This window comes from Massilia sp. DD77, from assembly GCF_036961685.1.
GTDB lineage: Bacteria > Pseudomonadota > Gammaproteobacteria > Burkholderiales > Burkholderiaceae_D > Telluria.
In genome coordinates, this window is sequence record NZ_JBAMDH010000021.1 from 1 (window position 1) to 103240 (window position 103240).

The 103240-nt window shown below is 67.3% G+C and carries 100 protein-coding genes and 1 pseudogene; 43 read left to right on the top strand and 58 right to left on the bottom strand.

The window, feature by feature from the left end:
* Positions 1-78 precede the first annotated feature (78 nt).
* From serS to V7778_RS14105, 5 genes are all read right to left on the bottom strand, one after another.
* Entirely contained in the window at positions 79-1374 is a 1296-nt protein-coding gene (serS, locus tag V7778_RS14085; protein ID WP_335556224.1) for a serine--tRNA ligase, read from the bottom strand.
* Positions 1375-1504: 130 nt separating this feature from the next.
* The gene (locus V7778_RS14090; RefSeq protein ID WP_335556226.1) at positions 1505-1705 is read right to left on the bottom strand and encodes a hypothetical protein; all 201 of its coding nucleotides are present in this window, start codon (positions 1703-1705) and stop codon (positions 1505-1507) included.
* A 203-nt stretch (positions 1706-1908) separates the two neighbouring features.
* Positions 1909-3225, bottom strand: a complete 1317-nt coding sequence (locus V7778_RS14095) for a replication-associated recombination protein A (protein WP_335556227.1) — start codon at positions 3223-3225, stop codon at positions 1909-1911.
* A gap of 263 nt (positions 3226-3488) precedes the next feature.
* On the bottom strand, positions 3489-4124 hold the full coding sequence (lolA, locus tag V7778_RS14100) for an outer membrane lipoprotein chaperone LolA (protein WP_335556229.1): 636 nt from the start codon (positions 4122-4124) through the stop codon (positions 3489-3491).
* Positions 4125-4202: 78 nt separating this feature from the next.
* Entirely contained in the window at positions 4203-6698 is a 2496-nt protein-coding gene (locus tag V7778_RS14105; RefSeq protein ID WP_335556231.1) for a DNA translocase FtsK, read from the bottom strand.
* 184 nt (positions 6699-6882) lie between these two features.
* Here V7778_RS14105 and trxB point away from each other — a divergent pair, with 184 nt between their 5' ends.
* The 3 genes from trxB (at position 6883) to V7778_RS14120 (ending at position 10873) form a co-directional block, all read left to right on the top strand.
* The gene (trxB, locus tag V7778_RS14110; RefSeq protein WP_335556233.1) at positions 6883-7839 is read left to right on the top strand and encodes a thioredoxin-disulfide reductase; all 957 of its coding nucleotides are present in this window, start codon (positions 6883-6885) and stop codon (positions 7837-7839) included.
* Positions 7840-7857: 18 nt separating this feature from the next.
* Positions 7858-8526 carry a Smr/MutS family protein gene (locus V7778_RS14115; protein ID WP_335556235.1) on the top strand — a complete coding sequence of 223 codons (669 nt, stop codon included), beginning with the start codon at positions 7858-7860 and terminating at the stop codon, positions 8524-8526.
* A 160-nt stretch (positions 8527-8686) separates the two neighbouring features.
* Entirely contained in the window at positions 8687-10873 is a 2187-nt protein-coding gene (locus V7778_RS14120) for an ATP-binding protein (RefSeq protein ID WP_335556236.1), read from the top strand.
* A gap of 3 nt (positions 10874-10876) precedes the next feature.
* Here V7778_RS14120 and V7778_RS14125 read toward each other — a convergent pair whose 3' ends face one another.
* A complete protein-coding gene (locus V7778_RS14125; protein WP_335556238.1) occupies positions 10877-11902 on the bottom strand; it encodes a DUF1176 domain-containing protein in 1026 nt (341 codons plus the stop codon).
* Between the two features lie 80 nt (positions 11903-11982).
* Between V7778_RS14125 and V7778_RS14130 the strand changes: the two genes are divergently transcribed.
* The gene (locus tag V7778_RS14130) at positions 11983-12588 is read left to right on the top strand and encodes a trimeric intracellular cation channel family protein (protein WP_211520064.1); all 606 of its coding nucleotides are present in this window, start codon (positions 11983-11985) and stop codon (positions 12586-12588) included.
* 101 nt (positions 12589-12689) lie between these two features.
* Here the strand turns inward: V7778_RS14130 and V7778_RS14135 are convergent, their stop codons facing one another.
* The gene (locus V7778_RS14135; protein ID WP_335556241.1) at positions 12690-13028 is read right to left on the bottom strand and encodes a P-II family nitrogen regulator; all 339 of its coding nucleotides are present in this window, start codon (positions 13026-13028) and stop codon (positions 12690-12692) included.
* Positions 13029-13052: 24 nt separating this feature from the next.
* Complete coding sequence (locus tag V7778_RS14140) at positions 13053-15113, bottom strand: NAD(+) synthase (protein ID WP_335556243.1); 2061 nt, start codon at positions 15111-15113, stop codon at positions 13053-13055.
* A gap of 99 nt (positions 15114-15212) precedes the next feature.
* Here V7778_RS14140 and V7778_RS14145 point away from each other — a divergent pair, with 99 nt between their 5' ends.
* Positions 15213-16379 carry a GNAT family N-acetyltransferase gene (locus V7778_RS14145; RefSeq protein WP_335556245.1) on the top strand — a complete coding sequence of 389 codons (1167 nt, stop codon included), beginning with the start codon at positions 15213-15215 and terminating at the stop codon, positions 16377-16379.
* Positions 16380-16434: 55 nt separating this feature from the next.
* On the opposite strand, the gene V7778_RS14150 is transcribed toward V7778_RS14145, so the two are convergent.
* The 11 genes from V7778_RS14150 to V7778_RS14200 form a co-directional block, all read right to left on the bottom strand.
* On the bottom strand, positions 16435-16575 hold the full coding sequence (locus V7778_RS14150) for a hypothetical protein (RefSeq protein ID WP_335556247.1): 141 nt from the start codon (positions 16573-16575) through the stop codon (positions 16435-16437).
* A gap of 125 nt (positions 16576-16700) precedes the next feature.
* A complete protein-coding gene (locus V7778_RS14155; protein WP_335556249.1) occupies positions 16701-17618 on the bottom strand; it encodes an ACP S-malonyltransferase in 918 nt (305 codons plus the stop codon).
* Between the two features lies 1 nt (position 17619).
* Entirely contained in the window at positions 17620-18492 is an 873-nt protein-coding gene (gene mdcB / locus V7778_RS14160; RefSeq protein ID WP_335556251.1) for a triphosphoribosyl-dephospho-CoA synthase MdcB, read from the bottom strand.
* Complete coding sequence (mdcG, locus tag V7778_RS14165) at positions 18480-19160, bottom strand: malonate decarboxylase holo-[acyl-carrier-protein] synthase (protein WP_335556253.1); 681 nt, start codon at positions 19158-19160, stop codon at positions 18480-18482. The genes mdcB and mdcG overlap by 13 nt, the downstream gene beginning before the upstream one ends.
* Positions 19144-19860, bottom strand: coding sequence for a biotin-independent malonate decarboxylase subunit gamma (gene mdcE, locus V7778_RS14170; RefSeq protein WP_335556255.1), 717 nt, complete (start codon positions 19858-19860; stop codon positions 19144-19146). Before mdcE ends, mdcG begins: the two co-directional genes overlap by 17 nt.
* The gene (locus V7778_RS14175) at positions 19860-20768 is read right to left on the bottom strand and encodes a biotin-independent malonate decarboxylase subunit beta (RefSeq protein ID WP_335556257.1); all 909 of its coding nucleotides are present in this window, start codon (positions 20766-20768) and stop codon (positions 19860-19862) included. The genes mdcE and V7778_RS14175 overlap by 1 nt, the downstream gene beginning before the upstream one ends.
* Positions 20765-21079 carry a malonate decarboxylase acyl carrier protein gene (mdcC, locus tag V7778_RS14180; protein WP_335556258.1) on the bottom strand — a complete coding sequence of 105 codons (315 nt, stop codon included), beginning with the start codon at positions 21077-21079 and terminating at the stop codon, positions 20765-20767. The genes V7778_RS14175 and mdcC overlap by 4 nt, the downstream gene beginning before the upstream one ends.
* A 9-nt stretch (positions 21080-21088) precedes the next feature.
* Positions 21089-22768 (bottom strand): malonate decarboxylase subunit alpha, encoded by a 1680-nt coding sequence (gene mdcA / locus V7778_RS14185; protein ID WP_335556259.1) that lies wholly within the window; start codon positions 22766-22768, stop codon positions 21089-21091.
* A gap of 29 nt (positions 22769-22797) precedes the next feature.
* Positions 22798-24219: an SLC13 family permease gene (locus V7778_RS14190; protein WP_335556260.1), complete on the bottom strand. Its 1422-nt coding sequence runs from the start codon at positions 24217-24219 to the stop codon at positions 22798-22800.
* Positions 24220-24435: 216 nt separating this feature from the next.
* Entirely contained in the window at positions 24436-25344 is a 909-nt protein-coding gene (locus V7778_RS14195) for a LysR family transcriptional regulator (protein ID WP_335556262.1), read from the bottom strand.
* Positions 25345-25409: 65 nt separating this feature from the next.
* Positions 25410-26348: a LysR family transcriptional regulator gene (locus V7778_RS14200; RefSeq protein WP_335556264.1), complete on the bottom strand. Its 939-nt coding sequence runs from the start codon at positions 26346-26348 to the stop codon at positions 25410-25412.
* Positions 26349-26638: 290 nt separating this feature from the next.
* Between V7778_RS14200 and V7778_RS14205 the strand changes: the two genes are divergently transcribed.
* The 9 genes from V7778_RS14205 to V7778_RS14245 all read left to right on the top strand — a co-directional run bounded on the left by V7778_RS14205 (position 26639) and on the right by V7778_RS14245 (position 36144).
* Complete coding sequence (locus tag V7778_RS14205) at positions 26639-28927, top strand: TonB-dependent receptor (RefSeq protein WP_335556265.1); 2289 nt, start codon at positions 26639-26641, stop codon at positions 28925-28927.
* Between the two features lie 200 nt (positions 28928-29127).
* On the top strand, positions 29128-30018 hold the full coding sequence (locus V7778_RS14210) for an alpha/beta fold hydrolase (RefSeq protein WP_335556267.1): 891 nt from the start codon (positions 29128-29130) through the stop codon (positions 30016-30018).
* A gap of 19 nt (positions 30019-30037) precedes the next feature.
* On the top strand, positions 30038-31237 hold the full coding sequence (locus V7778_RS14215; RefSeq protein ID WP_335556268.1) for a substrate-binding domain-containing protein: 1200 nt from the start codon (positions 30038-30040) through the stop codon (positions 31235-31237).
* Position 31238: 1 nt separating this feature from the next.
* Positions 31239-32018 carry an ABC transporter ATP-binding protein gene (locus tag V7778_RS14220; protein WP_335556269.1) on the top strand — a complete coding sequence of 260 codons (780 nt, stop codon included), beginning with the start codon at positions 31239-31241 and terminating at the stop codon, positions 32016-32018.
* Entirely contained in the window at positions 32011-32754 is a 744-nt protein-coding gene (locus V7778_RS14225; RefSeq protein ID WP_335556271.1) for an ABC transporter ATP-binding protein, read from the top strand. The genes V7778_RS14220 and V7778_RS14225 overlap by 8 nt, the downstream gene beginning before the upstream one ends.
* A gap of 8 nt (positions 32755-32762) precedes the next feature.
* Positions 32763-33785 carry a branched-chain amino acid ABC transporter permease gene (locus tag V7778_RS14230; RefSeq protein ID WP_335556273.1) on the top strand — a complete coding sequence of 341 codons (1023 nt, stop codon included), beginning with the start codon at positions 32763-32765 and terminating at the stop codon, positions 33783-33785.
* Between the two features lie 2 nt (positions 33786-33787).
* Positions 33788-34867: a branched-chain amino acid ABC transporter permease gene (locus tag V7778_RS14235; protein ID WP_335556274.1), complete on the top strand. Its 1080-nt coding sequence runs from the start codon at positions 33788-33790 to the stop codon at positions 34865-34867.
* A gap of 293 nt (positions 34868-35160) precedes the next feature.
* Positions 35161-35820: a choice-of-anchor J family PEP-CTERM protein gene (locus V7778_RS14240; RefSeq protein WP_335556276.1), complete on the top strand. Its 660-nt coding sequence runs from the start codon at positions 35161-35163 to the stop codon at positions 35818-35820.
* Positions 35821-35868: 48 nt separating this feature from the next.
* Entirely contained in the window at positions 35869-36144 is a 276-nt protein-coding gene (locus V7778_RS14245) for a post-PEP-CTERM-1 domain-containing protein (RefSeq protein WP_335556278.1), read from the top strand.
* Positions 36145-36236: 92 nt separating this feature from the next.
* Here the strand turns inward: V7778_RS14245 and ppa are convergent, their stop codons facing one another.
* The 5 genes from ppa to hemC all read right to left on the bottom strand — a co-directional run bounded on the left by ppa (position 36237) and on the right by hemC (position 41177).
* A complete protein-coding gene (gene ppa / locus V7778_RS14250; protein WP_335556279.1) occupies positions 36237-36776 on the bottom strand; it encodes an inorganic diphosphatase in 540 nt (179 codons plus the stop codon).
* 267 nt (positions 36777-37043) lie between these two features.
* On the bottom strand, positions 37044-38240 hold the full coding sequence (locus V7778_RS14255) for a heme biosynthesis protein HemY (RefSeq protein ID WP_335556281.1): 1197 nt from the start codon (positions 38238-38240) through the stop codon (positions 37044-37046).
* A 3-nt stretch (positions 38241-38243) separates the two neighbouring features.
* Positions 38244-39395, bottom strand: coding sequence for a uroporphyrinogen-III C-methyltransferase (locus tag V7778_RS14260; protein WP_335556283.1), 1152 nt, complete (start codon positions 39393-39395; stop codon positions 38244-38246).
* On the bottom strand, positions 39392-40162 hold the full coding sequence (locus V7778_RS14265) for a uroporphyrinogen-III synthase (protein WP_335556285.1): 771 nt from the start codon (positions 40160-40162) through the stop codon (positions 39392-39394). The genes V7778_RS14260 and V7778_RS14265 overlap by 4 nt, the downstream gene beginning before the upstream one ends.
* Complete coding sequence (hemC, locus tag V7778_RS14270; protein ID WP_442920726.1) at positions 40155-41177, bottom strand: hydroxymethylbilane synthase; 1023 nt, start codon at positions 41175-41177, stop codon at positions 40155-40157. The genes V7778_RS14265 and hemC overlap by 8 nt, the downstream gene beginning before the upstream one ends.
* Positions 41178-41303: 126 nt before the next feature.
* On the opposite strand from hemC, the gene ppc reads away from it, so the two are divergent.
* Positions 41304-44114 carry a phosphoenolpyruvate carboxylase gene (gene ppc, locus V7778_RS14275; protein ID WP_335556288.1) on the top strand — a complete coding sequence of 937 codons (2811 nt, stop codon included), beginning with the start codon at positions 41304-41306 and terminating at the stop codon, positions 44112-44114.
* Positions 44115-44245: 131 nt separating this feature from the next.
* Here ppc and V7778_RS14280 read toward each other — a convergent pair whose 3' ends face one another.
* The 5 genes from V7778_RS14280 to rpoD form a co-directional block, all read right to left on the bottom strand.
* Positions 44246-46423: a family 10 glycosylhydrolase gene (locus V7778_RS14280; RefSeq protein ID WP_335556290.1), complete on the bottom strand. Its 2178-nt coding sequence runs from the start codon at positions 46421-46423 to the stop codon at positions 44246-44248.
* 191 nt (positions 46424-46614) lie between these two features.
* On the bottom strand, positions 46615-46881 hold the full coding sequence (locus V7778_RS14285; protein ID WP_335556292.1) for a hypothetical protein: 267 nt from the start codon (positions 46879-46881) through the stop codon (positions 46615-46617).
* A 49-nt stretch (positions 46882-46930) separates the two neighbouring features.
* Complete coding sequence (locus tag V7778_RS14290) at positions 46931-48865, bottom strand: methyl-accepting chemotaxis protein (protein WP_335556294.1); 1935 nt, start codon at positions 48863-48865, stop codon at positions 46931-46933.
* A 259-nt stretch (positions 48866-49124) separates the two neighbouring features.
* Positions 49125-49319 carry a hypothetical protein gene (locus V7778_RS14295; RefSeq protein WP_335556295.1) on the bottom strand — a complete coding sequence of 65 codons (195 nt, stop codon included), beginning with the start codon at positions 49317-49319 and terminating at the stop codon, positions 49125-49127.
* Positions 49320-49525: 206 nt separating this feature from the next.
* Complete coding sequence (rpoD, locus tag V7778_RS14300) at positions 49526-52186, bottom strand: RNA polymerase sigma factor RpoD (RefSeq protein ID WP_335556297.1); 2661 nt, start codon at positions 52184-52186, stop codon at positions 49526-49528.
* A gap of 573 nt (positions 52187-52759) precedes the next feature.
* Between rpoD and V7778_RS14305 the strand changes: the two genes are divergently transcribed.
* The 3 genes from V7778_RS14305 (at position 52760) to V7778_RS14315 (ending at position 55021) form a co-directional block, all read left to right on the top strand.
* On the top strand, positions 52760-53230 hold the full coding sequence (locus V7778_RS14305) for a ProQ/FinO family protein (RefSeq protein ID WP_335556299.1): 471 nt from the start codon (positions 52760-52762) through the stop codon (positions 53228-53230).
* Positions 53230-53823 carry a 3'-5' exonuclease gene (locus V7778_RS14310; RefSeq protein ID WP_335556301.1) on the top strand — a complete coding sequence of 198 codons (594 nt, stop codon included), beginning with the start codon at positions 53230-53232 and terminating at the stop codon, positions 53821-53823. Before V7778_RS14305 ends, V7778_RS14310 begins: the two co-directional genes overlap by 1 nt.
* Before the next feature lie 79 nt (positions 53824-53902).
* Positions 53903-55021 (top strand): serine hydrolase domain-containing protein, encoded by a 1119-nt coding sequence (locus tag V7778_RS14315; RefSeq protein ID WP_335556302.1) that lies wholly within the window; start codon positions 53903-53905, stop codon positions 55019-55021.
* Between the two features lie 5 nt (positions 55022-55026).
* Here V7778_RS14315 and V7778_RS14320 read toward each other — a convergent pair whose 3' ends face one another.
* Both V7778_RS14320 and V7778_RS14325 read right to left on the bottom strand, forming a co-directional pair.
* On the bottom strand, positions 55027-56772 hold the full coding sequence (locus tag V7778_RS14320; RefSeq protein ID WP_335556305.1) for a response regulator: 1746 nt from the start codon (positions 56770-56772) through the stop codon (positions 55027-55029).
* A complete protein-coding gene (locus V7778_RS14325; protein ID WP_335556308.1) occupies positions 56759-58270 on the bottom strand; it encodes an ATPase domain-containing protein in 1512 nt (503 codons plus the stop codon). The genes V7778_RS14320 and V7778_RS14325 overlap by 14 nt, the downstream gene beginning before the upstream one ends.
* Positions 58271-58506: 236 nt before the next feature.
* Between V7778_RS14325 and V7778_RS14330 the strand changes: the two genes are divergently transcribed.
* Together V7778_RS14330 and V7778_RS14335 are read left to right on the top strand one after the other, a co-directional pair.
* Positions 58507-59244, top strand: coding sequence for a c-type cytochrome (locus V7778_RS14330; RefSeq protein ID WP_335556311.1), 738 nt, complete (start codon positions 58507-58509; stop codon positions 59242-59244).
* Complete coding sequence (locus V7778_RS14335) at positions 59241-60509, top strand: cytochrome c (protein ID WP_335556313.1); 1269 nt, start codon at positions 59241-59243, stop codon at positions 60507-60509. Before V7778_RS14330 ends, V7778_RS14335 begins: the two co-directional genes overlap by 4 nt.
* A 77-nt stretch (positions 60510-60586) precedes the next feature.
* Here V7778_RS14335 and V7778_RS14340 read toward each other — a convergent pair whose 3' ends face one another.
* On the bottom strand, positions 60587-61708 hold the full coding sequence (locus V7778_RS14340; protein ID WP_335556315.1) for a type IV pilus twitching motility protein PilT: 1122 nt from the start codon (positions 61706-61708) through the stop codon (positions 60587-60589).
* Between the two features lie 100 nt (positions 61709-61808).
* Positions 61809-62291 carry a DMT family transporter gene (locus V7778_RS14345; RefSeq protein WP_335556317.1) on the bottom strand — a complete coding sequence of 161 codons (483 nt, stop codon included), beginning with the start codon at positions 62289-62291 and terminating at the stop codon, positions 61809-61811.
* A gap of 203 nt (positions 62292-62494) precedes the next feature.
* Between V7778_RS14345 and V7778_RS14350 the strand changes: the two genes are divergently transcribed.
* Positions 62495-63268 (top strand): head GIN domain-containing protein, encoded by a 774-nt coding sequence (locus V7778_RS14350; protein WP_335556318.1) that lies wholly within the window; start codon positions 62495-62497, stop codon positions 63266-63268.
* A 169-nt stretch (positions 63269-63437) separates the two neighbouring features.
* On the opposite strand, the gene V7778_RS14355 is transcribed toward V7778_RS14350, so the two are convergent.
* A complete protein-coding gene (locus V7778_RS14355) occupies positions 63438-63887 on the bottom strand; it encodes a copper chaperone PCu(A)C (RefSeq protein ID WP_335556320.1) in 450 nt (149 codons plus the stop codon).
* A gap of 57 nt (positions 63888-63944) precedes the next feature.
* Positions 63945-64487: a YaeQ family protein gene (locus tag V7778_RS14360; protein ID WP_211520568.1), complete on the bottom strand. Its 543-nt coding sequence runs from the start codon at positions 64485-64487 to the stop codon at positions 63945-63947.
* A gap of 131 nt (positions 64488-64618) precedes the next feature.
* Here V7778_RS14360 and V7778_RS14365 point away from each other — a divergent pair, with 131 nt between their 5' ends.
* From V7778_RS14365 to V7778_RS14395, 7 genes are all read left to right on the top strand, one after another.
* Positions 64619-65650, top strand: coding sequence for an NADP-dependent oxidoreductase (locus tag V7778_RS14365; protein ID WP_335556323.1), 1032 nt, complete (start codon positions 64619-64621; stop codon positions 65648-65650).
* 331 nt (positions 65651-65981) lie between these two features.
* Positions 65982-66320 carry a KGG domain-containing protein gene (locus V7778_RS14370; RefSeq protein WP_335556324.1) on the top strand — a complete coding sequence of 113 codons (339 nt, stop codon included), beginning with the start codon at positions 65982-65984 and terminating at the stop codon, positions 66318-66320.
* A gap of 153 nt (positions 66321-66473) precedes the next feature.
* A complete protein-coding gene (locus tag V7778_RS14375) occupies positions 66474-66995 on the top strand; it encodes a M48 family metallopeptidase (protein WP_335556326.1) in 522 nt (173 codons plus the stop codon).
* A 218-nt stretch (positions 66996-67213) separates the two neighbouring features.
* Positions 67214-68467, top strand: coding sequence for a porin (locus tag V7778_RS14380; RefSeq protein WP_335556328.1), 1254 nt, complete (start codon positions 67214-67216; stop codon positions 68465-68467).
* 8 nt (positions 68468-68475) lie between these two features.
* Positions 68476-68907 carry a phosphate ABC transporter substrate-binding protein gene (locus V7778_RS14385; protein ID WP_335556329.1) on the top strand — a complete coding sequence of 144 codons (432 nt, stop codon included), beginning with the start codon at positions 68476-68478 and terminating at the stop codon, positions 68905-68907.
* 1 nt (position 68908) lies between these two features.
* Positions 68909-71605 (top strand): bifunctional diguanylate cyclase/phosphodiesterase, encoded by a 2697-nt coding sequence (locus tag V7778_RS14390; RefSeq protein ID WP_335556332.1) that lies wholly within the window; start codon positions 68909-68911, stop codon positions 71603-71605.
* A gap of 2 nt (positions 71606-71607) precedes the next feature.
* Positions 71608-72702 (top strand): diguanylate cyclase, encoded by a 1095-nt coding sequence (locus V7778_RS14395; RefSeq protein ID WP_335556334.1) that lies wholly within the window; start codon positions 71608-71610, stop codon positions 72700-72702.
* Between the two features lie 158 nt (positions 72703-72860).
* Here the strand turns inward: V7778_RS14395 and V7778_RS14400 are convergent, their stop codons facing one another.
* From V7778_RS14400 to V7778_RS14430, 7 genes are all read right to left on the bottom strand, one after another.
* A complete protein-coding gene (locus V7778_RS14400) occupies positions 72861-73448 on the bottom strand; it encodes a TIGR00730 family Rossman fold protein (protein WP_335556335.1) in 588 nt (195 codons plus the stop codon).
* 11 nt (positions 73449-73459) lie between these two features.
* Complete coding sequence (locus V7778_RS14405) at positions 73460-74155, bottom strand: TetR/AcrR family transcriptional regulator (protein ID WP_335556336.1); 696 nt, start codon at positions 74153-74155, stop codon at positions 73460-73462.
* Between the two features lie 79 nt (positions 74156-74234).
* Positions 74235-74684: a phasin family protein gene (locus tag V7778_RS14410; protein WP_335556337.1), complete on the bottom strand. Its 450-nt coding sequence runs from the start codon at positions 74682-74684 to the stop codon at positions 74235-74237.
* Positions 74685-74758: 74 nt separating this feature from the next.
* A complete protein-coding gene (locus V7778_RS14415; protein ID WP_335556339.1) occupies positions 74759-75535 on the bottom strand; it encodes a response regulator in 777 nt (258 codons plus the stop codon).
* Positions 75536-75615: 80 nt separating this feature from the next.
* Positions 75616-76518, bottom strand: a complete 903-nt coding sequence (locus tag V7778_RS14420; protein WP_335556341.1) for an esterase/lipase family protein — start codon at positions 76516-76518, stop codon at positions 75616-75618.
* 18 nt (positions 76519-76536) lie between these two features.
* Positions 76537-78162, bottom strand: coding sequence for a GMC family oxidoreductase (locus V7778_RS14425; RefSeq protein WP_335556343.1), 1626 nt, complete (start codon positions 78160-78162; stop codon positions 76537-76539).
* Positions 78159-78680, bottom strand: a complete 522-nt coding sequence (locus V7778_RS14430) for a twin-arginine translocation signal domain-containing protein (protein WP_335556345.1) — start codon at positions 78678-78680, stop codon at positions 78159-78161. Before V7778_RS14430 ends, V7778_RS14425 begins: the two co-directional genes overlap by 4 nt.
* 148 nt (positions 78681-78828) lie before the next feature.
* On the opposite strand from V7778_RS14430, the gene V7778_RS14435 reads away from it, so the two are divergent.
* On the top strand, positions 78829-79455 hold the full coding sequence (locus V7778_RS14435; protein WP_335556347.1) for a DUF6058 family natural product biosynthesis protein: 627 nt from the start codon (positions 78829-78831) through the stop codon (positions 79453-79455).
* 25 nt (positions 79456-79480) lie between these two features.
* Here V7778_RS14435 and V7778_RS14440 read toward each other — a convergent pair whose 3' ends face one another.
* The gene (locus V7778_RS14440) at positions 79481-80242 is read right to left on the bottom strand and encodes an RNA methyltransferase (RefSeq protein ID WP_335556349.1); all 762 of its coding nucleotides are present in this window, start codon (positions 80240-80242) and stop codon (positions 79481-79483) included.
* Positions 80243-80431: 189 nt separating this feature from the next.
* Between V7778_RS14440 and V7778_RS14445 the strand changes: the two genes are divergently transcribed.
* The 6 genes from V7778_RS14445 (at position 80432) to V7778_RS14470 (ending at position 85994) form a co-directional block, all read left to right on the top strand.
* Positions 80432-81211, top strand: a complete 780-nt coding sequence (locus V7778_RS14445) for an inositol monophosphatase family protein (protein WP_211520583.1) — start codon at positions 80432-80434, stop codon at positions 81209-81211.
* 286 nt (positions 81212-81497) lie between these two features.
* Entirely contained in the window at positions 81498-82847 is a 1350-nt protein-coding gene (locus V7778_RS14450) for a DEAD/DEAH box helicase (RefSeq protein ID WP_335556351.1), read from the top strand.
* 327 nt (positions 82848-83174) lie between these two features.
* Positions 83175-83960 carry a hydroxypyruvate isomerase gene (gene hyi / locus V7778_RS14455; protein ID WP_335556353.1) on the top strand — a complete coding sequence of 262 codons (786 nt, stop codon included), beginning with the start codon at positions 83175-83177 and terminating at the stop codon, positions 83958-83960.
* Positions 83961-84151: 191 nt separating this feature from the next.
* Complete coding sequence (locus V7778_RS14460; protein ID WP_335556355.1) at positions 84152-84517, top strand: VOC family protein; 366 nt, start codon at positions 84152-84154, stop codon at positions 84515-84517.
* Between the two features lie 87 nt (positions 84518-84604).
* Entirely contained in the window at positions 84605-85456 is an 852-nt protein-coding gene (locus tag V7778_RS14465; protein ID WP_335556358.1) for a hypothetical protein, read from the top strand.
* Positions 85457-85466: 10 nt separating this feature from the next.
* The gene (locus V7778_RS14470) at positions 85467-85994 is read left to right on the top strand and encodes a hypothetical protein (protein ID WP_335556359.1); all 528 of its coding nucleotides are present in this window, start codon (positions 85467-85469) and stop codon (positions 85992-85994) included.
* Positions 85995-86109: 115 nt separating this feature from the next.
* Here V7778_RS14470 and phbB read toward each other — a convergent pair whose 3' ends face one another.
* The 5 genes from phbB to V7778_RS14495 all read right to left on the bottom strand — a co-directional run bounded on the left by phbB (position 86110) and on the right by V7778_RS14495 (position 90123).
* On the bottom strand, positions 86110-86853 hold the full coding sequence (phbB, locus tag V7778_RS14475; protein WP_335556363.1) for an acetoacetyl-CoA reductase: 744 nt from the start codon (positions 86851-86853) through the stop codon (positions 86110-86112).
* Positions 86854-86972: 119 nt separating this feature from the next.
* Entirely contained in the window at positions 86973-87536 is a 564-nt protein-coding gene (locus V7778_RS14480; protein WP_335556364.1) for a hypothetical protein, read from the bottom strand.
* A gap of 93 nt (positions 87537-87629) precedes the next feature.
* Entirely contained in the window at positions 87630-88517 is an 888-nt protein-coding gene (locus V7778_RS14485; protein WP_335556366.1) for a zinc-dependent peptidase, read from the bottom strand.
* An 11-nt stretch (positions 88518-88528) separates the two neighbouring features.
* Positions 88529-89278: a glutathione peroxidase gene (locus V7778_RS14490; protein ID WP_335556367.1), complete on the bottom strand. Its 750-nt coding sequence runs from the start codon at positions 89276-89278 to the stop codon at positions 88529-88531.
* A 230-nt stretch (positions 89279-89508) separates the two neighbouring features.
* Positions 89509-90123: a winged helix-turn-helix domain-containing protein gene (locus V7778_RS14495; RefSeq protein ID WP_211520545.1), complete on the bottom strand. Its 615-nt coding sequence runs from the start codon at positions 90121-90123 to the stop codon at positions 89509-89511.
* Positions 90124-90526: 403 nt separating this feature from the next.
* Between V7778_RS14495 and V7778_RS14500 the strand changes: the two genes are divergently transcribed.
* On the top strand, positions 90527-91573 hold the full coding sequence (locus V7778_RS14500) for an OmpA family protein (RefSeq protein WP_335556371.1): 1047 nt from the start codon (positions 90527-90529) through the stop codon (positions 91571-91573).
* An 82-nt stretch (positions 91574-91655) separates the two neighbouring features.
* The gene (locus tag V7778_RS14505; protein WP_335556372.1) at positions 91656-92585 is read left to right on the top strand and encodes a YihY/virulence factor BrkB family protein; all 930 of its coding nucleotides are present in this window, start codon (positions 91656-91658) and stop codon (positions 92583-92585) included.
* Between the two features lie 46 nt (positions 92586-92631).
* On the opposite strand, the gene V7778_RS14510 is transcribed toward V7778_RS14505, so the two are convergent.
* The 3 genes from V7778_RS14510 to V7778_RS14520 all read right to left on the bottom strand — a co-directional run bounded on the left by V7778_RS14510 (position 92632) and on the right by V7778_RS14520 (position 94886).
* Positions 92632-93879 (bottom strand): AI-2E family transporter, encoded by a 1248-nt coding sequence (locus V7778_RS14510; RefSeq protein WP_335556374.1) that lies wholly within the window; start codon positions 93877-93879, stop codon positions 92632-92634.
* A gap of 45 nt (positions 93880-93924) precedes the next feature.
* The gene (locus V7778_RS14515) at positions 93925-94248 is read right to left on the bottom strand and encodes a BON domain-containing protein (RefSeq protein ID WP_335556376.1); all 324 of its coding nucleotides are present in this window, start codon (positions 94246-94248) and stop codon (positions 93925-93927) included.
* Positions 94249-94334: 86 nt separating this feature from the next.
* The gene (locus tag V7778_RS14520) at positions 94335-94886 is read right to left on the bottom strand and encodes a hypothetical protein (protein WP_335556377.1); all 552 of its coding nucleotides are present in this window, start codon (positions 94884-94886) and stop codon (positions 94335-94337) included.
* Positions 94887-95079: 193 nt separating this feature from the next.
* Between V7778_RS14520 and V7778_RS14525 the strand changes: the two genes are divergently transcribed.
* The 3 genes from V7778_RS14525 to V7778_RS14535 are packed head-to-tail and all read left to right on the top strand — an operon-like array spanning position 95080 to position 96157.
* A complete protein-coding gene (locus V7778_RS14525) occupies positions 95080-95562 on the top strand; it encodes a glycine zipper 2TM domain-containing protein (protein ID WP_335556379.1) in 483 nt (160 codons plus the stop codon).
* A gap of 23 nt (positions 95563-95585) precedes the next feature.
* Positions 95586-95738: a DUF3309 family protein gene (locus V7778_RS14530; protein ID WP_335556381.1), complete on the top strand. Its 153-nt coding sequence runs from the start codon at positions 95586-95588 to the stop codon at positions 95736-95738.
* 47 nt (positions 95739-95785) lie between these two features.
* The gene (locus V7778_RS14535; protein WP_335556383.1) at positions 95786-96157 is read left to right on the top strand and encodes a hypothetical protein; all 372 of its coding nucleotides are present in this window, start codon (positions 95786-95788) and stop codon (positions 96155-96157) included.
* 523 nt (positions 96158-96680) lie between these two features.
* On the opposite strand, the gene V7778_RS14540 is transcribed toward V7778_RS14535, so the two are convergent.
* The 6 genes from V7778_RS14540 to V7778_RS14565 all read right to left on the bottom strand — a co-directional run bounded on the left by V7778_RS14540 (position 96681) and on the right by V7778_RS14565 (position 99967).
* Complete coding sequence (locus V7778_RS14540) at positions 96681-97070, bottom strand: hypothetical protein (RefSeq protein ID WP_335556385.1); 390 nt, start codon at positions 97068-97070, stop codon at positions 96681-96683.
* 24 nt (positions 97071-97094) lie between these two features.
* Positions 97095-97460, bottom strand: coding sequence for a phage holin family protein (locus tag V7778_RS14545; protein WP_335556387.1), 366 nt, complete (start codon positions 97458-97460; stop codon positions 97095-97097).
* Between the two features lie 39 nt (positions 97461-97499).
* A complete protein-coding gene (locus V7778_RS14550) occupies positions 97500-97772 on the bottom strand; it encodes a DUF883 family protein (RefSeq protein ID WP_442920727.1) in 273 nt (90 codons plus the stop codon).
* Positions 97773-97901: 129 nt separating this feature from the next.
* Positions 97902-98435, bottom strand: coding sequence for a ferritin-like domain-containing protein (locus V7778_RS14555; protein ID WP_335556391.1), 534 nt, complete (start codon positions 98433-98435; stop codon positions 97902-97904).
* 62 nt (positions 98436-98497) lie between these two features.
* On the bottom strand, positions 98498-99421 hold the full coding sequence (locus V7778_RS14560; RefSeq protein ID WP_335556392.1) for an OmpA family protein: 924 nt from the start codon (positions 99419-99421) through the stop codon (positions 98498-98500).
* A gap of 111 nt (positions 99422-99532) precedes the next feature.
* Positions 99533-99967: a DUF4398 domain-containing protein gene (locus tag V7778_RS14565; protein ID WP_335556394.1), complete on the bottom strand. Its 435-nt coding sequence runs from the start codon at positions 99965-99967 to the stop codon at positions 99533-99535.
* Positions 99968-100146: 179 nt separating this feature from the next.
* Here V7778_RS14565 and V7778_RS14570 point away from each other — a divergent pair, with 179 nt between their 5' ends.
* The 3 genes from V7778_RS14570 (at position 100147) to V7778_RS14580 (ending at position 102921) form a co-directional block, all read left to right on the top strand.
* Positions 100147-102225, top strand: a complete 2079-nt coding sequence (locus V7778_RS14570) for an AsmA family protein (RefSeq protein WP_335556396.1) — start codon at positions 100147-100149, stop codon at positions 102223-102225.
* Positions 102226-102358: 133 nt separating this feature from the next.
* On the top strand, positions 102359-102676 hold the full coding sequence (locus tag V7778_RS14575) for a BON domain-containing protein (protein ID WP_335556398.1): 318 nt from the start codon (positions 102359-102361) through the stop codon (positions 102674-102676).
* A gap of 23 nt (positions 102677-102699) precedes the next feature.
* The gene (locus V7778_RS14580) at positions 102700-102921 is read left to right on the top strand and encodes a glycine zipper 2TM domain-containing protein (protein ID WP_335556400.1); all 222 of its coding nucleotides are present in this window, start codon (positions 102700-102702) and stop codon (positions 102919-102921) included.
* Positions 102922-102989: 68 nt separating this feature from the next.
* On the opposite strand, the pseudogene V7778_RS14585 reads toward V7778_RS14580, so the two are convergent.
* A pseudogene (locus V7778_RS14585) lies at positions 102990-103240 on the bottom strand (IS1595 family transposase); the annotation flags it as partial.

Here is a 103240-nt window from a genome sequence, read left to right on the forward strand (position 1 = left end):
ACCGCCATTATAGCGGCTATCCCGGAAAATGGAAGGGAAAATTTCACGGCGGTGTCATTTTCCCCTGCTTGCGTTCCCTCAAGCAGCGGGAGTAAGACGCTCCAGGCCGCCCATGTAGGGACGCAGCACGTCCGGGATGATCACGCTGCCGTCCGCCTGCTGGTAGTTCTCGAGCACGGCCACCAGGGTGCGGCCCACGGCCAGGCCGGAGCCGTTCAGGGTGTGCAGCAGTTCCGGCTTGCCGGCCGCGTTGCGGAAGCGCGCCTGCATGCGGCGGGCCTGGAAGGCCTCGCAGTTCGACAGCGAGGAGATCTCGCGGTAGGTGTTCTGCGCCGGCAGCCACACTTCCAGGTCGTAGGTCTTGGCGGCCGAGAAGCCCATGTCGCCCGTGCACAGCAGCATGACGCGGTAAGGCAGGCCCAGCGAGGTCAGGATGAACTCGGCCTGGCCGACCATCTCTTCCAGCGCCGCGTAGGACTGCTCCGGATGCACCACCTGGACCATCTCGACCTTGTCGAACTGGTGCTGGCGGATCATGCCGCGGGTGTCGCGGCCGTAGCTGCCCGCCTCCGAGCGGAAGCACGGGGTATGCGCCGTCATCTTGAGCGGCAGCTGGTCGAGGGGCACGATCTCGTCGCGCACCACGTTGGTCAGCGACACTTCCGAGGTCGGGATCAGGTAGAAGTTCTCGCCCTCGCCTTCCGCGCCGCCCTTCTTCACCGAGAACAGGTCGGCTTCGAACTTCGGCAGCTGGCCGGTGCCGCGCAGCGAGTCGGCATTGACCATATAGGGGGTGTAGCACTCGGTGTAGCCGTGCTGGCCGGTGTGGGTGTCCAGCATGTACTGGGCCAGTGCGCGGTGCAGGCGGGCCATGCCGCCCTTCATCATCGAGAAGCGCGAACCGGTCAGCTTGGTCGCGGTGTCGAAGTCCAGGCCCAGGCGCTCGCCGATGTCGACGTGGTCCTTGACCTCGAAGTCGAATGCGCGCGGGGCGCCCACTTTGCGCACTTCGACGTTGCCGGCTTCATCCGTGCCCTGCGGCGCGCTCTCGTGCGGCAGGTTGGGCACCGCTTCCATGAAGCGCGCCATCTTTGCCTGCACCTCGCCGAGGGCGACTTCGTTGGCCTTGAGCTCGTCGCCCAGTCCGGCCACTTCGGCCATCACGGCCGTGGTGTCTTCGCCTTTGCCCTTGAGCTGCCCGATCTGCTTCGACAGCGAGTTGCGCTTGCCCTGCAGTTCCTCGGTGCGCGTCTGGATCGCCTTGCGTTCCGCTTCGATGGCATTGAAGGTGGCCACGTCCAGCTGGAACTTGCGCGTCGCCAGGCGTGCGGCGGCGGTGTCGATGTCTTTGCGAAGAAGTTGGATATCAATCATGTCGGGGTTGGACTTGCGTATGTCGAAAACACAATTGTACCAAGCCGACAGCCAGAATCATCCAGATTCCTTGCGAGTTTCGGCAACGGAGCAGTTCGTCCTTGCCGGGCTACCCGCCAGCCCAACGGGTTTAACCGTTCAGGCTGGCTTTCTCGGCAGCGGTCAAGCGCGGTGCGCTGACGACGATGGTCTGCACGTTCATGCTTTCCAGGCTGGGCGTGGTCGATTGCAGGATCTCGACCGGACGCTCGTTGGCGGTGGCGAAGCTGGCGGCCAGGCCCAGGGCGGCGGAGGCGAGGAACAGGGCTTCGAAGTTTTTACGGATGTTCATGGTGTTCTCCTTCAGGTCAAAAGTGATTCGGTATGGTTGAACTTTACCGATCGACCCGTGGAGACACCATCGACTTGCGATGAAGCGTAAAAAAGATGGTGCAGAATGCGGATTGCGCGGACGGAGCGTGTTCCGATTGCGCGATGCCGGCATGTTGGGCGCGGTAGCGTGCAGAAGAGCTCGGCGGAGCGCTCCAGCAGGGGCTAGGCGCCCTCTTCGCCCGAGCGCGCCGCGTCGTCCAGGCTGCGCAGCCAGGCCAGTTTTTCGCCGATCTTCGCTTCCAGCCCGCGCGCTACGGGCGCGTACCAGCCGGGTTCCGGCATCCCGTCCGGCAGGTAGGTTTCGCCCGCCGCATACGCATGCGGCTCGTCGTGCGCGTAGCGGTATGCGTGGCCGTAGCCGAGTTCCTTCATCAGCTTGGTCGGCGCATTGCGCAGGTGGACCGGCACCTCGCGCGACTTGTCCTTGCGCACAAAAGCCATGGCCGCGTTGAAGGCGTTGTAGCCGGCATTGCTCTTGGCCGCCATCGCCAGGTAGATCACCGCCTGGCCCAGCGCCAGTTCGCCCTCCGGCGAGCCGAGCCGCTCGAAGGTGGCGGCGGCGTCGTTGGCCAGCTGGATGGCGCGCGGGTCGGCGATACCGATGTCTTCCCAGGCCATGCGCACGATGCGGCGCGACAGGTACTTGGGATCGGCGCCGCCATCCAGCATGCGGCACAGCCAGTACAGGGCGGCATCCGGATGCGAGCCGCGCACCGACTTGTGCAGGGCCGATATCTGGTCGAAGAAGTTGTCGCCGCCCTTGTCGAAACGGCGCGCATTCAGCGTCAGCGCGTTCTCCACGAACTCGCGCGTGATGCGGGTGACGCCGGCAGTGCCGGCCGCCGTCTTGGTCTGCTCGAGCAGGTTGAGGAAGCGGCGCGCGTCGCCGTCGGCATAGCCCACCAGGGTATCGATAGCGACCTCGTCGAAAGCCAGGTGCTGCAGCACCCGCTCCTGCGCGCGCTGGAGCAGCTGGCGCATCTCGCTGTCGCTCAGGGCCTTCAGCACGTACACCTGGGAGCGCGACAGCAGCGCGGAATTGACCTCGAAGGACGGGTTCTCGGTGGTGGCGCCGATCAGGGTCACCAGGCCCGATTCGACGAAGGGCAGCAAGGCGTCCTGCTGCGACTTGTTGAAGCGGTGGATCTCGTCGATGAACAGGATGGTGTGCTTGCCCTGCTGAAGGTAGTGCTCGGCCTGCTCGACGGCGGCGCGGATGTCCTTCACGCCCGAGAGCACGGCGGAGAGCGCGATGAACTCGCAGTCGAATGCATACGCGGTCAGGCGCGCCAGCGTGGTCTTGCCCACGCCGGGCGGGCCCCACAGGATCATCGAATGCGGCTTGCCCGACTTGAACACCAGGTTGAGCGGCTTGCCTTCGCCCAGCAGGTGGCTTTGGCCGATGACGTCGCCGATGGTGCGCGGGCGCAGGGCTTCGGCCAGGGGTGGCGAGGGTTCGGTCTTGAAAAGGTCATCCATGGCGGTCTCCGGCGCGGACCGACGATACGGGCGTCTGGGTCATTGTTGTCGAATGGTGTGGGACGCGCGTAGTGTAGCGCATGGGGGTGCTTGGCTGCAGGGGCAGGAACCGGGGGGCGTGCATGCCCCCGCTGCCATCAATGTCGTTCCGGCGAAGGTGAGCTGCCAAAAGAAAGTTGGACAGCAAATGTTCACTTTCGCCGGAAGTCGTAGGCGCCAGTGGCGCGTACGACGGTCTAGAGGCTGGCGGTCGCTCGACAGTCTTACTGCTTCACGACGTCCGCGCCCTGCGGGATCTCGAACTTGAACTGCTGCGCCCCCAGCTGCGGGTTGCGCTGGAAGCTGGTGAACTTGAGCACCGAGGTCTGGCCGAAGGCGTCCTTCAGCTCCATCGCCACCGGCACCCCGCCCTTCAGGCCGATGCTGATCTGCTCGAAACTGGTGTCCTTGGACTTGGGCACCGCGTTCAGCCATTCCGCGCCGTCGCGCTCGCCCGCTTCGGACAGGGTGAAGTTCTGCTCCAGGTTGTTACTGCCGAACAGGATCGCGGCCGGCGAGGAACCGAGCGCATTGCCCAGCTTCTTGACCGTCACCTGGTTCAGGTCCTTGTCGTAGATGTAGAGCTGGTCGCCGTCGGCCTGCAGCACCTGTTCGTAGGGCTTCTGGTAGGTCCAGATGAACTTGCCGGGGCGGGCGAACACGAAGCTGCCGCTCGAGACCGGGGCGGCCTTGCCGTTCCTGGCCTTGCCTTGCTGCTGCTGGGTGAACTCGCCCTTGGCGGCCTTGGTGCCGGAGGCGAAGGCCTTCAACTGGTCCAGGGCGCCGGCCTGGGCGGCGCCGGAGATGGCCAGGGTGGCTGCTGCGACGCAGAGTGCGATACGTTGACGCGTGAATTTCATCGGCATTCCTCTTGTTGGGTCCGCCGACGTGCGTTGAACGCGTCGGCGGCGGAGCCGCCAACCCCACGGTTAGCGGAACTATTCGGCGCTGGTGGCGGGCACCAGGATGTCGCGGTTGCCGTTCGACTGCATCGGCGAGACCACGCCGCTCTGCTCCATCTGCTCGAGCAGGCGGGCGGCGCGGTTGTAGCCGATGCGCAGGTGGCGCTGCACCAGCGAGATCGAGGCGCGGCGGTTCTTGAGCACGACCTGCACCGCCTGGTCGTACATGGCGTCCGACTCGCCGCCGCCCTCGCCCGCCGGCGCCCCGTCGGCCGCACCGCCTTCTTCCAGCGTGCCGCCTTCGAGAATGCCCTCAATGTAGTTCGGTTCGCCCAGCGATTGAAGATGTTTTACAACTCGATGCACTTCGTCGTCCGAGACGAAGGCGCCGTGGACGCGGATCGGCAGGCCGGTGCCCGGCGGCATGTACAGCATGTCGCCCATGCCCAGCAGGGTCTCGGCGCCCATCTGGTCGAGAATGGTGCGCGAGTCGATCTTGCTCGAGACCTGGAAGGCGATGCGGGTCGGGATGTTGGCCTTGATCAGGCCGGTGATCACGTCGACCGACGGCCGCTGCGTAGCAAGAATGAGGTGGATGCCGGCCGCGCGCGCCTTCTGGGCGATACGGGCGATCAGTTCTTCCACCTTCTTGCCGACGACCATCATCAGGTCGGCCAATTCGTCGATGATGATGACGATGGTCGGCAGCTTCTCGAGCGGCTCGGGATTGTCCGGCATGATCGAGAACGGATTCGGAATGTGCTCCTCGCGCTTGGCGGCTTCCATGATCTTGCCGTTGTAGCCGGCCAGGTTACGCACGCCCAGCTTGGACATGAGCTTGTAGCGCCGCTCCATCTCGTTCACGGCCCAGTTCAGGGCGTGGCCGGCCTGGCGCATGTCGGTCACGACCGGCGCCAGCAGGTGCGGAATGCCTTCGTAGACCGACATTTCCAGCATCTTCGGGTCGATCAGGATCAGGCGCACATCGGCCGGGTCGGACTTGTACAGCAGCGACAGGATGGTGGCGTTGATACCCACCGACTTGCCCGAACCGGTGGTGCCGGCCACCAGCAGGTGGGGCATCTTGGCCAGGTCGGCACAGACCGGCTTGCCCGCGATGTCCTTGCCCAGCGCGACGGTCAGCGCCGAGGCGCTGTCGCCATACACCTTGGAGCCGACGATCTCGCTCAGGCGCACGATCTGGCGCTTGGGGTTTGGCAGCTCGAGCGCCATGTAGTTCTTGCCGGGGATGGTCTCGACCACGCGGATCGAGGTCAGCGACAGCGAGCGCGCCAGGTCGCGCGCCAGGTTGACGATCTGGCTGCCCTTGACGCCGGTGGCCGGCTCGATCTCGTAGCGGGTGACGACCGGGCCCGGATAGGCGGCCACGACCTTGGCTTCGACGCCGAAGTCGGACAGCTTCTTCTCGATCAGGCGGCTGGTGAATTCCAGGGTTTCGACGGCCACGGTTTCCTGGGCCGGCGGCGCTTCGTCCAGCAGCGCCAGCGGCGGCAGCGGCGAGTCGCCGTCCAGCTCGTGGAACAGCGGCGTCTGCATTTCCTTGTGGGCGCGCTCGGACTTCGGCACGTTGACCATCTGCGGCTCGATCTTGATGCTCGGCGCGGCCGCCTGGGCGCTCGGCAGCGGCGCTGCGGCTGGCGCAGGGCCGGCGACGGGCGCATGAGCCGGCATGGATGCGGGCATCGGTGCGGGCGGCGGCAGCGAATCGAAGCTCGGCTCGGCCTTGACCACGGCGATCGGCGCGTTCGAATGCTTTTCGGTGAACTTGGCGCGTTCGTGCACGACCACTTCGTCGCGCTTGACGGCCGCGGCTTCGCCCTGCTTGCGGTCTTCGTGGTCTTCGTAGCGCAGGCGGAACCAGTCCACGGCGCGCTCGACGGTTTCGCCGATGCGCTCGGCCACGGCCAGCCAGGACACCTGGAAGAACAGCGAGAAGCCCAGGCCGAACAGCAGCAGCAGGAGCAAGGTGGCGCCGGTGAAGCCGAAGGTGACGTGGGCCGAGTGGCCGATCAGCTGGCCCAGCACGCCGCCCGGGGCGCGCGGCAGTTCCACGTGCCAGGACCACATGCGCAGGTATTCCAGGCCCAGGCTGCCGGCGAACATCAGCCCGAAGCCGGTCCAGCGCACATACATCTCGCCATGGTGCTCCGGCTCGCTTGCCGCCGCGCCGAGCTTGTCGGTCAGGCGGCGCCAGCCGCGCCAGACCTGGCGCAGGAAGATCACGCCCCACCACCAGGCCGAGAAACCGAAGATGAACAGCAGCAAATCGGACAGCCAGGCGCCGGCGCGGCCGCCCAGGTTGGCGATCTTCGGGACCACATTGGCGTGCGACCAGCCCGGGTCGGCCTTGTTGTAACTTAACAAAATGAGCACGAAGTACAGGAAGGCGACGGCGCCGGCGATCCAGCGCGCCTCGTGCAGCAGGCGCGAAAGGCGGCCCGGCAGCGGCTGGCGGGCGGCTCCCTGGGTACGGGTATAACCTGAGGTGGCGGCGGGTGAATTCTTGCTCATGCTGGGGGTGCTGCTAGAGAGTTCGTAAGGACGATCCCCCCATTTTAAAGGATATATGGCCGCGTTGGACCACGATTCATGCTTGTGTGCATCATCGTCTATAATCCCGGCTGCCTTGGCCGGGCCTTGATTCTGCCCCGGCCGCCCCCAATTTCCGTCTGTCCATATATTAGGAAGTGCCGCCATGACTACTACCAAACACGCCAAAGTCCTGATTCTCGGTTCCGGTCCCGCCGGCTACAGCGCTGCCGTCTACGCAGCCCGCGCGAACCTGAAACCGATGCTGGTGACCGGCGTCGAGCAAGGCGGCCAACTGATGACGACCACCGACGTGGAAAACTGGCCGGGCGATCCGATGGGCGTGCAGGGCCCGGAACTGATGCAGCGCCTGCTGCAGCACGCCGAGCGCTTCAACACGGAGATCGTGTTCGACCACATCCATACGACCTTCCTGAATGAAAAGCCGATCCGCCTGGTGGGCGACGCGCACGAGTACACCTGCGACGCCTTGATCATCGCCACCGGCGCCTCGGCCCAGTACCTGGGCCTGGAATCGGAACAGGCCTTCATGGGCAAGGGCGTGTCGGCCTGCGCCACCTGCGACGGTTTCTTCTACCGCAACCAGGAAGTGGCGGTCATCGGCGGCGGCAACACCGCGGTCGAGGAAGCGCTGTATCTGTCGAACATTGCCAACAAGGTCACCCTGATCCATCGCCGCGACAAGTTCCGCGCTGAACCGATCCTGGTCGACCGCCTGCTGAAGAAGGTCGAAGAAGGCAAAATCGTGTTGGAATATAACCACACCCTGGACGAAGTCCTGGGCAACGAAGGCGGCGTGACCGGCCTGCGCATCAAGTCGACGGCCGACGGCGCCACCAAGGACCTGAGCGTCCACGGCCTGTTCGTGGCGATCGGCCACAAGCCGAACACCGGCATCTTCGACGGCCAGCTCGAGATGAAGGACGGCTACATCAAGACCCTGTCGGGTACCGAGGGCATGGCGACCGCCACCAGCGTGCCGGGCGTGTTCGCCGCGGGCGACGTGCAGGACCACATCTATCGCCAGGCGATCACCAGCGCCGGCACCGGCTGCATGGCCGCGCTCGACGCCCAGCGCTACCTGGAAGCGCTGGAAAGCTGATATTGACGGAGTAGCACGATGGCGGGCATGAAGGACTTTTCCGAACTGAAGGGCTTGCGCGACAAGCTCAAGGAAGACGAACGCCTGCGCGCCATCGAGAAGGCCGAGCGCGAGAAGCAGGAGCGGATCGCGCGCGAACGCGCCGTGGAATTCCGCAGCGCGGTGCAGGACGTCAAGAAGATGCCCGAATCGAACCGCTACGTGCACCGCCCGGTGTACGTGGCGCCGAACAAGGTGGGTGCACCCGCCAAGCCCCTCACCCCAGAGGAAGAGACCGCCGCCGTGCTGCGCGAATCGCTGTCCGACCAGTTCGACGTCGACGGCCTGCTGGACGAGGACCCCACCCTCAGCTACGCCCAGGACGGGGTCGGCCCCGATGTGGTGCGCAAACTGCGCAAGCGCCACTGGCCGGTGCAGGACGAACTCGACCTGCATGGCCTGAACCGCGACCAGGCGCGCGACGCCCTCACCGGTTTCCTGCACCGCGCCAACAAGCGCGGCGTGCGCTGCGTACGCGTCATCCATGGCATCGGCTATGGCTCGCCCAAGGGCGAACCGGTGCTGCGCGGCATCGTGCACAGCTGGCTGGTCCAGAAGAGCGAAGTGGTCGCCTTCTGCGTGGCCGGCCGCGCCGACGGCGGCCATGGCGCGCTGATCGTCCTGCTGCGCCCCGCCCTCGATGCCTGAACGCCGCCTTGTCGCTCAGACAATGGCCCTGCGTTTCGTGTAACATTATCTCCTTACGATGTTGCAATCTGCGCCTGGAAATCTGGCCAGGCGGTAGAATGCGCACGAACCTGTGCATATGCCCCCGCATCTGCCCGCACACTCCGGAAAGGACGGTCGATTGAAGGCAACCCAAGCAGTCCCGATGGAGCACGGGCGGCAGGTCGACCTGCTGTCCTGCGCGGACGAGCCGATCCACCTTCCCGGCTCGATCCAGCCGCATGGGGCCCTGCTGTTCTTCCGCGCGGACGGCACCCTGGAAGGCTGGAGCGCGAACGCCCCTTCCCTGCTCGCCATCGATCCGCGGCTTGGCCTGTCCTTCGACGAGCTGCCCCTGCCCGAGGTGGCGCATGAACTGATCGCGGCCTGCATGGCGCCGCGCGACGAGGACGACAACGCGCCCACGGTCTCGTCGCTGACGATCGACGACGCCGACTACGACTGCGTGGTGCATTATTCGAACGGCCGCATCGTGGTGGAATTCGAGGCGCGCGAGACGGCGGCCGAGGAAGTGGTGCTGTTCGCCGTCAAGGCGCATGGCTCGATCGACCGCCTGCGCCGCCAGAAGAGCATCGAGGGCCTGCTGGACGCGGCGGTGCGCCAGGTGCGCGAGTTCACCGGCTTCGACCGCGTGATGGCCTACCGTTTCCGTCCCGACGACAGCGGCGACGTGGTCGCCGAGGCGCGCCGCGAGGACCTGACACCCTATCTGCACCAGCGCTACCCGGCCTCCGACATCCCGGCCCAGGCGCGCCGCCTGTACATGCTCAACACCTTGCGCATGATCGCGGACGTCGACTACAACGCCGTCCCCCTGCTGGGCGAGCCGGGCGCGGAGCCGCTCGACATGAGCTTCGCGGTGCTGCGCAGCGTGTCGCCGGTGCACGTGGAATACCTGAAGAACATGGGCGTGGCGGCCTCGATGAGCGTCTCGATCGTGATCAACGGCCGCCTGTGGGGCCTGATCGCCTGCCACCACATGACGCGCAAGGTCGTGCCCTACGCGATCCGCATGGCGGCCGACGTGCTGGCGCAGGTGATCGCCTCGACCATCCACAGCATCGAGGCGCGCCTTGACGCCGCCTTGGTCGAGCAGGCCGCCACCATGCGCAGCCGCCTGGTCGAGGCTCTGCTGCTCGACGAAGACCCGCTCGACAGCCTTGCGCATCACGCCCGGGAGCTGATCGCATCTTCCCAGGCGCAGGCGATGATCGCGGCCCTGGACGGACGCACGGTGAGCCATGGCGACCTGTCGCCCGGCCTGGCCGAGGCCGTCATCGCCTCGCTGCCGGCGGAGCCGCACGACATCGTGGCGCGCGCATCGCTGGCCGACTGGCCGGCGGAGCTGCGCGAACGGCTGGGCAAGTGGGTCGGCATGCTCGCCCTGCCCTACGATCCCGCGGCCCAGGGCTGGTGCGTGCTGCTGCGCGTGGAAGAAATCGAACAGGTGGCCTGGGGCGGCCGTCCGGAAAAGACCGGGCAGGTCGGTCCGCTGGGCGCCCGCCTGACCCCGCGCGGCTCCTTCGACGCCTGGTACGAGACGGTGCGCGGCAAGGCCCATCCCTGGGAGGCGGCCGTGCTATCGAACGCCCGCCTGACCCTGGCCGAGCTGATGCGCGCGACCGCCTCGCGCCGCGCCCAGCACGAGGCCACCCGCGCCCAGCTGCTGGCCATGCTCGGCCATGACCTGCGCGACCCGCTCCATTCGATCAACATGGCGGGCATGGTATTGGAGCGCGGGAACAACCAGCAAGGACTCGGCAAGCGCATCCAGTCCTCGACCAGCCGCATGCAGCGCATGATCGGCCAGGTGCTCGACATGAGCCGGCTCGACCGCGGCATGGCCCTGGGCATAGCGCCCGAGCGCATCGACCTGTCCGACCTGCTGAAGGACCTGATCGACGAGGCGCGCCTGGCCTATCCGGCCATCGTGTTCGAGCTCGCGTGCGATGAAAGCGCGCTGGTGGACGCCGACAAGGGCCGCCTCGGCCAGGTGCTGTCCAACCTGCTGAGCAATGCGCGCCACCATGGCGAGCCGGGACAGCCGATCCGCGCCTGCCTGTTCCGCCAGGACGGCGTGGCGGTGCTGGAGGTATCGAACCATGCGGCGCCGATCCCGGAAGACATCGTCGCGAACCTGTTCAATCCCTACAAGCATGCCTCGCTGAACAATCCCCGCAACCGCACGGGCCTGGGCCTGGGCTTGCACATCGCCCAGCAGATCGTGCACGAGCACCAGGGCGAGATCGCCTACCGTTACGAGGATGGGCGGGTGGTGTTCACCCTGCGCCTGCCGCTGGCCGCCTGAGGCTTACTCCCGTACTTCGCTGACCAGGGTCGGCAGCTCCCAGGCGCCGCCCGCGGCAACCAGGCGGCACATGCCGGTGGTGGCGGAAGCGGTATGCGCGAAACGGCGGCCGTCCCATACCCACTCGTCCGATCCCCAGCAATCGCCCAGGCCACGGCCCTTGTGCGCGGCGCTGATCCTTCCCTTGTCGTAGTCGCTGCCGCTGGCGGTCACCAGCACCGGATCGTACGGCGGCTTCGGGTTGGTCACCCAGTAGCCCTCGCCCACGTTGTAGGCGCCCATCCAGCAGCGCGCCGACACCAGCTGCTTGCCGCCCGAAAGCGGTGTCACCATCACGTCCAGGCCCTCGGACGCCACGATCGCGAGGTCGCCGCAGTCGTCTCCCTCGAACCGGCGCAGGCTGGCCAGCAGCTGGCGCCGCTCTTCCTTGCCGGCGGCGCGCGGCGCCGCCTTCGGCACCGGGACCGCCTGTACTACCGGCGGCGCCAGCGGCGGCAGGACGCCTTCCTCCGGCTTGCCGCCCTTGCGCAGGGCGGCGCCCGCCGTGCCCAGGCGTCCCTGGAACTCGTCCATCTTGAGCAGGACCGCGGCCGCGCCCTTGCCGGACAAGGTCCAGGTCTTGCCGGCGCCGCTCCAGGACAGCACACTCCTGCCCGCCAGCGCCGTCACCAGCGCCTCGGCCTGCGGGCGCGAGAGCTGGCCGATCCAGTCCTTGTCGAGGGCGACCATACCCAGCGCGCGGCTGCCGATCCGCAGCGCGAGCTTGTCCGGCATGGCCTGCCGCGCCTCCTCATCGTAGCTGCCCAGCTGGACCTTGGCCACGATCGGCTCGCGAGGACCCGCCTTGCGGACCAGGAGCACGCTCACGGCAGGCTCCTCGCCGTCCTGCTGGTAGCCCGCGGCACGGCAGGTGCGGGTGTTGTCGCAGGCGATCTCCCAGTCCTCGTGGGTGAAGGAGAGGCTCGCCGGCGCGGCGGCCAGGGCGGATGTGGTGACGAAGCAGGCGGACAGCAGGATGGCGTTCTTCATGGGCGTGGCGGACAGAATCCTCTTACGTGAATGGCAAAGGGCATGATAGTCTAACAAGGTCACCCGCTAACCATACCTGCATGACCCTCATCAAGTTCATCGAAATCATGGCGATCCTGGTCGGCGCCTTCTCGGGCTTCATCGAAGCGCGGCGCAAGCGCATGGACCTGGTGGGGGTGTTCACGGTGGCCTTCATCACCGCCTTCGGCGGCGGCACCCTGCGCGACATCCTGCTCGACAAACGTCCCCTGTTCTGGGTGACGCACCAGGAATACGCGATCCTGATCTTCGTGCTGGCCCTGGTGGCCTCGCCGCTGATTCGCACCCTGCGCCAGATCGTGTCGGAGCGCCTGATCGTCATCGCCGACGCGGTGGGACTGGGATTGTTCTCGATCGCGGGCGTGTCGGCGGCGCTGGATGCGGGCATGCCGATCTTTATCGCCTCGATGATGGGGGTGATCACGGGGATCTTCGGCGGGGTGCTGCGCGATATCGTGTGCAACGAGGTGCCGATGGTGTTCCGGGACGGGAAGCCGTATGCGATCTGCGCGTTCCTGGGGAACTGGCTGTTCCTCCTGATGCGCAAGTACGATGCGCCGCATGATTTCGCGCTGTGGTCGAGCGCATTGTTCATCAGCGGGCTGCGCTTGCTGAGCTGGCGCTTCGATATGCGGATGGGGCGCTAAGGCCGGCGTGCGTTGAACGCGTCGGCGGCGGAGCCGCCAACCCTGCATTGCGCGCCGCTGCTACGTCACCCCCGCGAAGGCGGGGGCCCAAGCTGGCGTGATCAGACCGCGTCCGCGCCCGTCTCCCCGGTACGAATCCGGATCACCTGCTCCACGTTCTGCACGAAGATCTTGCCGTCGCCGATCTTGCCGGTGCGCGCGGCCTTGATGATGGCGTCGACCACCTGTTCCGCCATCGCATCGTCCACCACGACTTCGATCTTCACCTTCGGCAGGAAGTCCACCACATATTCCGCGCCGCGATACAGCTCGGTATGGCCTTTCTGGCGGCCGAAGCCCTTCACTTCCGTCACCGTCAGGCCGGTCACGTTGACGTCGGCCAGCGCCTCGCGCACTTCGTCGAGCTTGAACGGCTTGATCACGCAGGTAATCTGTTTCATGGTCATCCTCTTATAAAAATCTCGTTAGTCGGGAATGTTCGCCAGGTCGTCCAGCCACACGGTCGCCTCGGAGTCGGACGGGGCGCGCCAGTCGCCGCGCGGCGACAGCGAGCCGCCATTGCCGACCTTCGGTCCGTTCGGCACGCAGGAGCGCTTGAACTGGCTGGTCTTGAAGAAGCGGTACAGGAAGATCGACAGGTTGCGCTTGATGGCGGCGAGCTCGTACTCGTTGCGCGCGCCGTCCGCATCCGGCCACTTGCCCTGCTCGCGCTTGTGCCAGGCGCAGTAGGAGAGGAAAGCGACCTTGCTCGGCTTGAAGCCGAAGCGCAGGATGTAATAGAGATTGAAGTCCTGCAGCTCGTAGGGCCCGATCACGTCCTGGGTGCTCTGGGCCGGCTTGGCGTCGCTGGCGCCCGTTTGCGCGCCGCTGGGCACCAGCTCGGGGCTGATCTCGGTGTTCAGGATATTCAGCAGCACGTCCTTGCCGCCATCGACCACGGCGCCGGTCTCGGCCACCCAGCGCACCAGGTAGGAGATCAGGGTCTTGGGCACGCTGGCGTTGACGTTGTAGTGCGACATGTGGTCGCCTACGCCATAGGTGCACCAGCCCAGCGCCAGCTCGGACAGGTCGCCGGTGCCGATCACGAGCGCATTGTGGAAGTTCGCCAGGCGGAACAGGTGGTTGGTGCGCTCGCCGGCCTGCACGTTCTCGAAGGTGATGTCGTATTCCGCCTTGCCTTCGACATACGGGTGGCCGAGGTCCTTGAGCATCTGGATGCAGCTCGGGCGGATGTCGATCTCCTGGGCGCTGCAGCCCACCGCCTGCATCAGGTCGCGCGCCTGCTTCAGGGTGCGCTCGCTGGTGGCGAAGCCGGGCATGGTATAGGCCAGGATGTTCGTGCGCGGCAGTCCGAGGCGGTCCATGGTCCTGGCGCAGACCAGCAGCGCATGGGTCGAGTCCAGGCCGCCCGAGACGCCGATCACCACCTTCTTGATGCCGCTGGACGACAAACGCTGGATCAGGGCCTGCACCTGGATGTTGTAGACCTCGGTGCAGCGCTCGTCGCGGCGCGCCTGGTCGGCCGGCACATAGGGGAAGCGCTCGACGTTGCGGTTCAAAGGCAGGACGCCCTGCAGCGGCAGCTCGAGGGTGAAGCGGATCACGCGGAAAGCGGACACTTCGCCGGCATGGCGGCGCACCGACTGCGCGAAGGTGGTGGCGTGCATGCGCTCGTTCGACAGGCGTTCCAGGTCGACGTCGGCGAAGATGATGTGCGAGTCGTCGCTGAAGCGTTCCGACTCGGCCAGCAGGTCGCCCTTTTCGTAGATCAGCGACTGGCCGTCCCAGGCCATGTCGGTGGTCGACTCGCCGCGCCCGGCCGAGGTGTACAGGTAGGCAGCCAGGCAGCGCGCCGACTGCTGGGACACCAGCTGGTGGCGGTAGCCGCTTTTTCCCACCACGACGTTCGAGGCCGACAGGTTGACCAGCACCGTGGCCCCCGCCATGGCGGCGAAGGAAGACGGCGGCACCGGCACCCAGACGTCCTCGCAGATCTCGACGTGGAAGCGCAGCAGCGGCAGGTTCTCGACCTCGAACAGCTGATTGGGACCGAAGGGCACGATCTCGCCGAACAGCTCGATCTGGTCGACCGCCGCGCAATCCGCGGGCGTGAACTGCCGGGATTCGTAAAACTCGCCATAATTAGGCAGGAAGCTCTTGGGCACCACGCCCAGCACGCGGCCGTTCGCGACCACGGCGGCGCAATTGAAGAGCATGTGGTTGACCCGCAGCGGCAAGCCGACGACCAGGGCCAGCGGCATGCCGCGGGACGCCTCGACGATCTCGGCCAGGCCGTCCAGGCAGGCGTCGAGCAAGGCCCGCTGGTGGAACAGGTCGTCGCAGCTGTAGGCCGACAGGCCCAGCTCCGGGAAGGCGACCAGGGCCGCGCCCTGTTCCGCCGCCTGGCGCGCCAGGGCGATGGTCTGCTCGACGTTGTAGGCGGGATCGGCGATGCGGCAGCGCGGAATGGCCACCGCGACGCGGGCAAAGTGGTGCGAATAGAGGTTGAAGAATGGCGTGTTCATGGGTGAGTCTTTCGCATTGCAACGAGCGCGCTTGACCGGGAGTCTCCGGGCGCCGGCCGCTCACTTCTTCTTTACATCGATGTCATTTTGGGAAGCACTTTGAATTATCGCACGCATATCGTTTCTTCTCTGTCCGAGGTCAAGCAGGCGTCCTGGGACGCCCTGGTGCAAGCGCAGGACGGGGCCAGTCCCTTCCTGTCCTATGCCTTCCTGCATGCCTTGCACGAGTCGGGCAGCGCCTCGCCCGAGACCGGCTGGCAGCCCCAGTACATCGTGCTCTACGAGGGCAAGGACGGGGGCAAGGACGGGGGAGAAGTGCTGGCGGCCGCCCTTCCCCTCTACGTCAAGGGCCATTCCTACGGCGAGTACGTGTTCGACTGGGCCTGGGCCGAGGCCTACGGGCGCCATGGACTGGACTACTATCCCAAGCTCCTGAGCGCGATTCCCTTCACGCCGGTGAGCGGCCCGCGCCTGCTGGCGCGCGATGCAAGCGCCCGCGCGGCCCTGGTCGAGGTGCTCAAGGCCACCCAGGGAGCGAGCGAAGTGTCCTCTACCCATGTGCTGTTTCCGCCCGAGGACCAGGCGCGCCAGCTGGAGGCGGCCGGATTCATGCTGCGCAGCGGCGTGCAGTTTCACTGGCTGAACGGGGGTTATGCCAGCTTCGAGGACTTCCTGTCCACGCTCGAGCACAAGAAGCGCAAGAACATCCGCGCCGAGCGGCGCAAGGTGCGCGAGGCGGGGATCAGCCTGCGCCGGGTGCGCGGACGCGATGCCGTGGACGCGGACTGGGTGCTGTTCAACCGCTGCTACCGCAACACCTACCGGGCGCATTTCTCGACGCCCTACCTGAACCTGGACTTCTTCCGCCGCATCGGCGCCACGATGCCGGACAATATCCTGCTCGTGATCGCGGAGCGCGCGGGGCAGCCGGTGGCGGCCTCGCTGGTGATCCATGACGAGACGACACTGTACGGGCGCTACTGGGGCGAGCTGGAGCACGTCCCCTGCCTGCACTTCGAGGCGTCCTATTACCAGCCGCTGGAATTCTGCATCGAGCGGAAGATCGCCGTGTTCGAGGGCGGCGCCCAGGGCGAGCACAAGATGGCGCGCGGTTTTTTACCGGTCAAGACCTGGTCGGCCCATTGGCTGGCCCACCCGTCCTTCGCCGATGCGGTGCAGCGCTTCCTGGAGCGCGAGGCGGGAGGCATCGACGACTACCTGGATGAGCTGAGCGAGCGCACTCCCTTCCGGGGACGAATGGAATAAAAAAACGGGCCCGTACGATGACGGGCCCGTTATTTCGACTGCGACTAAGGCGCTATTACTTCCAGCCCCCGGCATTCGAGCTATAGACTTCTTTCCACGGCTGGGAAACCTGCTCCTGCTTCAGCATGATCTGCTTGGCGCGCGCGCGGGCGGCGGCCATCAGCGTGGCTTTGATTGCGAAAATGAACTTGTTCACGTGCGACTCCTTGATTGCGCTGCCGCCGGGCGGCACCGCCTATGACGACGATGCTACCGTTATATAGGCGTTCTCCCGGAATTTCCAATTCCGAGTGGCAATATCAGATATCACTCCCGTGAATGTTAGTCGACTTGGCGATTCAGCCAGGAGCGGACGCCGTCCAGGGAACGGAATTCCGATACCGAGCGACAGGCGATGTGCGGGTGGCGCGTCTGCAACATGCGCGACAGGGCCGCACCCGGGCCCAGCTCCAGCGCCACCGTGACGCCGAACTCGGCGCAGGCGTCCATGCAGTCCTTCCAACGGATCGGTTGCGCCAGCTGGCGCGCCAGGTGCGTAATAGCGATGTCCGCCCTGTCGATCTGCTCGGCCGTGATCCCGGACAGCACCGGGATGTCCGGCATCCGCCAGTCCTGGCCGCGCAGCAGCGCCTCGAAAGGCGCCACGGCCGCGCCCATGAAGGGCGTATGCGAGGCGATTTCGACCGGCAGCATGGTGGCATGCGCGCCCGAGGCGATGGCGCGGGTCGCGAGCGCCTCGCGCCGGTCGGCCGGGCCGCCGGCCACGAAACTGTCCTCCCCGGTGACGATGGCTAGATGGAAACCGAAAGGCTGGAGGATGTCCTCGGCATGGCTCACGGTCAGGCCCGACAGCGCCACCATGGCCTGGGGCGGGCCCTCGGCGCGGCAGGCGTCCATCAGGCGTGCGCGCTCGCCCGCCAGCCGGACGGCGGCGCCCGGGTCCAGCGCGCCCGACACGCCATGCGCGGCCAGTTCGCCGATGCTGTAGCCGGCGACCAGCGCCGGCCTCGGGGTCAGCTCTCCCAGCGCGGTCCAGGTGGCGAGCGTCGCCGCCACGATGGCCGGCTGGGCGACGCGGTTGCTGAACAGCGCGGGGCCGAACAGCCCGTCCGCGAGGCCCGCGTCGGCCAGCCAGCCGTCCAGCAGCGCGCCGGCCTGCGGATCGCTGCGCGCCATGTCGAACATGGCGGGCGACTGGGCGCCCTGCCCCGGGCATAGCAAGATGAGCCGCGCGGCCATGTTAGAGCTCGCCCCCGCAGGCCGCGTGCACCAGGCAGACGGCGGCCAGCAGGTCGGCCGCGCCGCCCGGCGACAGGCGCCGTGCGACGAAGTGGCGGTGGCTGTCCAGCGCCGTCGCCATCCAGTCGCGCGCCCCCGTGCCGCCGCGTGCCACGAAGGCGCGCGCATGGCGCCGGACGGTGGCCGCGCCTTCGAGGCCGCCGCGGTGATACACATTGGTGTCGCTGACCTGCGCCATCAGCGCGAACAGCGCGTCGACCCGCGCCAGACGCATGCCGCGGCCGCCCGCCAGGGTGCGGCGCAAGGCGGGAAGACCGGTCTCGAACACGGAAGGCAGGCCGCGCGCCGCTTCCTCGCGCGCGCCGCTGGCGGCATAGCGCAGCACCGCCCTGGTGCCGTGCGAGGCCACGCTGCCGTCGGCCGTATGGGCGCTCAAGGCCTGGCCCCAGCGCTCCAGCAGCGCCGACCGGATCGCCGCCGGCGCCAGGGGCGTGCCCTGGGCATGGCAGCGGCCGATGGCGGCGCACAGCAGGCCCACGCAGAAGATGGCGCCGCGGTGGGTGTTGACGCCGCGGGTCGCGCGCAGCATGCGCTGCTCGGCCCCGATCCCCAGGCGCTTGAGCTCCTGGAAAGGCGCGCCCTCCATGCCGGCTTCGCAGATGTCGCGGAAGTAGCGGCGCAGCGCGAACAGGCTGCGCAGGAAGGTTTCCGCATTCATGTCCTGGTGGCTGCCGTTGTCGACCAGCGAGACCAGGCCCGGCTTCGGGTACAGGGCGAGTTCGGCGTACAGGCTGCGCACGGCGAGGCGCGCGACGCGGCCGGCGAACCCGGGTGCGGTTCGCGTGTCGGCACGGGCGACGATCAGTTCAAGCATGCCGCTTCCTCCAGGCTTGCCAGCAGCCCGCCGAGCGGGGCGAGCGAAATGCGGTCCATGGCCTTGGCCAGCACCCTCGCACCAGTCGCGCCATGCATGACTGCGTGCAGCTCCTTCCATGCTACCGCGCGGCCGTCGGGAAAGACAATCTCGCCATCCAGGGGCAGCACGCCGGCATGCCTGGCGAGCAAGGCGAGTCCGTCGCGCAGGTGTGCCTCGTTCAAGGGGCGGAGCAGGAGGTCGATGTCCGAGCTCTCCTTCAGGTAGGCTTGGCCGGTGATCGCCTGCAGCGCGACCGAGCCATAGGCGCCGAGCACGAAGCCGTGGGCGGTCGCTTCCTGCTCCAGCGCCGCCAGTCCCGCGCGCCAGCGCTCGGGCACGGTGTCCATCGCCGCCAGCAGGGGCAGCGGGGCCGCGTGGCGCTCCACGTCGGCGATGGCCACCCGGGCGGCCACCCTCACCTTGATCCCGTCGGCCGGCCGCGGCGGCAGCGCGAAGCCCACCGCCAGCCGGTCGGGCCCCTGTGTTACTTCATCGCGCCGCACCACCGCCGGCCAGCCGGCGCGCGACCAGGCGTCGAGCGCCCCCACCTGTTCGTGCGGGAGCGCGGCCAGGACCTGCTCCCAGCCGCGCGCGCTCAGCCAGACCAGGTCATGCCGGGAGAACATCGCCGCCCCGGCGCACCGCTTCCGCCACCGGCTGGGCCAGCAAACGCCCTCCCCGCTCGCGGCCCAGTTCCATACGGCGGTCCCGGTCGCCGCTTTCCTTGAGGGCGGCGGCCAGCGCGCCGGCCAGGTCGCCTTCCCACAGGGCGTGCAGGCCGCCCATGCGCAGGTAGTTGTGGGCGCCGGGCGCGAACACCGGGTTGTCCTTGGCCAGTTCGGTCAGGCGTTCCTCGGGCACCTTGGTAATGCGCGCCATCGCGGGCAGGCCCATGACGCGGATCAGGGCTTCCGGCAGCGCGTAGCAGGCGTTGGCGATCAGGCCGCTGGTGATGAAGCCGCCCGACAAGGCCTGGTCGTACACCAGCCCCACCACGTGGTGGCCCTTGCGCCGCGCCAGGTCGACGCACTTGCCCAAATGGGCCATGTAGCTGTTGATGCCCAACATCTCGTCGCGGTGGCGCAGGCGCTGGCCTTGCGTGTCGATCAGGATCACGATGGCCCGGCCAGGATGCGACTGCACCGTGCGCAGCACCGCCTTGGCCTGGGCCAGCGCGATCTCGATGCCGATCGGCGCGTGTTCGGTGGTGCCGATCACGTCCACGGTTTGCCCGTCCACCTGGGCGCAGCCGGACAGGAAGTTGTCGCGCTCGACGATATCGTGCCCGGCCGGGAACAGCCGGGCCGCCAGGGTATGCCAATCCATTATCGTTCTCCCATGTTCGGCGTGGCGCGGTGGCGCGCCGCCAGCTCGAGGAAAGCGTCGGCCTCCAGCACCGGCACGGCGGCCGGGTCGGGGATGCCGAGCTGCTTCCAGACGTCCATCGGCTCGCGCAGCCCTTCCGTATCCTGGATGCGGCGCGCCAGCATGTCCTGCTCGGCCAGCAGCTCCTCGAGCGTCAGCTCGGCGCCGCCCCCGCGCACCCGGGCGATGGCTTCGAGCGCGGCCTTGCGGAAGGATTCCGTGTCGTCCGGCACCAGGGCCTGGCAATCGCCCATCAGGTAGCGGTGCTTGCCGCCGGTGGTGCGCCACACCAGGGCGCGGTCGCGGGCGTCGAATTCCTCGACCCCGTTGGCGGTCTCGATCACCTCGGGGCCGGACATGGCCAGCCGCGCTTCTTCCGACATGACGACGGCGTTCGCGCAGCGCGCGGCGATGCCCATGCCGCCGAAGCAGCCGTTCGATCCGCCCACCAGGCTGACGACCGGGATGCCGGCGGCGCGCACGTCGAGGATGGCGCGCATGACCTCCGACACCGCGATCAGGCCGGCGTTCGCCTCGTGCAGGCGCACGCCTCCCGATTCGAGCAGCAGCACGACCGCATGCGCCCCCTCGTCGATCGCGCGGCGCAGCATGCCCACCAGCTTGGCCCCGTGGACTTCGCCCACCGCGCCGCCCATGAAGCCGCCCTCCTGGGCCGCGCCGAACACCGTCTGGCCGCCCAATTTTCCCCGGCCGACCACCACGCCGTCGTCGAAGGACACCGGGGCGTTCAGCTGGGACAGGTGGGGACTGGTGACGCGCGCCGCGGGCGGCAGGAACTCCTCGAAGCTGCCCGTGTCGAAGATCGCCGGGATGCGCTGGCGCGCGCTCAGTTCCAGGTAGCTGCTCATGGCTGGCCTCCGGTTGCCGACTCGACCGCCTGGTCCAGGCGCAGGCTGACCACCGCCGGGGTGGCGCCCATGTCGTTGACGCAGATGCGCGCGTCGGCCAGGCCCCAGCGCGCATGGAAGTCGGCCATGACCGCCTGCCAGGTGGCGCCGAAGCCGACGGCCGCGGTGCGCACTTCGATCTCGCAGGCGCCATTGAGATGTGCCGGTTCGATCAGCACTTCCAGGTTGCCGGAGCTGACCACGCCCACCAGTTGCGGGATCGTGCCCAGCGGGCGCGTGCCTTGCTCGAAGCGGTAGTTCAGTGTTTCCATGTCGTTTCCTCACCAGTTCCTGAAGCGCTTCGGTGGATCGTACAGCCCGCCGGAGGCGCGCACCAGGCCTTTCATGTTCTTGGCGGCCAGCAGGTCGCGCGTGGCCATGCGCTTGTCGATGCCCAGGTCTTCCGCGCGCCGGATCACGCCCCGGTCGCGCAGGTTCTCGACCATGCGCTTGTCGCGCCCCATGCCCACCGGCGTGTAGCCCGCCACGCCGCGGATCGCCTGCTCGCGCTCTTCGTCGCTGCGGCACAGCAGCAGGTTGGCGATGCCTTCCTCGGTCAGGATGTGGGTGACGTCGTCGCCGTAGATCATCACCGGCGGGATCGCCATGCCGGTCTGCTCGGCCAGCTGCCAGGCGTCCAGCGTTTCCACGAAGGCCGGGGCCATGTGCTCGCGGAAGGTCTCGACCATCTGCACCACCAGCTTCTGGCCGCGCGGGATCGTGTTGCGCCCCGCATGCCGCCCATCCCGCGCCTGCTGGCCCGCCTTCAGCCAGGCCGCGCTCGGATGGCGCCGGCCGCGCGCGTCGGCGCCCATGTTGGGCGCGCCGCCGAAGCCGGAAATGCGGCCCAGGGTGGCGGTCGAGGAATTGCCCTGCAAGTCGATCTGCAGGGTCGAGCCGATGAACATGTCGCAGGCGTAGTGCCCGGCCGCCTGCGAGAAGGCGCGGTTGCTGCGCATCGAGCCGTCCGGCCCCACGAAGAAGACGTCGGGCCGGGCGCGGATGTAGTTCTCCATGCCCAGTTCCGAGCCGAAGGAATGCACCGACTCCACGAAACCCGCCTCGATGGCGGGAATCAGGGCCGGGTGCGGGTTCAGGGCCCAGTGGCGGGCGATCTTGCCCTTCAGCCCCAGCTCGGCCGCATAGGTCGGCAGCAGCAGCTCGATGGCGGCGGTGTCGAAGCCGATGCCGTGGTTCAGGCGGTCGACCTCGTACTCCGCATAGATGCCCTTGATGGCCATCATCGCCATCAAGACCTGGATCTCGGAGATCTGGGCCGGGTCGCGCGTGAACAGCGGCTCGATGTAGTAAGGCGTGGGCGACTGCACCACGAACTCGACCCAGTCGGCCGGGATGTCGACGCGCGGCAGCTTGTCGACCACCTGGTTGACCTGGACGATCACGATGCCGCTCTTGAAGGCCGTGGCCTCGACGATGGCCGGGGTGTCCTCGGTGTTCGGACCGGTGTACAGGTTGCCCTCGCGGTCCGCCATCTCGGCGGCCACCAGGGCCACGCGCGGGGTCAGGTCGACGAAGTAGCGGCCGAACAGTTCGAGGTAGGTGTGGATCGCCCCGATGTTCAGCTTGCCCGCCTGGGCCAGCTTGGCCAGGCGGCCGGCCTGAGGCCCCGAGAAGGAGAAGTCCAGGCGCGCGCCGATGCCCTTCTCGAACACGTCCAGGTGCTCGGGCAGCGACAGCACCGAGAGCAGCATGTGCAGGTTGTTGATGCGGGCCGGGTCTACGTTTGTCAACGCCTTGCCGAGGAAATCGGCCTGCTTCTGGTTGTTCCCTTCCAGGCAGACCCGGTCGCCGCATTCGAGCACGGCGTGCAGCAGGTCGACAATGCGCTTCGCTCCCACGATCTTGCCCTGCAGGTCAGTCCCCAGCGCCGTCCTGGCCCGCTGGATGCGGGCGTTGCGGTTGGTTTGCTGCGTATCCCAGCGGCGTTGTGCGTCATCCATGGCGTTTCCCGAAAATTAGGCCTGCATCATTACAGCACGACGAACATCAGCCACACCACGACTGGTGCGATCACCGTCACCGCCCCGCCGTAGATCATGAGCTGGCGCAGGAAGACGTCGCGGTCGACGCCCTGTGCGCTGGCCAGCACCAGGGCCCCGTTGGTGGAGAAGGGACTGACGTCGACGATGGTGGAAGCCACCGCCATCGCCGCGATGAAGCCGATCGGATCGACGCCGGTGCCGCTCTGCAGGAAGGGCACGGCCAACGGGATCAGGGAGCCCAGCACGGCGGTCGACGAGGCGAAGGCGGACACGATGGCGCCCACGAAGAGCAGCAGCAGCGCCACCACCAGCGGCGAGGTCAGGCTGGCCACGCTGGTGCCGACGAAATCGATGGTGCCCATCTTCTGCATCACGCCGACATAGGTGCTGACGCCGACGATCAGCATGATCTCGGGCCAGGATACCTGGCCGATGGCGCGCTTCTGCACCTGCGGCGCCATCAGCGACAGCACCAGGCCGATGCAGACGGCGACGAAGCCGATGTCGAGCTTGTACATCAGGGTCAGCACGCCCAGGGCCAGCAGGCCGGTTACGGTGGCCACTTGCTGGAAGGTCGGGCCGGCGTTGTCCTCGGCCTTGGCCAGGGCGGCCGCTCCGGAGCCTCCCGCGGCGCCGACCGCGGAGAGCGAGTCGGCCGAACGCTGGCGGGTCAGCTTGTCTTCGCTGGACGCCTCGCCTTCGGCATCGCCGTAGATCTGCGGGCCCTGCGCGGCCACCGCCACCTGGGCGCCGAAGGGCATCGCCGGCATCGCGGGGCCGCCGCGGCCGGCCGGGCGTCCCTGGCGCATCAGGCGCAGGCCGCCCATCATGCAGAACAGCAGCACGCACACGCCGAAGTTGAAGCCCAGGCTGACCAGCGCGGTCGTCATCTCCGAAATCGGCAGGCCGGCCTTCTGGACGATCTTGTTGGTGATGCCGCCGTAGATGCTGATCGGCGAGAAGCCGCCGCCCTGCGCGCCGTGGATCACCATCAGCCCCATCATCAGCGGGCTGATGTTGTGCTTGACGGCGAAGCCGAGGGCGATCGGCGCGATGATGGCCACCGCCGCCGGGCTGACCGCACCCATGGCGGTCAGCATCGCCGTGATGGCGAACATCACCCAGGGAATCGCCGCGATCCTGCCGCCGACGGCGCGTACCGCGAGGCGCACCAGCCAGTCGATGGTGCCGTTGTTCTGGGCCTGCGCGAACAGGAAGGTGATCCCGACCAGGGTCAGGAAGAGCTCGGCCGGGAAGCCGGCCATGATGCCCTTGGCCGTCATGCCGGCGGCCAGGGTGCCGACCAGGAAGGCGCCGACGAAGGCGAGGACGCCCATGTTGATGGGCAGGACGGTGGCGACGATGAACATCAGGGCCAGCACGTAGATGGAAATCATGTGAGAGGACACGGGGGTGCTCCTTCGCAAGTGGCGCCGGGCTCGGCCGGGCCGGGGTGAAACGTCTCCGATATATGCCTCTCGCGGTGGAGGACATGCTCTTTTTTGTGGTTTTTATAAGGTAGCCGCGAAACCGGAGGAGATCAATTACGCGGGGCGTGGGATGTTTACTGTCAGCGAAATGGTTGGTTCACCGTAGGGTTGGCCGGGGCGCGCAGCCGGCCAACCCTACTTATGCTTGAGCATCCGGCACACCGCCGCCAGCGCCAGCAGATTCGGATCCCGCTCGCGCACCCGCAGGAAGCTCAGCCCGATGGTCTGGCGCATCAGGTACTCCTGCTTGAGCGGGATCAGCTCGACCTTATCCCCGAACACATGCCGCACCCGCCCCGGCAGCAGGGTGTAGCCGATCCCTGCCCCCACCAGGTTCATCAGCGAGAAGATGTCGCTGACGCGGGTGACGACCGTGGGCGTGAAGCCGGCGATGCGGAAGGCTTCCTGGAAGCCGTGGTAGGTGATGAAACCCTCGCTCAGGCCCACGAATTTCTCGGCCGCGCAGTCGCGCAGGTCGATCTCCCTGGCGCCGGCGTAGGGCGAGCCGCTGGGGGCGGCGAAGTAGATCTCGTCCTCGAACAGCGGGATCGACTCCACGTCCGGGTCCGCCTCGGGCAGCGCGATCAGGGCGGCGTCGATGGCATTCTGCTTGAGCTTGTGCAGCAGGTCGGCGTTCGAGCCCAGCACCAGCTCGGTCTGCAGCTCGGGCTTACGCAGCTTGATGCCGATGATCACTTCGGGGATGGTCCCCGTGGTGAGCGAGTACAGCGAGCCCAGCTTGAGGCGGTCGGCCGAGTAGCCGGCCGCCGAACGGGTGGCGGCGATGCCGTCGGCCATCAGCTTGATCACCTCGCGGCTCACCTCGGCCAGCACCTGGGCGGCCTCGTTCGGGATCAGGTTGCGTCCCTGCAGGCTGAACAGCTGGCAGCTCATGCTCTCTTCCAGCGAATGCAGGGCGCGGTGAACGCTGACGGCGCTGATGTCGAGCAGGCGCGCGGCCGCGTTCAGATTGCCGCCCTCCATGTAGGCGAGCAGGATTTCGAGCTTGCGGAAGGTGATCTCGTCGCTGATCTGGCTGCGCATGGTAGGGTCAGGTAAGAATATTCGAAAATGATAAGCCGGTAGGGTTGGCGGTCTTCCCGCCAACCCTACCGGTCCGCTACCGCCTGCGGAACGTTGTCGATATCCCCGTTATGCCACCACAGCGACGGATTGTTATCCGCCAGCTCGCGCAGCAGGTCCCACACCACCTTCACCCGGCGCAGGCGGTACAGGTCGGTCGGCGCGGCCAGCCAGAACGAGCGCTCGGCGAAGAAGCCGGGCAGCACCGGCACCAGGCGCCCGTCGTCCGGCACCGCATAGGGCGGCGCCATCATCAGGCCCATGCCCAGCGAGGCCGCCTCGATCTGGGCCGTCATGCCCGAGCAGCACATGCGCCGGCGCGGCGTGAAGCCGAATTCGTTCAGGTAGGACAGTTCGCGGCTGGCCAGGCGGTCCTGGACGTAGTCGACGAAGTCGTGGCGCGCCAGGTCGGACTGCTGGCGGATGGGCGGATGGCGCGCCAGGTAGGCCGGCGCGGCGTATAGGTAGAAGCGGAACGAGGCCAGCCGCGTGACCACGTAGCGTCCCGTGGTCGGCGGATCGAGCATGACGCCGAGGTCGGCCTCGCGGTTGGCCAGGTTGGCGAAGCGCGGCAGCGCCAGCAGGTCGATCGAGAGGTCGGGATGCTGCTCCAGCAGGCCGGCCAGCAGCGGCGCCACCACCCGCACCCCGAACACTTCCGGCACGCCCAGGCGCACCACCCCGGCCGCCGCCACCTCCGCCCCGCCGATCTGCTCGGCCGCGGCCAGGGCCGCGCCTTCCATCGCCTGGGCGTGCGGCAGCAGCGCCAGCCCCACCTCGGTCAGCTCGTAGCCTTCGCGGCTGCGGTCGAACAGGGTGGCGCCGAGCTGGGTCTCGAGCCGGTCGATACGCCGCGCCACGGTGGTGTGCTCGACCTCGAGCCGGCGCGAGGCCCCGGACAAGGTGCCGGCCCGCGCCAGCTCCAGGAAGAAACGCAGGTCGGTCCACTCAGGCAGCGTATTCATGGGTCGTTGTCCGATATCAAGATGACATATTGTGCACTAGTGCACATTCCCCCTGCAATCGTTTAGCTCATCCAGCTTGCGCCGGCGCGTGCGCGGGCTGCAGGAGTTGCTACCTAGCGCATCCTCCCTGTCAAGACGCTGTGAATCTGTGCACAACGGCATCAAAGCGGGTTGTGCATTAATGCACAAAGGGGTGATCGATTGTTGCCTATTCAACCAAACTCAACCGAGGCACACTGCGAACCATGCGAAATCTTGAACGCATGCCGACTAAAAACAAGGAGACAAGAATGCGTCTGACCAAGAAGAAACTGAGCCTGCTGACCCAGTCCGCCATCGCCCTGCTCGCCGTGTCCGGGGGCACGATCGGTGCCGCGCACGCCCAGGACGCCGCCGGCGTCCCGGCTGCCGCCTCGACCGAAGAGGCGGCTCCCGCCAAGGTGGTCGTGACCGCCCGCCGCCGCGAGGAGACCCTGCAGGACGTGCCGGTCTCGGTCACCGCCTTCTCGGCAGACCAGCTCTCCAAGCAAGCCGTGCCGGACGTCACCGCCCTGGCCCTGGCCCTGCCGAACACCACCCTGAAGGCCTCGCGCGCCACCAACTCGACCCTGACCGCCTTCATCCGCGGCGTCGGCCAGGCCGACCCGCTGGCCGGCTTCGAGTCGGGCGTCGGCATCTATGTCGACGACATCTACCTGGCGCGCCCGCAGGCGGCCGTGGCCGACATCTACGACGTCGAGCGCATCGAGGTGCTGCGCGGCCCGCAGGGCACCCTGTACGGCCGCAACACGATCGGCGGCGCGGTCAAGTACGTGACCCGCAAGCTGGGCCCGAACACCGACGTGCGCCTGCGCGGCACGGTCGGCAACCACGGCCAGAAGGAAGCCGTGGTCACCGCCAGCACCCCGCTGACCGACAGCGCGCGCATCGGCGGCACCTTCGCCCGCTTCAAGCGCGACGGCTTCGGCACCAACCTGTTCACCGGCAAGGGCAACTACGACAAGGACGTGACCGCGGCCCGCCTGTCGGCCGAGTTCACCCCGAACCAGGACCTGTTCATCCGCATCGCCGGCGACATCACCCAGGACGACTCGAATCCGAAGAACGGCCACCGCCTGATCGTCGGCCGCACCAGCGGCGCCCCGATCCTGTCGAACGAATTCGACACCCGCGGCAACCTGACCAAGGCCCTGGGCCACGACCAGGACGTCAAGGCCTACGGCGTCTCGGCCACCGTCGAGTACACCATCAACCCCGCCTGGAGCCTGAAATCGATCACCGCCGCGCGCAAGGACCGCTCCTACGCGCCGATCGACTTCGACGCCCTGCCGGTGGTCGACATGGAAGTGCCGGCCCTGTACAAGAACAAGCAGTTCAGCCAGGAATTCAACCTCACCTACTCGGGCGAGCGCCTGCAGGGCGTGGCCGGCGTCTACTTCATGGACGCCAACGCCTTCAACCACTTCGACACCATCCTGGCCGGCGCGGTCGCGACCTCGACCTACACGATGGGCGACATCGATACCAAGGCCTGGGCGGTCTACGCCGACGGCAGCTACCAGCTGACCGACGCCCTGAGCCTGTCGCTGGGCGGGCGCTATACGGTCGACAAGCGCGAGGCCGAGATCCTGCGCCAGATCTACTTCGGCCTGGGCGGCACGCCGGCCCTGGGCAATACGGGCGCGGTCCTGTTCCGCACCGACACCGACCTGCGGGGCGGCGTGCTCGAGCGCGAGGACAAGAAGTTCACCCCGCGCGTGGCCCTGAACTGGAAGATGAACCAGGACCACAATGTCTACGCCTCGTACTCGGAAGGCTTCAAGGGCGGCGGCTTCGACCCGCGCCTGAACGTGGTCGGCACCCGCATCCCGCTCTCCACCGCGCGCGCCGGCTATGCGCCGGAAACCATCGAGACCTATGAACTGGGCCTGAAGTCGGCCTTCAACGGCGGCCGCATCACCACCAACGCCGCCGTGTTCTACAGCGACTACCAGGACGTGCAGATCCCGGGTTCGGTGGCGATCGACACCAACGGCGACGGCCGCGACGACAGCTTCGCCGGCGTGACCACCAATGCCGGCAAGGCCAAGATCAAGGGCGTGGAGCTGGAAGCGATCGCCAACCTGACCCGCGACTTCATGATCGCCGGCATGTACAGCTACATCGACGCCGAGTACAAGGACTACATCGTGGCCGGCGTCAACGTGGCGGGCCAGCGCACCTTCCAGAACACGCCGAAGAACTCGGCCAACCTGCGCGCCAACTACGACATCGCGATGCCGGTCATGGGTCGCGACGGCAAGCTCTCGCTGATCGGCAGCTGGTCGTACAAGGGCGCCACCGCGCAGTTCGAGACCCGTTCGCTGCTGGACCAGGACTCCTACCGCATCTGGGACGCGAGCATCGTCTGGACCCGTACCGACGGCAAGATCCGCGCGGGCCTGCACGGCAAGAACCTGGGCGACACCCGCTACAAGACCGCCGGCTACCTGTTCCCGACCCTGGGCAACGAAGGCACGCTGACGGCCTTCTACGGCAACCCGCGCACCGTCTCGGCGACCGTCGAGTACCGTTTCTAAGGCAGCGCGGCCTTCCAGTCGCTCCCTGCGTTGGCATCAGCACGTCGCCCCGGCGAAGGCCGGGGCCCAAGTTCAGCGTTTCGACGGCGCATGGAAAACTTGGATCCCGGCCTGCGCCGGGATGACGTTCACACGCCAACTATCCAGGGTGACTTGCGAGTGCACTCATTTCAAAGATCGAACCAACAGGATAAGCCAGCGTGTCCACCTTCACTCCAATCAGCTACACCAGCGGCGACGGGCTGGCGCTGTACGCGCGCGATTATCCGGCCACGGCGAGCGCCGGCGCCGCGCCGGGACCGGCCAGGCTGCCGGTCATCTGCATCCACGGCCTGACCCGCAACTCGTCCGACTTCGACGAGCTGGCTCCCCTGATCGCGGCCCAGGGCCGGCGCGTGATCGCGGTCGACGTGCGCGGCCGCGGCCACTCGGCGCGCGATCCGAACCCGGCCAACTACTCGCCCATGGTGTATGCCGGCGACGTCATCAAGCTGATGAACGACCTGGGCATCGCGCGCGCCGTCTTCATCGGCACCTCGATGGGCGGCCTGATCACGATGACCCTGGCCGCGCGCCGCCTCGACCTGATCGCGGCCGCCGTCATCAACGACATCGGCCCGGTGATGTCGGCGCGCGGCCTGGACCGTATCGCCGGCTATGCCGGCAAGTCCGGCGCGGTGGCCTCGTGGGGCGAAGCCGCGGGCCACGTACGCGACATCAACCTGTGCGCCTTCCCCGCCAACAGCGAGGACGAATGGGACAAGTGGGCGCGACGCGCCTTCGAACAGCGCGATGACGGCTTGTTGAGCCCGCGCTATGATCCGAACATCGCGCACGCCCTGCAAACGGGTAAACTCCCCCCGACCTCGCTGGCTGCGCGCATGGCCTTCCGCCGGCTGGCGCGGCGCCGCCCCACCCTGCTGGTGCGCGGCGCGCTGTCCGACCTGGTCGAACCCGAACAGGCGGCCTGGATGCGCAAGGCCGCACCGGAACTGCAGTATGTGGAAGTACCGAATGTCGGCCACGCGCCGATGCTGACCGAGCCAGAGGCGCTGGACGCCATCCGCGCCTTCCTGGCCACGGTGCCCTGAGACAGAACAAGGAGACAACATGAACCACCTGATCAAACCCCTCGCCCTCGCCGTCCTGGCCGCCTGCGCCGCGGGCGCCGCACCCAGCGTGCTGGCCCAGGGCAAGGACCTGAAGGTCGCCCTCATCGCCGGCAAGACCGGTGCGCTGGAAGCCTATGCCAAGGAGACCGAGACCGGCTTCATGATGGGCCTGGAGTACCTCACGGGCGGCAAGATGGAAATCAACGGCCGCAAGATCAAGGTGATCGTCAAGGACGACCAGAGCAAGCCCGACCTGGGCCGCACCCTGCTGGCCGAGGCCTACGGCGACGACAAGGTCGACATCGCGGTCGGCACCACCTCCTCGGGTTCGGCGCTGGCGATGCTCCCGGTGGCGAAGGAATACCGCAAGGTGCTGATCGTGGAGCCGGCCGTGGCCGACGCCATCACCGGCGACAAGTGGAATAAATACATCTTCCGCACCGCGCGCAACTCGATGCAGGATGCGCTGGCCGCCGCCTCGACCCTGAAGCAGGGCAGCATCGGCTTCCTGGCCCAGGACTACGCCTTCGGGCGCGACGCCATCAAGGCCGGCAAGGAAGCCCTCGCCGCCACCGGCAGCAAAGCCAAGGTGGTGCACGAGGAATACGCGCCGATGACCACCACCGACTTCACCGCCTCGACCCAGCGCCTGTTCGACGCGCTCAAGGACAAGCCGCAGCCGCGCGTGCTGGGCATCGTCTGGGCCGGTCCCAACCCGATGAACAAGATCGCCGACATGCAGCCGCAGCGCTACGGCATCTCCCTGGCCCCGGGCGGCAACATCCTGCCGGTGATGAAGACCTGGAAGAGCTACGCCGGCACCGAAGGCACGATCTACTACTACCACGGCTTCCCCAAGAACAAGATGAACGACTGGCTGGTGCTTGAACACACCAGGCGCTTCAAGGCCCCGCCCGACATGTTCACCGCCGGCGGCATGGCGGCGGCCAGCGCGGTGGTCGCGGCCCTGTCCAAGGTCCCGAGCGGCAACGGCGACCAGATGGCGGCCGCCATGGAGGGCATGAGCTTCGAGACGCCGAAGGGCACCATGAGCTTCCGCAAGGAAGACCACCAGGCCATCCAGCCGATGTACCACTTCCGCATCAAGAAGGACCAGAAGAGCGAATGGGACCTGCTGGAACTGGTGCGCGAGATCCCTGCGTCCGAGATGCCGCTGCCGGTCCGGAACAAGCGCTGACATGACTTCTTCCGCCGCCCAGGCCTCCCTCTCGACCCGCGACCTGAGCATCCGCTTCGGCGGTCACGTCGCGGTGAACGCGGTGACGGCCGACTTCTACCCCGGCACCCTGACCGTGATCGTCGGCCCCAATGGGGCCGGCAAGACCACCTACTTCAACCTGGTGTCGGGCCAGCTGCCCGCCAGCTCTGGCAAGGTCACGGTCAAGGGCAGGGACGTCACCCGCCTGGGGCCGGCGCACCGCACCCGTATGGGCATCGGCCGCGCCTTCCAGCTCACCAACCTGTTTCCGAACCTGACGGTGATCGAGAACGTGCGCCTGGCGGTGCAGAGCCGGGCCGGCATGGGCCTGAACTTCTTCTCGATCTGGTCCAGCCACAAGGAGCTGATCGCGCGCGCCGAGCATTACCTGGAGCGCGTGTCCCTGATCGGCCGGCGCGACATGCCCGTGGGCGCTCTGTCGCATGGCGACCAGCGCAAGCTGGAAGTCGCGATCCTGCTGGCGCTGGAACCCGAGATCATGATGTTCGACGAACCCACCGCCGGCATGAGCGTGGACGAGGTGCCGGTGGTGCTCGATCTGATCCAGCAGGTAAAGGACGAAGGTAACAAGACCGTGCTGCTGGTCGAGCACAAGATGGACGTCGTGCGGCAGCTGGCCGACCGCATCGTCGTGCTGGTCAACGGCACCCTGGTCGCCGACGGCAAGCCGCTTGACGTCATGCAATCGAAGATCGTACAGGAAGCCTATCTTGGAACACCCGAATCCCAACATGCTTAAACCGGCATCCGCGGGCGAAGCGCTGCTCACCCTGTCCGGGGTGCATACCCACATCGGCCAGTACCACATCCTGCAGGGCGTGGACCTGGTGGTGCCGCGCGGCGGCCTGTCCATCCTGCTGGGACGCAACGGCGCCGGCAAGACCACCACCCTGCGCACCATCATGGGCCTGTGGAAGGCCAGCAGCGGCAGCATCCGCTTCGACGGCCAGGACATCACGAAGATGGCCACGCCCGACATCGCGCGCGCCGGCATCGCCTATGTCCCGGAAAGCATGGCCGTGTTCTCCGACCTGACGGTGCGCGAGAACCTCTACCTGGCCGCGCGCGGCGGCCCGCTCGACCAGGGGCGGGTCGACTGGATCTGCGGCTTCTTCCCGGCCCTGAAGAAATTCTGGAACTACCCGGCGGGGAACCTCTCGGGCGGCCAGAAGCAGATGGTCGCCATCGCCCGCGCCATCGTCGAACCGCGCAAGCTGCTGCTGGTCGACGAACCGACCAAGGGCCTGGCCCCGGCCATCGTCCAGAGCCTGATGGCGGCCTTCCGCGAGCTGAAGGAGACCGACACCACCATCCTGCTGGTCGAGCAGAACTTCAACTTCGTGCGCACGCTTGGCGACACGGTCGGCGTGATGGACGACGGCCGCGTGGTGCATGCCGGCGCGATGGCCGACCTGGCCGGCGACGAGCTGCTCCAGCAGCGCCTGCTCGGGCTCTCGCTCGACTCCCACCAATAGGAAAGACCATGAGCGCCACCCTTCCCCTTGCCAATGCGGACGCCGCGCTGCCCGCGGCCAAGCTCGACATCGCGCCCTTGCTGCTGGTGCCGCTGCTGATGCTGGCCATGCTGCCCCTGGTCGGCAGCTTCCCCACCTGGGTCACCCTCACCGTCGCCGGGCTGGCGATGGGCATGATGTACTTCATCATGGCCAGCGGCCTGACCCTGGTCTTCGGCCTGATGAGCGTCCTGAACTTCGGCCACGGCGCCTTCGTCTCGGTGGGCGCCTTCACCGCCACCCTGGTGCTGCTGCCGATGCGCGGCTGGCTCGAGATGGATTCGCTGCTGGTCAACCTCGGCGTGCTGCTGCTCGCCGTCACGGTCGCCATGATCGCCACCGCCCTGCTGGGCTGGGCCTTCGAGCGCATCATCATCAAGCCGGTCTACGGCCAGCACCTGAAGCAGATCTTAATCACCATGGGCGGCATGATCGTCGCCGAGCAGCTGATCCACGTGATCTGGGGCGCCGAAACCATCGCCCTGCCGCTGCCGACCGCCCTGCGCGGCGCCATCCTGATGGGCGACGCCGCCATCGAGAAATACCGCCTGGTGGCGGTGGTGGTGGGCCTGGTGGTGTTCGTGGCCATGTTCCTGACCTTGAACCGCACCAAGCTCGGCCTCCTGATCCGGGCCGGCGTGGAGAACGGCGAAATGGTCGAAGCCCTGGGCTACCGCATCGGCCGCCTGTTCGTGGCCGTGTTCGCGGCCGGTTCTGCGCTGGCCGGCCTGGGCGGCGTGCTGTGGGGCCTGTACAAGGAAACCCTGGTGGCCGCGATGGGCGGCGAGCTGATGGTCCTGATCTTCATCGTCATCATCATCGGCGGCCTGGGCTCGGTGGGCGGCTGCTTCATCGGCGCCCTGCTCATGGCCCTGGTGGCGAACTACGCCAGCTTCCTGGCCCCGAAGGTCGCGCTGGTGTCGAACATCATCCTGATGATCGCCATCCTGCTGTGGCGCCCGGCGGGCCTCTATTCGAAAATGCGGGGTTGACCATGCTGCACCAGCTTCTATCCGGCGACAAGCCGCGCAGTCGCGCCCTGTCCGCCATCCTGCTCCTGATTTTCCTGGGACTGGCGCTCGCGCCCTTCCTGACCACGGGCGCAGTCCTGCTCAACACGGCCGCCACCATCTGCGTCTATATCGTGCTGGTGGCCTCCTACGACCTGCTGCTCGGCTATACCGGCATCGTATCCTTCGCCCACACCATGTTCTACGGGATCGGCGCCTATGGCATCGGCATCGCCTTGTCGCGCGTCGACGAGCCCACCTGGGGCGCGGCCCTCGGCGGCCTGGCCCTGGCCGTGCTGCTGGCGCTCGCCCTGGCCCTGGTCGTCGGCCTGTTCGCCCTGCGCGTGCGCGCCATCTTCTACGCCATGATCACCCTGGCCGTCGCATCGTCGTTCGCGGTGCTGGCCTCGCAGCTGTCGGAGTTCACGGGCGGCGAGGACGGCCTGACCTTCAGCGTGCCGGAAGTGCTCTCCCCCGGCTTCCAGCTGATGGAGAACGAAGTCTTCGGGCGCTCGATCGACGGCAAGCTGCTCACTTACTACCTGGTGTTCTTCGGCTGCCTGCTGCTCTTCCTGTTCCTGCTGCGCCTGGTGAACTCGCCCTTCGGCCGGGTGTTGCAGGCGGTGCGCGAGAACGAGTTCCGCGCCGAGGCGCTGGGCTACCGCACCATGGTCTACCGCATCTGGGCCAACTGCTTCGCCGCGCTGGTGGCGGTGCTGGCCGGCGCGCTGATGGCGCTGTGGGTGCGTTACGTGGGGCCGAAGAATTCGCTGGGCTTCGAGGTGATGACCGACATCCTGCTGATCGTCGTGATCGGCGGCATGGGCACCATGTACGGCGCGGTGGTGGGCGCCACATTGTTCATCCTCGCCCAGAACTACCTGAAGAATCTGATGGCGAGCGGCACGTCGGCCCTGGAAGGCGTACCGGTGCTGGCCGCGGCCCTGCACCCGGACCGCTGGATGCTGTGGCTGGGCGTGCTGTTCATCCTGTCGATCTACTTCTTTCCGATCGGGATCGTGGGCAAGCTGCGGATGCGCAGCTGGCTGGCGAAACGGCGCTAGATCTTCGCTTCTTCTGTCCTTATCACGCCTCCCTCGGGAGGCGTTTTTTTTTGCGTAGGGTCGGCGGCTTCGGCGCCGACGCGGGGATCGTTGGCACATGCATGCCGGCATGGGCCGCGTGAACGCGTCGGCGGTACAGCCGCCGACCCTACTGCTTTGCGCACACGCTTTATCTGCTTATATACACATCAATATCAGTTGTCTTTTTGATCATACCATCGAGACAACAATGGCCTCGTCGTCAGCCAGCGCGAGCGGTCCACCATCCTACTGGCCCTGCACACACACACTCCATGAACCGACTGTCCTTCCACTTCACGGCAGCCGCCCTCGCCATGGCGGCCTGCCTTCCCCATGCCAGCCACGCCGCCCCGATCCAGGTGCTGAGCGAAGGCTTCGACAATCTTACCGCCCTGAGCGACTGGAGGCTGGTGAACCACAGCATGCCGCCCGGCGCCGGCTGGTTCCAGGGTAATCCCGGCGTGTTTACTGTCGAATCGGGCGCGGACGATGCCTATGCGGCCGCCAATTTCCTCGGCGCCGCCAACGGCGTCGGCCTGGTCGACAACTGGCTCGTCTCGCCGCTCCTGAACCTGAGCGGCTGGACCCGCCTGTCCTTCTTTACCAAGCGCGCCGGCACGCCCGGCTTCGACGACCGGATCGAAGTGCGCTTCGCCGCCGGCAGCGGAACCGGCCCGGAGGCCTTCGACACCCTGCTCGCCACCATCGGGGGCGATGGTTTTCCGGCGCAATGGCAGCAATGGAACCGCGGTCTCAGGGTCGAAGGACCAGGGAGATTCGCTTTCCGCTACCGGGGCGACGCCGCCGACCTCGACTACGTCGGACTGGACACGGTCAGCGTGGTCACCGCCATCCCGGAACCGGCCAGCTGGCTCTTGATCGCGGGCGGAGCCGGCCTGCTCGCCTTCGGCCGGCGCCGCCCGGTCCGGTAAGCATGCATTTTTGAGTGAAATGCCCCGCACGTGAACAGGAGACCCGCCATGCGACCCAGCCGACTGCTTTTCCTCCTTCCCCTTGCCGCCTGCTGCGCGGCGGCATGGGCCGCCCCTCAAGCCGAGCACCAGGCCGCCGGCCAGGAAGGCATGATCGTGGTGCGCGATCCCCAGACGGGACAGATGCGTCCGCCCACCGCCGCCGAGCTGCAAGCCCTGCAGCGCGCCGCGCCGGCCCCGAGACTGGCGCCGTTCCAGCCGAAGATGGTGCTGGGGGCCGACGGCCGCCGCAGCTATCCGCTCCTGCGCGATATCGGATGGTGAGGCGCAGGGTCGGCGGCTTTAGCCGCCAACCCTACAAATGAAAAAAGCCGGCCGCCCCGAAGGGCGCCGGCCTTTGTACCGCCGCAGCGGTATTACGCCTGGCTCTTCTGCTTGAACGCAGCGACGCCGTTGGTGATCTCGGCCTTCGCGGCTTCCGCATCGGCCCAGCCTTCGATCTTGACCCACTTGCCCGGCTCCAGGTCCTTGTAGTGCTCGAAGAAGTGCTGGATCTGCTTCAGGCGCAGTTCTTCCAGGTCGTCCAGCGACTGGATTTTCTTGTACATCGGCAGGACCTTCTCGACCGGCACCGCGATCACCTTGGCATCGCCGCCGCCGTCATCGGTCATCTTCAGCACGCCCAGCGCGCGGCAGCGCACCACCACGCCCGGCGGCAGCGGGAACGGGGTAATGACCAGCACGTCGCACGGGTCGCCGTCGTCGGCGATGGTCTGCGGCACATAGCCGTAGTTGCACGGGTAGTGCATCGCGGTACCCATGAAGCGGTCGACGAAGATCGCGCCGCTGTCCTTGTCGACCTCGTACTTGACCGGGTCGGCATTCATCGGGATCTCGATGATGACGTTGAAGTCGTTCGGCACATCTTTGCCGGCTGGAACATTGTTCAAGCTCATGGAATCGTCCTTGGTTGCTGAAGAATTAATAATGGTCCGCCATTATAACGAAACGGGTATGGCTTGTGCGGTGCAACGGAGGCAAAGGTGCGGGGCGACGTAGGGTCGGCGGGTCGCCCGCCGACGCGTTCAACCGGCGCATTCAACCGACGCATGAATCAGCGATGAGCGGGATGCCACGTTCCAGCGAACGCGTCGGCGGCGAAGCCGCCAACCCGACGAACGACGAACGCGGCCCTCGGGCCGCGTCATTGACAGCCGCGCCACTTACAAAATACTCGCCAGCGCACACTGCCGGTAATGATTCGCCGCTTCCTGCTCCTGCCCCAGCGCCTCGTGCATCTGCGCCAGCTTCAGGTGCGCCTCGCGCACCATCGGCGCCTCGGTGGCGTCGGACAGGGCCTGCTCCAGGTGGCGCTGGGCCTTGCCCCACAGTTTCTGCTTCAGGCACAGCGAGCCCAGGGTCAGCGCCAGCTCGGCGTCAAGCGGCCGATGCTTGAGCCAGCCTTCGCAGCTCTCGATCTGGGCCAGCAGCGAAGGCGAACCGGCCGGGCCGGCGGCTTCTCGGTAGGCGCGCACCACGCGTTCGTCCCAGTTGGCCTTGAGCGCGTCCTCGGCGATGGCGCGCGCCTCGTCGTGCAGGCCGCGCGCATTGAAGGCGGTCGCCGCGCGCGCCGCGATATACGGCACGGTGCGGTCCACCGCCGGTACCGTCGACCACACGCGGCGGATCGATTCGGCGTCGTGCCCCGGCTCGCCCAGCAGCGCGTCGTAGGCCAGCTCGCGCAGGCGGGTCGAGAGCGCCGGGTGCAGGGCCTTGCGCTTGTCCAGGATGCGCACCAGGCGCAGTACCTCGGGCCAGTTGCGCGCCTGCTGGTTGGCCTTCATTGCCCACTGCAGCGCGTGGATGTGGCGCTGGCCGCTGGCGTTCAGTTCGGCCACGGCTTCCAGCGCCGCTTCCGGCTGGTGGTCGTCGACCAGCAGTTCGGTGATCGTCATCAGGCGCGCGGTCTTGAGCGCGCCATCGTGCGCGATGCCGGCCAGCCAGGCGTCGCGGCGCACGGGCTCGCGCATGCGGTGCGCGGCGCGGGCGCCGATCAGGCCCGCCAGGCCGGCGTTCTCGGGCAGCTCGGCGGCGCGCATGGCGGCCTTCTCGGCGTGGCCGAAGCGGCCTTCGAACAAGGCCTTGAGCGCGTCGCGCAAGCCCTTGTTGCCTTCACGCTCGCGCTTGCGCTGGCGATAGGCGGCCACCCGCTCCGGCATCCTGAGGGTGGCGTTCAGTGCGCGCACCAGGCCGTACAGCATCAGGAACAGGACGACCAGCAGCACCACGAACAGGTTCAGGGACATGTCGATCCGGTGCGGCGGATAGAACAGCACCACATTGCCCGGATTGAAGCGCGCGGTCACGGCAATGCCGATGGCGGCGGCCATCAGCGCGACTAACCAGAGGAGTAAACGCATGGCTTATTGCTTCGCTTTGTAGTTGCGCACGGCGTTCAGGCTGTCCGCCAGGGTCGGCATCTCGATCTGCAGGTTGTTGGCCTGCACCTGGCGCAGCGCCGCCTGCACCGACTGGGTGGCGCGGGCGCGCGTGTCGAAATACGTCAGCAGGGTTTCCTGGGCCGTCACGAGGTCGTCGCGGAAGGTCGCCTCGTTACGCGACAGCAGGGCCAGGCGCGCATTCAGCAGGCGCAGCTTGAGGTTCTCGCGCACGAAATAGGATTCGCCGGGCGAGAGCATCAGCGCTTCCGGCTTCTCGACGCTGCGCACGCGGATCAGCTGGCGCACATCGTCCCACATCTCCTGGCTCCAGTTGCTCCAGGTCTGGCCGACCCGCTCGGCCAGGGTCAGCGCCGCGGGCGGCGCCTCTTTTTCCTTGGCTTTCTTCTCCTGCTTGCGCACGCTGCGCGCGGGCGCGGCCGGCAGCAGCGGCTTTTCGTCGGACAGGATCGGCAGGTAGTCGACCTGGGCGATCACGTTGTCCAGGCGCAGCGCGACGCCGGCCATGTCCACCGCCGGCGTGGCTTTCAGTTTTTCGATGTCCGAGGCGATGGCGCGGCGGATGGTGAGGAATTGCGGCTTGTCCGAACGCGACAGCGAGCGGTCGGCGTTTTGCAGCGCGATCAGGGCGCCCTGCACGTTGCCGGCCAGTTGCAGCTGCTGGCTGGCGGTCGAGAGCACCTGCTCGATCTCCGACAGCGCCCATTCGTCGCGGTTCTTCGACAGGTCCTGGTACAGCTGTTCCAGGGCCAGTTGCTGGCTCTGGGCCTCGCTCTGGCGGCTTTCCAGCACGCCGACCTTGATCTGCAGTTCCTTCGACTGGTCCGACACCTCGCGCGCCAGCGCGGCGGTTTCGGCGTTCACGGCATTGCCCTTCTGCAGGCTGAGCGCCATGTCCTTGCGCAGCGAGTTGATGCGGCTGTGCGAGGAGATGGTCTGCACGGCCAGCAGCACCGCCAGCACCGTCACGGCCAGCGGCAGCGGCTGCTGCAAGGTCTCGAACAGGCTGCGCCCGGGGGCGCGCGGCGGCGCGGCCAGGGGCTCGGCCTTCTGGAGACTGGTCGACGGCGCCCCTGGCGGCTGGGCTTGTTCTGGGTTATTGGGCAATTCGTTCATTCTTGTGATTGTAACGCGGCAAGTAGGCGAGCGTCGCCGGAACCGGTAAGCGTGATGCGGTCAAAGCCCAGCGCGCGCGCCGTCTCGGCGATGCGCGCATGCGGCACGATCAGGTGCTGGCCCCGCAGGCGGCCGGGGCCAAAGGCTGGGTCGAGCTGCTCCACCAGTCCCGCCAGCCCGCGCAGGGCTTCGGAACTCGTGATTATCCAGTCGTTCGGCCGCGCCAGCAAGGCATCCAGGCGGGCGGCCAGTGCGGGCGTCAAGGACGGGACACTGCGCCGGTAGGCGGCCACCGTTTCCACCAGTACGCCGGCGGCGCGCAATTCGTCGGCCAGCAGCTCGCGGCCGCTGTCGCCGCGCACGATCAGCACCCGCCGTCCGGCCAGGGCAGCCAGGTCGAGCACCTTCAGCAAATGCTCGGAATCGCTGGGATCCTGCTCGGCAGGACAATGGATTCTCGCGGTCGTGCCGGTCACGCCGTGGCGCGCCAGCGCCAGCCGGCTGCCCTCGCCCACCACGGCCAGCGGCACCCCGGCCGGCCAGGCGGGGATGTGGTCGAAGGCCGCATCGACCGCGTTCGGCGACACGAAGGCCACCAGCGCAAAGTCCGCCAGCCCGGCCAGCACGGCGCGCAGCTGCTGCGGATCGCCGGCCGGGCCGATCTCCAGCAGCGGCAGCACGACCGGCGTGCGGCCCAGTGCCGCCACGGCCTCGGCCAGCGGTTCGGCCTGGGCGCGCGGCCGGGTGATGACGACCGGATCAGGCATCCGGGCTGGCGTCCGGGTTGGCGTCCAGCTTGCAAGCCTCGAGGATCGCATGCGCGTCCCGCCCGGCCAGCAGTGCCGATACCTGCTCGCCCAGCAGTTCCGGCTGGGCGGCGGCGCCCTTCACTTCGCCGCTGGCGACGCGCTTGCCGTCCGGCGTGGCCACCATGGCGCGCAGGCGCATCTGGCCGCCCTCCACCTGGGCGAAGGCCGCCAGCGGAATCTGGCAGCTGCCACCGAAGATCCGCGACACCTTGCGCTCGGCCATCACGGCCTGGGCGGTTTCCTCGTGGTTGAGCGGCGCCAGCACGGCGCGCAGGTCGATGCCGTCGCTGCGCGGGCCGCTCAGGACTTCGATCGCCATCGCGCCCTGCCCGGCTGCCGGCAGGCTGTATTCGGGCTCCAGCAGTGCGCGGATACGCTCTGGCAGGCCCAGGCGCTTGAGGCCGGCCGCGGCCAGGATGATGGCCGCGTAGTCGCCACGGTCGAGCTTGCCCAGGCGGGTGTCGAGGTTGCCGCGCAGCGGCTGGATGACCAGCTGCGGGTAGCGCGCCGCGATCAGGGCCTGGCGGCGCAGGCTGCTGGTGCCGACCACGGCGCCGGCCGGCAAGGCGTCCAGGCTGGCGTAGTCGTTCGAGACGAAGGCGTCGCGCGGGTCCTCGCGCTCCAGCACGGCGGCCAGCTCGAAGCCTTCCGGCAACTCCATCGGCACGTCCTTGAGCGAGTGCACGGCCAGGTCGGCGCGGCCCTCGGCCATCGCCACCTCGAGTTCCTTGACGAACAGGCCCTTGCCGCCCACCTTGGACAGGCTGCGGTCGAGGATCTGGTCGCCCCGTGTTGTCATTCCCAGAATTTCGACGCTGCAGTGCGGATATAATGCAGCGAGTCGGGCGCGTACGTGCTCCGCCTGCCACATGGCAAGGCGGCTTTCGCGGGATGCGATAATAAGCTTGCCGGGTGCTGCGTTCGCGGGCGCCTGCTGCGCCGATTCATTAGCTTTCAACTCGGATTCTTTCACTGTCGTTGAGCCCCATCCGGACGATGCCAGTAACCGGCTCTTGCATAAGATCACAAATTTTATCATGGGCCCTCTTGCAGACCATGGCCAAAACGCCATCGCACAATCTATTAACTTGTGGTCGATATGGACAACCTAGCTGCACATGACACTCCCTCCGGCGCGGACAAGGATGCGCCACTGAAAGAAGACATTCGCCTGCTCGGCCGCATCCTGGGCGACGTGCTGCGCGACCAGGAAGGCGACGCGGTGTTCGAAATCGTCGAAACCATCCGCCAGACCGCGGTGCGTTTCCGCCGCGACGCCGATCCGAAGGCGGGCGAGGAACTGACCGCCCTGCTGCACAAGCTGACCCGCGACCAGACCAACTCGGTGGTGCGCGCCTTCTCGTATTTCTCGCACCTGGCCAACATCGCCGAGGACCAGCACCACAACCGCCGCCGCCGCGCCCACCTGCTGCACGGCTCCGGCCCGCAGGCCGGCAGCGTCGGCTATGCGCTGGGCAAGCTGGTGGACGCCGGCGTGAGCCAGGACACCGTCGAAGGATTCTTCAAGGAAGCCCTGATTTCGCCGGTGCTGACCGCCCACCCGACCGAGGTGCAGCGCAAGAGCATCCTGGACGCCGAGCACGACATCGCGCGCCTGCTGGCCGAGCGCGACCTGCCGCTCACGCCCAAGGAGCGCCAGCGCAATACCCAGCTGCTGCACGCGAAAATCGCGACCCTGTGGCAGACCCGCATGCTGCGCTACTCCAAGCTGACGGTGGCCGACGAGATCGACAATGCGCTGTCCTACTACCGCATTACTTTTCTCCGCGAAGTGCCGGCCCTGGTCGAGGACATCGCCTGCGAGATCGCTACGCACTATGGGAACGACAGCGCCGGCCTGCACAACGCCACCTACCTGCAGATGGGCAGCTGGATCGGCGGCGACCGCGACGGCAACCCGAACGTCAACGCCGACACCATGCGCCATGCGCTGACGCGCCAGTCGACCACCATCCTCGACTTCTACCTCGACGAAGTGCACGCGCTGGGCGCCGAGCTGTCCGCCTCGACCCTGCTGGTGGACGTGTCGCCGGCATTGGCGTCCCTGGCCGACGCCTCGCCCGACAATTCGCCCCACCGCAGCGACGAACCCTACCGCCGCGCCCTGATCGGCATCTATGCGCGCCTGGCCGCCACCGCGCGCGAGCTGGGCCTGGGCCACATCCTGCGCAAGGAAGTCGGCCACGCCGCGCCCTACCTCGACCCCGAGCTGTTCGCCGCCGACCTGGAAGTGCTGGCCGATTCGCTGCGCGCCAACCACGGCGCGGTGCTGATCGAGCCGCGCCTGGCCGGCCTGAAGCGCGCCGCGCGCATCTTCGGCTTCCACCTGGCCTCGCTCGACATGCGCCAGAGCTCGGACGTGCACGAGCGCGTCCTGGCCGAGCTGTTCGCGCGCGCCGGCGTGGAGAAGGACTACGCCGCGCTGGGCGAGGAACAGAAGGTCGCGCTGCTGCAGACGGAGCTGGCCCAGCCGCGCCTGCTGTACACGCCCTACGAGACCTACAGCGACGAAACCAATGGCGAACTGGCGATCCTGCGCACCGCGCGCGAGATCCGCGTGCGCTACGGCAGCCGCGCGATCCGCAACTACATCATCTCGCACACCGAGACCGTCTCGGACCTGCTGGAAGTGCTGCTGCTGCAGAAGGAAACCGGCTTGATGCGCGTGTCCGCCGGCGCCTCAAGTGGAACAAGTGAGGTGATGGTGATCCCGCTGTTCGAGACCATCCCCGACCTGCAGCGCGCCGCCGGCATCATGTCGGAATGGATGGCGCTGCCGCTGGTGGCCAGCGTCATCGAAAAGCAGGGCCGCCTGCAGGAAGTCATGCTGGGCTATTCGGACTCGAACAAGGACGGCGGCTTCCTGACCTCGAACTGGGAACTCTACCAGGCCGAACTGAAACTGGTCGAGGTCTTCGAAGCCCAGAACGTCAAGCTGCGCCTGTTCCACGGCCGTGGCGGCACCGTCGGCCGCGGCGGCGGCCCGAGCTACGACGCGATCCGCGCCCAGCCGCCGGGCACCGTCAACGGCCAGATCCGCCTGACCGAACAGGGCGAGATCATCGCCTCCAAGTTCTCGAACGCCGAGATCGGCCGCCGCAACCTGGAGCTGCTGGTCGCGGCGACCCTGGAAGCGAGCCTGAGCCCGCACGCCAGCAATGGCGCGGGGGCCGAACGCCTGGCGCGCTTCGAAGGCGTGATGGCGGAACTGTCCGAGCGCGCCTACAAGGCCTACCGCAACCTGGTCTACGAGACCCCGGGCTTTACCGACTACTTCTTCTCGGCCACCCCGATCGCCGAGATTGCGGAACTGAACCTCGGTTCGCGCCCGGCCTCGCGCAAGTCGACCCGCCGCATCGAAGACCTGCGCGCGATCCCCTGGGGCTTCTCGTGGGGCCAGTGCCGCCTGCTGCTGCCGGGCTGGTACGGTTTCGGCTCGGCCGTGAGCGGCTGGCTGGCCGAAGGCGAGCGCGAGAACAAGCTGGAGCAGTTGCGCGCCATGTTCCACGACTGGCCCTTCTTCGCCACGCTGCTGTCGAACATGGACATGGTGCTGGCCAAGACCGACCTGGCGATCGCTTCGCGCTATGCCGAACTGGTGGCCGACGTGTCGCTGCGCGAGCGCATCTTCAAGCGCATCGCGGCGGAGCATGGCGAAACCCTGCGTTGCCTGGAAGCGATCACCGGCACCGGCGAACGCCTGGCCGGCAATCCGCTGCTGGCGCGCTCGATCCAGAACCGCTTCGCCTATCTCGATCCGCTGAATCACTTGCAGGTGGAGCTGATTCATCGCCGGCGCGCGCTGGCGGACAATGTGGACCCGCGGGTGAATCGCGGGATTCATTTGTCGATCAATGGGGTGGCGGCGGGGTTGCGGAATACGGGCTGACGGGAGCTGTGTAGCTGTTCACGCAAACTTGGGTCCCCGCCTTCGCGGGGATGACGGCTCAGCGGCTAACGACTACGTTCAGTAGCACGTCTTTCCCGCGAAGGCGGGAACCCAAGTTCGCACCGCAGCCACTACTGCGTACACGCCCCCAAGCTCGCCCCCTTCTTCAGATGCGCCTCCACCGCATTCGGCGCGATGCAGACCTGGCTCGACGGATTCGTGCTGCTCCCCGTCTTGTGGCACACCGCCACCTTCCCGTCCCCGCAACGCGCGTCGATCACGGCCACCGTCACACCGGCCTGCGCATAACAGCCCTGCGGGCTGGCCGCCTGCACCACGAAGCTGAAGCTGCCCGCCGCCGTCGGCGTGAACGTGGTCACCGCGCCGCTGGCGGTCGACAGCCCCTCCGCCGGGCTCCAGGCATACGTCGCGCCGGCGCCCGCCTTGTCGCTCGCACGCAGGACCACGCTCTGCGGCCCATAACCCAGCGTGATCGCGGCGGCGTCCGCTGTCGCTTGCGGCTGCGGCATGACGCCCACCACCTCGACTGTTGCCTCCGCGCTGGCGCTCAAGCCGGCCTTGTCGACGGCGCTTAGTTGCACGCGCTGGGTCCCGATGTCCGAGCACGCAAAGCTCGAACGCGACAGGCTCAGGGACTCCACGCCCCAGTTGTCGCTGCTGCCGCCGTCGACATCAGCCGGCGCAAGGCTCGCCCTACCGTTCGCCAGCGTCACCAGCGCGGCGCGGGTGCGCGCCACGGGCGGCTCGACGTCGTTGCTGACCGTGTTGGCGCGCGCGCTTTCCACGCTCAGGCGGTTCAGCGCCGTGACCGTGTAGTAGTAATACTTGCCCGCTTCGACGCTCGTGTCGGCGAAGGCCGGGGTGGCGATGTCGGTCGCAGCCAGCAGGGTGCCGGGCGCGTCGAGGTCCATGTCGCGCTGCTCCGAACGGTAGATGGCGTAGCGGCGCGTCTTCTCGAACTCGTCGGCGCTGTCGCCCGGCGCGTTCCAGGCCAGCTGCACCGCGTTGTCCTGGCCGATGCTGGCCGCCAGCGCGATTGGGGCGGCCGGGGCGCCCAGTCCCTTCCAGGCCATGATCGGCAGCAGGGCCGGACGCCGGTACAGGCCGTTCATCAGGCTGGTGCGGTAGCCCAGCGCATTCGCCTGCAGGAAGGCGTGGCGGAAGTGGATCTGGCCGGAGACATTGGCCAGCGAGCGGTTCAGCGCGATCTGCCCGTTGATCTGGTCCGGGCTGGTCCAGCCGGCCGTGTTCATCTTGTAGTCGGCCAGGCCGATGTACATGTGGCGTCCATAGGCGTTGCTGTTCCACCAGGGGGCCAGCAGCGAATAGTCCGAGCCGGCCTGGCCCATGTACCAGTAGACCTGGGGCGCCAGGTAGTCGACCCAGCCCTGCTCGATCCACTTGCGGGTATCGGCGAACAGGTGGGTGTAGTGCTGCAGGGCGCCGGCCGCGGTGGGCGAGCCGACCGCCGGATCGCTGCTGCTGCGGTAGATGCCCGAGGGCGAGACGCCGAACTTCACCCAGGGCTTGGCGGCCTGGATGCTGGCGTTCACGCGCTCGATCAAGAGGTTGACATTGTCGCGCCGCCAGTCGGCCCGGCCCGCCGCGGTGTTCGGGAAGCCGCGCGGATCGGCATTGTAGGCCGCGTCGTCGGGAATCACGCCGTTCGGATAGAAGTAGTCGTCGAAGTGGAGACCGTCGATGTCGTAGCGGTTGACGATGTCCATGATGACCTTCACCACATGCTCGCGCACTTCCGGCAAGCCAGGGTTCAGGATTTTCACGGTGCCGACCTGCAGCAGCCATTCCGGATGCGTGCGCGAGACGTGGGTGGCGGCGTATTGCGCGTTGTTGCCCTCGTTGGCGACGGTCGCCACGGCGCGATAGGGGTTGATCCAGGCGTGGAATTCCATGCCGCGCTTGCGCGTCTCGGCGATCGCGAACTCCAACGGATCCCAGCTCGGGGCCGGGGCGCTGCCCTGCTGGTTGGTCAGGTAGTAGGACCAGGGTTCCAGGTCGCTCGGGTACATGGCGTCGGCCTGGCTGCGCACCTGCAGGAAGGCGGCGTTCATGCCGGTCGCCTTGTTGTGGTCGAGGATGGCGGCCAGCGCCGCCCGCTGCTGCTCGGGCGTTTGCAGGCGGTTCGGCCAGTCCAGGCTCAGGTGGGTGCTGATCCACACGCCGCGCAGCTCGCGCTTGGGCGAGACGTCCTGGGGACTGGCATAAGCGGCATGGGACAAGGAGGCGGCGAGCATGGCGGCTGCCGCGGCAAGCAAAAGTTTTTTCATGTTGTGGATTTTTTGCAAGGTTGAAGTCGACGCACCCGTGAGCCCGATGCGCCTGTGACGGTGCGCGCCGCGTCTCCTCGCGCCACGCCCGCCATCTGCGTCAGAGCCTACGCAACTGTCATTTTTGCAACCAATGAAATTCCAACAACGTTACATAACCGGGATGCATGCGTTCCCGGGGCCGGCCTGGCTCAGCGCCTGAAGGACAGTCCGATCGTGAAGGCGGTGTCCGGAGTGCGGCTGTTCAAGCCGCGCGACAGCATGGCGTCCAGCTGGCAGTTTGCGGAGAGTAGATAGTCAGCGCCCAGGTCGACGCTGGCTTGTGTGCCGCCGTGGCGGCCGCGCGCGATCCGGGGCAGCGTCACTTCGGCGAAGCCGCGCAGGCGCTCGTTGAGGGACTTGCCGACGACGGCACCCAGGATGATGCCGTAGCCGTAGGTCGGCATGGCAGGCTTCATGGGACGTCCCTGGAACAGGTAGGCGGCCCAACGAAGCCCTCGTGCCAAGTCAGGCGGCCAGCGCCGCGCGCACGGCGGCGCCCTTGCCCGCCGCGCCTGCCTGCGCCGCGCCTTCGAGCTTGAAGGTCGCGACCACCTGGGCCAGCCTGGCGGTCTGCTCCTCGAGCGCGCCCGCCGCGGCGGCGGCTTCCTCGACCAGGGCCGCGTTCTGCTGGGTGACGTCGTCCATCGCCGCGATCGACTGGTTGACCTGGCCGATACCCTGGCTCTGCTCGGTGCTGGCCGCATCGATCTCGGTCATCAGGTCGGCCACGCGCTGCACGGCCTGCACGATGCCGCTCATGCTCGCACCGGCGTTATCGACCAGGCGCGCGCCCGCCTCCACCTTGCTGACCGAGTCGTTGATCAATTCCTTGATTTCCTTGGCGGCGGCCGCCGAGCGCTGGGCCAGGTTGCGCACCTCGCTGGCGACGACCGCGAAGCCGCGCCCCTGTTCGCCCGCGCGCGCCGCCTCGACGGCGGCGTTCAGCGCCAGGATGTTGGTCTGGAAGGCGATACCGTCGATGACGCCGATGATGTCGACGATCTTGTACGAGCTCTCGGTGATCGAGCCCATGGTGGTCACCACTTCCGCCACCACCTGGCCGCCCTGCTCCGCCTGGGTGCTGGCCGACATCACCAGCTGGTTGGCCTGGCGCGCGTTGTCGGCGTTCTGGCGTACGGTCGAGGTCAGCTCCTCCATCGCGGCCGCGGTCTCTTCCAGGCTCGAGGCCTGGGTCTCGGTGCGGCTCGACAGGTTCATGTTGCCTGCGGCGATCTCGGCCGAGGCGACCGCCAGCGCATCGGTGCTGGCGCGCACCTCTCCCATGGTGCGGCTCAAGGACGACACGAAGCGGTTGAAGGCGTCGGCCAGCATCCCGATTTCATCCTGCGACTCCACGCGCATGCGGCGCGTCAGGTCGCCCTTGCCGTCGGCGATCTCGCCGAGCATGAGGGCGGCGCGCCGGACCGGGGCGGTGATGGCGCGGCTGACCAGGAAGATCACCAGCAGGCCGATGCCGCCGCCGATCACGCCGGCCATCAGCGAGGCCGTGGTGGCCGCGCGCGCCAGGCCGCCCAGCACTTCGTCCTCGGGCACCTCGGCGATGATGTACAGGCCCAGTTCGGGAATGTAGGACGAGGCGACGATCTGTTCGCCCGTGTCGGAGCCGTGCGAACCGTGGGCGAACTTCTGCTTGCCCATCAGGCTGGCCGCCAGCTCGGGCGTATAGCCCGGCAGGTCCTTCATGTAGTGCTCGCCGTCGGCCAGCTTGGTATTGCGGTGCAGGAGGATGCTGCCGTTGTCGCGCACCAGGTAGACGTAACCCGACTGGCCCACCTTGTACGCACGCACCGCGTCGGCCAGGGCCTTGACGGACAAGCCGAGGCCCGCCACCGCCACCTTGCCGTCGCCGGCTTCGGCACGGGTGTTGACGAACAGCTTGAGTTCACCGGTTTTCTTGTCGTTGTCGAGGTCCAGGTCGAAGCGCTGGCCGCTGGCGAGGAAGCTTTCCAGCCAGCCGTCGCGCGGATTACCCTTCTCCAGCATGTAGCTCAGGCCGGTCTCGTCCATGTACTTGAGCGTGCCGGCCGAGGCCCAGAACACGCTGGCCGCCCCGTTGTCGGCCTTGGCCTTGGCCGCATAGGTGCGCCAGGCTTCCAGGCCACTGTCGGGCAAGCCCTCGCGTTCCCAGGCGTGCAGGTAGGTGTTGTTGGCGATCGCCAGCGAGGCGGTCAGGGGCTGGCCGATCTGGCGCATCACGTCATTGCGGATTTCGCCGACCACGGCGGGCAGGTCGTCGGCGACGATGCGCCCGCGCTGGCTGCGGCTCGTCAGCGTGACGCTGAAGATGGCCGAAATGAGGATGAACAGGAGCAGGCACGCGGCCATGCTGAGCAGGAGCTTGGCCCTGATCGAGGAACGGCGAAGGAATTGGGTGAGCATGGTATCCGGGAGCTGAAAAGACTGGAGAAGCACATATTGTTGCCACACATCATCTTCTCGCGGGCCTTCGGAGCGCGTCAATTCCTTCGCTCGTTTGCCTTTTCAAAAAGTAAAATAAGCGTTGCGAAGCCGTGACAGTCGATGCCGGACCGACAAGAGCGTCTCGGCCAACACCCTGGCGCCCCCTACTTATGGGCGCTGCGCACGATGTCGCCGCTGTCGACCTGGCCGGCACCGACCTTCAGCCAGCGCTTCCCGGTCAGGCGTTCGAAGTCGGCGAAGGGCGACGGCAGTGCATCCGCATCGAAGCCGGGCGCGCTCTTGAGGTCGTGATGCAGCCCTGCTCGATCAGCGGCGTGGCGGGTGCGACCGTGACCTCGACCGGGTTCGATGCGTTCGCCAGCGCGGCGGCGACGGCGAGCGGGAGGCTCAGCAGGGTGGTTTTGAGGTGCACGACGTGGTCTCCTTGTCGTCTGATGGTGCATTGACAGCGGAGACGACTATACGTGTGCCCGGCGGGCGGGCCGGACGGATTTCGGATGAAACGCGGTTTTCGGGGAATGGATGGGACTGGGTGGGCGCAGCGCCTGTCGCTGCGGCAGCAGGCGAAAAAAAAACCGCCCGGTGAACCGGGCGGCTGTCTCACGGGAGCGGACCCGATCAGTTATTGTGCAGGAAGGTCTTCAGCTTGTCCGAACGCGAAGGCTGGCGCAGCTTGCTCATGGCCTTGGCTTCGATCTGGCGGATACGCTCGCGCGTCACGTCGAACTGCTTGCCCACTTCTTCCAGGGTGTGGTCGTTCGACATTTCGACGCCATAGCGCATGCGCAGTACCTTGGCTTCGCGCGGGGTCAGCGAGTCCAGCACTTCCTTGATCACGTTGCGCATCGAGGCGTGCAGCGCGGCGTCCAGCGGGGCCAGGGTCGCGTTGTCCTCGATGAAGTCGCCCAGCTGCGAATCGCCGTCCTCGCCCATCGGGGTTTCCATCGAAATCGGTTCCTTGGCGATCTTCATGATCTCGCGGACCTTATTCTCCGGCATTTCCATCTTGGCGGCCAGGGTCGGCAGGTCCGGCTCGCTGCCGGTTTCCTGCATGATCTGGCGCGAGATGCGGTTCATCTTGTTGATGGTCTCGATCATGTGCACCGGCACGCGGATGGTGCGTGCCATGTCCGCGATCGAACGCGTGATGGCCTGGCGGATCCACCAGGTCGCATAGGTCGAGAACTTGTAGCCGCGGCGGTATTCGAACTTGTCGACCGCCTTCAGCAGGCCGATATTGCCTTCCTGGATCAGGTCGAGGAACTGCAGGCCGCGGTTGATGTACTTCTTCGCGATCGAGATCACCAGGCGCAGGTTGGCCACGGTCATTTCGCGCTTGGCCTGGCGCGCGCGCTTCTCGCCGGCCGCCATCTGCTTGTTGATGCGGCGCAGGTCGGCCAGCGGCAGCGCCACGCGCGCCTGCAGGTCGATCATGCGCTGCTGCAGTTCCTTGATCGCCGGCAGGTTACGGCCCAGCACGGCGCTGTACGGATAGGCGCAGTCGACTTCGCGGTCGCCCCATGCCAGGTCGGTCTCGTTGCCCGGGAAGACCTTGATGAAGTGGGCGCGCGGCATGCCGCAACGGTTCACGCAGATGTCCAGGACGGCGCGCTCGATCGCGCGCACTTCGTCCATCTGGTGGCGCAGTGTGTCGCACAGCTTCTCGACCACCTTGGCGGTGAAGCGAATGCCCAGCAGCTCGTTCGAGATCACTTCCTGCGCATCGTTGTAGTCTTCCGAGCCGTAGCCCTGGGTCTTGAACGCGTGGCCCATCAGGTCGAACTGCTTCTCGATCAGGGCGAACTTGTCCAGCGCGCCCTTCTTCAGGGCCGCCAGCTGCTCGGCCGAATAGCCGGCCGCGCCACCGCCGCTACCCTCTTCTTCCTCTTCGACTTCCTCTTCTTCCTCTTCCTCGTCGTCCGAGGACGAGGCCACGCTCGGGGCCGGGGCCGCGGAGTCGTTCAGGTCGACGAAGCCGTCCACCACGTCGTCGATCTTCAGTTCGTCGGCGGCGATCTTGTGCGACAGCGCGATGATTTCCGAGATCGTGGTCGGGCAGGCCGAGATTGCCTGCACCATGTCCTTCAGGCCTTCTTCGATGCGCTTGGCGATCTCGATCTCGCCTTCGCGGGTCAGCAGCGACACCGCGCCCATTTCACGCATGTACATGCGCACCGGGTCGGTGGTGCGGCCGAAGTCCGAGTCGGCGGTCGACAGCGCGGTGGCGGCGGCGGCTTCGACTTCGTCTTCGCTGGTCGGGGTCACGGCCTGGTCGGACAGCAGCATCATTTCCGCTTCCGGCGCGCGCTCGTAGACGGCGATGCCCATGTCGTTGAAGGTCGCGATGATGCCTTCGATCGCTTCCGGATCGATGATGTTTTCCGGCAGGTGGTCGTTGATCTCCGCATGGGTCAGGTAGCCGCGCTCCTTGCCCATGTTGATCAGGTTCTTCAGCTGCTGGCGGCGCTTTTCCAGTTCCTCGCCCGAGAAGCCGGCTTCGGTCAGGGTCGCGATGCCCTTGGCCTTGCGCTCGCGCAGCTTCGACGCCGCCTTCAGTTCGGCGCGCTCGACCGCGTTCAGCGCCGCGACTTCGTCGTTTTCCGGCACGAACTCGCTCGGCTTGCGGCCGCGGCGGCCCGGCACCTTCACTTGCGGCAGCAGGTAGCCGGTGGTGTCGATCGAGGCCAGCACGGCGGCGTCGGTGGTCTGGCTGACGGCGCCGACGGCGGCCGCTGCGGCCGCGACGGAAGCCGCCGGCGTCTCGACACGGCGCGGGGCGCGGGTGCGCACGACCTTCGGTGCCGGCGCTTCCTCGACCGTCTCGGCGGCAGCCACGGCTGGGATTGGCGCCTCGGCTTCGGCCGGCACGGCGTCGGCAGCCTTCAAGGCGGCCAGCTTGCCGCGCTTGCGCACGATCACCGGCGGCGCGGCCGGCGTGGCCGGCACGGCAGGCATGTAGTCGCCGGCGCCGTCATTGGCAGCCGCTTTATTGGCAACATCGTTGGCAACATCGTTGACGGCATCGTTGGCGGCTTCGCTGGCGGCTTCGGCCTCGAATGCCTCCACCGGCGCGGCGACCGCCTGGGCGGCGACCGGCTCGGCGTCGGCCTGGGCCTTGAGCGAGGCCAGGCGCGAACGGGTCTTGACCACCGTCACCTTGGCAGCCGCTTCCGTTTCCAGGAAATAGGAGGTCGCGGTTTTCGGCACTGCCAGCGGCGCCGCGCTCTTGGCCGGTGCTTTTTTCGCTGTCAGTGTCAAGGTCTTGGCGGTGTTCTTCATCTAAAGCTCTCCAGTCGAGGCGGGTGCGCGCCTGCGAAGTCAATAATCCAGCGGGACCCGCGGCGCGGGCCCTGGCAACAGTGGTTCGGAAGTGGCCCTACCTCAGGGCGAACGGCGGGACTTCAAGCACGGACGTCCTCGGCCTGCGCGCGAAGGACGAACCAGTTCGGCGGGCAAGGAAGGCGTGGTCGGTGTTCAAAGTCGCGGTGTGCATGTCGGAACGAAAAAAAGCCCGTCGGCTGAAACGGGCTTGCATCTATTTTTCTAGAAGAATAGAGGGAGGCGATATTATGCCCCAACGCAAGATTTGGTGATAATTGAAATATCCGATAAGGGATATAAGCAATTCGTATAATTGCAAGCTGTCCGCGGCTCTCCGGTGCTTCTTCGCGATTCCCCGCTCAGCCCTGCGCCGGCGCAAGCCGTGCCCAAGGCAAGAGGCGGATCATACACGATTTCACCGCCCCGCGCCCGTCGGCGCTAGTAATAAACCCAACAGTATCCTTGGAACAAGTACAATACGCGCCCGGGCGCCGTGCTATCCTTCGCTTTCCCGTTCTTACCATGAAGTCAATGAATACCAATACCCCTGCAGAGTCCGCCGAAACCATCGCCACCCCAGCCGCTCCAGAGCAGGCCAAAGCGCCCGTCCTGTCGGCCCGCGCACTGCTCAAGCAGCTCCAGCAGGAGTTCCCCGCCTTCCGCGACTGCCTGCCGCTGGCAATCGGCATCGACAAGCAATTGCTGGCCCGCATGCCAGGCCTGGACCGCAAGACCATGCGCGCCGCGCTGGGCATCCACACCGGCTCGATGCGCTACCTGCGGGCCATGGAAAAGGCCAAGCAGCGCTTCGACCTGGACGGCACCCCTGGCGCCGAAGTCACCGATACCCACCGCCTGCACGCCAAGGAACAGCTGCAGGAACGCTTCAAGAAAGAAGCCGAGCGCAAGAAGGCCGAGCGCGAGGCCGCGGCCGCCGAGGAAGCGGACCGCAAGCGCCAGGAAAAACTGCAGGCCCTGGCCAGCAAGTTCTCGCGCAATTGATGACCGTCGATCCGGACGAGCTGCTCCCGCCCTATGTCGGCATCGGGCTGGCCGACGTGCGCATCGTCCGGACCGAGGCCGAGGCCGCGGCGGCCTTGACGGCGCTGTCGACGGCCGACGCGATCGGCTTCGACACCGAATCCAAGCCCACTTTCGCCAAGGGCGAAGTCTCGACCGGGCCGCACCTGGTGCAGCTGGCCACCGACCAGATGGCCTACCTGTTCCAGACCGCCAGCCCGGCCGGCAACGCCACCGCGCTCACCGTCCTCAAGCCGGTGCTCGAATCGGACCGTATTCTCAAGGTGGGCTTCGGCCTGGGCGACGACCTGCGCCGCCTGCGCAGCAAGCTGGGCATCGAGCCGCGTAACGTGCTCGACCTGTCCACCGCCCTGCGCCGCGGCGAACGCAACACGCTGGGCGCCAAGAGCGCGGTGGCGCGCTTCTTCGGCCAGCGCCTGCAGAAGTCGCGCCGCATCACCACCACCAACTGGGCCATGCCGCGCCTGAGCGACAAGCAGGTGCTGTACGCGGCCGACGACGCCCACGTGGCGCTGCGCATCTATCGTCACTGGCGGGCCAACCCGCCTGCATGAAGACGTGGCCGGGCCGGCCGCCCGGCTGGCGAAGGGCATACGATCCGGGCTCCCAGGGCCAGCTCGACAGGACTATTGGATGAAAGCACCCGCCTTGCTGCTAGCCCTTCCCCTTGCCGCCGCGGCCGTGCCGCCCGCTCCCGTCCCGGCGTCCGTTCCGCTCCCCGCTGCCCACGCCGATGCGCTGCCCGCAGCGCTCGATGCCCTGGTCGCGGCGCGTTTCAAGCCCGAGCTGCCCGGTGTCGCCGCCCTCGTCCTTAAGGACGGCAAGCCGCTGCTGCGCAAGGGCTACGGCATGGCCAGCGTTGAACTGGGCGTGCCGGTCCGCCCCGAGCACGTATTCCGCATCGGGTCCACCACCAAGCTGTTCACGGCCACCGCCATCCTGCTGCTGGCGGACGAAGGCAGGCTCGCCCTCGATGCCCCCGTGGCGCGCTACCTGGCGGATGCGCCGCCGCAGTGGAGCAAGGTCACCCTGCTCCACCTGCTGACGCATACCAGCGGCATTCCGAACCTGTCGATGGATTCCGGCTATTGGCGCACCACCGCCCGGCTGGACCACCAGCCGGAGGAACTGGTGGCGCCGGTACGCGTCCGCCCCCTCGACTTCGAAGCGGGTGAAAGATTCGCCTACAACAATACCGGCTACAACCTGCTCGGACTAGTGATCGAGAAGGTGTCGGCGCAGGGGTACTACGAGTTCGTCGACGCACGCATCGCGCGCCCACTCGGGCTGAAGCACACGGTGGCCGGCGACGATCGGCAACTGATCCCGGGCCTGGTGAGCGGCTACCAGCTGGGGCCGAAGCCGGCCCGGATCCTGGCCGCCAGCAACCTGTACGCGGCAGGCGGCCTGGTGAGCACGGTGGACGACCTGGCTAGCTTCATGCTCGCCCTGCAGGCCGGGAGGATCGTGTCGCCCGCAAGCGTGGCGCGCATGAACGCCAGCCACGTGCTGCCGAATGGCGAGGCGACCGGCTATGGCCTGGGAACCTGGGGGCGCCGCGTAAACGGCAAGCGCCTGGTCGGCCACGGCGGCTACATCCTCAATTTCTACAGCCAGCTCGAGATGGCCGTCGATTCGGGCATCGTGGCCGTTACCCTGCACAACGGCGACCGCTTCGGCGGCGATAACGAGGAGCTGAGCAAGCGGCTGATCGCGGCGGTGCAGGCCGCTGGCGCAAGGACGGCGAACTAGCTTCCTCAGGCGCGGGCGCCGCTGGCCCTGGCCCGCTGCAAAGCGGGCCGGTCGAGCGCCCGCTCGACGCTGGCGGCCAGCTCCATCAGCTGGAAGGGCTTGCGCAAGACCATGTCTTCGCCGATCACCTCGTCGATCGCCCGCATGTCCGCGTAGCCGGTGGCGATGATCATCGGGACGTCCGGATAGGTCTGGCGCGCATGCCGCATCAGTTCGGCCCCGGTCATCCCGGGCATCAGGTAGTCGGTAATGATCAGGTCCGGGCGCCCCGCCGCCAGCTCCTCGAGCGCGCCGTGGCCGTCCGCCGCCTGCGCCACCGCATGCCCCAGCGCTTCGAGCGACTCCACCATGGAGCGGCGCACCGCGTCGTCATCCTCGACCACCAGGATGCGCACACCCTTCCCTTGCGCCGCGCGCGGGTCGGGGGCGCCGAGCAGCACCGGCGCATCGTCCAGGGCCGCCAGCCGCAGCCAGATCTCCACGGTGGTGCCCGCGCCAGGCTGGCTCAGGATGCGCGCCGCGCCGCCGGACTGGCGCGCCATGCCGTACACCTGGCTCAGGCCGAGGCCCGTGCCCTTGCCGACCGGCTTGGTCGTGAAGAAGGGTTCGAAGACGCGGGCCGCCACGTCCGGCGGCATGCCCTGGCCGCTGTCGGTCACGGCGATACGCACGAAGCTGCCGGACAGCGCCAGGTCGGGCGGCGTCGCCGCCGTGTCGGCATGGAAGCGCAGCTCGCCCCCTTCGGGCATGGCGTCGCGCGCATTGATGGCCAGGTTCAGCAAGGCCATTTCCATCTGGTTGGCGTCGGCCAGCACGAGGCTGTCGGCGCCGTCGGCATCGAAGCTCACGCGGATGCTCGACCCGAGCGAGGCCGCCACCAGTTCGCGCACGCCGTCGAACAGCTCGCCGACCCGGATCGGACGCAGCACCAGGCTCTGGTTGCGCGAGAAGGCCAGCAGCTGGCTGGTCAGCTTGCCGCCGCGCTGGCAGGCCCGCCGCGCCACCTCGGCGCGCTGCCTGGCCACCTCGTCCTTGGACAGCATGAGGATCAGGTCCATGCTGCCCTGCACCACGTTCAGCAGGTTGTTGAAATCGTGGGCGATGCCGCCGGTCAGGCGGCCGATGGCTTCCATCTTCTGCAGCTGGACCATCGCCGCCTGGACCCGCTCGCGTTCGATGATCTCGTTCATCACGCGGTCGTTGGCTTGCGCCAGCTCGCGGGTGCGCTCTTCGATCCTGGTCTCGAGGGTCGCGTTCAGGTGTACCAGCGCCTCCTGGCTCTCGCTCAGCCTCTGCGCGGTGCGGGTGCGGTCGGCCAGGACGTCGCGCGCCTGGTACTGGCGGTGCCTGGCGCGCAGGGCCGAGGTGGCGGCGCTGCGCAGGGTCTGGGTGTTGAGCGGCCGCTCGAGCAGGACCACGTTGCCCAGCGCGGCCAGCCAGGCGCGCGCGGCATCGCCGGTGGCCGCCGCGCCCATCGGCTTGCCCAGCAGGACGACGAAGGGAAAATCGGACCAGGGCTCCTGCCGGCCGAGCCATTCGGCCAGGCGCCCGAGGTCGGCGCCGTGCAGGGCTTCCTCGGCGACGATCGCGGCCCCGGCCCCTTCCTCGACGGCCGCGAGCAAGCCGCCGAAGGTGGCGACCACGCGGCAGCCGAAGCCGTCCTGCTCGAGCACCGAGGCCATGACCTCGGCGTCGCGCCCGCGTGGCGCGAAGACCAGCAGCCGTGCGTCGCGCTCGTCAGTCGCGTGCATGCGCGGCCGGAACCATCATGGGCGTGGAACCACGGTAGCTCGGCAAGCCGGTCAGCACGCCGTCGAAGCCTTCGAGCGGCTCGCCGATCCGGATGCCGTCGCCGCCGAGCTGCATCTCGTGGATGGTCAGCGCATGGTCCGCCGTGCGGCTCTTGATGACCGTGATGGCGCGGCGCAGCCTGCCGTTCGACTCGAAGAAGCGCAACAGCACGGTGCTGTCGCTCAGGTAGCTCAGGTCGACGTCGGTGCGCACTTCGCCGATCAGGCCGTGCTGGCCCAGCACCAGCACGGTGGTCACGCCCTTCTGGTTCAGGTAGGACAGCAGTTCGTGCATCTGCAGCGTGAGGAAATGCTCCCCCGGCATCGCCTGCAGGTAGGCGTTCAGGCTGTCGATCACGATGAAGCCGACGCCTTGCCGTTCGACGGCGTCGCGCAGCATCTGCGCGAATTCGCCCGGCGCGAGTTCGGCGGGGTCGATATGGTGGATCGCGAGCTGGCCGCCGGCGGTATGGGAGCGCAGCTCCAGTCCCATCGCGGCGCTGCGCGCGAAGAAGGTGCCGAGGCCCTCGTCGAACAGGTAGAAGGCCGCCTTCTCGCCCCGCTCGAGCGCGGCCAGCAGGCAGCGCGTGGACAGGGTGGTCTTGCCGATGCCGGACGGCCCCACGATCAGGGTATTCGTGCCGCGCACCAGCCCCCCGCCGAGCAAGCCGTCCAGGCCCGCCGACCCGGTCGAACGCACGGCCGGCGTGAAATCGCTCGTGTGCTCGGCCGCCACCAGGCGCGGATACATGGTGATGCCCCCGGTGTCGAGCGTGTAGTCGTGGTAGCCGCCGCGGAAGCGGATGCCGCGCATCTTGATGATGTTGACGCGGCGCCGCTCCTTGCCGAACTCCTTGGCGATCTGCTCCAGGCTGATGACGCCATGGGCGATGCTGTGCAGGTGCTGGTCGGAAGAGCTGGTCTTGTCGTCCAGCAGCAGCACGGTGCAGGCCCGCGAGGCGAAAAACTGCTTGAGAGCAAGGATCTGGCGCCTGTAGCGCAAGGGGTTCTGGGCCAGCAGACGCATCTCCGAGAGGCTGTCGAACACCACGCGCGCCGGCTTGACCAGGTCGACCTGGTTCATCACATTGCGCGTGGTCTCGCCCAGCTCCACCTCGGACGGATGAAACACCGACTGCTGCGCGTCGATGTCCAGGTCGGCGTCGCCGGCCAGCTCGTACAGCGACAGTTCCGCCAGCGACCAGCCATGGCTGGCGGCCACGGCCCGCAGTTCGTCCGCGGTCTCCGACAGGGTGATGTACAGGCCGTGCTCGCCCTTGCGCGCGCCGTCGAGCAGGAATTGGAGGCCGAGGGTGGTCTTGCCCGCGCCGGGCGAGCCTTCGACCAGGTACACGCGCTGGGGCGTCAACCCGCCGCCGAGGATGTCGTCGAGGCCGGAGATACCGGTGGAGATGCGCGAGACGGGAGCGGCGGGGTCGGAAGAAACGGAAATCATCATGCGGCCTATGGTCGGGATGGCAAACACGCGACGGCGCCGGCAGGCGGCGCCATGGCCCTCGAAATGCGGTCGTAACTACGACACGATCGCACGACACGGTCGTATGTGTAGGACAATACCACTTTATCCCGAAAAACAGCGCCATGCTGGCGCGGCCCCCTCCATCCCGGGTCACCGTGTCCCGGATTGACGCCCGCCCATGGACAAGCGATCCGCGTTATCATTCATGCATGCCCATGACCGATGATCCGACGAACCGGTATCGCCGCCTCTCCGGCGCCTTGCTGGTGGCGCTGGCCTGCGCCGCTCCCGCTGCCCACGCGCAGGCCGTGCCCGACACCCTGGCCCAGCGCCTGGTCGCCTGCGCTTCCTGCCACGCCCGCGTCGATGCGCGCGGCAATCCGGTCAACGACAGCTACTACCCGCGCATCGGCGGCAAGCCGGCCGGCTACCTGTACAACCAGCTGCTGAACTTCCGCGAGGGCCGGCGCCAGTATCCGCTCATGACCTACCTGGTCGACCACCTGCCCGACCCCTACCTGCGCGAGATCGCCGCCTACTTCGCGGCCCAGCACCCGCCCGCGCCGCAGCCGGCGCCGTCCACCATGCCGGCGCAGACGCTCGAACGCGGCCGCCAGCTGGTCTTCCATGGCGACGCGGCGCGCAAGCTGCCGGCCTGCGTGGCCTGCCACGGCCAGCGCCTGACCGGCGTCGAGCCCGCGATTCCCGGCCTGCTCGGGCTGCCGCGCGACTATGTGAACGCGCAGTTCGGCGCCTGGCGCGACAAGTTGCGCCGCGCCCACGCGCCCGACTGCATGGCCGAGGTCACCGCCCGCCTCACGCTGGAAGACGTGAACGCCGTCTCGGGCTGGCTCGCGGCCCAGCCGGTACCAAGCGATCCCCGCCCCGCCGCCGCCGCGTCGATCGCACGCCCGCTGCCGCTGGCCTGCGGCAGCGCGAAGGATGCGCCATGAAGAAGGCCTCGCTCGCCCTCGTGGTCCTGGCCGGCGCCGCCATCGCCGCCATGGCGATCGCCTGGCCGCGCGCCCAGCACGTCCCCGCCGCCTCGCCGGCCGCGTATGCGCCGACGCCGGAGAACATCGCCCGCGGCGCCTATCTGGCGCGCGCCGGCGACTGCATCGCCTGCCATACGGCGCGCGGCGCACCGGCCTATGCCGGCGGACGCGCCCTCGACACGCCGTTCGGCCGCCTCTACGGCCCCAACCTGACGCCCGACCGCGAGACCGGCATCGGCGCCTGGAGCGCGGACGAGTTCTGGAACGCCCTGCACAACGGCATCGGCCGCGACGGCCGCCTGCTCTATCCGGCTTTCCCGTACACGAACACCACCCGCGTGACGCGTGCCGATTCGGATGCGCTCTACGCCTACTTCCGCAGCCTGCCGGCGGTACGCCAGGCCAACCGGCCGCACGAACTGGACTTCCCCTACAACCAGCAGGCCTTGCTGGCCGGCTGGCGCCTGCTCTACTTCCGCCCCGCCGTGTTCGCGCCGCAGCCGCAGCGCGGCGCGGCCTGGAACCGCGGCGCCTACCTGGTCGAGGGACTGGGACATTGCAGCGCCTGCCACAGCACGCGCAACCGCCTGGGTGCGAGCGGCGAGACGCTCTCCGGCGGCCTGATCCCCACCATCGGCTGGTACGCGCCCTCGCTCACCGCCGGCAACGAGGCGGGGCTGGGCGATTGGGACAAGGAACATATCGTGGCCCTGCTCGGCACCGGCATCTCGCCGCGCGGCACGGCCACCGGACCGATGGCGGAAGTGGTGGCGCGCAGCCTGCAGCACCTGACACCGGGCGACCTGGGCGCCATGGCGGATTATCTGAAATCGCTGCCGGCGACCAGCGCGCCGCAACCGGCGACGGGCGAAGCGGCGAGCGAGCAGCTGCTGGCCGAAGGCAAGCGGATCTACGACAAGCAATGCGTGGACTGCCACGGCGCCGACGGCAAGGGCAGGCAGCCCGCCTACCCGCCGCTGGCCGGCAACCGCGCCGTGACGCTGACGCCCGCCGTGAATGCGATCAGGATGGTGTTGAACGGCGGCTTCCCGCCCGGTACCGCGGGCAATCCGCGTCCCTACGGCATGCCGCCCTATGGCCACGAGCTGAGCGACGCCCAGGTGGCGGCGGTCCTGAGCTATGTACGCGGCAGCTGGGGCAATGCCGCGCCGGCGGTCACGTCGCCGGAAGTGAACCGCTACCGCGCGGTGCCGCTGGACTAGGCCTGTCCGACCGGTCAATCCCGCCGCACACGATCACCGCGTGGACGGCACAGGCGTCCACGCTACGCAGGCGGGCGTCACACCATGTCGGCGAACGCCACCCGGTCGGTGGTGGCGGCGCGCGCGTCCTCCACGCGCACCTTGTGCGCGGCGAGCAGCTGTTCCAGCGAGGCGTTCATGGTGTGGCAGGTCGGATCGCGGCCGCTGTTCATGTGCGCACGGATGCCGCCGATGTCGCCCGCCTCGAGCATGCGCATGATGGCGCTGCTGGGGGTCAGGCACTCGGTGGCGAGGTGGTAGCGGTTGCCTTCGCGCGAAGGCAGCAGCGCCTGGCACAGCACGCCGCGCAGCGCATGCGCCAGCGCCTGGGCCTGCGCTTCCGAGTTGCCCAGCAGGCGCAGCATCTTCTGCAGCCCCAGTTCGGTCGAGCGGGCATGCAGGGTGGCCAGCACCAGCGGGCCGGATTCGGCCAGCGCCAGCGCTTCCTGGGCGGTCTGGGCGTCGCGGATCTCGCCGATCATGATCACGTCCGGGCGCTCGCGCAGCGCGTCCAGGGCGCCCAGGTAATAGCTCTCGACGTCGCCGTCCACGCCCACTTCGCGCTGGGTGATGATGCACTTGCGCTGCGGGATCAGGGTCTCGACCGGGTCTTCGATGGTGATGATGTGGCCCGAGCGCTGCTTGTTGATCTCGTCCAGGATCGAGGCGATGGTGGTCGACTTGCCCTGGCAGGTGTCGCCGATGATCAGCACCAGGCCGCTGGTCAGGCGCGCGAACTGGAGCTCGTCGTCCCACAGCCCCAGCTCGGACAGCGCCAGCGGCGCCTTCGGGAAGCGGCGGATCACGCAGCCCAGGCGCTTGCGGCCCTGGAAGTGGAAGCAGTTGGCGCGGATGCGCGCCGTGTGCAGGTCGATCGAACGGTCGAAGGCGCGCACCGCGATGCGCTCGGCCCAGTTCGGCTCGATCACGTCGAAGAACTCTTCCAGCTCCTCCTTCGTGATCGGCGAATCGGTCACCGCCACCAGGCCCTTGGGCTGGCGCAGCATGAGCGGGCTGTTCTGGTGAATGATGATGTCCGAGAACACCAGCTTCGAGTTCAGCAGGTGCAGGATCTGCTCGACCAGGGTCCCGAACACCGGGTGGTCTTCGTTTTCGATGTACGAGAGAGTGGGAATCTGCGAAGAGGTATGGTGTTCCATCTGGCCGGGGCGCTGTTAAATGAGTTGGTGCACACCATTATAAAACCAGCACCGGCCAAAAATTGCAATATCGAAATCAAAATTGCCGGAAGTTACACGTTCAACGTGAAAAACCTGCAACGATACGGTCGCCGAACAGGGTGATCGCCACGCCCAGCGCCACCACCACCGCCCCGGCCAGGCGCACTGCGGACACCTTGCGGGTCGCCATGTGGATCAGGCCGAAATGGTCGATCGCCATCGAGGTGAAGAGCTGGCCGGCGATCACCAGCACGATCAGGCTCAGCAAGCCGATACGCGGGGCCAGGAACACGGTGCCGAAGACGAAGGCGGCGCCCAGGAAGCCGCCCGCGAACTTCCACAGCGGCTGCGCGGGCAGCGCGGCGAGCGTGGCGCCCAGCGCGCCCGGACCGCTCTTGGCCAGGGCCACGGCCAGCAGCACCAGGGTGCCGCAGCTGAAGGACACCAGGGCCGCGACCACGGAATTGGCGCCGATCGCGGACGCCAGCTGGCTGTTGACGGCCGCCTGTACCGACATCGCGATGCCGACGCAGAAGGCGACCATAAGTAGGATGAGATTCATAAGCTGCTCCACCCGGGATCCAGGGGAAAAAGCGCACGATTCTAGTGCATCTCGCGGCCGAGGGATAGCTGGAATGCATGGCGGCCTGTCCGCTCATCGTGCATTCCACGCCGCCGGCCTTGCGGTTCGTCGCAAACGCGCCACGCGAACGAGGGCGCTTGACTAGGATGGCTTCACTGACATTCGCCTATGAGGAGACCACCATGAACAAGAACACCTTCGCCCTTGCCACCCTGCGTGGCCTGCTGCTGGCCACGGCCCTGGCCGGCGCCGCCGCCCCCGCCTCCGCCGGCCTGTGGCCCTTCAAGGGCGAGCAGGTGGAGGGCAGCGGCAGCGTCAAGCGCCAGGCGCGCCAGGTCCAGCACTTCACCGGCGTGGCGCTCGAGCTGCCGGGGCGGCTGGAACTGCGCATGGGGAACACCGAGGCGGTAACCGTCGAGGCCGACGACAACCTGCTGCCCCTGATCGAGACCGTGGTCGAAGACGGCACCCTCAAGGTCCGCCCGTCCAAGCGCAACCTGAACCTGCGCTCGCGCAACATGAAGATCATCGTGAATGCGCGCCAGGTCGACCGGCTTTCCCTGGGCGGCTCGGGCACCATCGACGCCGACGCCCTGCGCGGCCAGCGCCTGCAGTTCGACCTGGGCGGCTCGGGCAAGATCAACGTGCGCGGCATCGAGAGCGAATCGGTGTCGGTCACCCTGGGCGGCAGCGGCGATTTCCGCGCCGAAGGCGGCAGCGCGCGCAAGCTGTCGGTCTCGATCGGCGGCTCGGGGAATGTGGACCTGGGCAAGGTGGAGTCGAACGACGCCAGCATCAGCGTCGGCGGCTCGGGCGACGTGACGGTGTGGGCGAAGGATGCGCTGAGCCTGACCATCGCGGGCTCGGGCGACGTGAATTACTACGGCGATCCGCGCGTGAGCAAGTCGATCGCGGGGTCGGGGGATGCGCGCAGGCTGGCGGGGTCGCCGCGCTGAGGGGTGATGGTGCGGCTGCGCTCCGCTTGCTTGAACTTGGGTTCCGGCCTTCGCCGGAACGACGGTCTCAAAGCTGGTGGTTCGAAAACGTCCCCGTAGCCGTCACCCTCTGCACCGTCGTTCCGGCGCAGGCCGGAACCTGAGTTTGCCAGCAGATGCGCGACGCGAATCAGTGTCCGCTATGCGCCGAATACGACAAAGGCTTCACCGGCACCGCCACCTTCACCTCCTGCCGCTTCTTGGCAGCATCCTGCACCACCAGCACCAGCTCCACGCTCTCCCCTTCCTTCAGCTGCCGCTTCAGGTCGAACAGCATCACGTGGTAGCCGCCGCTGGCCAGGTTCACCGGCTTCCCGGCCGGCAGCGCGATGCCGTCCACGCGGCGCATGCGCATCACCTGGCCGTCCATGGCCATTTCGTGCAGCTCGGCGCGGCCGGCGACCTCGGTGCGGACCTCCACCAGGCGCGCCGGCTGGGCCGACTTCACCCCCATGAAGGCGCCGGTGCTCTTCTGGACCGGCACCGTGGCGCGGACCCAGGGGTCGGTCACGCTCACCTGGGCCAGGGCTTGCGCGGACAGCAGGGCGGCGCCCAGCAGGACAAGAATGCGAGAAGTCATGATCGTCTCTTCCAAACAAACATACGGACCGGCAAATTATAGTCCGGCGGGCGGCGTCTAGCCGCCGCCGAACAGGTACTCGCGTTCCACCAGCACGGTGTCGACGCCGTCGGTGAGCCAGATCTGGCCGTCCTGGATCGTGCACTGCAGCTGCATCGAGCGCTTGGCGAGCTTTTCCAGCTGGGCGCTGGTCTCCGCGGGAATGTTCACGACCGTCACCTTCCTGGCGCGCTCGATCTTGTTGGCGATGCCCTTGAACCAGATGCTGCTGGTGGCGCTGTAGCTGTACACGAACACGCGCTCGGAGCGGCTGCAAGCCTTCAGGATGCGCTTCTCGTCCGGCTGGCCGATATCGATCCACAGGTCGATGGCGCCGGTCAGGTCCTTCTGCCACAGGTCGGGTTCGTCGACATCGAACAGGCCCTTGGTGAAACCCAGCGCCGGATCGGCGTGAATGGCGAAGGCCAGCACGCGGATCATCATGCGCTCGTCGGTTTCGGAGGGGTGGCGCGCGATGGTCAGGCCATGGTCGCCGTAATAATTGCGGTCCATGTCGGCGATCGACAGGTCGGCTTTGTAGATGGTCGCTTTGAGAGCCATGGATGGGGTCGGTAGATGGATTCGAATGCGTTAGCCCGCTATTGTCGCACGCGCCGCGCCGCAGGCGGTATAGTCTTGTTGCTAATAGCACCATCGCCACCATCGCCACCAACGCCACCATGGAGACCGCAATGACCAATGCATTTCCGCCAAACCAGCAGTTCCGCCTGGGCGCCCGTCCGTCGGGCCTGCCGCGCCGCGAAGACTGGCAGTTCCACGAGGAAGCCGTGGGCGAGCCGCCCGAGGGCGGCATCGTCGTGAAAGTACTCTACCTGTCGCTCGACCCTGCCATGCGCGGCTGGATGAACGAGGGCAAGTCCTATATCCGCCCGGTAGCGATCGGCGAAGTCATGCGGGCCGGCGGGCTGGGCATCGTGGTGGCCTCGCGCTCGCCGCGCTTCGCCGTGGGCGACTATGTGGCGGGCGGCACGGGGGTGCAGCGCTACTGGTCGGGCGCGGCCGACGACAAGGGCGCCGCCTTCGTCAAGATCGATCCCCGCATCGGCGGCACGACCGCCTGGCTCAACACCCTGGGCATGCCGGGCATGACGGCCTGGTTCGGCCTGCGCGAAGTCGGCCAGCCGAAGGCCGGCGAAACGGTGGTGGTGTCCGGCGCGGCCGGCGCGGTCGGCATGACGGTGGGCCAGCTCGCCAAGCACTTGGGCTGCCGCGTGGTCGGCATCGCCGGCGGCCAGGACAAGTGCCGCTTCGTGGTCGAGCAGCTCGGCTTCGACGCCTGCATCGACTACAAAAACGGCCCGGTGCACGCGGCGCTCAAGGAGCACTGCCCGCAGGGCGTGGACGTCTACTTCGACAACGTCGGCGGCGACATCCTCGACGCCGTGCTCACCCGCATCAACATGAAGGCGCGCATCGTCATCTGCGGCGCCATCTCGCAGTACAACGCCACCGCCCAGGTCAAGGGACCGGCCAACTACCTGTCCCTGCTGGTGAACCGGGCGCGCATGGAAGGCATGGTGGTATTCGACTACGCCGCGCGCTATCCTGAAGCTGTGCGCGAGATGGCGCACATGATCGGGGAAGGCAGCCTGAAAAGCATCGAATTCGTGACCGAAGGATTCGAGACTTTCCCGGAGGCGCTTCTGATGCTGTTCGAAGGGCGTAACCTGGGCAAGCTGGTATTGAAAGTCGCCGACGCCTGAAGGGCACGTCGACAAACCTGCTGCGCGTTGCATTTGCGATCTGCGATGCTCATCGTACTCCTGTACGATTTGGCTTCTCGACCGCAACTGCTGCCGCTCGCGACGGTTTTCGATGTGCCCTACGCCCCGAACGACAGCCGTGGCCGCACGGTCCGCCGCCGAGCCGCCACGCCCCGCACCCGGCGGCCGGGGCGGCTCGGCGCACAAACTTGCAGCGGACGGAACTAACGCCAGCCCCTCCTCTCTAATCGCACGAGCGCAGCCATTCGGCGTTCGGCAACATCATCGATACCATCCACATCGACGGCAGCAAGGGTCCAAGGAGATCGACATGGCGACTAGCAAGGAAAGCATCGGCAGGAGCGCGGCCAGTCCAGGAAATGTGCAGAAAAGCGGCCAGCCCGCCAAGCGCGGGTTCGCGGCAATGGACCAGAACCAGCAGCGTGAAATAGCCAGCAAGGGCGGCCAGGCAGCCCATCAAAAAGGTACGGCGCACGAATTCGATTCCGAAGAAGCGCGCCGGGCCGGGCAAAAAGGGGGCGAGGCGGTCAGCCGCAACCGCGCGCACATGGCCGACATCGGCCGCAAGGGCGGCGAAAGCCGCCAGTCGGCCCAGCGGGCAGCCGCTGCCGCCGCCAAGGGCAACCGCCAGGGAGAGAAAGAAGGCTGATCCGGCAAGCTCGACGCCCGCCCACCGCCGCCATGGCGGCGGTGTGGCGCGGACGCCGCATGCGTCCGCCGCCGGGGCCGCCTGTGGTACATTGCGGCCCCTATGCACACTCCGCACACGCCGGCGTCTTCCGCCTCATCCTCTTCACCTTCCTTGCCCAGCGCCCTGAGCCTCAAGTACCTGTCCGCCTACCCCGAGCAGCTGCGTGCCCAGGTCGGCCAGCTGATCGCCGGCAAGCAGCTCGGCGAGGTGCTGCGCCAGCGCTATCCCGTTGCCCACGGCATCCGTACCGACAAGGCCTTGTATGCCTATGTGCAGGACTTGAAGGACGACTACCTGCGCCAGGCCGAGCCGGTATCCAAGGTCGCCTTCGACAGCAAGATCCAGGTCGTCCAGCACGCCCTGGGCCTGCATACGGCGATCTCGCGCGTGCAAGGCAGCCGCCTCAAGGCCAAGCACGAGATCCGCATCGGCACGGTGTTCCGCGACGCCCCGCTCCCCTTCCTGCGCATGATCGCCGTCCACGAGCTCGCGCACCTGAAGGAGAAGGAACACGACAAGGCCTTCTACAAGCTGTGCTGCTGGATGGAGCCGGCCTACCACCAGCTCGAGTTCGACGTGCGTCTTTACCTGACCTGGCTCGAGTTGTCGGGCGAGCGCCTGTGGGCGGCCTAGCCTGCCCGGCAGGCTGCAAATGAAGGTCTTGCCGGATGCGCCGGATGCAGCGCCGGCATCGTTGCCATCAAACAACAATTATTGTCAGAACGATTAATTTCTCTGCGTAAAGTTCTCGACTTAAATAAGCGTGGCGGGTAAAGTTTGACCGGACATACGCATTCGCGTCGTTCCTCCCGGTTCGTTCTGGCTGCCGGGGCCGCTCATCCGACATCAGCATGTATCAGCACATCGTACCCGGCAAGTTTCTTCCTGCCGCGCTTGGCACCGCCATGCTTGCTTGCGGACTCTGCGCTACCGCGCAAGCCGCCGATTCCAGCCTCACTTGGAAACTGTCCGGCTTCGGAACGGTCGGGGCTGTCCATTCCAGCAACCGCGACGCCGATTTCACCACCTCGCCCCTGAAGGCGAGCGGCGCCGGCTATACCCGGTCCTGGAGCCCGGATGTCGATTCGCGCCTGGGCGCCCAGCTCGACGTGAGCAAGGGCCCCTGGTCGGGCGTGCTGCAGGTGGTCAGCGAACAGCGCCTGGACGGCAGCTACCGCCCCCTGGTCGAATGGGCCAACGTGAAATACCAGGTCACGCCGGACCTCGCCGTGCGCGCCGGCCGCATCGCGCTGCCGATCTTCCTGGCGGCCGACTACCGCAAGGTCGGCTATATCGTGCCCTGGGTGCGCACCCCGACCGAGCTGTACGGCAATCAGCCGCTGAGCGGCAGCGACGGCGTCGACCTCACCTGGCGCTGGACCAGCGGCGCGCTGCGCAACACCACCCAGGCCTTCTACGGCCGCACCGATCTCAACCTGTTCAACGGGCTGCGCCTGCAGGCGGCCGGCATCGCCGGCCTGTCGCACAGCATCGAACAGGGCGCCTTCAGCGGCCGGGTCTCGGCCGGCACCGCCACCCTGACCACCGACCTGGGCAGGGAATTGTTCGTCCCCTTGCGCGCCTTCGGCCCGCAAGGCAAAGCCCTGGCCGACCGCTACGACATCGTCGACAAGCGGGTCGTGATCATGACGGCCGGCGCCACCTATGATCCGGGCGCATGGTTCGTCACCGCCGAAGGCGGCCGCACCCGCACCGCGTCGGTGCTGGGCGCCTACACCGCGGTCTACGTGGGCGCGGGCATGCGCTTCGGCGCCTTCACCCCCTACGCCGGCTACGCCCTCTCGCATGCCGAGGTGCCGACCTCGGACCCCGGCCTGCCGCTGGCCGGCCTGCCGCCGCGCCTGGCCGCCACCGCCGGCGCGCTGAACGCCGGCCTGAACGCCTACCTGTTCTCGATGGCGGCCCAGCGCACCTGGAGCACCGGCCTGCGCTGGGACTTCGCGCCGAACATGGCGCTCAAGGCCCAGTACGAACGCGCCCTTCCCAAGCAGGGGACCCGCGGCACCTTCTCCAACGACCAGCCGGGCTATCGTCCCGACCGGCCCATCCACGTCACCAGCGTGGCGCTGGACTTCGTTTTCTGAGGCGCCGCATGGGACATCGTTTACACCACTTCCTCGGCGCCCTGGCCATATCACTCGGCACGGCCGGCCATGCCTCGGCCGAACTGGTCGTCATCGTCTCGGCGCGCAATCCGGCGCCGGCGCTGAGCAGCGACCAGATCGCCGCGATCTTCCTCGGCCAGGCGGGACGCTTCCCGGACGGCGCCGAAGCGGTCGCGCTCGACCAGCGGCTCGGCTCCCTGGAGCGCAACCAGTTCTACCAGCAAGTCGCCGGCAAGACCCCGGCCTTGCTCAAGGCGCACTGGTCGAAGATGGTCTTCACCGGGCGCGGCCAGCCGCCGCGCGAAGCCGCCGACAGCGCCAGCGTGCGCCGCATGGTGGCCGACAATCCGTCGATGATCGGCTACATCGAACGCGCGGCCCTGGACGGCAGCGTGCGTCCGGTGCTGGTGCTGCGCTGACATGAATACGCTCGCCCGCTCCAACCGAGGCGCCCTGCCCGCGCGGGCCGTGCGCAGCCGCCGCAGCCTGCTCTCGCGCTGGCTCGGCATCGGGCTCGAGACCTATGTCTCGCTGCCGCTGTTCGCCCTGCTGCTGGTGGGCGCGCTCTGGTTCGCCACCCTGCACGTGATCGACTCCGAGCGCAGCGCCGCCCAGGAAGCCTCGCTCGACGCCACGCGTGAGCTGGTCGATACCTATGAAGCCCAGATGGCGCGCAGCCTGAGCGGCATCGACCAGACCCTGCGCGTGCTGAAGTACGCGGTCGAGCAGAACGGCCCGACCGGCGCCCTGCCCGCGCTCTCGGCCCACGGCCTGCTGCCGCCCGGGCTGGTGTTCCAGGTCGCGATCATGAACGCCGACGGCCGCGTCCTGGCCAGCAATCCGGCGCTCGGCGCGCCCGACCTGTCGCAGGCGCCCTGGCTGGCCTTCCACCGCAATACCCCGCACGACACGCCCTACGTCAGCGAGACCAGCGGCAGCGAAGAGCCGCACCTGCATTTCACGCGCCGCATCAACGACGCCGCCGGCCAGTTCGCCGGGGTCGCCATGGTGGCGGTCGATCCGTCCTATTTCACCAGCTCCTACGAGCGCTCGCGCCAGGGCGAGCGCGGCCTGCTCGGCCTGGCCGGCCGCGACGGCATCGCGCGCGTCCTGCGCGTCGGCGAGAACGTGTCCTGGGGCCAGCGCTTCGCGCCCGGCGCCGCCGATGCGGTGGTCTTGCGCAATACCGGCGTCGACGCCGAGCTGCGCTACACCAGCACCCGCCCACTGAACGGCTTCCCGCTGGTGGCCGTGGTCGGCCTGTCGCACAGCGAACAGATGACCCAGTTCGAACAGCAGCGCCGCGCCTGGCTGCTGGGCGCCGGCGCCGGCACCGCCCTGGTGCTGGGCGTGGTGACCCTGGTCAGCGCCTGGTCCTGGCAGCTGGCCAAGGCGCGCCGCCGCGAGCGCCGCGCCCAGCAGACCTATGCCGCCGCCTCCGAGGCCAGCCTGGACGCCTTCTTCGTCCTGCGCGCGGTCTACGGCCCGGGCAACAACGTGATCGATTTCACGATCGAAGCCGCCAACGGACGCGCCGAGCAGCTGACCGGCCTGAGCAAGCAGCAGATGGCGGGCCAGCGCATGTCGGTCCTGCTCCCCGCCTCGCTCGGCGCCTGCATGTTCGAGGACCTGGCGGCCGTCGCCACCGACGGCGTGGCGCGCGAGGCCGAGTGGCAGGCGCAAGAGCTGCCGCTGCCGGACCGCTGGCTGCACCGCCAGGTAGTGCCGGTCGAAGGCGGCGTGGTCGCCATCGTGGGCGACATCACCGAACGCAAGACCACCGAGCAGCGCATCCGCCACCTGGCCCACCATGACGACCTGACCGGCCTGCCCAACCGCAGCCTGCTGCGCGACCGCCTGGGCCAGGCGATCCGCGACGCCGAACGCAAGGGCAGCGCGGTGGGCCTGGCCTTCATCGACCTGGACGGCTTCAAGCTGGTCAACGATGGCCTCGGCCACAACGCGGGCGACGAACTGCTCAAGGTGGTGGGGGCGCGCATGGGTCGCTGCCTGCGCCGCACCGACACCCTGGCGCGCTTCGGCGGCGACGAGTTCGTGATCCTGCTGCCCGACCTGTCGGGCGACCCGATGGCGATCACCCAGCTGCTGGAAAAGGTGCGCCAGGCGGTCACCGAGCCGGTGCTGGTCGAGGGCCAGGAAGTCCAGGTCAGCTCGAGCATCGGCGTCGCCTTCTACCCGCGCGACGGCGCCGACACCAACACCTTGATGATGAACGCCGACGCAGCCATGTACCGCGCCAAGGACATGGGCAACAACAACGTCCAGTTCTACGCCAGCGAAATGAACGCCAGCGTCGAGGAAAAGCTGGTACTGCTGGAAGGCCTGCGCGCGGCGCTCGATACCTGCGTGGACGGCTATGCAGGCCCCTGCCAGTTCGAGTTGCTGTACCAGCCCAAGGTCGACCTGCGCAGCAACCGCCTGTTCGGGGTCGAGGCCCTGATCCGCTGGCACCATCCGGAAAACGGCATGGTCTCGCCCCTGCGCTTCATCCCCCTGGCCGAAGAGAGCGGCCTGATCGTGCAGATCGGCGAGTGGGTGGTGCGCACCGCCTGCCGCCAGGTCCAGGCATGGCGCGCCGCCGGCCTGCCGCCCCTGAGCGTCTCGGTCAACGTCTCGGCCCGCCAGTTCGAGGAAAAGCGTCTGGTCGAACGCATCGAAGCCGCCCTGCGCGAAACCGGGCTGCCGCCCGGCGCCCTGGAAGTCGAAGTCACCGAAAGCTCGATCATGCGCGACCTGGCCCGCTCGATCGACAAGATGCGCGAACTCAAGGCGATGGGCGTGTCGCTCTCGATCGACGATTTCGGCACCGGCTATTCGAGCCTGTCGGCCCTGAAATCCTTCCCGATCAGCCGCCTGAAGATCGACAAGTCCTTCGTCAGCGACCTGGCCGACAGCCAGGACGACCAGGCGATCGCGATGGCGGTGATCTCGCTCGGCCACAAGCTCAACCTGCGCGTCATCGCGGAAGGCGTCGAGACCGAACAGCAGCGCGAGTTCCTGCGCGCTAACGACTGCGACGAGATGCAGGGCTACCTGTTCAGCCGTCCGGTGCAGGCGCACCAGATCGCGGCCATGCTCGCGGCAGGCCAGGCGTGAGCATGGCCGCCACTGCATGGCTGGCCCTCGCCGGGTCCGACCGCGGCCTGCGCCGCATGCTGCAATACTGGGCCGCCACCGCCCTGCTCTACCTGGCGTCGATCGGCATGGTGGAATGGCAGGTGCTGCATGGCTTCAGCGAGGTAGAGGGAATGCGCCGGCTGGAGCTGTTCGGCATCGGCGGCATCATGGTCTTCTATTTCATGGTGCGCTTCAGCGCGGTGCTGCGGCTGACGCCGGAAGTCTTGACCGTGACCCAGGCCCTGTACGCGATCGGTTGCGGCATGTGGGCCTATTCGATCGGCGGGCCGGTGCGCAGCGGCATCATGCCGATGACGGTGATGGTGGTTGCCTTCTGCATGTTCGCCCTGCGTCCGCGCCAGACCCTGCTCCTGACCGCCGCGTCGCTGACGGGCATGGGCAGCACCATGTGGTGGCTGCAGGCGCACGACCCCCTGCGTTTCCCGCCCGCGGTCGAAGCGATCACCTTCGGCTACCTGGCTGCGGCACTGTTGTCGACCGCCTTGCTGACCGGCGAGATGAGCAAGCTGCGCGCGAGACTCAAGCGGCGCAAGAAGGAACTCGAGCGTGCGCTGGAGACGATCCGCCTGCTGGCGACACGGGACGAATTGACTTCGCTGGCCAACCGCCGTCACATGAACGAGGTGCTGGCCGAGGAGGAGCGCCGCCATCCGCACGGCGCGGGCACCTGCGTGGCGCTGCTGGACATCGACTTCTTCAAGCAGGTCAACGACCGCCACGGCCACGCCGCGGGCGACGCGGTGCTGCGCAGCTTCGCCGCCACCGCGCGCGGCGCCTTGCGCGGCCACGACGTGCTGGCGCGCTGGGGCGGCGAGGAATTCCTGCTGCTGCTGCCGGACACCTGTCCGTCGGATGCGCGGCTGGTGCTGGACCGCATGGCCGAGCGCGTGCACGCGATGCGGGTGCCGGCGCTGGAAGCGGACCGGCGCATCAGCTTCTCGGCCGGGCTGGCCGAGCGCCGTCATGGCGAGGCGTTCGCGGATGCGATCAACCGGGCGGACAAGGCCTTGTACCGGGCCAAGGAGGCGGGGCGGGACCGGATCGAGATGGCGTAAAGCCCGCGTCTTTACCGTGAGCCCGCAACGCTTCCGTCATTCCCGCGCAGGCGGGAACCCAAGTTTGCTTGCGTGCCCGCTGCGCTTGACGATGGTGGTGCGTCACGGACTTGGGTTCCCGCCTGCGCGGGAACGACGGTGTCCGTACGCACGTGAAGCTATCCCCGCAGGATCTCGCCTTCCACATCCTCCCCCGCCGCCGGCGCCGCGGCCTCGCGCAGCCGCCGGATCAAGAGGCCCGGATCGTCCTCGATCATCATCAGCGCCTCGTGCTCCGGCCTGACGAAGCCCTCTTCGCACTGGTGGCGCACGAAGGTCTTCAGCCCGTCGTAGAAGCGCTGGGTATTGAGCAGCCCGATCGGCTTGGCGTGGATGCCCAGCTGGGCCCAGGTCACCATCTCGAACAGTTCTTCCAGGGTCCCCATCCCGCCCGCCATGGCGATGAAGCCTTCGGACAGGTCGGACATCATGGCCTTGCGCTCGTGCATGTCCTTCACCACGAACAGCCGGGTCAGCCCGGCGTGCCCCACTTCGCGCTCGACCAGGGCCTTGGGAATCACGCCGGTGGCCTCGCCGCCCAGGCGCAGCACCTCGTCGGCGATCACGCCCATCAGGCCCACCTTGCCGCCGCCGTAGACCAGGCCGATGTTGTGCTCCACCAGCGCGCGCGCCAGCATGCGCGCCGCGTCGGCATAGACGGGATGGGCGCCGTGCGAGGCGCCGCAGTAGACAGCGATGGTTTTCATGGGACGCAAGCTTACAGGAATTCGGCGCCGGGGCGCGCCTCGGCCGAGAGCTTCTTGAGGTATTCCTCGGACAGTTTTTCGAACAGCAGCCGGGTGTCGCCGCGCAGGTAGGGACCGACCATGGCCAGTACCTGGTAGCAGCCGCGCGCCAGCGCGTCGGCGATCGCCTGCTGCTCGCTGTACTTGCGCGGATTGCGCACGTATTCATACGACAGCCAGTAGGTCGCCACCACCACCATGTTGGTGGCCATGGCGCCGATCTGCTGGTCCGAGGCTTCCAGCGAGCCCTCGCTGCGCAGGTCCTCGCACAGCTGGCGCGCGACCTTGATCTTGTGCGCCAGGATGGCCTTGAAGTGCAGCTCGAGCTTGCGGTTGCGCGACAGCAGGTCGTTGAGGTCGCGGTAGAAGAAGCGGTAGCGCCAGATCAGCTCGAACATCAGGTGCAGGTAGAGCCACACGTCCTCCATGTTGGAGCGGCGTCCGGCCGGCACCGTCAGGATGCGCTCGATCTCCGCCTCGAACTGGACGAAGATCGAGTTGACGATGTCGTCCTTGTTGCGGAAATGGTAGTACAGATTGCCGGGCGAGATGTTCATCTCCTCGGCAATGACGGTCGTCGTGATGTTCGGCTCGCCGAATTCGTTGAACAGCCTGAGCGAGAGCTCGAGAATGCGTTCACGGGTCCGGCGCGGAGCTTTCTGTTGCATGAAGGACGAGGTTAAAGTGGGTTCCTGAAAGGATAACATCGAACGGTCGTTCGTAGAATGCTTCCTTTCACGGTTTCTTTCAACCGGCCTCGCTTTCCGGCTTCCCTTCCGGCTTCCCTTCCGGTTCGTCCGCCGGCGGCAGGCGCCGCGCCAGCTCGGCCACCTGGGCTTCGAGCTCGGCCACGCGGCCCTGCAGGGCCTCGACCTCGGCCGCGGCCGGGGCGCCGATGCGGGTCAGGGCGCGCGCCACGCGCTCCTCGAACACCTGCTCCAGCTGGTTCCAGGAACTGGTGCCGCGCCGGCTGGCCCGTTCGGCGGAGCGGCTCACGGTCTCGGTGGCGTCTTCGACCTCGCGCGCGTAGCGCTGCAGTTCGCTGCCGTCGCGCACCAGGCGGGTGAAGGCGGTCCCGCCCTCCTTCTGGGCCTTGGCGAAGGCGCCCAGGCCGGCCTGCCAGATCTGCCGGGCGGACGCGCGGACGGCCTGGGCGAGCGCCTCGTCGTCGTCGGGCGGGGTGAGTTTCTTGTTCATGATGGTCTCTGGCTGCATGCGATCCGGGCATTGTAGGCGCGCACGCTAGAAACAGTCTTCTAAAGCTGCTATGCCTAAAGCAGGGCCGCGCCCTGGGAGGACCTACGCCTGCGGTGCAGGCGCAGCGCCTCCTCGACATGGCCGCGCAGCTCCCCGGCCGCCACCGGCTTGGCATGGTGGGCGTCGACCACGCCGGCCGCCATTGCCGCCTCGATCTCGGCCAGGTCGCTCTGGCCGGTCAGCATCAGGCGTACGGTATGCGGGTAGCGGCGCGCCGCCTCGGCCAGCAGCGCGGTGCCGGTCATGCCCGGCATGTCCTGGTCGCACACGATCACCTCGACCGGCTCGCGCTCCAGCACGCCCAGGGCGTCCTCGCCCGAGGCGGCCTTGAGCACCCGGTAGTCCTGGCCGGACAGCATGTCGGCCAGCACGCCCAGCATGAAGCCGTCGTCCTCGACCAGCAGCACGCTGGATGCCGCTTCGGCGGCGGCCGGCAAGAAGGCCTCCAGCTCGGCCACGAAGCTTTCCGGCTCGATCGGCTTGCTGATGTAGCCGTCGAAGCCCGCCGCCAGCACGTGCTCGCGATCGCCCGCCATCGCCAGCGCGGTCACGGCCAGGACCGGGATGACGGCCAGCTCGGGCTCGGCCTTCAGGGCCGCCAGCACGGCGTAGCCGTCCATGCCCGGCAGGTTGACGTCGCAGGCCACCAGGTCGGGCCGCTCGCTGCGCGCCGCCGCCACCCCGCGCGCGCCGTCGGGCGCGGCCAGGGGCGTGTGGCCGTAGGCGCTGAGCAGGAAAGACATCAGCTCGATGTTCGCCGGATTGTCTTCGATGATGAGGATACGGGCCACGGAACGCTCCGCAAAAGCTGCAATGATGTCACTGTAACATGCCGAGGCGTTCGACCGATGTAGGCCGGATGGCGGGGTTCTTAGGTAGCCGCAAGCTCCTGCATGACGGCGTCCAGCACGCGCGGATTGCGGCCCAGGGCCACGTGGCCGACGCCGCCGAAGGCCAGGTTGCGCGCGCCTTCCAGCTCGCTCGAGGTCTGGGGCGCGATGATGTTGTCGTGGTGGGTGTAGATCGAGGTGATGAGGGCGCGCGTGGCGGCGCTCTCGCCGGCGGCCAGCGCCTGCAGCCAGGCACTGGAACGCCGCATCTGGACCGCGTTGGCGCCGACGCCGAGGGCGGCCAGGCTGGTGCCGTGGTGCGGGCTGCCGAGGGTGATCACGCGCGCCACGTGCGCGGTGCCGTAGGCGCGCATCCAGGCGCGCGCCACCAGCCCGCCCATGCTGTGCGCCACCACGGTCACGCGCGGCGCCCCGCTGGCGCGGCGCAGGGCCTCGACCGCATGCTGGACCAGCTGGGCGTAGCCGTCGATGTCGCCGGTGACCGGCTCCAGGTCGAGCGAGGCATGGCTGATGCCGGCGGCATCCAGGCGCCGCGCCAGCTGGCCCCAGTAGCCGCTGTTGCAGCCGTAACCGTGCACCAGCAGGACCGGCGGCAAGGTCGAGGATGGATGGATGCGGGTGCGCGGCACGGCGCGCGGCCCGTGCCAGTTCGCATACAGCATGCTGGAAACGAATTCCTCGGCGAACAGGCGCAGGCTGCCGAGCGGGTCGAGGCGGAACTCGTGCGGCGTGGGGCTGGCGCAGCGCGCGCTCATCACGAAGTTGTTGGCATTGATGAGCAGGCGCACCAGCACCACCGCGCCCAGGCCGGCGCCGAAGGCCGTCCAGCGGCTGGCGCCGGCTTCGCTCAGCGCCACCCCGATGCCGAGCGCCGCCAGCGCCTGCACCAGGATGATCAGCCTGAGGATCCAGCGCGCGCTCACGGGACTAGACTCATGCGGCTAGGCCAGGGGTTCCGCCGGCCGCCCCGTCAGCGCCGCGGCCAGGGTGCTGGCCAGGCGCGTCGTCAATCCGTAGATGCTCAGCTGCGGGTTGGCGCCGACCGAGGTCGGGAACAGCGAGCCGTCGTGCACCGACAGGTTGCCCAGGCCGCGGTAGCGCCCCTCGGCATCGGTCACGCCCAGGCGCTCGTCGCCGGACATGGCGCAGCCGCCCATCACGTGGGCCGACACCACCCGCGTCAGGTGGATGCGCTGCGGCAGGTCCGGGATGGCTTTCCTGGCCGCTTGCCAGCTGGCGTAGCGCGGCGCCATCTCGTGCCCGACCTGCACCTCGCGCGCGCCGGCTGCGAACTGGATCTCGGCCATGCTGAGCAGCGCGCGGCGTGCGCCGTCCCAAAGGTAGCCGTTCAGCGGATAGTCGAGCTCCGGACTGCCGTCGGCGCGCAGGCGCACGTGGCCGCCCTGCGACTCGGGGTGGAAGCCGTCGCGCAACAGGGCCAGCATGGCGTGCATGTGCGGGAAGTCGCGCATGGTCGCCGCGTGGTCCTGGCCGAAGCCGCTCATCTTGGTGGCCAGCAGCAGCGGATGCAGCGGCGGCGCTTCGAGCTTGTAGCCCATCGGTCCATCGACCGGGCCGGTGTGCAGGAAGTGGTCCGAATAGACGGTCTGCGGCGCGCCGGCCCAGGCGTCCACGCGCTGAGGGAAGAAGGCGGCCGAGATCAGGGTCGGATGCAGGAAGGTGCGCCGGCCCAGCATGCCGCTGGGGTCGGGCGCGCCGGAACGCAGTAGCAGCGCCGGCGAATTGATGGCGCCGCCCGCCACCACGTAGTGGCGCGCGCGCAGGCGCAGCACGCGTCCGGTGGGCGCCAGTCCGTCGGCGCCGAGGGCGTGGCAGACCAGTTCCTCGACCTGTCTCTTGCGGATCGCCAGCCGTTCAGCGCGGGCGCGCGTCACCAGGGTGGCGCCGTGGTCGAGCGCCGCCGGGATGGTCGTCACCAGCATCGACTGCTTGGCATTGGTCGGGCAGCCCATGCCGCAGTAGCCGAGGTTCCAGCAAGCGTTCACGTTGCGGCGGATGAAACCTGTCGGGATGCCGAGCTGCCGGGCGCCGCGGCGCAGGATGTCGTTGTTCTCGTTGGGCGCGGCCTGCCAGTCGCCGACCTTGAGGCGCCGCTCGGCCATCTCGAACCAGGGCGCGCTGGCCTCGACGGTGGCGCCGGGCAGCGCGTACTGCCGTCGCCACCATTCCAGGGTGTCCGGCGGGGTGCGGAAGCTCGAGGTCCAGTTGACCGTGGTCGAGCCGCCTACCGTGCGGCCCTGCAGGATGTCGATGCCCTTGTCGGCGCTCTTGCGCGCCGCCGATTCCTGGTACAGCGCGGGGTAGGCCTCGGCCTCGCGCATGTTGAAGTCGCGCGAGGATTTGAGGGCGCCCTCCTCGACCAGGATCACCGACAGGCCGGACCGGGCCAGGATCTCGGCGCTGATGCCGCCGCCCGCGCCGCTGCCGACGATGACGACATCGGCCCGCAGGGCGCGGTCTTCGTTCAGGGAAGCCGCGTCGATGACCTTCCAGCCGCGCGCCAGGCCGGCCGCGATCGGGTCAGGGATGATGTGTTCCTTGCTCATGCGAGCTCCTTGAGCGGACCGGGATAGCCGATCGCTTCCCAGCTGGACGGCTGGGCGTACCAGGCGCCGAGCACCAGGTCGTGCAGCGCCTGGTATGCCGTACGCAACAAGCCCAGGCGGTGCAGGCGCCAGTCCTGGAGGAAGGCGCTCACCTGCTCGGGGCTGGCGTTCTCCCAGCCGTCGGGAATGCCGGTCAGCAGGCGCCGCGCCGGGGCCAGCGCGAGCAGGCCGAACAGGTCCTGCACTTCCTTTTGCGTGGCGGGCGGCAGGCCCAGGATGGCGGTGTGCACCCCGGCGACGGCGGCGTCCAGCGCCTGCCGGCGCCGGGCCGGATCCGCCGGCAGCGCGCCGGCCAGGATCGCGGGCGCGATCGCGTGCAGCGCGGCGCGCGCTTCGCCGTCGAGGGCGAAACGGTGCGGCGTGCCGGCGTGGGTGGCGCGGTACCAGGCGCCGCCTCCGGCCAGCAGCAGGGCGGCCAGGCCGCCCGCTTTCAGGAAAGTCCTGCGTGATGTCCCCATGCTCGTTCTCTTGTATTTTTCTCCGGCTAGGATAAAGCGAAAGCCACGCCAGCGGGCCGGATTAGAGGGCTTCATCTAGACCTCCGGCCGGCGGATGCTTCGATCCGCAGCGAAGCATCGCGCGCCCCTATCCCGCTAGCATGGCGCCATGGAACTCATCGACTACCTCAAGCGGCATTTCTTCAGCCGCGAACAACTGCTGGCCTGCGCCGGCATCAAGGGCGAGCATCTCGACAGCCTGGTCCGCGAAGGCGCGATGCCGCGGGCCTCCTACCGGCTGCGCCTGGCGCTGGGCTGCGATTCCTTCTTTGGCGCGCACGCGGAGGAACATGCCATCGATTATTACGCACGCGGCTATGCGGCCTGGATCGGGGCGCTCGGGGAAACGGCGCTGGAACCCTACGCCCTGTTCGCGCGGCGCTACCGCCAGGCGCTGGCCGCCCTGCCCTTGCGCAGTCCCGATGCGAAGCTGAACGCGGGCCTGGAGGCCCACCTGCGCGAGGAATGGGGCCATTTCCTGGACGGGACCTATGGCCTGTGCACCCGTTCGGGCCTGCCGGAAGACATCGCGGCAAAAGAGCTGGCCATCTGCGTGATCCGCGAGGAGACCGCGTCGAAGGCGCCTGACCTGGCGCGCCTGAAGGAGGCGGTCGACTTGCTGGACCGGGCCAGCAGCCCGTTCGCGCCGCATGAACGGGCGCGCAGTTCGCGCAGGCGCTACGTGGACGCGGTGCGCGCCCGCCATGGATTCGAAGTCAACAATATTTGCACTTAGCTGCTGCCGTGCAAAGACTGTTTGCCTAGTGTTTCGGCGTGGTCTTGAGGATCTGGCGCGCGATGCCGCGCAGGATGTTGACCTCTTCGGTCTCGAGCTGGGTGCGCGCGAACAGGCGCTTCAGGCGCGGCATCAGCTTGCCGGGATTGTCGGCCTTGAGGAAGCCGATCGCCGCCAGCGCTTCTTCGAGGTGGGCGTACATGCCGTCGATCTGGGTCACGCCGGCCGCGTCGCCATGGAAGCCCACGCCCCCCAGGTCGACGCCGTCGCCGGTGGCCGCCAGGCGCGCCTCGTAGGCCAGTACCTGGGCCGCCTGCGACAGGTTGAGGGAGGAATAATCCGGATTGGCCGGAATGTTGATCAGGACGTTGCACCCCTCGACGATGTGGTTCGGCAGGCCGACCCGCTCGTTGCCGAGCACCAGCGCCGGGCGCAGCTCCGGCTGCCCCGCCGCGTGGCTTGAAAAGGCGCGCGGGGTCCAGACGGGCGGCGAGAACTCGCGCAATCTGGCCGACACCGCGGCCGCGAAGTTGCAGCCTTCCAGGGCTTCGCCGATGCTGCCGACGATGCGCGCCCCCTGCAGCACGTCGCCCGCGCCGCTGGCGAAGGCCACCGCTTCCGCATCGTCGAGCGGATCCTCGCACTTGGGCGTGACCAGCACCAGGTCGCTGAACCCCATCGTCTTCATGGCCCGCGCCACCGCGCCGATGTTGCCCGCGCGGCTGGTTTCGACCAGGACAAAGCGCAGCCGGGTGAAAAGAGAAGTGTCGGTTTGGGTCGGGTTCATTTACAATAGCGCCATCGCGCGGTGTGCGAACGGTTCGAAAGCGGGTGAGGTTGCAAAACTTCGGCTCGCGATTGTAACGGGTTCGACACCGCTTTGCTCTTTAATTCACTCTCAAAGCTGACCGTTCACAGCGCCTGCGTGCGTTCGTGGGCCGTTCGCGTTTTTCACGGAAAAGCCTCCATGCACCCAATGCTCAACACGGCCATCAAGGCCGCTCGCCGCGCCGCCACCGTCATCAACCGCGCGTCCTTCGATATCGACCGCATTACCGTCTCCGAAAAGCAACACAACGATTTCGTCACCGACGTCGACCAGGCGGCGGAACAGGCGATCGTCGAGACCCTGCTGAAGGCCTACCCGGGTCACGCGATCCTGGCCGAGGAAAGCGGCGCGTCCAGCAACCTGAACGACGAGAGTGAATATGTGTGGATCATCGACCCGATCGACGGCACCACCAACTTCCTGCACGGCTACCCCAACTACTGCATCTCGATCGCCCTGCAACAGCGCGGCGTGATCACCCAGGCCCTGGTCTACGACCCGGTCCGCAACGACCTGTTTACCGCCACCAAGGGCGCCGGCGCCTACCTGAACGACAAGCGTATCCGCGTGCGCAGCACCGACCGCATCGCCCGCGCCCTGCTGTCGGCCGGCCACGGTCCGGACCCGCGCGCGCTGGCCGAATACCTGCGCATGTACGAAGTCGTCGCCTCGCGCAGCCATGGCGTGCGCAGCGGCGGCTCGGCCGCCCTGGAACTGGCGAACGTCGCCGCCGGCCGCATCGACGGCTACTTCGAAAAAGGCCTGAAGGTGTGGGATATCGCCGCCGGCGCCCTGCTCGTCACCGAAGCGGGCGGCATCGTCGGCGAGTTCAGCGGCGAGTCGGATTACCTGCACAAGGGCGACGTGATCGCCGCCGGCCCGAAGGTATTTGGGGGCCTGATCCCACTGCTCTCGCCTTTCGCGTAAAATACCCTCCGTGTTACCGGGATGCCTGCAAGCTCTTGCTTGCGACATCCCGCGTCCATCGGCCTGAAAGTGCCCCGGTTGTCTGTCACGCGCGATCCGCGTGCCCTCCACAAAACTTTCCTTAGTGAAACATTTTCACTATAATCCCGGCTAGCCGCAGCTTTCGATCGTCGAACTGCGGCAGCGTCCGGGCGGGATGCGGCTCGGCCGCCCGCCTGCACTAATCCGATCCGAGTTCCTGGACTGGCGCCTTTGATGGCGACGGGCCACTCTTTACTGAGAATTTATGTCCTTTTCTACACTTGGCTTGTCCGATGTCATCGTCCGCGCGGTGACCGAACAGGGTTACACCGCCCCGACGCCGATCCAGGCCCAGGCCATCCCTGCAGTCCTGAACGGCGGCGACCTGCTGGCCGGCGCCCAGACCGGCACCGGCAAGACCGCCGGCTTCACCTTGCCGATCCTGCATCGCCTGTCGACCGACAAGGTGGGCGCCACCCTGCGCAACAAGACCGCGCCGCGCACCATCCGCGCCCTGGTCCTGACCCCGACCCGCGAACTCGCGGCCCAGGTCGAGGAAAGCGTGCGCGTGTACGGCAAGTACACCAACCTGAATTCCGCCGTGATCTTCGGCGGCGTCGGCATCAATCCGCAGATCAAGCTGCTCAAGCACGGCGTGGACATCCTGGTGGCCACCCCTGGCCGCCTGCTGGACCACGCCGGCCAGGGTACCGTCGACCTCTCCAAGATCGAGATCCTGATCCTGGACGAAGCCGACCGCATGCTGGACATGGGCTTCATCCACGACATCCGCAAGGTGCTGGCCCTGTTGCCGCAGAAGCGCCAGAACCTGCTGTTCTCGGCCACCTTCTCGGACGACATCAAGGCCCTGGCCGACCGCCTGCTGGACAACCCGGCATCGATCGAAGTGGCGCGCCGCAACTCGACCGTGGAAGTGATCGCGCAAAAGATCCACCCGGTGGACCGCGACAAGAAGCACCCGATGCTGTCGCACCTGATCAAGTCGAACAAGTGGAACCAGGTGCTGGTGTTCACGCGCACCAAGCACGGCGCCAACAAGCTGGTGGAACAGCTGGGCAAGGACGGCATCGGCGCGATGGCAATCCACGGCAACAAGAGCCAGTCGGCGCGCACCAAGGCGCTGGCCGAGTTCAAGGATGGCAGCCTGCAGGTGCTGGTGGCGACCGACATCGCGGCGCGCGGCATCGACATCGACCAGCTGCCGCACGTGGTGAACTACGACCTGCCGAACGTGCCGGAAGACTATGTCCACCGTATCGGCCGTACCGGCCGCGCCGGCGCGACGGGCGAAGCGGTGTCGCTGGTCTGCGTGGACGAGCACCAGATGCTGAAAGACATCGAAAAGCTGATCAAGCAGACCCTGCCGCGTCACGTGATCCCGGGCTTCGAGCCGGACATGAACGCCAAGCCGCAGCCGATCCAGCTGCGCAGCGGCGCCCCGGGCCACGCCAACCGCGGCCGTCCGAGCGGCGGCCGTGGCGGTAATCCCGGCAATGCCGGCAACAAGCCACGCAGCCCAGGCGGCGCCCCCGCCGGCGCCAAGCGCAGCGGCCCGCGCCCCCCGCAAGCCTCCCGCCCCGCACGCGACCGCTAATCCCGCTCCCGGCCGCTCCCCGCGGCCGCCGCGCTGATCCTGAACTAGGGTCAGAGTCGAATTCTTTGGCAACTTTAGGTAATTGCCCAACAATTCGACTCTGACCCTATTTATTTTTTCGTCCGGCGGAAACGAAAAACGGCGAAAACGTAAAGCTCAGCAATTTAATCCCTTCCGCCAATCGCCTACCGTCAAAAAATTGCCCAACGGCTCGAAAAATAATTGGGGTCAGAGTCGAATTGTTTGGCAACTTTGAGGAATTGCCCAACAATTCGACTCTGACCCCGGTTGAGGTAGGATAGGGGTTTGCCGACTGCCGATTCAGCCATGCCCCAGTTCGCCGCCAACCTCAGTATGCTGTTCAACGAAGCGCCATTTCTCGAGCGCTTTGCGCTGGCGCGCGCCAGCGGGTTCGAGGGGGTGGAGTGCATGTTTCCGTATGGCGTGGAGGCGGACAGCATCGCCCAGCGCCTGGAACGGCAGCAGCTCAAGATGGTGCTGCATAACCTGCCGGCCGGGGACTGGGCGGCGGGGGAACGCGGGCTGGCCTGCGATCCGCGCCGGGTCGGGGAATTCCAGGACAGCGTGGCGCTGGCGCTGGACTATGCGCTGGAACTCGGCACGCCGCGCCTGCATTGCCTGGCCGGCCTCTTGCCGCAGGGTGTGGCGCGCGAGCGGGCCCATGCGGCCTACGTCGAGAACCTGCGCTTCGCCGCGGCCCGCTGCGCCGAACACGGCATCGACCTGCTGATCGAACCCATCAACGACCGCGACGTGCCGGGCTATTTTTTGACGGGCACGCGACAGGCGGCGGAGGTCATCGCGGAGTGCGGGGCGGCCAACCTGTTCATGCAGTACGACATCTACCATATGCAACGCATGGAAGGCGACCTGGCCGCGACCCTGCGCCACTACCTCGGCCTGATCCGCCATATCCAGCTGGCGGACGTGCCCGGCCGTCACCAGCCGGGCAGCGGCGAAATCCATTTTCCCTTCCTGTTCCGCCTGCTCGACGAGCTCGGCTATGAAGGCTGGGTGGGCTGCGAATACCTGCCCCTGGGCGCGACCCACGCCTCCTTCGGCTGGCTGGAAGAATACCGCCGGGACCGCTAGCGTCCTGAATTGTAAATTTGTTGAGCGATCAATGCAGCGACATCGCCCCGAGACAAGAAACAAAGCACAGCAAGGCCGTGGCCTTGCACGCATTTGTGCCGCAATGATTCAGTAAATCTTCAATCCGCGACGCTAGACAAGGGATTGCCGGTCGGGCAACATCGCTGCTTCCCACCCTATCAGGAACCGCCATGATCCAAGGACTGCGCACCGTCATCTACCCCGTCGCCAACCTGGCCGAGGCCGCCGCATGGTATGCGCGGGTGGCCGGCAAGGCCCCTTACTTCGACCAGCCCTTCTATGTCGGCTTCGAAATCGGCGGCTTCGAACTGGGACTGATCCCGGACGGCCAGCCCGGGACCGCCGGCGCCACCGCCTACTGGGGCACCCAGGACGCCGACGCCGAACTCGCCCGCCTGCTCGAACTCGGCGCCACGGTCGAGTCGCCGGTGGCCGACGTCGGCGAGGGCATCCGTGTCGCCACCGTGCGCGACCCGTTCGGCAACCTGTTCGGCATCATCCAGAATCCCCACTTCGACAACACCAGGCTCGCCTAGTTGACGCTTAGCAAGATCAGGGCGATCCGGGTTTGAAAGAATGAGGAGGTTCAGGCCGCCACGTTGCGCGGCCGGGGAGGACCTCCGATGCTCCATCGCCTTGCGATCCACCTGGGCCTGGCCGCCAGCCTGCTGCTGGCCGGCTGCGCCACGACCGGTCCCGTCAGCCTGCAGGAGGTGCGCGAATTCGCGGATGCCTCCGCCCGCCTCGGCGGCTATTCCGAACTGGCGCGGCGCTACCGCGACACCTACGAGCGCGAGCAGCCCTATCTGTCGCCCGCCGCCGACAAGCTGGCGCGCGAGAACGATGCCAGGCGCCGCGCCGTCTTCGATGACTTTGTCGCCATCCAGAAGACGCTGGTGCTCTATATGCAAACGCTCAGCCTGCTTACGGGCGACGGCCGCTACGACCTGTCCGAGCGTATCGATGACCTGGGCAATGGGCTGAAGGCGAATACCGATTCCGGCCTGCAGCAGCGCCATATCGCCGCCTATACCGGCCTGACCCGCCTGCTGACGCGGGTCATCGCCTCGGGCTACCAGAACCGCAGTGTCGAGACCATGGTGCGCGACGGCGACGGCGACGTGCAAGTCCTGCTCGACGCCATGATCTCGCTCACCCGGCTGTACTACAAGACCAACGAGAATGAGAAGAAGACCGTGCTCGGCATCTTCGATGTCGAGATCCCGTTTTCGACCCGCAGTGCAGACCGCATGCTGGTCACCCTGGCCAAGGTCCATTACCTGAACAAGTCGACCGAGTACAGGCTGATCGACCGGCGCTACGAACTGGCGCTGCAGGGTTTGACCAAGGTCGCGCTCGGCCACCAGAAGATGCGCGAGCACCTGAACAAGCTGACGAACGACGACATCCGGCGCCTGCTCGCGAGCTACGGCCGCGACCTGCGCACCATCCGCGACAAGCTGTCCGGCGATTGAGAGGCCTGCCATGAGGAACAATCCCCCTTCTTCTCCCGCCGCTGCGCCCGCGAGTGCGCCGGCGGCCCCGGACCGGCCCGGCGGCGGCCTGTCGAGCGCCGACCAGGTGGTCGAGCTGGCGGACCAGCTGTCGTCCTGCGCCGACCAGCTGCACGAGCGCATCGTGAAGGAGATCCGCAGCCACCAGGGCGGCAGCGTCCCGGAGAAGGTGCAGCAGGCCATGCGCGAGCTGCTGGAAGACGAGATCCTGCTGCGCCAGCGCGCCAATGGCTTGTACGCCGATGCCGCCACGGTCATCGTGAAAGGATTGGGCAAGCCGCAGAGCCACCTGCTGGCGCTCACGGCCGATGCCGCGGAGAAGATCCGCAAGATCGGCCTGATCGGCGAAGTCACCACCCTGGTGGCCGGACTGCTGGCCTTCGCCGGGGCGGTGACAACCGGCCAGCCGGCGCCGATCCTGCTGGCGCTGGAGAAGATCCACAAGCAGATCAAGCTGATCGAGGCGCAGGCGCCGAAGCCGCCGGCGGGGCCGGCTTGAGTGACGCTGGCCACACGGGGATAATCGTTTCCGATGTCGTACCGGATAATCTCGCAGCCAACGATCACCGCGTGGACGGCGGAGCCGTCCACCCTACGGACAGGCCGCGATTAGATCAGCACATGTGCTGCCCGCCATTGATCGCGATATTCGCGCCGGTCACATAGCCCGCCCCTTCCGACGCGAGGTAGGCCACCAGTCCGGCCACCTCGTCCGGCGCGCCGAGGCGTCCGACAGGAATGCCCGGCAGGATGCGCTCCTTCATCACCTGCGGCGGCACATCGCGCACCATGTTGGTGTCCAGGTAGCCCGGCGACACCGTGTTGACCGTGACCCCGTGGCGCGCCACTTCCAGCGCCAAGGCCTTGGTGAAGCCGTGCATGCCGGCCTTGGCCGCGGCGTAGTTGGCCTGGCCGAAGGCGCCCTGCTGGCCGTTGACCGAGGAGATATTGATTACCCTGCCCCAGCGCCGCTCGATCATCTGCTCGAGCACGTGGCGCGTCATGCTGAACACGCTGTCGAGGTTGGTGCCGAGGACGGCATGCCAGTCGTCCACGGCCATCTTGCGCAAGCTGCGGTCGCGCGTGATGCCGGCATTGTTGACCAGCACGTCGATGCGGCCGGTCTCGGCCAGCACGCGCGCCACGGCGTTCGCACAGGCGCCGTCGTCGGCCACGTCGGCCTCGACCACCAGCACGTCCATGCCTTCGTCACGCCGCGCCGACAGCCAGGCATGGCGCTGGCCGTTGGACGGCGAACAGGTGGCTGCCACGAGAAATCCTTCCTGGTGCAGGCGGCGGCACACTGCCGTGCCGAGCCCGCCCAGTCCGCCCGTCACCAGGGCTACTTGTTTACGCATGAATCGGTTCCCTTGTCTCAATCCGCCGCGCCGGGCGCGCGGCACGAAATCGGGAGTGTAGGGAACCCTTGAGGCAGGTCTTTGAGGACGATCAATAGATCGCCCTTGACGCCCGGCGCTTACTCGGCGATGACGTCGGGCCGGCAGCTGGCGTCGAAATCGGCCCAGTCGCCGTCGACGATATTGCCCTTGGCCCGTTCGATCCGTTGCGCGCCGAGCTGGCGCAGCACGTCGATAGCCTTGCCCTCGAGGCCGGTATCGTCGAAGGCCACCGCCACCAGCATGCCGGTCAGGCGCGGCGGGATGGCGTTCTCGCCGTCGCCGCCCTTCTCGGCCTCGCCGGCTTCCTTCATCTTGCTGAAGCTGAACAGCGAGCCGACGTGGCCGCCGACCAGGCCGCCGACGATCGGGCCCAGCGGCCCGGTGAGCGGGGCCGTGGCGGCGCCAATGGCGAGCCCGACTGCGCCGCCCGTGGCGACACCTTTGACGACCCCTTCCGGGGTTTCCTTGGCGCCGGGCGACAGGATATTGTCGCCGCCGAGCGGGGTCGTGTCGTGCTGGCCGGGCTGGCTGACATAAAAGCCGCTGATGCGGCCGGCGTCGAACCCGGCGTCGATCAGCGCGCGGCGTGCGCGCTCGACGTCTTCCTGAAGCTGTACGTGCCCTGCGATGATGGTGGACATAGCGGTTCCTCCTGATCGTGGTGGCTCAAGCATGCTCCTGTCGCGCTTTCCGCTCTGTACGCCGACGCACCTAAGCCCGTTCAGCTCAGCGTGTCAGCGCCACTGGCCATAGACCACGCCGGGCGGGTCCGGTTCCAGCATCACGGGCGGCGGCGCGGCTTGCCATTGCCGCGGATCGATCCGGTAGTACTTGAGGAATTCCCCATACAGCGCCGGATGGCGTGCCGACAATTGGTGCGGCTGCTCGAAGAAGCTTTCGGTGGCCACCGCGAAGAACTCCGCCGGGCTGCTGGCCCCGTAATGGTCGAGCACGCCGGGCAGGCCCCACATCGCCTCGTGGCGCAGGTTGGCGAAATCGCGCGACAGCACCTCGGACCAGCTGCGGTAGCGCTCGCGGCTGCCCAGGTAGGGCGCGCCGTTGGTGCTGCCCGACTCGCTGTCGAGCTGATGGGCGAACTCGTGCAGGACCACGTTGTGGCCCGGCGGCTCGGGCTGGCCGGCGCGGCGCACGTGATCCCACGAAAGGATCACCCGGCCGTCGCCCCAGGATTCGCCCAGCAGGTCCTGGCGGGCCTCGGTCACCACGCCGGCCACGTCGACCTCCTTGCGCGGGACCAGGAAGGCGCCCGGATAGACCAGGACCGTGTGCAGCGCCGGATACAGCGCTGCCAGCTCGTCGTCGGCGGCGCGCCCCAGCAGCAGCAGGCAGGCCTGGCCGGCGATGGTGACGCGCATCTCGTCGGTCAGCGCGAGGCCGGCGCAGCCGACGAACTTCTTCTCGAACAGGAACTGCTGCACCATGCGCGCCAGCTTGCGCCGCTGGTTGTTGTCCATGCCGGCATACTGCGCGACATTGCGCGCGAGCACAGCCACCTGTGCAGGCGGCAGCGGACGCGCCAGCGCGCGGCGCCGGCGCCACAGCGGCACCAGCCAGGCCAGCAGCACCGCCAGGGCCAGCAGCGCGAGGATCAGGGTGTCCATGAATACGTCCGTTACTGTGCGCGCCCGGCCAGCCAGCCCGCCAGCTCGTCCGCGCCGCCGACCAGGCGGCCGCCGACGAAGACCTGGGGCCAGGTCAGGCGTCCGGTCAGGCCGCGCAGCACGCTGGTGGTGATCTTCTGGTCCTCGGAAATATCGGTGAACACGATGCCGGCCTCGCGCAGCGCCCCCTTGGCGCGTGCGCAGTGCGGGCAGCCGGGGCGCGAGAACATGACCACCGGCTCGGGCACCACGGCCTCGGGGTTCAGGTAGCGCAGCATGGTATCGGCATCGGACACTTCGAAGGGGTCGCCCTCCTTGTCCGGCTCGATGAAGACCTTCTCGACCACGCCGTCGCGCACCAGCATCGAATAGCGCCACGAGCGCTTGCCGAAGCCGAGGTCGCGCTTGTCGACCAGCATGCCCATGCCTTCGGTGAAGTCGCCGTTGCCGTCGGGGATGACGGTGATGTGTTCGGCGTCCTGGCCGGCCTTCCACTGGTTCATGACGAAGGCGTCGTTGACCGAGATGCACAGGATGTCGTCGACGCCATTGGCGCGCAGAACGGGCGCCAGCTCGTTATAGCGCGGCAGGTGGGTCGACGAACAGGTCGGCGTGAAGGCGCCGGGCAGCGAGAACACGACCACGGTCTTGCCCTTGAACAGCTCGTCGGTGCTCAGGTCGCGCCACTGGTCATCGGGACGCGCCTTGAAGGTCACGTTCGGTACACGTTTTCCCTGCAGCGTTTCGGCACTCGGTAACATCGTCACTCCTTATCGGTTGAACGGGCGGTCCGGAGACCGTCGCATGGCGGACAGGTGAGGATTATTGACCGGTTTCCAAGGTGCTCTGTGCAAATAGTTGTTTACCCAACATGGACCGGATCGATGGGGGCCTAAAAAACAAAACCGCGCCCAGGGCGCGGTGAATGACGACAGCGATCGTCGGACCGGAGCCGGCGCGGGTCTCTGCCGCGCCGGCTCCGGGCGCGCACTCAGGCGCGTTCCTTGGCAGTCTGGCCTGGAGCCGGGCCGAACAGCGCAGCCACCAGCGGGTCGCGGGTCACGGGGCTGCGGTTCACGCGGATGGCGTAGTGGGTGTCGTCGGCCAGGATGTGGAAGTGGCGGCCGCTGCCGGCCATGTTCTGTTCGCGCAGGCCTGGACGCTCCTTGCGCGGGGTGGCGCCTTCGCGCTTCGGCTGGCAGATCGCGGCCAGGAAGGCCTTGACGCGCTCCGGATCCGGCGAGATCTGGTACACGGCCTTGCCCAGGTAGGTCGCGGTGCCCTCGATGTAGCGCGCCAGCTCGATGACGCCGGCTTCGCGCAGGTCGCGGATGTATTTACGGGCGCCCGACGGCGAGAATTTCAGGAACCAGGCGATCTCGTCGGCCAGCATTTCGTGGTTCGAGAGCTCATTGATCAGCTTTTGCATGTTCTCGATGCGGCGCTGCGTGGCCGAGGTCGAGCGCACGCGCTCGATCGGCGCGAGCGAGATCGGGGCGCGCTCGGTCGGTTGCGGCGGGACGCGCTCGATCAGGGCCGAGTTGCTGGAAGTGTGCACTGCGCCGGTTTCGCCTTGGGCCGCGTTGTGGTGAGTCGTTGCATGCATATTCTTGAGCTCCAATGAAAGAGAGAGACTGTGTGGTCCGGGTCGCTGTGTGTCGTTTGACACCCTGACAACATCTCGGTTCCGCTTAACTGGACTCAAGATTGCCTGCGCCAGCCTGGCCGGTCTGTGCGCCATCCAACATTCGACAACATTCCGGCAAGCATTTTTGTCACTCCTGCACTTGGGCTTCCGCCACCTTTTTGTTTCCCATCAAAACAAAACGCACCGGTTCGGTGCGTTCTGTTGAGAAATGTGGGATTTCCGCCACTGTTGTAAAATTGCACAGCGCTTCCCGCTTGGTGCGCTATCGCACCGAGTTTGCGGAACTTGCACTGTTAATGTTTATCCAACATCCCTGTTTAGGCATGCGATGTCATCTATTTTTAACCAACGGGAGTTACCTGTGAATAATTCGAAGAAGATCGCCCTGGCCGTGGCACTGCTGTGCTCGGCTGGCGCAACCCTCGCCCAAGAAACCACTACTGCCAATGTCGTCAATCCGTCGTGGTACATCCAGCCGAGCATCGTGCACGCGAAGCCCGACGCTGACTTCGGCGTGGACGAGCGCGACACGGGCGGCGGCCTGAAGTTCGGCAAGGCAGTCAGCGAACTGTGGGACATCCAGATCGGCGGCACCCACACCCGCTTCGAAGACAACGGCGCGCGCTACCGCCAGACCCTGCTGGGCATTGACGCCCTGATGATGCTGTCGCGCGGCAAGGTTCGTCCATTCGTCCTGTTCGGCGCCGGCGCCCAGCGCGACAAGGTCAACAACATCGTCCGCAACGTCAAGAAGACCTCGCCGTACCTGACCGCCGGCATCGGTTTCCAGGCTGACCTGACCCCGCAATGGTCGCTGCAGGCCGACCTGCGCAGCGTGCACGGCCACCTGCGCGACGAAGACAACTTCGGCTTCAGCCGCAGCAACAACAAGTACCTGTCGGTCGGCCTGAACTACGCGTTCAACCCGCCGCCTGCTCCGGTCGTCGCCGCGGCCCCTGCCCCGGTCGCCGCGGCACCGGCTCCGGCACCAGCTCCGGAACCGGCACCGGCCCCGGCGCCAGCCCGCTTCGAGAAAGTCACCCTGGAAGCGACCAAGCTGTTCAACTTCGACAAGGCCGAGATCATCCTGCCGTCGCCGAAGCTGGACGAAATCGCCGCCGCACTGCAGGCTGACCCGAGCGTCACCGACGTCGACGTCACCGGCTACACCGACCGCCTGGGTTCCGAGAAGTACAACCTGGCCCTGTCGGAGCGCCGCGCCAACGCCGTGCGTGACTACCTGGTCAGCAAGGGTGTGGACGCCAACCGCCTGAAGGCCTACGGCAAGGGCGAAGCCAACCCGCTGGTCACCTGCAACCAGAAGAAGCGCGCAGAGCTGATCGCCTGCCTCGAGCCGAACCGCCGCGTCGAAGTCGAGCAGATCACCGTCGAGCGCAAGGTGCAGTAATACCGAGCCCTGGCAGTCCCTCCCGGGACTGTCGTGCAGACCAAAGGGGGCTCCGGCCCCCTTTTCATTTGGAGGAAGGCTTATGGCTGTCAGCAAGTGGATACCGTATTCGCGCCAGATCGTGCACGTGCTGCGCTGCGCGGTCTCGGAATGGCTGGACCACCGCGCCTCGAGCAAGGGCGCCGCACTGGCCTTCTACACCCTGTTCTCGCTGGCGCCGATCCTGGTGCTGGTCATCGCCGTCGCCGGCTTCTTCTATGGGGCCGAGGCGGCCCAGGGCCAGCTGCTCAACGAGCTGCGCGGCCTGGTCGGCAAGCAGGGCGCGGAAACCGTCCAGGCCATCCTGGCCGGCGCCCAGAACAAGGAAACCGGGCGCTTCGCCACCATCGTCGCATCGATCCTGCTGTTCGTCGGCGCCACCACCGTGTTCGCCGAGCTGAAGGACTCGCTCGACGAGATCTGGGACGTGCCCAAGCCCACCGGATCCGGGGTCTGGCTCGTGATCCGCACCCGCCTGCTGTCATTCGGCCTGATCCTGGTGCTCGCCTTCCTGCTGATGGTCTCGCTGGTGGTCAGCGCCGGCATGGCCGTCGTGGAGCGCTACATCGGCGGCATGTGGAAGGAAGCGGCCCTGATTCTCGGCTGGGTGGCATCCGGCATCAGCTTCCTGGTGATCGCCACCCTGTTCGGCGTGATCTACAAGCTGCTGCCGAAGATCAAGCTGTCCTGGCACGACGTGACCATCGGCGCCCTCGGCACCGCGGCCATGTTCACGCTCGGAAAATTCGGCATCGGCCTGTACATCGGCAACAGCGGCGCGGCCGACAGCTTCGGGGCCGCGGGTTCCCTGATCGCCCTGCTGCTGTGGGTGTATTACTCGGCCCAGATCTTCTTCCTGGGCGCCGAGTTCGCGCGCCAGTACGCGCTCAAGATGGGCAGCTTGCGCCACAAGCCGGCCCACGAAACGGGCGACAAGAACAAGGCCCCGATGCCCGGGACGGTCAAGCCTTGATGGAAGCCGGGGCGGTCCTCGCGGGCCGTCCCCTTGGGATGCGGTGCTATTCGCCCAGCAGTTCGGACACCACTTCCATGCCCTCGACCCGCTCGGCCACCACCTTCAGGACCATCACCACCGGCACGCCCAGCAGCAGGCCCCACACGCCCCACAGCCAGCCCCAGAACAGCAGGCTGACGAAGACGGCGGCCGGATTCATCTTGGCGATCTTGCCCGTCATCCAGGTAGCAACCACCATGCCGACCAGGGTCGCGATGCCCAGCGAGGCGCCGGCCACCAGGATCACCATGCGCACCGATTCGAACTGCAGGAAGGCCACCATGCCGGTCGCGGCGGTGATCAGGAGCGGCCCGAAGTAAGGCATCAGGTGGGCCACGCCGGCGAAAGCGGCCCAGGCGCCGGCGTTTTCCAGGCCGATAGCGCGCAGCGCGCCCCACATCAGCAGGGCCAGCAGCACGTTGGTAACCAATAGCATGAACATATAGTTCTGGATCGAGGTGTTGATGTCGTCCAGGATGTGCACCGTGACTTTCTTGCGCGTCAGCGAAGGCCCGGTCAGCTTGACCAGCTTGCGCTTGAAGGTGTCCCCCGCCAGCAGCAGGAAGAACACCAGGAACACCACCATGGTCGCCTGCGACAGGAAGGTCGCCAGGCCCACCGATCCCGCCAGCACCCAGTCCATGACGCGGATGTTCGAGCCGGCCGCGGCCGGCGGCAACTGGCTCTGGCGCCGCGGCGCCGCCTTGCGCGTGTCGCTGCCGACATTGTTGGCCGCGCGCTCGATCTCGGCCGCGGCCGCCTGGACCTGCTGGATGGTCGAGCGCTGTCCGCCCTGGTTGTTGGTGAGGATCTTGGTGATCTTGTGGGTCAAGGTCGGCAGTTCGTCGACGATATTGAAGAATTCGTCCTGCAGGCGGTAGATGGTGCCGGCCATCAGCGCGACGATCACCGCCGTGACCAGGGTGGCGCCGACGGCGCGGCGCACGTGCAGGCGCTCGAGCCACAGCACGACAGGATTCAGGGTGTAGGCGATGAGGATGCCGAGCAGCAGCGGCACGAAGAATTTCTGTGCCCATTGCAGGGCGAACACGCAGGCGACGGTCGCCAGGATGCCCAGCGAGATGCCGCGTGCGTTGACGTGTACCGGCAGGCGCAGGCCGCCGGACTGGAGGGCGAGGTCTTCCTCGTCCGCCGGGCGGGCGTCCGGGCCATCGGGTGGCGCGTCCGGGGCGGCTCGATCAGGCAAGGGGGCCGGCATCGCGGACGCCGGATCGGAATGAGCTAGCTGCATGGAAAACGCCTGAACAATATACCGGGCCGCCCCGGTGACCCGCTATTATTTCACACGGATGTCGTTTTTGACCGAAGTCACGCCTTTGATGCCACGTGCGATTTCCACAGCGCGCTGCGCGTCACCCGGCTGGGCCACGAAGCCCGACAGCTGGACGTCGCCCTTGAAGGTTTCGACATTCACCTCGGTCGCCTTCACGTTCGGGTCGGCGGCCAGCGCTGCCTTCACCTTGGTGGTGATGACGGCGTCGTCGACGTATTCGCCGGCGGTTTTGGTGGTCGAATCCGGATTGTTGCTTGCGCAGCCGACGGCGGTGATGGCGACAGCGGCGGTGAAGGCGGCGGTGATGAGGCGTTGTGCGATTTTCATGATGGCTCCTTGTTAGTAGTGGTCAGTGGTACAGCATTGCCCTGTCGGGCGGTCGTGCAGTGCCGGCCCGGCCGGCATGCGGATTCCTATTTGCCGAACGCGGTCTTCGCGGCGTTCACGCATTGATCCTTGGCGGCGCCGGCGAAGGCGTCGCATTTTTCCAGCGCCACGCGGTATTCGGCGGCGATCTTGTCTTCGCGGGCATCGAGGCGCGCTTCGATGGTCTTGCGGTCGGCCTTGGCGTCGGCCTGGGCCGCCACCAGCACGGCCTTGGCCTGTTCCAGGCAGACGTCGCGCTCGTTGCCGGTCAGTGCGGCGCAGCGCACCTTGTCGCGGTCGTGGTTGGCCGACGCGATGCGCATGCGCGCCTGGGTATAGGCGGCCAGGGTGTTTTTATAGGCGGCCTCGGCCTCTTCCTCGACCCGCACCCGTGCGGCGCGGGCGTCGGCCACGCACAGGTCGTGGGGATTGCCGGCGATCAGGTCGCACTTGGCGCGGGCCGCCTTGTAGCTGGCTTCGGCAGCCTCGCGCGCCTGGGCATACGCCGTCTTTGCATCGGGCACCGGCTGCTGCGCGCGGCTGTGGCCGGCCCAGCTGAGGGCGGCGCCAAGCAGCAGAAGCGCATGCGAGGTTTTCATTTTTTCTTCTCCATTTGTCAACACACTAAGTGACGTTGTACACGTCACGCTCAGCGTTTTCTGTTCGGTATCGAACACATTCACGAGTGCGCAACAGTCCGGCTCGTTTGGGTCGAAAGGTGGGTGCGTCAACGCACAGACCCCTGTTGGGTGCGTGATTAATCTGGCGTCATACTTTTGTCAGGAGAACAACATGAAAGCTACCCGTACTTTCGCCGCAGTCGTCGTGGCCACCGGCGCCCTTCTCACTGGCTGCGCCAGCAACAGCTCCCAGCCGTATAACAACGGCGGCTATGCAAGCGGCGGCTATGCCAACAGCGGCTACAACAACACGGCCTCCATGGGCTACGGCACCATCGAATCGATCCAGGTGACCCAGGCCAACGGCCGCACCAGCGGCGCCGGCGCCATCCTGGGCGGCGTGGTCGGCGCCCTGGCCGGCAACCAGGTCGGCAGCGGCAGCGGCCGCACCGCCGCCACCGTGGCTGGCGGCGTCGCCGGCGCCGCGATCGGCAACAAGGTCGAAGGCAACCGCAACGCGGGCGGACAGGAGGCGTATCAGATCAATATCCGCATGGATAACGGCGAATACCGCACCGTCACCCAGGACAGCGTGTATGACCTGCGCGTCGGTAACCGGGTTCGCATCGTCGACGGCCGCGTCTATCGCTACTGATGCACCTCTAGTAGCAGGCAGCGATGGGCGCGCTGTTGCTCGTCATCCTGCTGGTGGCCCTGGTCGGCGTGCTGCCGACCTGGAGCCACAGCCGAAGCTGGGGATATGGCCCGGTGGGCGTGACCGGCGTACTGGTGATCCTGCTGGTCGTGTTACTGCTGACCGGATGGCTGTAGCGTGAGCCGGCGCCGGTGCGCCGGTCTACTTGAGGCAGGAGGCAAGCATGGGATTCCCGAACCGCCTGTCGCGCGGGGTATCCGCCTGCGCGCTGGGTTTGGCCGCCGTGGCGGCCCAGGCACAGACCGAGGGCGAGCAGGCGCCGCGCCATACCGATGCGGTGGTCGATCCGACCGTGGCGCGCCAGCAGGCGCGCGAGATCGCGCAAGGCGACCCGGCGCGCTGGTACCGCAACGACCAGACCCGCCAGGCAAGGCTCAAGACACTGCAGAAGGAAATCGGCGCCGCGCTGAACGAGGCGCGGAACGCGTGCAGGAAGCAGCCCGCGGCCGAACGCGGTGCGTGCATGAAGGAAGCGAACGCCACCTGGCAGCAGGATATGGCACAGGCGAAGGCGCAGGTGGAACAGGAGCAGTGAGGCCGGCGGTCTTCGGTAGCTGGCTGCCTTGGCGGCCGGCTCGCTTGCGTCCATGGGCAACGCATCTTGCCTTGCCCGGGCCCGTACAGCCAACTGCAGGGTAGGCCGGCCTCCCCGCCCGCGCGTCCAGGCAGCGCTGGAAAAGACGCGCTGCCTATCTCTGCGATCACGGCAGTTTATAGTCACGCATAGAACGCCCGCCGAAGCGGCCGTTCACAGGCTGCTTGAACGCGTGGGCGGGAGACCCGCCCACGCTACGGACCCGCACCCAGATACCGCTGGTAATGGCCGTAGGGTTGGCGGCTCTGCCACCGACGCGTTCAATCAGCCTCAACCGGCCTGCTCGCGACAAGGACGCCGTCAGCGTTCGACGCGTCGGCGGCGGAGCCGGCTGCGCGCCCCGGCCAACCCTGGCATCAAACCGTGCGGACAAAAAAAGACGGCGTCCAATCCCCGATTGAGACGCCGCTCAAGCCCCACCATATTCGTGGCAGACTTCTTGACCTTCTTGTGGCGCAGCCGCTTAGTGCGTGAGCTGCTGCTGCTGCACCTTCCTGCGATTCAGATACCAGCCCAGCGCGCCCAGCCCCAGCACCGCGCCCGCCACCGGCTTGCCCAGGCGGCGCTGGCGAACGAAGTTCACCACCGCCAGCGCATACGGCATCAACACCGACACGTTGGTCCCCGTGGGCTTGAGCAGCGCATCGGCGCGTGCCCGCAGGGCCCAGGTGGCGTGGTCGATCGCCGAGTGCAGCATGACTTCGGGCCGCGCCGCGTGGCGGATATGCGCCTTCGCGTGCACGACGCTGGCGCGAAAGTATTCTCCTTCGCGCAGCAGCTCCTGCTTGCGGGCCGCCGGATCCAGGCTGTGCTTGTGACCGGCCAAACCAGTCGTTCCGTCATGATTGTGCATGATTCCTCCCCATCGTGTCGCCGCTTAGCGCAGCATGTCGCGGTCGTTCTTCAGTTCCTTCATGGTCTCGGGGAAGCCCAGCTTGTTTTGCTTCAGCAAGGACAATCCCTTCGCCACCAGCACCGCGGTGACAAGAAGAAAAATGACGAACATGATCAACAGGATCTTCCAGCCCATGGCGTCCCAGGCCAGCGCCACGACCATCACCGTGCCGTAGGCAATGGCGAACCACACGGACAGCGCGGCGACGGCGAATACCGCCACCAGCTCGATCACGTGGTTGCGCACCTCGGACAGCTCGAGCGCGGCGAGCTCCACCCGCGAGACCATGAGGCCGAACAGGCTCTTGCCCAGGCTGGAGATCCCGCCCATGAGGCCGGGGTTGTGCACTACGTTATCGTTCTTTTCCACGGCAGCCCCCGGCGCTGGTTATTTGGTGTTCTTGCTGAGCAGCACTCCGAGCAGGATGCCTACGCCGGCGGCGACGGCCATCGTGCGCCACGGGTTGTCCTTCACGTAGACATCGGCCGTGTGCGCCAGTTCCTTGCTACGCTCCATGGCCTGGTCCTGCACGTAGCTCGCCTTGCCCAGCGCACGGTCCAGCATCTCCATCCCGCGGTGGCGCAGCTCGTCGGCTTTTTCGCCGGTGAGATTGGCCGCCGCCGACAGCATCGATTGGGCATCGCGCACGAGAGCCTTCATGTCGGACTGGGTGGCGTAGGTGGCGCCGCTGATCGGATGCGAGCTGCCGTTGCTGGAAGAGCGGTAGGTGTCGTGCATGATGTACTCCTTCGTGTCGTTGTAATGGTGGTTAATATGGTTGCCCTGCCTTCAGGCCATCAGGTCGCGCATGTCGTCCGCGTGCTCCTCTTCGACCGCCATGATGTCGATGAGCATGTTGCGGGTGGTCGGGTCCTTGTCGCCGATAGCGGCGATCATCTGGCGATAGGACTCGATCGCCACCCGCTCCGCGATCAGGTTGGCGCGGATCATGGACTGCACGTCCTCCGACTCGTCGTACTCGGCGTGGCTGCGCGCGGTCAGCGTGGCCGGGTTGAAGTTCGGCGAGCCGTTCAGCTGGACGATGCGTTCCGCGATGCGGTCGGCGTGGTCCTGCTCCTGCTGCGCATGCTCGAGGAACTCGGCCTTGATATGGCCGGTGCCCGGCCCGCTCACCGTGTAGTAGTGCCGCTTGTAGCGCAGGATGCACAGCAGCTCGGTGGCGAGGGCGTCGTTGAGCATGGCGATGACGGCTTCGCGGTCGGCCTGGTAGCCCTCGGTCACTGCGCCTTCGTCGAGGTTGGCCGCGGCGCGGCGGATCGCCGCGATGTCGAAGCCGTGCGCCAGACTGGTCTTATGTTCCATAGTCGGTCCTTATGTTTCAGGTTTGCCCGGGCGGTTCCAGTCCTGCCCGGGCGGTCCCCGCCTCAGCGTCCTGCCGAGCGCGGCGGAATCTGCGCGCCTTCGTTCGACAGCACGATCTCGACCCGGCGGTTGAGCTGGCGGTTCGAGGCCGAGTCGTTCGAGGCCACCGGGAAGGCTTCGCCGTAGGCGCGCATGGCGATGCGGTCGCGCGGCACGCCGAGCGATCCTAGGGCCGTGGCCACCGCGTTGGCGCGCCGCTGCGACAGCTCCTGGTTGTAGGTCTCGCTGCCGACACTGTCCGTAAACCCTTCGACCAGCACGCTGCGGTTCGGGTTCTGCGCCATCACGTCGGCCAGCTTGCGCAGGGTCGCCATACCGTTCGGCGTCAGGCTCGACTTGTCGGTGCCGAACAGCACGTCGCCGATGGTGACCACGTAGCCGCGCTCGGTCTTGACCGCGTGCAGTTCGACCAGCAGCGCCTCGAGCTGGGCGGCGCGCTGGGTCAGGGCCGCGTTCTGCTCCTGGGCTGCCTGGGCCTGGGCCTGGGCTTGCGCGGCCTGCTGCTGGGCCGATGCGGCCTGGGCCTGAGCGGCCTCGGCGTCGCGCTTGGCGCGGTCGGCCTCGGCGGTACGGGCCTCCAGGCGCACGGCGTCGCGTTCGCGCGAGGCGTTGGCGATGTCTGCCTCGGCGGCCTTGCCCTTGGCCACTTCATGGGCGGTGGCGATCTTCTGCTTGGCCAGGTAGGCCAGGCGGTCGATGTCGCTCAGGCTCTCGCGCCGCGCCGCGGCGGCGTTGGCCTGGTCGAGCGCATCGCTGGCCGCCTTGAATTCGAGCGGCGCGTAGTTCGCGATCTGTGGATTGTTGTTGGCGGCGACGAAGTCGGCCCTGGCCTGGTCGAGGGTCGGGGTGGTCACCGGGGCGCTGGCGCAGGCAACGGCCAGCACTGCGGCGGCCAGCATCGAGATCACGGGCTTACGGTTGTTCATGGTCTGGTCCTCTTCTTGTTCGGGCGCCATGGGCGCGGACGCATGGATCGCGGCGACGGAAGCGCTTCCGTGCTTGCCGCTCGGCTTGTTTTCAGCTGGTGCCGCTCTACTTTATTGCTGCTGGGTGGTGCCGGTCTGGCTGGTGCCCATCTGGGTGGAACCCGCATTGGCGCGGTCGACCTCTTCGCGCAGCACGCGCAGGTCCTCGTTCAGCTGGTTCGAGGCGGCGCTGGCCTTGGCCGATCGGGCCTTGCTCTGGGCAAGCTTGGCGTCGGCCTGGGCCTGGACCGCGAGTTCGCGCGCCAGCTTGTAGTCCTTGGCGGCGAGGGCCTGGTTGGCGCGTACCATCTTGTCGCGCGCGGCGCTGATTTCTTCCGGCGCCAGCTCGGCGGCGCCGGCCGACACGGCGTTCTCGACGGCATTGCGCGATACCGCGACGTCCGCGGTGGCCGGGGCCTTCTGCTCGCTTGCGCAGGCGCTCAGCGCCAGCACCGCGCACAGGCAGCCGAGCCGGGCCAGTTGAGTCATCGGATGATTCTTGTCCATCGTAGTCTCCTGGGTGGGGAAAGGGTTAGATAAGGTTATAAACCTGTTATCGGATGAGATCAGTACGCTGGCGCACATTGCCCAGGCGAAGGCTCCGGGGTGCGTGCGGCACCGCACATCAGTACGCCGCGCCTTGCGCTACGCTCGGGCCAACAATCCCTCTACAGGAAGGACACGCCATGGCCGACACCTCGACGCCAGCGGCCAGCGACGCCAAGTCTGGCCGCAAGAAGAAGATCCGCAAGCACAAGCTCCTGTTGACCGTCCTCGGCATCGCGATCGCACTGCCGGTGCTGGCCATCGTCTTCATCCTCACCTTCGACTGGAACCGCGCCCGGCCGTGGATCAACACACGGGTGAGCGACGCCATCGACCGCCCGTTCGCGATCCGCGGCAATTTGCAGGTCGAGTGGGAAAGCCCCGCCAAGACCATGGCGCCGGCCGAACGCACCTGGCGCGACCATATCCCCTGGCCCTATCTGTACGCCAACGATGTGTACATGGGCAATCCTGCGACCATGCCGGTACGCGACATGGCCAGCGTACGCCAGTTCTCGTTCTCGCTCAATCCATTCGCGCTGCTGCACAAGACCATCCACATTCCGCTGTTGCGTTTCGAGGCGCCGCGCGTGGACCTGCTGCGTACCGACGCCACGCACAACAACTGGACTTTCAAGCGCAACCAGGAAAAGTCGCGCTGGAAGCTGGATCTCGAACGCGTGGTGCTGACCGACGGCGTGCTGCACATCAAGGACGCCGTCACGGAGGCCGATGTCACGGCCCAGGTGCGCACCCTCGACAAGGATCCGACATACGGCGTGGGCTGGACCCTGAGCGGCACGTACAACGGCGCGCCGGTCAAGGGCGGCGGCAAGGCGGGCGCGGTACTCTCGCTCAAGCAGCAGAGCACACCCTATCCGATCCAGGCCGACATGCGCTCCGGCAAGACGCGGATCGCGGTCGAGGGCACGGTCACGCGGCCGGCGAAACTGGCGGCGCTCGACCTCAAGCTGGAACTGGCAGGGCCCAGCATGGACCAGCTCTACTACTTCACCAGGGTGCTGCTGCCGACCACGGGGCCGTTCTCGACCTCGGGCCGCCTGATCGGCACCCTTGGGGAAGAGCGCAAACGCTGGGTCTACGACGGTTTCACCGGCAAGGTGGGGTCGAGCGATATCGGCGGACGCCTCGAATACGTCACCGGCGGCAAGCGGCCCAAGCTGTCGGGCAATGTCCGCTCGAAACAGCTGGTGTTCGCCGACCTGGCGCCGCTGATCGGCGCCGACTCCAACGCCGCCAAGCAGGAGCGCAATGCCGATACCCTGCAGCCGGCGGGCAAGGTGCTGCCGGTCGAGGAATTCAAGACCGAGCGCTGGACCGTGCTCGACGCCGACGTGCGCTACGCGGCCGACCGCGTAATCCGCGACAAGGCCCTGCCGATCAGCAAACTTTCGACCCACCTGAAGATGCAGGACGCGGTGCTGAGCCTGGAACCGCTCGAGTTCGGCATGGCGGGCGGCACGGTCCGCTCGACCATTCGCCTGGACGGTAGTGGACGCGAAGGCAAGAGCGCGATCCGCGCCACGGCCAAGGTGGCCGCGCGCAAGATCCAGATCAAGCAGCTGTTCCCGCAGGTCGAGCAGATCCAGCAGGCCACGGTAGGCCAGATCAACGGCGACGCCCAGTTGTCGGCGGTCGGCAATTCGGTGGCCAGCCTGCTCGCCAAGTCCAATGGCGAGCTGAAGGCGCTGGTCGACCGGGGCACGGTGAGCAAGATGCTGCTCGAGATGGCGGGCCTGAACGTGGGCAACATCATCATCACCAAGCTGTTCGGCGACAAGCAGGTACAACTCAATTGCGTGGCGGCCGACTTCGCCGTTACCAACGGCATCGCCAAGACGCGCAGCTTCGTCATCGATACCGAGGAGGCCCTGATCACGGTCGACGGTGCGATCAACCTGGCGGGCGAGCAGCTCGACCTGCGCATCAACCCGCAGACCAAGGCCTTGCGCATCTTCTCGCTGCGCTCGCCGCTGTATGTGCGCGGTCCGTTCAAGCAGCCGGACGTGTCGATCGACAAGGGCGTGCTGGCGCTCAAGGCCGGCGGCGCGGCGGCGCTGGCGGCGGCGGCGCCGATCGCGGCCCTGCTGCCCCTGATCAACGCGGGGCCGGGCGAGGACAGCGACTGCGCGCGCCTGGTGGCGCAAGCCAAGGAAAAACCAACCGCGCCGCCGCCGGGCAAGACCCAGCGGCGCTGAGCTGGCGCTGACATAGCGCTGAGTTGACGATCCGTGGCATCCGTGTGTTGCCGAACAGATCAGATTCACGTGCGGGAATATGCTGGCGTCAAGTCATCGAACATTGAACGCTGGAATGAACGGAAACCGCACCATGCGCCACCTCGGCCTCACTACTACCTTGCTGGCTTGCCTGGCAATGGCGGGGGTCGCCGGGTGCGCCTCCACCGACGTAGACAATCGCCGCGGCGTGGCCGCCATCGTGGACGATGCCGCGATTACCGCGGGGGTGAAGGCGGCGCTGGTGGGGGATCCGGACCTGAAGGCCTCGGAAATCAATGTCGAGACCTACCAAGGCGTCGTCCAGCTGAGCGGCTTCGTCGGCTCGGCGGAGAGCGTGGCGGCCGCAGCGACGGTTGCCCGAACCGTGAAAGGCGTGAAGTCGGTCAGGAACGACCTGCGCTTGAAGTAGAACCCACCGATAGGAGAATTACCATGAAGACTATTAAACAACTCGTCGTTACCGCATCGCTGGCAAGCGCTGCCCTCGGCCTGGCCGGCTGCTCGGGCATGTCGCAACAGGACAAGAACACCGCCATCGGCGCCGGCGCCGGCGCGGTCATCGGCGGCGCGCTGACCGGCGGCAGCGCTGCCGGCACCGTCGGCGGCGCTGCCGTGGGCGGCGTGATCGGCAACCAGGTCAAGAAGACCAACTAAGCCGCGGCAGCACCGACAGGCAAACGCCCGGCTAGCCCGGGCGTTTGTTTTTTGTGGCGCTGTGCCCGTCATGTGTTGAAGACGCCGATCGCACAGCGCAGAAATCGCTCTGGCGTGGCAATGCGCGTCCCGTCCAGCGCCCATTGCCAGCCCAGGTAATTCGGCAGGTAGCACGAAGCGATGCCATGAAAGCGCGCCAGCCATTGCCGGAAGCGCCGGTGGTAAGCGTTGACGTTCTGCACGTGGACGGCGCCACGAACACGCTCGCCGGCGCGCAGGTTGACGAACTCATGGGAAATCTCGGCTTCGCGCGCAAAAC

Bases quoted from the DNA above. Each gene is read 5' to 3' on its own strand.
- serS (WP_335556224.1), bottom strand. From the start codon at position 1,374: ATGATTGATATCCAACTTCTTCGCAAAGACATCGACACCGCCGCCGCA.
- V7778_RS14090 (WP_335556226.1), bottom strand. From the start codon at position 1,705: ATGAACATCCGTAAAAACTTCGAAGCCCTGTTCCTCGCCTCCGCCGCC.
- V7778_RS14095 (WP_335556227.1), bottom strand. From the start codon at position 3,225: ATGGATGACCTTTTCAAGACCGAACCCTCGCCACCCCTGGCCGAAGCC.
- lolA (WP_335556229.1), bottom strand. From the start codon at position 4,124: ATGAAATTCACGCGTCAACGTATCGCACTCTGCGTCGCAGCAGCCACC.
- V7778_RS14105 (WP_335556231.1), bottom strand. From the start codon at position 6,698: ATGAGCAAGAATTCACCCGCCGCCACCTCAGGTTATACCCGTACCCAG.
- trxB (WP_335556233.1), top strand. From the start codon at position 6,883: ATGACTACTACCAAACACGCCAAAGTCCTGATTCTCGGTTCCGGTCCC.
- V7778_RS14115 (WP_335556235.1), top strand. From the start codon at position 7,858: ATGGCGGGCATGAAGGACTTTTCCGAACTGAAGGGCTTGCGCGACAAG.
- V7778_RS14125 (WP_335556238.1), bottom strand. From the start codon at position 11,902: ATGAAGAACGCCATCCTGCTGTCCGCCTGCTTCGTCACCACATCCGCC.
- V7778_RS14130 (WP_211520064.1), top strand. From the start codon at position 11,983: ATGACCCTCATCAAGTTCATCGAAATCATGGCGATCCTGGTCGGCGCC.
- V7778_RS14135 (WP_335556241.1), bottom strand. From the start codon at position 13,028: ATGAAACAGATTACCTGCGTGATCAAGCCGTTCAAGCTCGACGAAGTG.
- V7778_RS14140 (WP_335556243.1), bottom strand. From the start codon at position 15,113: ATGAACACGCCATTCTTCAACCTCTATTCGCACCACTTTGCCCGCGTC.
- V7778_RS14155 (WP_335556249.1), bottom strand. From the start codon at position 17,618: ATGGCCGCGCGGCTCATCTTGCTATGCCCGGGGCAGGGCGCCCAGTCG.
- mdcB (WP_335556251.1), bottom strand. From the start codon at position 18,492: ATGCTTGAACTGATCGTCGCCCGTGCCGACACGCGAACCGCACCCGGG.
- mdcG (WP_335556253.1), bottom strand. From the start codon at position 19,160: ATGTTCTCCCGGCATGACCTGGTCTGGCTGAGCGCGCGCGGCTGGGAG.
- mdcE (WP_335556255.1), bottom strand. From the start codon at position 19,860: ATGGATTGGCATACCCTGGCGGCCCGGCTGTTCCCGGCCGGGCACGAT.
- V7778_RS14175 (WP_335556257.1), bottom strand. From the start codon at position 20,768: ATGAGCAGCTACCTGGAACTGAGCGCGCGCCAGCGCATCCCGGCGATC.
- mdcC (WP_335556258.1), bottom strand. From the start codon at position 21,079: ATGGAAACACTGAACTACCGCTTCGAGCAAGGCACGCGCCCGCTGGGC.
- mdcA (WP_335556259.1), bottom strand. From the start codon at position 22,768: ATGGATGACGCACAACGCCGCTGGGATACGCAGCAAACCAACCGCAAC.
- V7778_RS14195 (WP_335556262.1), bottom strand. From the start codon at position 25,344: ATGCGCAGCCAGATCAGCGACGAGATCACCTTCCGCAAGCTCGAAATC.
- V7778_RS14200 (WP_335556264.1), bottom strand. From the start codon at position 26,348: ATGAATACGCTGCCTGAGTGGACCGACCTGCGTTTCTTCCTGGAGCTG.
- V7778_RS14205 (WP_335556265.1), top strand. From the start codon at position 26,639: ATGCGTCTGACCAAGAAGAAACTGAGCCTGCTGACCCAGTCCGCCATC.
- V7778_RS14215 (WP_335556268.1), top strand. From the start codon at position 30,038: ATGAACCACCTGATCAAACCCCTCGCCCTCGCCGTCCTGGCCGCCTGC.
- V7778_RS14220 (WP_335556269.1), top strand. From the start codon at position 31,239: ATGACTTCTTCCGCCGCCCAGGCCTCCCTCTCGACCCGCGACCTGAGC.
- V7778_RS14225 (WP_335556271.1), top strand. From the start codon at position 32,011: ATGCTTAAACCGGCATCCGCGGGCGAAGCGCTGCTCACCCTGTCCGGG.
- V7778_RS14230 (WP_335556273.1), top strand. From the start codon at position 32,763: ATGAGCGCCACCCTTCCCCTTGCCAATGCGGACGCCGCGCTGCCCGCG.
- V7778_RS14235 (WP_335556274.1), top strand. From the start codon at position 33,788: ATGCTGCACCAGCTTCTATCCGGCGACAAGCCGCGCAGTCGCGCCCTG.
- V7778_RS14240 (WP_335556276.1), top strand. From the start codon at position 35,161: ATGAACCGACTGTCCTTCCACTTCACGGCAGCCGCCCTCGCCATGGCG.
- V7778_RS14245 (WP_335556278.1), top strand. From the start codon at position 35,869: ATGCGACCCAGCCGACTGCTTTTCCTCCTTCCCCTTGCCGCCTGCTGC.
- ppa (WP_335556279.1), bottom strand. From the start codon at position 36,776: ATGAGCTTGAACAATGTTCCAGCCGGCAAAGATGTGCCGAACGACTTC.
- V7778_RS14255 (WP_335556281.1), bottom strand. From the start codon at position 38,240: ATGCGTTTACTCCTCTGGTTAGTCGCGCTGATGGCCGCCGCCATCGGC.
- V7778_RS14260 (WP_335556283.1), bottom strand. From the start codon at position 39,395: ATGAACGAATTGCCCAATAACCCAGAACAAGCCCAGCCGCCAGGGGCG.
- V7778_RS14265 (WP_335556285.1), bottom strand. From the start codon at position 40,162: ATGCCTGATCCGGTCGTCATCACCCGGCCGCGCGCCCAGGCCGAACCG.
- ppc (WP_335556288.1), top strand. From the start codon at position 41,304: ATGGACAACCTAGCTGCACATGACACTCCCTCCGGCGCGGACAAGGAT.
- V7778_RS14280 (WP_335556290.1), bottom strand. From the start codon at position 46,423: ATGAAAAAACTTTTGCTTGCCGCGGCAGCCGCCATGCTCGCCGCCTCC.
- V7778_RS14285 (WP_335556292.1), bottom strand. From the start codon at position 46,881: ATGAAGCCTGCCATGCCGACCTACGGCTACGGCATCATCCTGGGTGCC.
- V7778_RS14290 (WP_335556294.1), bottom strand. From the start codon at position 48,865: ATGCTCACCCAATTCCTTCGCCGTTCCTCGATCAGGGCCAAGCTCCTG.
- rpoD (WP_335556297.1), bottom strand. From the start codon at position 52,186: ATGAAGAACACCGCCAAGACCTTGACACTGACAGCGAAAAAAGCACCG.
- V7778_RS14305 (WP_335556299.1), top strand. From the start codon at position 52,760: ATGAATACCAATACCCCTGCAGAGTCCGCCGAAACCATCGCCACCCCA.
- V7778_RS14310 (WP_335556301.1), top strand. From the start codon at position 53,230: ATGACCGTCGATCCGGACGAGCTGCTCCCGCCCTATGTCGGCATCGGG.
- V7778_RS14315 (WP_335556302.1), top strand. From the start codon at position 53,903: ATGAAAGCACCCGCCTTGCTGCTAGCCCTTCCCCTTGCCGCCGCGGCC.
- V7778_RS14320 (WP_335556305.1), bottom strand. From the start codon at position 56,772: ATGCACGCGACTGACGAGCGCGACGCACGGCTGCTGGTCTTCGCGCCA.
- V7778_RS14325 (WP_335556308.1), bottom strand. From the start codon at position 58,270: ATGATGATTTCCGTTTCTTCCGACCCCGCCGCTCCCGTCTCGCGCATC.
- V7778_RS14330 (WP_335556311.1), top strand. From the start codon at position 58,507: ATGACCGATGATCCGACGAACCGGTATCGCCGCCTCTCCGGCGCCTTG.
- V7778_RS14335 (WP_335556313.1), top strand. From the start codon at position 59,241: ATGAAGAAGGCCTCGCTCGCCCTCGTGGTCCTGGCCGGCGCCGCCATC.
- V7778_RS14340 (WP_335556315.1), bottom strand. From the start codon at position 61,708: ATGGAACACCATACCTCTTCGCAGATTCCCACTCTCTCGTACATCGAA.
- V7778_RS14345 (WP_335556317.1), bottom strand. From the start codon at position 62,291: ATGAATCTCATCCTACTTATGGTCGCCTTCTGCGTCGGCATCGCGATG.
- V7778_RS14350 (WP_335556318.1), top strand. From the start codon at position 62,495: ATGAACAAGAACACCTTCGCCCTTGCCACCCTGCGTGGCCTGCTGCTG.
- V7778_RS14355 (WP_335556320.1), bottom strand. From the start codon at position 63,887: ATGACTTCTCGCATTCTTGTCCTGCTGGGCGCCGCCCTGCTGTCCGCG.
- V7778_RS14360 (WP_211520568.1), bottom strand. From the start codon at position 64,487: ATGGCTCTCAAAGCGACCATCTACAAAGCCGACCTGTCGATCGCCGAC.
- V7778_RS14365 (WP_335556323.1), top strand. From the start codon at position 64,619: ATGACCAATGCATTTCCGCCAAACCAGCAGTTCCGCCTGGGCGCCCGT.
- V7778_RS14370 (WP_335556324.1), top strand. From the start codon at position 65,982: ATGGCGACTAGCAAGGAAAGCATCGGCAGGAGCGCGGCCAGTCCAGGA.
- V7778_RS14380 (WP_335556328.1), top strand. From the start codon at position 67,214: ATGTATCAGCACATCGTACCCGGCAAGTTTCTTCCTGCCGCGCTTGGC.
- V7778_RS14385 (WP_335556329.1), top strand. From the start codon at position 68,476: ATGGGACATCGTTTACACCACTTCCTCGGCGCCCTGGCCATATCACTC.
- V7778_RS14390 (WP_335556332.1), top strand. From the start codon at position 68,909: ATGAATACGCTCGCCCGCTCCAACCGAGGCGCCCTGCCCGCGCGGGCC.
- V7778_RS14395 (WP_335556334.1), top strand. From the start codon at position 71,608: ATGGCCGCCACTGCATGGCTGGCCCTCGCCGGGTCCGACCGCGGCCTG.
- V7778_RS14400 (WP_335556335.1), bottom strand. From the start codon at position 73,448: ATGAAAACCATCGCTGTCTACTGCGGCGCCTCGCACGGCGCCCATCCC.
- V7778_RS14405 (WP_335556336.1), bottom strand. From the start codon at position 74,155: ATGCAACAGAAAGCTCCGCGCCGGACCCGTGAACGCATTCTCGAGCTC.
- V7778_RS14410 (WP_335556337.1), bottom strand. From the start codon at position 74,684: ATGAACAAGAAACTCACCCCGCCCGACGACGACGAGGCGCTCGCCCAG.
- V7778_RS14425 (WP_335556343.1), bottom strand. From the start codon at position 78,162: ATGAGCAAGGAACACATCATCCCTGACCCGATCGCGGCCGGCCTGGCG.
- V7778_RS14430 (WP_335556345.1), bottom strand. From the start codon at position 78,680: ATGGGGACATCACGCAGGACTTTCCTGAAAGCGGGCGGCCTGGCCGCC.
- V7778_RS14435 (WP_335556347.1), top strand. From the start codon at position 78,829: ATGGAACTCATCGACTACCTCAAGCGGCATTTCTTCAGCCGCGAACAA.
- V7778_RS14440 (WP_335556349.1), bottom strand. From the start codon at position 80,242: ATGAACCCGACCCAAACCGACACTTCTCTTTTCACCCGGCTGCGCTTT.
- V7778_RS14445 (WP_211520583.1), top strand. From the start codon at position 80,432: ATGCTCAACACGGCCATCAAGGCCGCTCGCCGCGCCGCCACCGTCATC.
- V7778_RS14450 (WP_335556351.1), top strand. From the start codon at position 81,498: ATGTCCTTTTCTACACTTGGCTTGTCCGATGTCATCGTCCGCGCGGTG.
- hyi (WP_335556353.1), top strand. From the start codon at position 83,175: ATGCCCCAGTTCGCCGCCAACCTCAGTATGCTGTTCAACGAAGCGCCA.
- V7778_RS14460 (WP_335556355.1), top strand. From the start codon at position 84,152: ATGATCCAAGGACTGCGCACCGTCATCTACCCCGTCGCCAACCTGGCC.
- V7778_RS14465 (WP_335556358.1), top strand. From the start codon at position 84,605: ATGCTCCATCGCCTTGCGATCCACCTGGGCCTGGCCGCCAGCCTGCTG.
- V7778_RS14470 (WP_335556359.1), top strand. From the start codon at position 85,467: ATGAGGAACAATCCCCCTTCTTCTCCCGCCGCTGCGCCCGCGAGTGCG.
- phbB (WP_335556363.1), bottom strand. From the start codon at position 86,853: ATGCGTAAACAAGTAGCCCTGGTGACGGGCGGACTGGGCGGGCTCGGC.
- V7778_RS14480 (WP_335556364.1), bottom strand. From the start codon at position 87,536: ATGTCCACCATCATCGCAGGGCACGTACAGCTTCAGGAAGACGTCGAG.
- V7778_RS14485 (WP_335556366.1), bottom strand. From the start codon at position 88,517: ATGGACACCCTGATCCTCGCGCTGCTGGCCCTGGCGGTGCTGCTGGCC.
- V7778_RS14490 (WP_335556367.1), bottom strand. From the start codon at position 89,278: ATGTTACCGAGTGCCGAAACGCTGCAGGGAAAACGTGTACCGAACGTG.
- V7778_RS14495 (WP_211520545.1), bottom strand. From the start codon at position 90,123: ATGCATGCAACGACTCACCACAACGCGGCCCAAGGCGAAACCGGCGCA.
- V7778_RS14505 (WP_335556372.1), top strand. From the start codon at position 91,656: ATGGCTGTCAGCAAGTGGATACCGTATTCGCGCCAGATCGTGCACGTG.
- V7778_RS14510 (WP_335556374.1), bottom strand. From the start codon at position 93,879: ATGCAGCTAGCTCATTCCGATCCGGCGTCCGCGATGCCGGCCCCCTTG.
- V7778_RS14515 (WP_335556376.1), bottom strand. From the start codon at position 94,248: ATGAAAATCGCACAACGCCTCATCACCGCCGCCTTCACCGCCGCTGTC.
- V7778_RS14520 (WP_335556377.1), bottom strand. From the start codon at position 94,886: ATGAAAACCTCGCATGCGCTTCTGCTGCTTGGCGCCGCCCTCAGCTGG.
- V7778_RS14525 (WP_335556379.1), top strand. From the start codon at position 95,080: ATGAAAGCTACCCGTACTTTCGCCGCAGTCGTCGTGGCCACCGGCGCC.
- V7778_RS14530 (WP_335556381.1), top strand. From the start codon at position 95,586: ATGGGCGCGCTGTTGCTCGTCATCCTGCTGGTGGCCCTGGTCGGCGTG.
- V7778_RS14535 (WP_335556383.1), top strand. From the start codon at position 95,786: ATGGGATTCCCGAACCGCCTGTCGCGCGGGGTATCCGCCTGCGCGCTG.
- V7778_RS14540 (WP_335556385.1), bottom strand. From the start codon at position 97,070: ATGCACAATCATGACGGAACGACTGGTTTGGCCGGTCACAAGCACAGC.
- V7778_RS14550 (WP_442920727.1), bottom strand. From the start codon at position 97,772: ATGAAGGCTCTCGTGCGCGATGCCCAATCGATGCTGTCGGCGGCGGCC.
- V7778_RS14555 (WP_335556391.1), bottom strand. From the start codon at position 98,435: ATGGAACATAAGACCAGTCTGGCGCACGGCTTCGACATCGCGGCGATC.
- V7778_RS14560 (WP_335556392.1), bottom strand. From the start codon at position 99,421: ATGAACAACCGTAAGCCCGTGATCTCGATGCTGGCCGCCGCAGTGCTG.
- V7778_RS14565 (WP_335556394.1), bottom strand. From the start codon at position 99,967: ATGGACAAGAATCATCCGATGACTCAACTGGCCCGGCTCGGCTGCCTG.
- V7778_RS14570 (WP_335556396.1), top strand. From the start codon at position 100,147: ATGGCCGACACCTCGACGCCAGCGGCCAGCGACGCCAAGTCTGGCCGC.
- V7778_RS14575 (WP_335556398.1), top strand. From the start codon at position 102,359: ATGCGCCACCTCGGCCTCACTACTACCTTGCTGGCTTGCCTGGCAATG.
- V7778_RS14580 (WP_335556400.1), top strand. From the start codon at position 102,700: ATGAAGACTATTAAACAACTCGTCGTTACCGCATCGCTGGCAAGCGCT.